The sequence below is a fragment of the Terasakiispira papahanaumokuakeensis genome (assembly GCF_001709345.1).
Lineage (GTDB): Bacteria > Pseudomonadota > Gammaproteobacteria > Pseudomonadales > Halomonadaceae > Terasakiispira > Terasakiispira papahanaumokuakeensis.
In genome coordinates, this window is record NZ_MDTQ01000001.1 from 3,889,953 (window position 1) to 3,977,421 (window position 87,469).

The 87,469-nt window shown below is 52.9% G+C and carries 62 protein-coding genes; 40 read left to right on the top strand and 22 right to left on the bottom strand.

The window, feature by feature from the left end:
- Positions 1–187 (top strand): IS3 family transposase (locus BFW38_RS17805; protein WP_139116710.1); only part of this gene is annotated, 187 nt, incomplete at its 5' end.
- 321 nt (positions 188–508) lie between these two features.
- Here the strand turns inward: BFW38_RS17805 and BFW38_RS16990 are convergent.
- Together BFW38_RS16990 and BFW38_RS16995 are read right to left on the bottom strand one after the other, a co-directional pair.
- Positions 509–889: a DUF2750 domain-containing protein gene (locus BFW38_RS16990; protein ID WP_068999999.1), complete on the bottom strand. Its 381-nt coding sequence runs from the start codon at positions 887–889 to the stop codon at positions 509–511.
- A gap of 8 nt (positions 890–897) precedes the next feature.
- Entirely contained in the window at positions 898–5,652 is a 4,755-nt protein-coding gene (locus tag BFW38_RS16995) for an RHS repeat-associated core domain-containing protein (RefSeq protein WP_069000000.1), read from the bottom strand.
- 425 nt (positions 5,653–6,077) lie between these two features.
- Between BFW38_RS16995 and BFW38_RS17000 the strand changes: the two genes are divergently transcribed.
- From BFW38_RS17000 to BFW38_RS17010, 3 genes are all read left to right on the top strand, one after another.
- Positions 6,078–8,297, top strand: a complete 2,220-nt coding sequence (locus BFW38_RS17000; protein ID WP_069000001.1) for an OsmC domain/YcaO domain-containing protein — start codon at positions 6,078–6,080, stop codon at positions 8,295–8,297.
- Positions 8,298–8,403: 106 nt separating this feature from the next.
- Complete coding sequence (locus BFW38_RS17005) at positions 8,404–8,874, top strand: DUF3617 domain-containing protein (protein WP_069000002.1); 471 nt, start codon at positions 8,404–8,406, stop codon at positions 8,872–8,874.
- A 79-nt stretch (positions 8,875–8,953) separates the two neighbouring features.
- The gene (locus tag BFW38_RS17010; protein ID WP_069000003.1) at positions 8,954–9,355 is read left to right on the top strand and encodes a DUF3617 domain-containing protein; all 402 of its coding nucleotides are present in this window, start codon (positions 8,954–8,956) and stop codon (positions 9,353–9,355) included.
- Positions 9,356–9,403: 48 nt separating this feature from the next.
- Here the strand turns inward: BFW38_RS17010 and BFW38_RS17015 are convergent, their stop codons facing one another.
- Positions 9,404–9,769, bottom strand: coding sequence for a translation initiation factor (locus tag BFW38_RS17015; protein WP_069000004.1), 366 nt, complete (start codon positions 9,767–9,769; stop codon positions 9,404–9,406).
- 121 nt (positions 9,770–9,890) lie between these two features.
- Between BFW38_RS17015 and BFW38_RS17020 the strand changes: the two genes are divergently transcribed.
- Both BFW38_RS17020 and BFW38_RS17025 read left to right on the top strand, forming a co-directional pair.
- Entirely contained in the window at positions 9,891–10,811 is a 921-nt protein-coding gene (locus BFW38_RS17020; RefSeq protein ID WP_218186445.1) for an acyltransferase, read from the top strand.
- Positions 10,812–11,322: 511 nt separating this feature from the next.
- On the top strand, positions 11,323–12,996 hold the full coding sequence (locus BFW38_RS17025) for a BCCT family transporter (RefSeq protein ID WP_245686185.1): 1,674 nt from the start codon (positions 11,323–11,325) through the stop codon (positions 12,994–12,996).
- Between the two features lie 177 nt (positions 12,997–13,173).
- Here BFW38_RS17025 and BFW38_RS17030 read toward each other — a convergent pair whose 3' ends face one another.
- The 3 genes from BFW38_RS17030 to BFW38_RS17040 form a co-directional block, all read right to left on the bottom strand.
- Positions 13,174–13,878: a 3'-5' exonuclease gene (locus BFW38_RS17030; RefSeq protein WP_069000006.1), complete on the bottom strand. Its 705-nt coding sequence runs from the start codon at positions 13,876–13,878 to the stop codon at positions 13,174–13,176.
- Entirely contained in the window at positions 13,878–15,776 is a 1,899-nt protein-coding gene (locus tag BFW38_RS17035) for a DUF294 nucleotidyltransferase-like domain-containing protein (protein WP_069000007.1), read from the bottom strand. The genes BFW38_RS17030 and BFW38_RS17035 overlap by 1 nt, the downstream gene beginning before the upstream one ends.
- A gap of 317 nt (positions 15,777–16,093) precedes the next feature.
- Entirely contained in the window at positions 16,094–18,064 is a 1,971-nt protein-coding gene (locus BFW38_RS17040; RefSeq protein WP_069000008.1) for a methyl-accepting chemotaxis protein, read from the bottom strand.
- Between the two features lie 205 nt (positions 18,065–18,269).
- Here BFW38_RS17040 and BFW38_RS17045 point away from each other — a divergent pair, with 205 nt between their 5' ends.
- Positions 18,270–19,157: an AEC family transporter gene (locus BFW38_RS17045; RefSeq protein WP_069000009.1), complete on the top strand. Its 888-nt coding sequence runs from the start codon at positions 18,270–18,272 to the stop codon at positions 19,155–19,157.
- A 56-nt stretch (positions 19,158–19,213) separates the two neighbouring features.
- On the opposite strand, the gene BFW38_RS17050 is transcribed toward BFW38_RS17045, so the two are convergent.
- The 3 genes from BFW38_RS17050 to BFW38_RS17060 form a co-directional block, all read right to left on the bottom strand.
- The gene (locus BFW38_RS17050; protein ID WP_069000010.1) at positions 19,214–20,242 is read right to left on the bottom strand and encodes an asparaginase domain-containing protein; all 1,029 of its coding nucleotides are present in this window, start codon (positions 20,240–20,242) and stop codon (positions 19,214–19,216) included.
- A 4-nt stretch (positions 20,243–20,246) separates the two neighbouring features.
- Complete coding sequence (locus BFW38_RS17055) at positions 20,247–21,647, bottom strand: aspartate ammonia-lyase (protein WP_069000011.1); 1,401 nt, start codon at positions 21,645–21,647, stop codon at positions 20,247–20,249.
- Positions 21,648–21,902: 255 nt separating this feature from the next.
- Positions 21,903–23,381: an alanine/glycine:cation symporter family protein gene (locus BFW38_RS17060; RefSeq protein WP_069000012.1), complete on the bottom strand. Its 1,479-nt coding sequence runs from the start codon at positions 23,379–23,381 to the stop codon at positions 21,903–21,905.
- A gap of 267 nt (positions 23,382–23,648) precedes the next feature.
- Between BFW38_RS17060 and BFW38_RS17065 the strand changes: the two genes are divergently transcribed.
- The 11 genes from BFW38_RS17065 to solA all read left to right on the top strand — a co-directional run bounded on the left by BFW38_RS17065 (position 23,649) and on the right by solA (position 36,580).
- The gene (locus BFW38_RS17065; protein WP_069000013.1) at positions 23,649–24,467 is read left to right on the top strand and encodes a helix-turn-helix domain-containing protein; all 819 of its coding nucleotides are present in this window, start codon (positions 23,649–23,651) and stop codon (positions 24,465–24,467) included.
- A gap of 205 nt (positions 24,468–24,672) precedes the next feature.
- The gene (locus tag BFW38_RS17070) at positions 24,673–24,900 is read left to right on the top strand and encodes a hypothetical protein (protein ID WP_069000014.1); all 228 of its coding nucleotides are present in this window, start codon (positions 24,673–24,675) and stop codon (positions 24,898–24,900) included.
- On the top strand, positions 24,890–26,401 hold the full coding sequence (locus tag BFW38_RS17075; protein ID WP_069000015.1) for a sodium:solute symporter family protein: 1,512 nt from the start codon (positions 24,890–24,892) through the stop codon (positions 26,399–26,401). Before BFW38_RS17070 ends, BFW38_RS17075 begins: the two co-directional genes overlap by 11 nt.
- A gap of 409 nt (positions 26,402–26,810) precedes the next feature.
- Positions 26,811–27,737 carry a 4-hydroxyproline epimerase gene (locus BFW38_RS17085; protein WP_069000017.1) on the top strand — a complete coding sequence of 309 codons (927 nt, stop codon included), beginning with the start codon at positions 26,811–26,813 and terminating at the stop codon, positions 27,735–27,737.
- 102 nt (positions 27,738–27,839) lie between these two features.
- The gene (locus BFW38_RS17090) at positions 27,840–28,781 is read left to right on the top strand and encodes a dihydrodipicolinate synthase family protein (RefSeq protein WP_069000018.1); all 942 of its coding nucleotides are present in this window, start codon (positions 27,840–27,842) and stop codon (positions 28,779–28,781) included.
- Between the two features lie 175 nt (positions 28,782–28,956).
- Entirely contained in the window at positions 28,957–30,543 is a 1,587-nt protein-coding gene (locus BFW38_RS17095) for an aldehyde dehydrogenase (NADP(+)) (RefSeq protein ID WP_069000019.1), read from the top strand.
- Between the two features lie 182 nt (positions 30,544–30,725).
- Positions 30,726–31,382 (top strand): GntR family transcriptional regulator, encoded by a 657-nt coding sequence (locus BFW38_RS17100; RefSeq protein WP_084004742.1) that lies wholly within the window; start codon positions 30,726–30,728, stop codon positions 31,380–31,382.
- Between the two features lie 300 nt (positions 31,383–31,682).
- The gene (locus BFW38_RS17105) at positions 31,683–33,002 is read left to right on the top strand and encodes an NAD(P)/FAD-dependent oxidoreductase (protein WP_084004743.1); all 1,320 of its coding nucleotides are present in this window, start codon (positions 31,683–31,685) and stop codon (positions 33,000–33,002) included.
- A gap of 104 nt (positions 33,003–33,106) precedes the next feature.
- Positions 33,107–34,561 carry a Na+/H+ antiporter NhaC gene (gene nhaC, locus BFW38_RS17110; RefSeq protein ID WP_069000021.1) on the top strand — a complete coding sequence of 485 codons (1,455 nt, stop codon included), beginning with the start codon at positions 33,107–33,109 and terminating at the stop codon, positions 34,559–34,561.
- 295 nt (positions 34,562–34,856) lie between these two features.
- On the top strand, positions 34,857–35,315 hold the full coding sequence (locus BFW38_RS17115; protein ID WP_069000022.1) for a YbaK/EbsC family protein: 459 nt from the start codon (positions 34,857–34,859) through the stop codon (positions 35,313–35,315).
- A gap of 107 nt (positions 35,316–35,422) precedes the next feature.
- The gene (gene solA / locus BFW38_RS17120) at positions 35,423–36,580 is read left to right on the top strand and encodes an N-methyl-L-tryptophan oxidase (RefSeq protein WP_069000023.1); all 1,158 of its coding nucleotides are present in this window, start codon (positions 35,423–35,425) and stop codon (positions 36,578–36,580) included.
- Positions 36,581–36,585: 5 nt separating this feature from the next.
- Here solA and BFW38_RS17125 read toward each other — a convergent pair whose 3' ends face one another.
- Positions 36,586–37,038: a tellurite resistance TerB family protein gene (locus BFW38_RS17125; RefSeq protein WP_069000024.1), complete on the bottom strand. Its 453-nt coding sequence runs from the start codon at positions 37,036–37,038 to the stop codon at positions 36,586–36,588.
- 289 nt (positions 37,039–37,327) lie between these two features.
- On the opposite strand from BFW38_RS17125, the gene BFW38_RS17130 reads away from it, so the two are divergent.
- Positions 37,328–37,633, top strand: a complete 306-nt coding sequence (locus BFW38_RS17130) for an NIPSNAP family protein (RefSeq protein WP_069000025.1) — start codon at positions 37,328–37,330, stop codon at positions 37,631–37,633.
- Between the two features lie 39 nt (positions 37,634–37,672).
- Positions 37,673–38,620, top strand: a complete 948-nt coding sequence (locus BFW38_RS17135) for a DUF2971 domain-containing protein (protein ID WP_069000026.1) — start codon at positions 37,673–37,675, stop codon at positions 38,618–38,620.
- Positions 38,621–38,687: 67 nt separating this feature from the next.
- Here BFW38_RS17135 and fba read toward each other — a convergent pair whose 3' ends face one another.
- The 3 genes from fba to BFW38_RS17150 all read right to left on the bottom strand — a co-directional run bounded on the left by fba (position 38,688) and on the right by BFW38_RS17150 (position 42,308).
- Complete coding sequence (fba, locus tag BFW38_RS17140) at positions 38,688–39,752, bottom strand: class II fructose-bisphosphate aldolase (protein ID WP_069000573.1); 1,065 nt, start codon at positions 39,750–39,752, stop codon at positions 38,688–38,690.
- A 212-nt stretch (positions 39,753–39,964) separates the two neighbouring features.
- A complete protein-coding gene (locus BFW38_RS17145) occupies positions 39,965–41,149 on the bottom strand; it encodes a phosphoglycerate kinase (protein WP_069000027.1) in 1,185 nt (394 codons plus the stop codon).
- 109 nt (positions 41,150–41,258) lie between these two features.
- Positions 41,259–42,308, bottom strand: a complete 1,050-nt coding sequence (locus tag BFW38_RS17150) for a type I glyceraldehyde-3-phosphate dehydrogenase (RefSeq protein ID WP_069000028.1) — start codon at positions 42,306–42,308, stop codon at positions 41,259–41,261.
- Positions 42,309–42,604: 296 nt separating this feature from the next.
- On the opposite strand from BFW38_RS17150, the gene BFW38_RS17155 reads away from it, so the two are divergent.
- On the top strand, positions 42,605–43,600 hold the full coding sequence (locus BFW38_RS17155; RefSeq protein ID WP_069000029.1) for an MBL fold metallo-hydrolase: 996 nt from the start codon (positions 42,605–42,607) through the stop codon (positions 43,598–43,600).
- Positions 43,601–43,655: 55 nt separating this feature from the next.
- On the opposite strand, the gene BFW38_RS17160 is transcribed toward BFW38_RS17155, so the two are convergent.
- From BFW38_RS17160 to BFW38_RS17185, 6 genes are all read right to left on the bottom strand, one after another.
- The gene (locus BFW38_RS17160; RefSeq protein WP_218186446.1) at positions 43,656–44,486 is read right to left on the bottom strand and encodes an ABC transporter ATP-binding protein; all 831 of its coding nucleotides are present in this window, start codon (positions 44,484–44,486) and stop codon (positions 43,656–43,658) included.
- Positions 44,483–45,586: a FecCD family ABC transporter permease gene (locus BFW38_RS17165; RefSeq protein ID WP_084004744.1), complete on the bottom strand. Its 1,104-nt coding sequence runs from the start codon at positions 45,584–45,586 to the stop codon at positions 44,483–44,485. Before BFW38_RS17165 ends, BFW38_RS17160 begins: the two co-directional genes overlap by 4 nt.
- 108 nt (positions 45,587–45,694) lie before the next feature.
- Entirely contained in the window at positions 45,695–46,864 is a 1,170-nt protein-coding gene (locus BFW38_RS17170) for an ABC transporter substrate-binding protein (protein WP_218186447.1), read from the bottom strand.
- A gap of 40 nt (positions 46,865–46,904) precedes the next feature.
- Positions 46,905–47,867: a PepSY-associated TM helix domain-containing protein gene (locus BFW38_RS17175; RefSeq protein ID WP_069000030.1), complete on the bottom strand. Its 963-nt coding sequence runs from the start codon at positions 47,865–47,867 to the stop codon at positions 46,905–46,907.
- A gap of 15 nt (positions 47,868–47,882) precedes the next feature.
- Entirely contained in the window at positions 47,883–50,243 is a 2,361-nt protein-coding gene (locus tag BFW38_RS17180) for a TonB-dependent siderophore receptor (RefSeq protein ID WP_218186448.1), read from the bottom strand.
- Positions 50,244–50,405: 162 nt separating this feature from the next.
- The gene (locus BFW38_RS17185; protein WP_069000031.1) at positions 50,406–51,320 is read right to left on the bottom strand and encodes a helix-turn-helix domain-containing protein; all 915 of its coding nucleotides are present in this window, start codon (positions 51,318–51,320) and stop codon (positions 50,406–50,408) included.
- A gap of 409 nt (positions 51,321–51,729) precedes the next feature.
- Here BFW38_RS17185 and BFW38_RS17190 point away from each other — a divergent pair, with 409 nt between their 5' ends.
- The 8 genes from BFW38_RS17190 (at position 51,730) to BFW38_RS17220 (ending at position 66,212) form a co-directional block, all read left to right on the top strand.
- On the top strand, positions 51,730–53,409 hold the full coding sequence (locus BFW38_RS17190; RefSeq protein ID WP_069000032.1) for a (2,3-dihydroxybenzoyl)adenylate synthase: 1,680 nt from the start codon (positions 51,730–51,732) through the stop codon (positions 53,407–53,409).
- Positions 53,410–53,573: 164 nt separating this feature from the next.
- Positions 53,574–57,035 (top strand): non-ribosomal peptide synthetase, encoded by a 3,462-nt coding sequence (locus BFW38_RS17195; RefSeq protein WP_175401008.1) that lies wholly within the window; start codon positions 53,574–53,576, stop codon positions 57,033–57,035.
- Complete coding sequence (locus tag BFW38_RS18065; protein WP_218186449.1) at positions 57,032–58,507, top strand: condensation domain-containing protein; 1,476 nt, start codon at positions 57,032–57,034, stop codon at positions 58,505–58,507. The genes BFW38_RS17195 and BFW38_RS18065 overlap by 4 nt, the downstream gene beginning before the upstream one ends.
- A gap of 21 nt (positions 58,508–58,528) precedes the next feature.
- Positions 58,529–62,572 carry an amino acid adenylation domain-containing protein gene (locus BFW38_RS17200; protein ID WP_218186450.1) on the top strand — a complete coding sequence of 1,348 codons (4,044 nt, stop codon included), beginning with the start codon at positions 58,529–58,531 and terminating at the stop codon, positions 62,570–62,572.
- Positions 62,569–63,687: a saccharopine dehydrogenase NADP-binding domain-containing protein gene (locus BFW38_RS17205; protein ID WP_069000034.1), complete on the top strand. Its 1,119-nt coding sequence runs from the start codon at positions 62,569–62,571 to the stop codon at positions 63,685–63,687. Before BFW38_RS17200 ends, BFW38_RS17205 begins: the two co-directional genes overlap by 4 nt.
- Complete coding sequence (locus BFW38_RS17210; protein WP_084004746.1) at positions 63,684–64,451, top strand: thioesterase II family protein; 768 nt, start codon at positions 63,684–63,686, stop codon at positions 64,449–64,451. The genes BFW38_RS17205 and BFW38_RS17210 overlap by 4 nt, the downstream gene beginning before the upstream one ends.
- 35 nt (positions 64,452–64,486) lie before the next feature.
- Positions 64,487–64,813, top strand: coding sequence for an isochorismate lyase (locus tag BFW38_RS17215; RefSeq protein WP_069000035.1), 327 nt, complete (start codon positions 64,487–64,489; stop codon positions 64,811–64,813).
- Positions 64,806–66,212 carry an isochorismate synthase gene (locus BFW38_RS17220; protein ID WP_084004747.1) on the top strand — a complete coding sequence of 469 codons (1,407 nt, stop codon included), beginning with the start codon at positions 64,806–64,808 and terminating at the stop codon, positions 66,210–66,212. Before BFW38_RS17215 ends, BFW38_RS17220 begins: the two co-directional genes overlap by 8 nt.
- A gap of 1 nt (position 66,213) precedes the next feature.
- On the opposite strand, the gene BFW38_RS17225 is transcribed toward BFW38_RS17220, so the two are convergent.
- Positions 66,214–67,140 carry a LysR family transcriptional regulator gene (locus tag BFW38_RS17225; RefSeq protein WP_069000036.1) on the bottom strand — a complete coding sequence of 309 codons (927 nt, stop codon included), beginning with the start codon at positions 67,138–67,140 and terminating at the stop codon, positions 66,214–66,216.
- Between the two features lie 293 nt (positions 67,141–67,433).
- Between BFW38_RS17225 and BFW38_RS17230 the strand changes: the two genes are divergently transcribed.
- Together BFW38_RS17230 and BFW38_RS17235 are read left to right on the top strand one after the other, a co-directional pair.
- Positions 67,434–68,933: a CoA-acylating methylmalonate-semialdehyde dehydrogenase gene (locus tag BFW38_RS17230; RefSeq protein WP_069000037.1), complete on the top strand. Its 1,500-nt coding sequence runs from the start codon at positions 67,434–67,436 to the stop codon at positions 68,931–68,933.
- A gap of 10 nt (positions 68,934–68,943) precedes the next feature.
- Positions 68,944–70,269 (top strand): aspartate aminotransferase family protein, encoded by a 1,326-nt coding sequence (locus BFW38_RS17235; protein WP_069000038.1) that lies wholly within the window; start codon positions 68,944–68,946, stop codon positions 70,267–70,269.
- A 120-nt stretch (positions 70,270–70,389) separates the two neighbouring features.
- On the opposite strand, the gene BFW38_RS17240 is transcribed toward BFW38_RS17235, so the two are convergent.
- Positions 70,390–71,079 carry a GntR family transcriptional regulator gene (locus BFW38_RS17240; RefSeq protein ID WP_069000039.1) on the bottom strand — a complete coding sequence of 230 codons (690 nt, stop codon included), beginning with the start codon at positions 71,077–71,079 and terminating at the stop codon, positions 70,390–70,392.
- 204 nt (positions 71,080–71,283) lie between these two features.
- Between BFW38_RS17240 and BFW38_RS17245 the strand changes: the two genes are divergently transcribed.
- Complete coding sequence (locus BFW38_RS17245; protein WP_245686186.1) at positions 71,284–73,458, top strand: TonB-dependent receptor family protein; 2,175 nt, start codon at positions 71,284–71,286, stop codon at positions 73,456–73,458.
- 12 nt (positions 73,459–73,470) lie between these two features.
- Positions 73,471–74,607, top strand: coding sequence for an ABC transporter substrate-binding protein (locus BFW38_RS17250; RefSeq protein WP_069000040.1), 1,137 nt, complete (start codon positions 73,471–73,473; stop codon positions 74,605–74,607).
- Between the two features lie 84 nt (positions 74,608–74,691).
- Here BFW38_RS17250 and tkt read toward each other — a convergent pair whose 3' ends face one another.
- Positions 74,692–76,704 (bottom strand): transketolase, encoded by a 2,013-nt coding sequence (tkt, locus tag BFW38_RS17255; RefSeq protein ID WP_069000041.1) that lies wholly within the window; start codon positions 76,702–76,704, stop codon positions 74,692–74,694.
- A 488-nt stretch (positions 76,705–77,192) separates the two neighbouring features.
- Between tkt and metK the strand changes: the two genes are divergently transcribed.
- The 7 genes from metK to BFW38_RS18005 all read left to right on the top strand — a co-directional run.
- Positions 77,193–78,410 carry a methionine adenosyltransferase gene (gene metK / locus BFW38_RS17260; RefSeq protein WP_069000042.1) on the top strand — a complete coding sequence of 406 codons (1,218 nt, stop codon included), beginning with the start codon at positions 77,193–77,195 and terminating at the stop codon, positions 78,408–78,410.
- A 158-nt stretch (positions 78,411–78,568) separates the two neighbouring features.
- A complete protein-coding gene (locus tag BFW38_RS17265; protein ID WP_139116661.1) occupies positions 78,569–78,883 on the top strand; it encodes a hypothetical protein in 315 nt (104 codons plus the stop codon).
- Positions 78,884–78,910: 27 nt separating this feature from the next.
- A complete protein-coding gene (locus BFW38_RS17270; RefSeq protein ID WP_084004748.1) occupies positions 78,911–80,842 on the top strand; it encodes a TolC family outer membrane protein in 1,932 nt (643 codons plus the stop codon).
- Positions 80,843–80,945: 103 nt separating this feature from the next.
- Positions 80,946–83,114, top strand: coding sequence for a type I secretion system permease/ATPase (locus BFW38_RS17275; RefSeq protein ID WP_069000045.1), 2,169 nt, complete (start codon positions 80,946–80,948; stop codon positions 83,112–83,114).
- Positions 83,114–84,568 (top strand): HlyD family type I secretion periplasmic adaptor subunit, encoded by a 1,455-nt coding sequence (locus tag BFW38_RS17280; RefSeq protein WP_069000046.1) that lies wholly within the window; start codon positions 83,114–83,116, stop codon positions 84,566–84,568. Before BFW38_RS17275 ends, BFW38_RS17280 begins: the two co-directional genes overlap by 1 nt.
- A complete protein-coding gene (locus BFW38_RS17285; RefSeq protein ID WP_069000047.1) occupies positions 84,568–85,179 on the top strand; it encodes a helix-turn-helix transcriptional regulator in 612 nt (203 codons plus the stop codon). The genes BFW38_RS17280 and BFW38_RS17285 overlap by 1 nt, the downstream gene beginning before the upstream one ends.
- Before the next feature lie 472 nt (positions 85,180–85,651).
- Positions 85,652–87,469, top strand: a 1,818-nt coding sequence (locus BFW38_RS18005) for a retention module-containing protein (protein WP_175401009.1), incomplete at its 3' end; no start/stop codon positions are given.

Below are 87,469 nucleotides of genomic sequence, written 5' to 3' on the forward strand. Positions count from 1 at the left end.
CGCTTGTGCCGAAAGCTTCTTCCACAGTCTCAAGGTGGAAGCCATTCATGGAGAGCTATTTAAAACACGAGATACGATGAGGCGTCAGGTGTTTGAATACATCGAACTGGACTACAACAAGCAACGACGGCACAGCGCTATAGGGATGATCAGCCCAGAGGCATTTGAAGTCCGCACAATCGCTTAAACCAGTGTCCACTGTTGTTGGGTAAGATCAAGGTTCGCCACCACTTCGACCAAAAAGATGGAGGCGAACTGCGCAGGGTTGGTCGACCGGCGTAGAAGGAAACCGGCACACCCGAAGGCGTCCCCGCGCAGCTCGCCATAACAGGCATAAAAGCGCTGTTAAGCGCATGCTGCGCCTTCTACAGTCGGGCGACCAAACCCGAACCACTGATTGTGCAGCGGCTCGCGAATGATGTCTTAGGGTGGGAATGGAGTCAAGGGGGCCGTGTTGGCGGTTACGTGGCGATCTAAGCGCCGAGTGACGCAGAAATATGAACACCCTCTATTCATATTTTTCTAACTCATTTAGCAAGTCAAAATGGAATTCCTCTGCTGTTTTTACTGCTGACTCTGCTATATCAGGAATTATAAATATAGCAATTGATATACTATCCTCTTTTAGCATAAGAAGTAGTTCGTCAATTAAATAATCAATTCCAATTTCTTTTACCTGAGCGTCCTTCCATTCATCTTTTGCACATACTTCAGCACTTTCCTTTGTTGGCCATATAGGAAAAAACTCTGACTGACTATTTCCAGTTAGTACCCAGCCATCATTGTATAAGCCCCATGCTGATTCATTGTCTGCTATCTTTTTTACTGTATAGACATAGCGATCTTTTATTTCTTTTCGCTTAAGTGCTTCATATTCTTTGCTTGGCATAATGTTGATCACTCTTCTGATTTCAAGAAACAGCGGCCACAGGCATGTCTTTTGTTTCGTCGTCCTTTATCGTCATACCTATGTTGTAGTCTATGCAGGTCGATATGTTGAGGCTCCGAGTATTCATACCCAAACCCTTTCTGTGATTCGTAACCTCTTCTGTGAGCCATTTGGTAACCAGGAGGATTGCGGATCGACCTCCTTTTTCCTGAGCTAATTGAATTTTGCTCTTGCTGTATCCAACCTCTCACATGGTTAGGTTGTTTAGGATCCTGTCCAATTTCGCGTAACCGTGCTTGCTTACCACTACGACCACTCAACCCCAGCGGGTCGATCCAGCCCGTTGGGTTGGGGGCGTATTGGTAGAGGTTGTCGCCGCCCATAAGGCCGATGGGGTCTTGGGTGGTGAATCTGCCAATACGGGGATCATAGTAGCGAAAGCGGTTGTAGTGAAGGCCGGTTTCGGGGTCGTGGTATTGCCCTTGAAATCGAAAGGGGTTGTGAACGTGAGGCTTTTCGCCTTGGCCGTTGTGGGCTTGGGCGAGTTGGCCCCAGGCGCGGTATTGGCCGCTCCAGACGATGTGACCTTCAGTGTCAGTGATGTCTTGTGGGGTGCCGAGGTGGTCGGTCTGGAAGTAGTAAAGTGTGGCCGTTTGGGTTTGATAGCAACGCAGGGGTTGCCGGTCGGTGCCAGTCGCTGCGAGGGCGGTGTGGTCGAAGCCTGCGGTCAGTTGAGCCAGGGGGATGAAGCTGTCTGGCTCGTATAAATAGGTCGCGGTATGAGTCGGCACCAAGTCGCTGGCGTCGAGGGTGTGGACCTGTTGGGCGATCGGCCGGGGAAATTTCCGCCGGGGATTTTCGGGAATAAGGCCCGGTGGACGGCTGCGGACCGGCTGGTGAATGTCGCCTTCGAAACGGGTTTCGCTTTGGAGCAGGTCGCCATCCCAGGTGAAAACGGTAAGTTCGGGCGCTTGCCCGTCGATCTCGACTTGTTTCCAAACACGGCGGCCGAGGGCGTCGTAGCCGTATTCGGCTTTGGTTTGCGCTTTTACCGAATCCCCTGCGGCCGGGGCTTGGGCGTACTGGCAGGCTTCGACCAGCCGATGTTCGGCGTCGTAGCGGTATTCCCAGGTACTGCCGCCAACGGTGATGCTGCGGGTGAGGTTGCCGTGGGGATCATAGTGGTAACGGGTGTCGGCGAAGCGTTTGAGCAGGTTGCCCATCACTGTCGGGCCGTTGCGGCTTTTGTCTTGAGCCGAGGTGCCAGTAATGGACAGATCCGCCCGCCATTCGGTGGCGCGGGTATGCGAATCCGCTGCGGCGGCGTCTTGTGGGTCAATCAGGTTGCTGGCCGGGTCAAAGTCAAAGCGTTCAGCTTGGCCGGGGGCGAGGGCTTCGCGTAGGCGGCCTAGCGGGTCGTACTGGTATTGGGTTGGCCCGCGCTGTTGATCCTGCACTTGGCTGAGTAGGCCGTTGACGGTGTATTGGTACTGACGTTTGATGGTCGGCCGTCGGCGCCCCGGTTGATGCTGCGATGACGGCGCGGCTTGAGATCCCTCCGCTTGAAAAACCTCTTGGGCCAAAAGGCGCCCGACCGGGTCGTAACGCAGTTGCGTCTGTTGGCCTTGTTGATGGCGGGTGACGGCGCGGTGAAGGTCGTCCCGCTCGAAGCTGATCAGGGAATCCCCATCCAACGCCATGCCGTGCACATGACCCGAGCCATAACGGAGCCAGGCGATTTCGCGGCCGTCTGGCAGGGTCGTGGTCTCGCGGTTGCCGAGGGCATCATGGGTATGGCGGGTGACGCTGGCCCAGTGGGCGCCATTGGGCAGTTGTAACCGCTGGGTTTCAGCGATCAGGTTGTCCTGGGCGTCATAGTCAAAGCGGGTGTCACTGCCCGGGGCGCGGGCGGCGACCAAACGGCCCAGAACGTCATAGGCGTAGTGGGTAATCTGCTCGGGCATGCCGGGGCGAGCGCTGCGCCGGGTGATCGGTTGGCCCAGGGGGTCTCGCTCGAAGCGCACGACACGATCCCCTTGTTGGACTTCACTGACCCACCCGGCGTCATCGTGAATATAGCGGGTGGTGCGACCATCAAAGCCGGATTCTTCGACCAGCTGCCCAGCCCCGTCATAGTGGAATTGCCATTGATCGCCGTTTTGGTTGATCAACCCGACCAAGCGGTTGAGGCGGTCGTAACGATACTGGAAGCGATGGCCCATTGGGTCCTGACGTTCAATCGGTAGCTGAACGCCGTTGTAACGATAACGGGTGTGATGCCCGGCCGGGTCGGTGTAATCGACCAGTTGGCGCTCACCATCATGGCGGAAGCGCTCGACGGCGCCATCGGGGTGATGGATGGCTAAGGGCAAGCCGAGGATATCGCGCTCGTATTGCGTCGGTTGGCCGCTGGCATCGGTGATGCAGGCCAGGAAACCGCGATGATCGTAGGTGTAGCGGGTGACTTTGCGGGAGCAGTCACTGGCACTGATCAACTGGCCTAGGGCGTTCCATTGATACTGGTAGGTGTTGCCCTGGGGGTCGGTCATGGCGATGAGCTGGCCTTGCTCATCGTGCTGGTATTGGGTGGTGCGACCGCTCGGGTCAATCGCTTCGGTGGGCAGGCCGCGCTGATCGTATGCGGTGGTGTGCTGACGTCCCTGAGGATCGGTCAGGGTGGTCGGCAGGCCTTGCTCATTGTATTCGATGCGGGTGGTCAGGCTGGCCGGGTCGGTGATGGCGGTCAGGCGACCGGCGTCATCATAGTCGTAATGGGTAGTGCGGCCTTCGCCATCGATATGCGCCCGCAGGTTACCTTGGCGATCCCATTGCCAGCGCTCGGTGCCGATACTGTCATCATAGGGATAGGTGATGGATTCAATGCGGTTTTGGGCATTGTAGCGGTAGATGCGGACGACGCCCTCGGCATCGGTGACCCGGGTGTACCAGAGGTCACGATGATATTCGAAGGTGGTGTCATCACTGCCGTCGTCCACCCGGTTGCGCACACAACGGGCACTGCGGGCATTGGGCACAGCGTCCGGTACGGTGGTTTTGTTGGGCCAATCCCAAGTCAGGCTGACGCCCATACCGTTAAAGTCGGTGTAGCGGGTCAGCAGGTGATGCTGATAGGTGTACTCACGCGAGTAGCCGCGGGCATCCTCATGGCGGATTAAATCGCCTTGGCCATCGTAGTGATAACGGGCCAGCACTTCCGGCGCTTGATCGGTCTCGGGGAAGTGGCGTTCGATATGGCTGAGGAGTGGCCGGGAGACCGACGTGTAATGACAGCGCAGCAAGAGTCCGGCGCCATCGCTGATTTCATGCAAGCGGCCCTGTTGATAACGCAAGGTAAGCGCGCGGCCATCCACCTCTTGTTGACGCACCAGACGGAAGTGCACCGTCGGATCGTCGGGCCGGAAAGTGGCGGATTCGGGGATCAGCTGAAAGTCGTCGTAGCTACCGTCTAAATAGGTGATGCGGTAATGCTGCTCATCCGGTCGACTGAGGGTGAAATGCTCACGGGGCTCCACATACGTTTGGCCGATCGCCAAGGGCACTAACGGCACCGCCCGGTTTTGCGGATCAATGAAATACAACTGGGTCAGATGCTGTTCCAGCCGGATATGATAAGGGCTGCTCCAACGCGCACCCAGTTCACTGTCATCCAGCTGGTCGGTGCTGGACCGGTACAATCGGGTCCACTCCACCGTGAGCCGACCGGGCACACTGAAATCGGTTTGCCAGAGGTTTTCATCACCCATGACATAGTCGATCGGGTGGGCGGTATGGGTCTGCGGCGCATTGATCCCACAGGCGGTACAGCCTGCCGGTAAATCGCTGGGCTTAGACGTGCCATCATGGGTACTGCGCGGCACCACGGCATTTCGACGACTGTGGTTGGGGGCCCCGGTATTGACCATCGCTTGGTGGTCAACCCCACGGCGGCGACTGCGACGCTCAATCAAGGCCGCCGCCAAGGTCGCGGCCACGGGCAATAACAGATTAAAGCCTTCGGCCACCATTTGATTGGCCGACACGCCCAAATCATCCAGCGCTGAGACCAGCTCATCACGGGTGTCATCACCGAGCCATTCGACCAGCTCATCAAAGGCTTTGAGCACAATGCGCTTACCGTGCTCATCGATCTCCCACCAGCTGGGATTGGCTTCAATCAATCCGACTTGAATGGCACCTTCGACCGGGTCTTTGACCAACCCTTTAATGCCACTGATGACGCTATTAATGAAGTTCTGAATCGTCGACTGTTGGGATTGCAACCAACTCTGGAATTTCTCCATAAAGGCGATGGCATCACCGCCCGCTTCAGCCCAGAGAATATCCGCCGCAATGGCGATGCCTTCACCGCGAGCAAAGGCTAAAAAGGCCTCTCTTGCGGCGACTCGAATTGGCCGAGAGGCATTGCCTGCCGCAGGAATAATGCCGATAGCATCGATCACCATAATGGCCCACAGCCACGGGTTTTCGACATTGGGATTACCCTGGCGATCGTTCTCGGTGAGATTGACAATATCGCGGGCGACATCGCCAATGGCCATCACATTACCGACCACCGGCACCATATAAGCGGCCTGAATGACCACATCCAACACCGTATTGCCCTCGGGCTCGGTTTGAATATCCACCGGCGGCGTTGAGATCTTGTCGTAAGGGGTGGCATTCATCACCCTTTGATGAATCGCCTGCTCACGCAACTCCGGGGGGACATTGGCGGTGGTGTTGTCATTCAGTGCGGTGGTCATCGTTTTTCCCTAAAGATGAAGCCGTGATGAAGCTGTAAAGTAGTAGACGCGCCATCAAAAGCGATCTTTAAAAAAGCCATTTTTTTGATCTAAAAGAGGCCTGTTTGATGAATGAATCATCATCGATCAATATCAGGATAAGGGATCAAACCATGTGTCGAAAAAGCGTGACAACTGTAAGCAAAAAGAGACGCTAAAATGAAAAGTTGTCGACAGGAAAAGACAGCTAATAATGAAAAAAGGAAGTATGAATATGGGCGGATGATACGCAGGTTGATGTCGATAAAAGCAAGATGCTGAGCAAAAGCCTGATAAGAGAACGCATCAGCCCAAGACGGCGAGGGCGAAAAACTGGATAATGGCGGGCAATTGATTCAGGTGTTCTGCCTGATCCCTGCTCATTTCCCGGTTTTGGGTGTTCTGCTATGCAAATTAACGTCAATTTTCTCGATAATCTGCGCTTGGAAGCGAAGTTTGATGACTTCACGGTGGTGACGGATCAGCCCATTCGTTACAAGGGGGATGGCTCTGCACCGAGCCCATTTGATTATTTTCTCGCCTCATCGGCGTTGTGCGCGGCTTACTTCGTGAAGGTTTACTGTAAAGCCCGAGATATTCCGACCGAGAATATTCGGCTTTCGCAGAACAATATTGTCGATCCTGAGAATCGCTACAATCAGATTTTTAAAATCCAGGTGGAGCTGCCGGAAGATATTTCGGATAAGGATCGCCAAGGGATTCTACGCTCGATTGAGCGTTGTACCGTCAAGAAAGTGGTGCAAACCGGGCCGGACTTTCAGATCGAAGTGGTGGAGCGTCTGGATGAAGATGCTCAGGCCTTGTTGATGACGGCGCCGAGCGATTCGGCACGGACTTATATTCCAGGCAAGGATCTTCCCTTAGAAGACACCATTGCCAATCTGACAAGCTTGCTGTCGGATTTAGGCATGAAGATCGAAATCTCTTCATGGCGCAATATCGTACCGAATGTGTGGTCGCTGCATATTCGTGATGCGGCTTCACAAATGTGCTTCACCAATGGGAAAGGGTCGACCAAAGAGAGTGCTTTGGCTTCCGCGCTGGGTGAGTTTCTGGAGCGACTGAACTGTAACTTCTTTTATAACGATCAGTATTTTGGTGAGGCCATCGCCCATAGTGAGTTTGTGCATTATCCCAATGAGCGCTGGTTCCAGCCCGGCCCTAATGATGAGCTGCCGGAAGAGATCCTGGATGATCATTGTCGGGCGATTTATGCCCTGGACGGTGAGCTGAAAGGTTCGGATCTTTATGACACCAATTCCGGCAATATTGAGCGGGGTATTTGTTCATTGCCGTATGTGCGCCAGTCGGATGGTGAAGTGGTCTATTTCCCGTCGAATTTGATCGAGAACCTCTTCCTCAGTAATGGGATGAGTGCCGGGAATACGCTTTATGAAGCCCAGGTACAGTGTTTATCTGAGATTTTTGAGCGTGCGGTGAAGCGCGAAATCCTAGAGCAGGAAATCGCATTGCCGGATGTACCGCAATCGGTACTGGCTCAGTATCCGGGCATTGTGGCGGGGATTGAAGGGCTTGAAGCGCAAGGATTCCCCGTGCTGGTGAAGGATGCGTCTTTAGGGGGGCAGTTCCCGGTGATGTGCGTCACCTTGATGAACCCGCGTACTGGTGGTGTGTTCGCCTCTTTTGGGGCGCATCCTAACTTTGAAGTGGCGTTGGAGCGCAGCCTGACCGAGTTGCTCCAAGGGCGTAGCTTCGAAGGCCTGAATGATGTGCCGCCCCCCACGTTTGAAAGCCATGCGCTGACTGAGCCGAATAACTTTGTGGAACACTTTATCGATTCCACCGGTGTGGTGTCCTGGCGTTTCTTTAGTGCTCGTGCGGATTACCCCTTTGTTGAGTGGGATTTTTCTGTCGCGGATGACGAAGCGGATCGAGGCAGCGCCAATGCACAGGAAGCCGAGCGTTTATTCGGGATTCTTCGTGATTTAGGTAAAGAAGCCTATATGGCGGTGTATGAGGACCTAGGTGTGCCGGCTTGTCGTATTTTGGTGCCGGGCTATTCCGAGATTTATCCGGTCGAAGACCTGGTGATGGATAACACCAATAAAGCGCTGTATTTCCGTGAAGATATTCTCAACCTTCACCGCTTGGATGATGAGCAATTGACGGATTTGGTCGAGCGGTTGGAAGACAGTGAGTTGGATGATTATACCGATATCACGACCTTGATCGGGGTCGAGTTTGATGACAATACGGTCTGGGGGCAGCTGACGGTATTGGAGTTGAAGCTCTTGATCCACTTGGCCTTGAATCGGCTTGAAGAGGCCAAGGAAGAGGTCGAGATGTTCTTGCAGTACAACGACAATACCGTTGAGCGAGGTCTCTTTTATCAGGCCATGAATGCGACGCTGGAAGTCGTCTTGGATGAGGCGATGCAGCTGGGGGATTACATCACTAACTTCCGCCGCATGTTCAATGATGAACGGATGGAGGCGGTTGTGAGCTCGATTGAGGGGACCGTCCGTTTTTATGGTCTCACGCCGACCAATATGCAGCTGGAAGGGTTGGATAAGCACCTGCGATTGATTGAAAGCTATCAAAAACTGCATGCAGCGCGCGCGGCCTGGGCTCAGCGCCATGCTTAATGGTGCTGTTTCGCGGGCGGATTGATGCCTGAAGGCGACACTTGGGGGCGCTGCGGGGATGCGGCACGCTGACGGCTGAATCCTGTGAGTCAAAAGGAGCACCGAGATGAGTCGACATTGGAAAGTATCAAGTGCCCTGCTATTAGGCGCGATTGGGCTACCGCTGATCAGTGGCAGCGTGCTGGCGGATGATATCGAATATGGTCTGTGGGAAATGCAGGACGAGACCACTATTGAGATGCAGGGCCGGACGATGAATATCCCTTCTGATGAGCCGGATCGTGTGTGCTTTTCTTCCCGTAAGCAGTTATTGGATACGTTAATGAACCCCGAGCGGGATGAAAGCCAGCCTGATTGCGAGCAAACCCTATTGGATAATGATGGCGGACATATTGCCTACACCGTGTCTTGCAAGCAGGGTAATGTTGAAATGGCAGGCAAGACGGCATTGAATTTTGACGGTGACCAGATGACCGGAGAAGTGCATATGCAAGGTGAAAATCCCAACCAAGGTCAGGTCACGTTTACCAGTCAGTTGACCGGCCAGCGCGTTGGGCCTTGTGAAGAAGGCCAGTAATGCCATGGCTGAGTGGGTATCACAATGGGTAAGGCGGTGTGCTACCGCACTTTTGTTGGCATCATGGGGCTTTGTCTCTATGTCGACTTATGCCGCGGATGAGCCGATTAAATTGGGGCTCTGGGAGATTCATGGGCAGCCACAGTTGCTGCTTTATGGTCAGCCACTGCCTCTACCGCAGGGGCCTTGGCGAGTGTGTATCCGCTCACGTGAGCAATTAATTAATCACTTGCGCCAGCCTCAGGTATTGAATGGTCGGGCACAGTGTCAAAGTCAGGTGGTCGAAAACAAGGGCGGGCATATTGCGGTGCGGATGCAATGCCAAGGTCAGGTCGGCGCATTGAGTGGGTTAGGTGAGGTGAATTTTTCGGGGGATCAGATGCAAGGTCAGCTGAATATGCAGGGGCATGGCCCCCAACAGTTGGGGCAACTGACCTTGAATGCTCAAGTTAACGGCCAACGATTGGGCGACTGTCGATAACGGTTAATCATGTTTTAATTGCGATGAGAATACGCTGGGGGCGAAGCATTAACCGCCGGCGAATTTAACGGTATAGCCCTGCTGTTCCAGTTCGCTTTTTAGCGTCTCGCGATGATCCCCTTGGATCTCGATAGTGCCTGATTTCAAGGCGCCGCCACTGCCGCAACGTTTTTTCAGGGTTTGTGTCATGGCCTTGAGCTCGGTTTCGGTTAAGGGTAAACCGCTAATGGTGGTGACGCCTTTACCTTTGCGGCCCTTGGTTTCTCGTCTGAGCCTGACAATGCCATCTTGCTGGGCGATGCGTGCTTGATCGGCTTCGCTGATCTCCGGTTCTGACGTTTCGTGGGATGTTGTGTCAGTTGAAATCGGTTGGGCCAGCCCGAGCTGGGCCAACTGATCCTGAAGTGATGCCATTGTCGATCCGTTCTCTGTTTTGATTGCTTGTTACCCTAGCGCAACGTGACGTGTGTCGCCAGCGTTGCCGGCTTTGGGTAGGATAAGCTGATTTTATTTGTGATCATACAAGGACTTTGCAATGAAAGCCCTGCGCCATTTTGTAACGGGAATGCTCGTTATTTTGCTGCTTTTGCTCAATACCCTGGTGGGGATTGTGCCCATGATGATCATGGCCTTGTTGAAGTTACTACCGGCTCCTCCAATGCAGCGCGTGTTGGGGAATGGCATCATGTGGGTGGCTCGGGCTTGGGCCACGGTTGACCAATGGATTTTTGCCGCGTTAACGCCGACCCGGTGGGATATTCAAGGGCGTGCCCAATTAAGCCGAGATGAATCTTTATTGGTGATTGCTAATCATCAGTCTTGGGTGGATATTCCGGCCCTGATTGAAGCGCTGAATAACCAAGTGCCGGACTTTAAGTTTTTCCTGAAGCGTGAGCTGGTTTGGGTGCCGTTCTTAGGCTTGGCATTTTGGGCACTGGACTTTCCTTTTATGCGCCGCTATTCGAAAAGTGTGTTGCGTAAACATCCTGAGTTGGCTCGCAAGGATTTGGAAACGACTCGTCGGGCTTGTGAAAAATTCCGCCATTATCCGGTCAGTGTCATTAACTTTATTGAAGGCACTCGGTTTACACCGGCGAAACATGAGCGTCAGCAGTCTCCTTTTCAGTGCTTGTTACGCCCTAAAAGTGGCGGGGTGGCTTATGCGCTGGATGCGATGCAAGGACAGATTCGCCACCTGCTTGATGTGACGGTGTTCTATCCAGACGGGGTGCCGAATTTTTGGCAGCTATTATCGGGTCAGGTCCGGCGTGTGGTGGTGATTTTGGATAAACAGCCCATTCCTGAACATTTGATTAATGGCGACTATCAGGGCGACCCCGCCTACCGTTCGGGGTTTCAGCAGTGGTTGAATGAGCGCTGGCGTGCCAAAGATGAACGTTTGGTTCAATGGCGTGAACAGGGGCGTAAAACGGGCTCTGATCATTCTATTTCCTGAGTGGTTCTTTCCTTTCTTATCCAAGATTATACCGATCCTGCTATAGTTACTTTCGTACAATCGCCTTTGTACAACTATCTGAGTAGTATTGTTCAGTACATTTGTCTGTTTCAGTGCATTTGTCTGTTTCAGTACATTCATCGCTGTACAGAGGCGAGGTTTGCAGGGTTCTATGCCCCGATACGGTTTTTCTTGTGTGCTGCATCAGCCTTGGCTTGTTTGCGTGTGACGTGGATAAGTTCTGTGCTGAGGCCGCTTGGGGTATGCTAAGTGGGTTGGCATTGTACCCGTGACTCCTCCGATGCTGAGCTATCACATTGATGACGATTGAGAGGGACATTGATTTGTCGTTGATGCGTTAGGCCTGAAGGTTTCGGTCTCGTTATCGACTCTGCAGGTCGCTGTCAGTGCTCGGATCATGTAACGTGAGTCATGTGTACAATGTTAATTGATCATGCAATGTACGATTTTGTCCCTTTTCATTCATCGACGTCAGCAAGGAGACACTCCCGTGACGCACGAGAATTCGAACGATAAAACACAACAAACACCGCCTGCTTCAGAGGGCATTCCGGCGCCGGAAGGTCCGGCTAATCTAATCGATACCGATTACGTGATTGGCCAGGACAATATCACGACCAATACCTTTGGGTTTGATGTCGACCTGCATGGTAAGGTCTTCACTATCTCATCATTAGTGATCCTCGTTTTTGTTATTCTGACTTTGGCCTTACAGACCGAAGTGGGACCTTGGTTTGAAGGGCTGCGTAATTGGTTAACCAGCCATTTGACCTGGGTCTTTTTGCTGGGGGCCAATGTGTTCGTGGTGCTCAGCCTCGTATTGATTTTTACGCCTTTGGGTAAAGTCCGTATTGGTGGTGCACATGCGAAACCGGATTACAGCTATATGGGCTGGTTCGCGATGCTCTTTGCTGCCGGTATGGGGATTGGCCTGATGTTTTATGGTGTGTCAGAGCCTTTAACCCACTTCAGCACCTCCATGGCGGGCACGACTATGGAAAATGGAGTGAGGACGGACTGGGCGCCGCTCGGTGGTGCGGCCGGTGATGAGCAGGGCGCGATTTCCTTAGGGATGGCGGCTACGATCTTCCATTGGGGCCTACACCCTTGGGGCGCTTATGCCATTGTCGGGCTTGCTTTAGCGCTGTTCTCTTTCAACAAGGGGCTGCCGCTGACCATGCGCTCGATTTTCTATCCGATTCTGGGTGAGCGTGTTTGGGGCTGGCCGGGCCACCTGATTGATATCCTCGCTGTCTTTGCCACACTGTTTGGGCTTGCCACATCGCTCGGGCTCGGTGCACAACAGGCGGCAGCGGGTCTGCAATATTTGTTTGATATTCCCCCTTCCAAATTGACCATGGTCATTTTGATCGTCGGGATTACCGCGGTGGCACTACTCTCGATCCTGGCCGGTGTCGACAAAGGGGTACAACGCCTTTCCCAGATCAATATGGGGCTGGCAGCCTTGCTGTTGCTCTTTGTGATTGCAGTGGGGCCGACCGTGATGATTCTGACGGGCTTTTTTGAAAATCTCGGTTCTTACTTAAAGTTCTTGCCTGAATTGGCCAATCCATTCGGCCGTGATGATGTGAACTTCAGTCAAGGCTGGACAGCCTTTTACTGGGCCTGGTGGATTGCATGGTCGCCGTTTGTCGGCATGTTTATCGCACGTGTGAGCCGTGGCCGTACGGTACGTGAATTCCTGATTGCGGTACTGCTTGTGCCCTCTATCGTGTCCGTCTTGTGGATGACTGCTTTTGGTGGCACTGCGATTGGCCAAGTGATTAATGATGGCTTTACTGGTGTTCAAAATGCAGCGTTAGAGGTCAAGTTGTTCGCCATGTTGGGGCAACTGCCTTTGGCTGAAATTACTTCTTTCATCGGTATTGTGCTGGTCATTGTGTTCTTCGTGACGTCGTCGGACTCGGGTTCATTGGTGATCGATTCGATTACCGCTGGCGGTAAGGTCGATGCGCCGAAAGCACAGCGTATTTTCTGGGCGATTATGGAAGGGGCCATTGCCATTGCATTGTTGCTCGGCGGTGGTCTGGAAGCCTTGCAAGCGATGGCGGTATCGACGGGCCTACCGTTTACCATCATTCTACTGGTGGGATGTTATTCGATCGTGAAGGGTTTGATGAGTGAGCCTAAAGCGATCAAGTAAGCGGTCTCATCGAGGTATAAGCGGTCTCATCGAAGTAGACATATGATATGACGATCGCGTGATCAGCATAAAGCGGCCTTCGGGCCGCTTTATGTGTTTTAAGTGATGTGTTTTAAGTGATGTGTTTTGAGTCGTGCGATGTGTGTTGACTCGTGTGCTGCTACAGCACCGTAGGCGTTAACCCCAGAATTCGCTGATTGGGGTATCCGGGCTGAAGTGAGTGGCCACTTGGGCTTGAAAGAGCTCAGCTGTGGCCAGCGCGTCGGTCAAGGCGTGATGAGCTTGATAAACCGGTAACCCATAGCGGTTGCGACTATCATGCAGCCGGATAGACGAGGGCTGGCGCCCGACCAAGCGTGACCATAGTGTGCGCCAGCCACGTCGTTCAAAGCGCGCTTCAATGGCCATGGTGTCAATCATTGGGCAGCGTAACCCTTCACCGCGACGGTCTTTGATGGCCGAGTCCAGAAAAGGGCGTTCGATATTGGCAAAATGAACCACTGGGATATGCCCTGTCAGTTGATTCAGTAGCTCATCTAGAATGTCGTTAAAGTCAGGGGCTTCGGCAATTTCCGAATGAGTGATCCGGTGGAAGGTGATGGATTTCGATGATAGCGGGCGCGGGGGCCTGAGCACCCAGTAACGGCGTTCGCTAAGACGAATACGGTCAAGCGTAAAGGGCTGGATGCCTACGCTGACAATGGCATGTCGATGGGAGTCCAGCCCGGTGGTCTCCATATCCAGCGCGACCATGGGGATATCCTGAATCGGCGTGTCAGGTTCAGGACATCCGTGGGCAAAAAAGTGTTGAAGGGCGCTATCCTGAACCTCGGCGGCTCGGGCAGCATAATATTCAGACCAGGATATTGCGTTTTTTGTCATCAGCGCCCCGACATGGGATAGCGGAATTTCAAAAACTTCTGTGCGCTACTGAGCACTTGGAAGGCCTCTTTCAAATTATGGCGTTCAGTATCTGAGACATTTTCTGGCTCAATATTATTATCAGGTTCACGATCTTCCTGCAGGTCAATGACCTGGTGACGAATACGGACCATTGAAATAAACTCCAGTGCATAACGAATACGATCGCTGATGCCCGGGGCCAGTAAAGCGGTTTCACTGATGTCATTGAGGCGCTCAAATGAATTCTGGGCGCGCGATCCGCAGGCCAGCGCATGGATGCGAATCAGGTCAATCATCGGTGCAGTACCACGCCGTTTTAGGTTGATAGAGTTATTATGTTTGCCATCTTTTTCCATCACGAAAGTGCGGAAGAAGCCCAAAGGTGGTGTGCGTAAGAGCGCGTTACGCGCCATAGCGGCAAGAAATTTGGGGTGTTGTGAGGCTTTGGTGGCCACTAGATCCTGTAACTGTTCAACAAAGTGTTCTTCCCCGTGAACCGCATCTAGATCAAAAAAGATAGAACTGTTGAGCAAGCGCTCTGCGTTGGGATGCATGATCCATTCGCTGAAGTAGCGTTTCCAAACACTCAATGGCTGACACCATTTAGGGTTGGTCGCCATGATGCCGCCTTTACAGTAAGTGTAGCCACAGATCGCTAAGCCATCACAGACAAACTTGGCCATGGCTCGGAAGTAGTCACCATGCTGTTCTGGGTCATAACCATCATCTAGGACTAAGGCGTTGTCCTGATCCGAGAGTACTGTCTGTTCATTTCGTGCCATAGAGCCCATTGCCATAAAGGCGTAAGGCACCGGCGGTGGGCCCAGCTGTTCTTCGGCCAGTTCTAATAGGCGACGGGTGAAACTGCGGCCAATGGTCGAGAGTGCCTGACCCACCATATGAGAGTTGGCGCCTTCGTTCACCATCCGCACGAAGGCGGCTCTGACATCAGCACTGAGATGTCCCAGCCCTTTTACGCTCTGGTGATTGAAGATGTTATTCACCAGATAAAGGCTACTGTGTGTTTCGTAGCGAATAATGTCCGATAGATGCAGTACGCCAACGGGACGACGGCGTTTTAGAATCGGCAAATGGTGAATATTGTTACGTAACATGCTGAGCATGGCTTCATAGACCGAAGCATCGGACTGTAACGTGATGGGTTTTGGGCTAATGACGTCGCCGATACGGGTGTCTGGGGGGAGTCCTTGGGCCAGAACACGGGTACGAAAATCGCGGTCGGTTAAAATACCAACTAAGCTATGCGAGTGGCCGTTAGCATCGGTGAACACGCGTTCCGGCAGGTGCTCCGGTCTTTCCAGGACAAGGACGGATGAAACACTTTCCTCACTCATCCGCTGTGCTGCTGTTTGTACGGTTTCGTCCGCCGTGAGCATGACCGGGCTGCGGGTCAGTAATTTCCTAACCCGCGTGATCATCATGTCATTTTCTTTATGTTGCTGCTCAACAGTGGATTTCAGTCTTGAGCCTTCGGCTTCGACAAAGTCGGCAAAACTCTCATCTTCATCGCATAGACGATTGAATACGGCCTCTGGGATGAAATAAATCAGGCTGTCTTCCAGGGCTCGAGCCGGGAAACGCACCTGATGGCTGCGCAGCAAGCCAAAGTGGCCGAAAATATCCCCTTCACTGAGTCGATTATAGAGATCGCCACCACGGCGATAAATTTCGACGGCACCGCTGCGGATGTAGCACAGCTCATGAATGGGTGCATTAAGCAGCAGGATATCCGTCCCTGCTTTGAAGTAGCGGATTTCGACTTGTTCCGCTGCGGCATCTAATAAATCATCCGAGATACCGTCAAAAGGGGGGAAGCGCCCCATATGATCACGAATTTCCAGCAGCTCGACATCCACGCCGATTCTCCTTAACGAAACGCCTGATAGATTCGTTGTTCGTCACTGATGTTGATGATCACTGGCTTGAGTCATCGCTGGTTTGAGTGGCCAGTGATCCAGTGCTACTCATAGTGAGGTGATCGTCATCAAGCCCTTTTGACTAGGCTCTGGCTGGCGTTTACTCACAACGATGGACGTCAGTCTGGCCTTTGGCAGGGATGCTGTAAAGGCTGAGATGTGATGGGGTCGCGCGGTGCAGTGATAAAAGCGCGGCCTGTAGGCCGCGCGATGATCAAGCGTTTTGATATTAGGCTTTTTTGACTGCAATGGGCTCCTTATTGACTCCCGAGCGCCTTGAGCCTTTCGGCGGCGGCGATGGTATTTTGACTCATGGTGCTTAAATGATCGGCATCCTGACCATTGGCTTCGGCCAGGTGATAAATACGCTCTGCCATTTGGCTGATGTCTTCCGCCACATTGGATTGTTGTTGCGTCGCGGATGAGATGCTCATGGTGTTATTCCGAATATGGTCAAACGCAGGCACAATATCGTTGAAAATTTGTTGCGTTTGTTGGGCCTGACCCAGGGACGATTGTGACGCATTGTGGCTTTCTTCAATGGCTTCCACGGCCTGATGAGCCCCGCTTTGTAGCTTATTGATGATGCCATCAATTTCTGAGGCGGACTCTTGTGTTTTGGATGCCAAAGAACGCACTTCATCAGCCACTACAGCAAACCCACGGCCTGCTTCTCCGGCGCGTGCCGCTTCAATCGCCGCATTCAGTGCCAAGAGATTGGTTTGTTCCGAGATCGTTTTAATGACCTCTAGGATCGAGCTGGCTTGTTGCGCATCGTCTGAGAGCTGGTCGATGACCTGTCGGGCGCTTTGTAGGCGGGCATCTAATTGTTCAATCGCCTGACTATTCTGGTCAACGCTTTGGCGTCCCTGATCGACTAAGGCTGAAGCTTGTTCGGCGGCTTCTGCGGTGGTGCCGGTGTTGTCAGAGATTTCATTGGCGCTGGCAGACATTTCATTAATCGCGGCGGCCAGTGTTTCGTTTTCTCCCATCTGTTGTACCGCGCGATCACTCAGTTGTGTACTGAGTTGGCCCAAGCCTTTGGCATCATCACCGAGTGTCGTGGCTTCGCTCACGATTTGATGAAGAATCGCCGCGAGGTGTTCACCATAATGATTGACCGCTTGTTGAAGCTGACCAATTTCATCCTTGCGCTCAATCACCAGTTTATCGTCGATATGGCCTTGAGCCAGTTTATTGACTTGGTCGGTGGTGGCATTGAGGCTGGTGATAATGCGGCGGCCAAACAAGATCAGGGCGATTGCAAAGACCAGTACCAAGGGGGTCATCACGAGAAACAGCCCCTTTGTGATATGATTAACAGCTGCCATTGCGCGCTTATGCGGCAAGATCATCGCGACGGTCCACCCCTGCTCGGGCATGGTGGTTTTCAGTAGTACTGATTGATCATGGCCGACGACACTGGCAGGAAGTTCCTGGGTGGTTTCGTTACGACTCATCGCCGTTTTTAAAGGAGCCAACCCTGGGTAGCGTTGGATCGCATCATCAAGCGTTTGCATGTTGAGTGATTCGCTGCGAATGCCGGGGAAAGAGACGATGCGTCCGGTCTGGTCCAGCACCACGTTGTAGCCTCCGGTGGTCGAATTTCGAGCCTGTAGCATTTTATTCAGACCGGATAGCATGAGGTCGACAGTGGCGACGCCCCAAAATTGACCGTCTCTTTGCACTGGAACGGTGCAGGTGACCATCGGGGTGCCTGACACAGGGTCTTCATAAGATTCAGACCAGCCGCATTGTCCGGCTTTCAAGGTTCGTCCCACTTGGTACCAGCTTTCATTGTGGTAGCCCGTGCCCGCCGGATCATTGTAATCATTTAGCAGTTCTAGCTGGCCGCTACTATTGCGGGCCCAAAAGAAAGAGGCCCTTTCGGTGCCTGGGGAGAAGCGGTTGGGCTCAGGCCAAACCCCGCCCCCTGCGATGGCGGCATTACCAAAGTTATCGATCAAGGGAGCCAGTTGTTGTCTCCAGGTCTCACGATTCAGTGGTAAAGAGGCGGCTTGTGACGCAATACTTTGAGTGAGTGCCTCGGCTTCTTTAAGGGCGATTTCGATCTGATACGTGGTGCTTTCGATGGTGTCCCGTGAAGCCTGTAATTGATTCTGGTACAACTCAGGCCGGGCAAACATTTGCATCACCAGGACTAATACCAGCAATGCGGCGACGACTAGGGTGACCCCTAACCAGAGAATTTTACGATTTAGCGTCATAAATCTGACCTCTCATGGCAATGACTTCCTTATCGCTGAGTCTGTGTGACGTTGTGTGAATGCTGGTTATGCAATATTTATGCATGATTGTGTGGCAGCTGGGTTAACACAGGTTTTCAGACGATGTCCGTGTTGTTGATATCTCGCTAATGTACCGCATGGGAGTCCGGCGGTGTAAGCCCCCAAAGTTTTGAGATTAACCTCTATGTTAGCTGAATTATTTGCAGTTATGGCCCCGGTGATGGCCGGTGCAGGCTTAGGGTATGGTTGGATTAAAACGGGCCAAGCCTATCCAGTCGATTTTGTCACTCGCTTAGTATTTAACATTGGTACGCCTGCGCTGATTTTATCGTCACTGAGTCGGGCTGAGCTGAGTCCGGCCGATTTTGGCAGTACCATGCTCGGCACTTTGCTGGTGTTGGCCTTGATGACCGGGGTGACTTTTATGTTATGCCCGGTGCTTAAGAAAGATTGGAAGGTGTTGCTTTCTCCCATGTTGGCGCCCAATACGGGGAATATGGGGCTGGCGGTATGTCTTTATGCGTTTGGTCAGGCGGGCTTTGCCTTAGCGATTACCATAATGGTGACGTTGACCTTGGTGCAGTTTTCCTTAGGGACCTGGTTAAGTAGTCATAGTGGGCATCCGTGGCGCGAGCTATTCCGAGCCCCCGCACTGAACGCGGTATTAGTGTCTTTATTACTGATGCTGTTCGATATTTCCATGCCGCGTTGGCTAGGGAACGCGTTGGAGCTCATTTCCGGTTTTACGGTGCCCTTGATGTTGATCACGCTCGGCGTGTCATTAGCCTCCATTCGGGCCAAAAACTTATCGGAAGGGCTGGTTTTTTGTTTGGTGCGTATTCCGTTGGCAGCATTAGCCGCTTGGGGCATCGGGGTTTTGATCGGTTTGCCGCCGATGGCGCAGAAGGTACTGATTTTGCAAATGAGCATGCCCGTGGCGGTCTTTAATTATCTCTTTGCTCAGCGTGCCCGGCGCGAACCCGAGTATGTGGCGACCTTGGTGTTTTGTTCGACAATGGCTTCATTTATTTACTTACCCTTTTTGCTTGCGCTGCTGATGCCGTCCGCTTGATGGCGTTTCAGCAGCGCTAGTCTTTGTCTACTTCTGGTTGATGGTTGAGCTAAGCCTCAAAGGCTGAACTCGCCCCGTAATGGGGTGCGTAACGCCTGATGCAGCGCTTCACCAGAAAGCCCTTGTGCCAGTAATACCTGAAGCTTACTCAATGCCGCTTCTAATGTGATGTCATGGCCGGGGATGACACCGGCGTCATTGAGCGTGGCCCCAGTGGCGTAGGCGCCTTGTTCGACCTGTCCCTGGTGACACTGAGTGACGTTCAGAATGGCAGTGCCTTGCTCAGTCGCATGCTTCAGGCGGGCGACCAACTGGCCGTTGAGGCTAGGAGGGTTGCCGACGCCATAGCTATAGAGCACTAAACCACTGAGTCTTGAGTCACTTAACAACGCATTTAATGGATCTAGCGTCATGCCGGGAAAGGTCGTCAGCAGGGCAACCCGGTGGTGTTCGAAGTCGGTCTCTGGCCAAACGGGCGCTGCCACTGGGAGTGCTTGAGGCGAGAAGCGCAGCGTAATGCCGGATTCGCCTAACCAAGAGGCATTCGGGCTATTGAAGGCGTCCAAACCTTGGCTGCGGACTTTGCGCGCTCGGTTACCTCGTAAAATACGATCATGAAAAGCGACACAGACTTCGCGTGGTGCATCTAACCGGCTGGCCGTGAGCATGGCGGTTTGCAGGTTGCTTAAGGCATCACTACGGGGCTCACCCAAGGGGATCTGAGAGCCCGTCAGTACCACCGGTTTGTTCATGGCGCCGAGCATGAAAGAAAGCGCTGAGGCGGTATAAGCCAAAGTGTCGGTGCCGTGCAGAATGACAAACCCTTCATAGTCATTCCAGTGCTGATGAAGCTGGGTCATGATGTGTTGCCAATCGCTGGGCACGAGATCGGCACTATCGATCAATGGCGACATTTCAATCAAATGATAGTCGGGTAAGGGCTGATCGGTGTAGCACGCTAAATGAGCCGCTAAGCGTTCACTGAAGCCTGCTGTTGGCACATAACCCTGAGGGGAGGGCACCATGCCAATGGTGCCTCCGGTATGTAAGATTAATAATCGAGCAGTATTCGAATGTACTGACATAGGCTCAGGGCTCCAAGTGCGGGGCCAACATGGCCTGAGGGCTTAATAAACGGTCTAACTGCCCCTCACTGAGCAGACCTTCAGCCAACACCAGTTCGCGCACTGTGCTGCCGCTATGCAGTGCCGCTGAGGCAATGCGTGAGGCATTGGCATAGCCAATATGAGGCACCAATGCGGTAATGATGCCAATACTGTTATCGACGTGACGTGCACATTGTTCGCGGTTGACCTGGATGCCTTCAATACAGCGGGTTTGCAGCATCGAGCAGGCTTCACACAGCATGCGCATTGAGTTCAGCAGGTTATAAACGATCATCGGTTCCATGGCATTCAGCTGAAGCTGACCGGCTTCTGCCGCCAGGGTGACGGCCAAGTCGCTGGCAATCACTTGATAGACGGTCTGGTTGACGGCTTCTGGAATCACCGGGTTGACTTTGCCTGGCATGATCGATGACCCCGGTTGCATCGGCGGTAATGAGATTTCACCTAACCCCGTGCGCGGACCGCTGGACAGCAGGCGTAAGTCATTACAGATTTTGCCGAGCTTAATGGCAAAACGTTTGAGCATGCCCGATAAGAAGACAAAGGCTCCCATGTCGGAACTGGCTTCAACCAGGTTTGAGGCGGGCACGATGGGCTTGCCGGAAATTTCCGCCAGATAGCGAACGGCCAGTGCCTGATACTGAGGGTGGGTGTTAATCCCCGTGCCAATCGCAGTGCCGCCCAGGTTGACTTCGCAGAGCAGGCGGCAGGCTTCATGAATGCGATCGATATCTTCACCCAGGTTGACGGCAAAGCCTTCGAACTCTTGTCCTAATGTCATGGGGACAGCATCTTGCAGCTGTGTTCTCCCCATTTTGACGACATCCGCAAACTCGGCCCCTTTGTTGTGCAGTGCCGTTTTCAGATTCTCAATGGCGACCACCAAGGGCTCTGCAGCAAACTGAAGGCTTACACAGGTGGCGGTGGGATAGGCGTCATTGGTGGATTGTGAACGGTTGACGTCGTCATTGGGGTGAAGATATTGATATTCCCCTTTCTGGTGCCCCATTTGGGTTAAGGCCAAATTGGCAATGACCTCGTTGGCATTCATATTGGTTGAAGTGCCCGCGCCGCCTTGGATCAGATCGACGACAAACTGATCGTGCAGGGCACCACCGGCGATATCATCACAGGCCTGAATAATGGCTTCGGCTTTCTTAGGTTCAATGACCCCCACATCACGATTGGCTTTGGCCGCGGCGGCTTTCACCATGGCCAAAGCACGCACTAACTCCGGGAAGTGGCTAATCGGCACCCCCGTAATTTTAAAGTTTTCAACAGCACGCTGAGTCTGAATACCGTACCAAGTGTCTTGTGGTAGCTTACGGTCACCCAACAAATCGTGTTCAATACGTGTGGTCATCTTGGTTTTCCTGAGAAAATAATCCTGTTTCAATACAAGTAAAATATAAGCTTATATTAGCGTCTTTTGATCAATCTCTCGTTAAGCCTACAGGGCGGTTCAGCGCTGAGATTGAAGTGTGAAGTCTTCAGGTGGTCATTTTGGCTAATGTGCTTAGCCATACGCCGATAGCACCAGACAAGCTACATTAGCAAAAACGACGTGGGTTGGGCCTGCTAGGAAGCAGGCCCTGAGGGGGAACCGATCCTAACAGGATTAGTCTTTAGTCGTGGCTGTTTCGTTATTGCCCAATACTTGGTGAATCCGGGCCAAGTCTTCAGGTTCTATTTCCCAAGATTGAGGATCCAAGTTCATATCGGGGTGTTTTTTAGCATCAAATACCGGATGCTCAACACCTTCACGGATCTGGCTGTCAAAATCTTTGAGAATGCGCAGACCGGGCTTAAACAGCATGATCAAGGCAATCAAGTTGACGACGGCCAACAAGCCCATGGTGACATCCGCAAAGCCAAACACAGTGCCTAGGTCAGTTGTTGCCCCCCAGCATACCAGCAATACAATGGCGATACGGAAGGCGTTGAACAGGTTTTGGTTATTGCGGCTGAAGAAGTTGAGGCTATTCTCGCCCAAATAGTAGTTGTACAGAATAGTACTGAAGGCGAACAGTAATAAGGCCAGACTGACGAAAGTACGACCCCATTCACCCACATGATCAGCCAGCGCTGATTGAGTGAGGGCAATGCCACCTTCTGCCCCTGCACCGGCGGCCGGGTCATAGACGCCACTGAGCAGGATCAGAAATGCGGTTGCCGAACAGATGATGACAGTATCAATAAACACGGAGAAGGCCTGTACGATACCCTGGTTCGCCGGGTGCGGTACATAGGCGACGGCGGCGACGTTGGGGGCACTGCCCAAGCCCGCTTCATTGGAGAAGAGACCCCGCTTGAGGCCATACAAGAAGGCTGCCGTCATGCCGCCTGCCAGCGCCGGTTCTAGGCCAAAGGCACTTTTGACAATCAAGGTGACGACATCGGGGATTTTCTCGATGTTTAAGCCCAGTACCAGCAGGGTGATCAGAATATACCCCCCAGCCATGATCGGAACCAGGACTTCAGAAATGTTGGCGATACGCTTAATGCCGCCGAAGATGATCAGACCGACCACCATCGCGAGGGCAATACCGCTATAAAGCACTGGTACGCCGAAGGCATCGCCAAAAGAAGTGGCCACAGAATAGGATTGTAAGGCAGTGAAGGCAAAACCGAAGGTCACAAACAGCAGCACCGAGTAAAGACCCGCCAGCCAAGTCCATTGCTTGCCTAGACCTTTGACGATGTAATAGGCAGGACCGCCCCGGTAAGTACCATCGCCTTCGGATTCTTTATAAGTCTGTGCCAAGGTACATTCGAGGAAGCTGGTGGCCATCCCCATCAGGCCGACTACCCACATCCAGAAAACCGCGCCGGGGCCACCGAGTGTAATGGCTACCGCGACTCCTGCGATGTTGCCGCCACCGACACGTCCAGCAACAGATAGAACCAGCGCTTGGAAAGAGCTTAAATGACCATGTTTATCTTTTTTAAAGGCCTGGGATGCACCAAGGATGCTAAACATGCGGCCAAAGTAGCGGAATTGAACGAAGCGAGAGGCGATGGTGAACCCAACACCTACTGCGACAAGCAAGACCAGTAAGACTTTGCCCCACAGCAGGTCGTTAAGGAAATCTAGCATGGAAAGTTCTCCACGATTTTATTGTTAGAAAAAGTTCGGCCATTTAAGCAGGGTCTGTTGCGAGAGGGGATTTGACGCTTTGATGTTGGCTGGCGCACTATTAGCGCTTTAAGGTGCACCAAAGTGCGCCATCAGGGGTTGGCCGTTAGTGAACACTTGGGGCCAACCCTCTTGTTTGAGTGAAATCACCGGGCTTGGGTGAAATCATCGTGGATGATGAACCGGATCTTATTTTGCTGACTCATTGGCTATGCCAAGGACCCCGACATGCATGAAGATTTTGCTGCTAACCTGCGTTTGTTATGCAGCTATTACCGTTCTATTGCCGAAGTTTGTCGACGCTTAGATATCAATCGCCCTCAATTTAATCGTTATCTCAGTGGGCGTTATAAGCCTGCAGCCAATACGCTGCTTCAGATTTGTGATTTCTTTGGTTTGGAAACTGATGAAATTCTGTTACCTCATGCACAATTCAAACAATTAATTCAGCAGCGCCCTAAAGCACAATCCGATGCCTCTGAAGCTAGGGCGGCGGGCCCGTCGATACTGCCTGAGAGTCTGATGAGTCAGGGCAGTGACGAGTTGGTGCGTTATTTGGGGCACTACCATGAGTACTATATGTCGATGTCTCGCCCCGGCTTTGTGCTGCGTACCTTGATCCATCTGTATCGACAAGGCGATCGAGTGGCTTATCAGCGTATTGAGCGTATGCCACCACATGAAGGGGGCAAGGTCTTTCATAACCGCTACTTTGGCTATGCCACCTTTCTGATCGACCGCATCTTCATGCTCGATTATGAATCCATTAACGGGTATGAAATGACGCAGACTATTTTATTTCCCAGTTTTAAAAGCCGTGTGACACGTTTGACAGGTTTGAAAATGGGGGTCGCAGATAATAGCGAGCGCATGCCTTGTTGTGTCAGGGTCTTGTATGAACGTGTGGATGATCGTCTCTCTCCGCGTCAGGCGTTGTCGCAGTGCGATTTGCTCCAGCGTGATGATCCCTCACTGAGTCGCGGCATATTAAATGCGATTAGCAATGATATGGGCCCCGATAATTGGCACTTCCGAGCTCGTTATTGAATCAAGCTCTCTTTAACCCATAGCGCTTTAACCCATAAGGCTGTTAACCCATAGCGCTATTAACTCATCGAGCGGCTAATTCATAGGGCTGAATCAGCGTTGCAGATTAATGAGCGGACGCCTATGGTTAGCCCCTTGCTCGCAGATGGCTCATAAGGATCCTCCTGTGGGTGATGACGATGTTCAGTCTTGAGGAATCACTCAGATGAAACGAGGTGTAGTATTGCCCGCAACTGCGGTGGGTTGGAGCCTGCTATTGGCTTTTCTGGGCACTTTGATATTGGGTGTTTGGCCGGTGATCGGCTGGGTCAATCAGCAGCCCATGTGGTGGGGGTTGCCCGCCATACTGGTCTGGAGTTATGGCATTGTACTGGTCAGCTGTTTGGTGATGGCTTGGGCGAATCGTGTGGTGGAGCAAGATGATGACCAGTAGCTTGCCCCTTTGGATTACCTTGTCTTATGTCGCCATTGCGATGGCCATTGGCTTGCATGCACGTCGCGGACAATCAATGCAGTCGTTAGAGCAATGGGGGGTGGCGGGTCGTAGTATGGGGCCGGTGACGCTTTATCTGCTCATCGCGGCGGGTGGGGTGAGTGCTTATACCTTTATGGGTGCGCCAGGCTGGGCCTACAGTAAGGGCGTGCCGGTGTTTTATGTGGTGGTCTATTTAGCTTATTTGGCGATGGTCGCCTGGTACTGCGGCCCTCGTGTTTGGGCCTTTGGCGAACAATTTGGCCATGTGACGCAGGCCAGCGCGATCAGTGACCGTTATCAGAGCCCATTTTTGGGGGGGCTGTCTGCGTTGGTCATGTCTGTCGGCGCTTTAGCTTATGCCGTACTTCAGACCATCGGCTCGGCTTATATTCTTTCAGTGATGAGTGGCGGAGCGATCCCGGTTTGGGCGGGGGTCGTGGCCGTGCTGTGTTGTATTGCGGTCTATCTATTTATTGGTGGGCAAAGAGCCATTGGTCGTACCAATGCGTTTCAAGGGGCGCTGATGTTCAGTGTGGCCTGGGCCGTTGGGCTTTGGGCGGCTTATAGTGCCAATGGCACCGTGAACTTTGCGGCAGTATTTGAGCGGTTAAGTCGTGATCATGCCACCTGGATGAGCTTGCCCGGAGAGGGCGGTAGCATGAGCTTCAGCTTCTGGACTACCTCTATCGTGGTGTCGATGTTTTCGTTTATGCCGCCGGTCTGGACACAATGGATGAGTGCTGATTCAGCGCGGACGGTTCGGCGCAGTGCCACTTGGTTGCCGACGTATTATTTAGTCATTCTGCCCATGGTCATCGTTGGTTTTATCGGCATTTATCGCCTGCCCGATTTGGTCCGGAGCGATACGGTAGTGCTTGAATATGCGATGCAGTTTCTGCCCATGTGGTTGGTCGGTTTGCTGGGAGCGGGCACACTGGCCGCCTCGATGTCTTCCAGTGAACCGTTTATTCACTCAGTGGCGCTGACCTATGGGAAAGATATTCTTCAGCCATTACTGCGTTTAAGCGATGAGGTTACCGCACGTTTAAGCCGCTGGTTAATCCTGCCGTTGATGGCCCTGATCGTGGGGCCTTTGGCGATTGCTGAGCCGGGGAGCCTGGTGATGATCCTTTTGGTTGGACTCGGGTTTGCTTCTCAAGTGCTGCCTGCTTTTATCGGCATGTTCCTATGGCCCCGAGCCTCTAAAACTGGTGTGATCACTGGCATTTTGGTCGGGTTTGTATTGACAACATTGTTCACGACGGTTTGGAAACATCCGCTCGGCATTCATGCTGGTTTCTGGGGGTTGATGTTGAATTTGCCCGTGTTTGTGGTGGTCTCTTTACTGACCCGCCCGGTTGACGCTTCTGTGACCACACGCTTCTTTCGCATTGCGGCGCCTCAGTGGTATCGGCGTCGTCAGGCATTAGGTGAACTGGCGGGGGATTTAGAGCACTGAGTTGATGGTGCGTGGTATGAGGTCATCGCCTGATACCACGCGCTGTGAATCGTTTACGGACTTTGCTGCTTCTTGTGGTCTGTCGCATACGAAATCTGTCAAATTGTCTGTTTTGTAAGCTGTCATTCTTCGTTTTCTCTCCTCTCTTTTCTTTCTCTCCTCTCTTTCCTTTCTTTCCTCTCTTTCCTTTCTTTCCTCTCTTTCCTTTCTGTTATCGGTTTCCACGCCTGTTTTTTCTTTTGTTGTGCGTTTTGCTCTGTTGTGCCTGAGGTTGTTGGACAAACAAAACAGACGTTCATCTAAGAGATGACTTCACAAATGCTTTTGAAGATTGTATAAAATATAAAAATTGCTCGATAATCGTAAAAGTGAGCGACAGACAAAATGACAATAATGAATAGGAGCGCCCATGAAACGTGTGCATGTGATTGATTCTCATACTGGAGGAGAGCCAACGCGGTTAGTGATGTCTGGCTTTCCTGTTCTGAAGGGGCAAACGATCGCGGCGCAGCGGGATGAGTTACGTGATGAGTATGATCATTGGCGTCGTGCCTGCCTGTTAGAGCCTCGTGGTCATGATGTCTTAGTCGGCGCTTTGTATTGTGACCCTGTGACCCCGGAGGCGACCTGCGGTGTGATTTTTTTTAATAACTCAGGGTATTTGGGCATGTGTGGCCACGGCACGATTGGATTAGTGGCGTCTTTGTATCATTTGGGTCAGATCTCGCCGGGTGAGCATCTGATTGATACGCCTGTTGGTCCGGTAACGGCTACGTTGCATGAGGATGGCGCGGTGACGGTATGCAATGTGCCGGCTTATCGCGCTCAGCAACAGGTGTCTGTTGATGTGCCAGGTTACGCGGTCGTCAAAGGGGATATTGCTTGGGGCGGCAACTGGTTTTTTTTGGTGAGTGAGCACGATTTCAATTTGACGTTAGATCAAGTCGACCCCCTGACCACTTTCACTTCAGCCATTAAGCAAGCGCTGGAAGATCAAGATATTCGAGGCGACGACGGTGGATTGATTGATCACATTGAGCTGTTTTCCGCTGATGATCAGGCCGATAGCCGTAACTTTGTCCTTTGCCCTGGGAATGCTTATGACCGTTCGCCTTGCGGAACAGGGACTAGTGCCAAACTGGCATGCCTAGCGGCTGATCAAAAACTGTCCCCAGGGGAACGCTGGGTTCAAGCGAGTATTACGGGGAGTCAGTTTGAAGGGCATTACCAAGTCGAGGGAGAGCGCATTCGCCCTTACATCACCGGACGCGCTTACCTCAGTGCTGATGCGACCTTATTGATTGATGAGCAAGACCCCTTCGCCTGGGGTATTTAGACGATAGCCGATCGTTGAGTATTTTGCGGATCAGTGTTTTTGAGTAAGCGCTGATTGAATGAAAAAGTTTTGATCAAGACAACCTGAAGGAACATAAACACAATGACTGACAATATTTTTACTGGCTGCATTCCCGCGTTAATGACCCCTTGCACGGCTGACCGTAAACCGGACTATAACGCCTTGGTGGCAAAAGGGCGTGAGTTGATTGATGCCGGGATGAGTGCCGTTGTTTACTGTGGTTCTATGGGGGATTGGCCTTTATTGAGTGAAGCTGAGCGGCAGGAAGGCGTCGCTCAATTGGTCGCGGCAGGGATTCCGACGATTGTTGGGACCGGTGCTGTCAACAGTAAAGAAGCCGTTTCTCATGCCGCTCATGCCGCTCAAGTCGGGGCTGCCGGTTTGATGGTGATTCCGCGTGTTTTATCACGCGGAACATCTGTCGCCGCTCAGAAAGCCCATTTTTCAGCCATCTTGAAAGCAGCGCCCGAGCTGCCTGCCGTCATCTATAACAGCCCTTATTATGGGTTTGCAACACGTGAAGATTTGTTCTTTGCCCTTCGTGCAGAGCACCCGAACCTGATTGGCTTTAAAGAGTTTGGTGGGGCTGATGATCTGCGTTATGCCGCCGAAAATATCACCTCTAAAGATAATGATGTGACCTTGATGGTGGGTGTTGATACCAATGTGTTCCACGGTTTTGTGAATTGTGGGGCGACGGGTGCGATTACGGGGATTGGCAATGCCTTGCCGCGTGAAGTCCTGCAGTTAGTGGCGCTCAGTAAACAAGCGGCTCAGGGGGATGCAACGGCCCGTCGTCAAGCGCTGGAGCTGGAATCGGCATTGGCAGTGCTCTCTTCCTTCGATGAAGGGGCGGATCTGGTGCTCTATTACAAGCACTTAATGGTGCTCAATGGCGATACGGAATACACCCTGCACTTTAATGAAACGGATGCCTTGAGCGAATCCCAGCGCCAATATGCTGAAAACCAATATGCGTTATTTCGTCAATGGTATGCCCAGTGGTCTAAAACACTGGCCTAAAGATTCACTCAACGCGCTTAGCCAAAAGGCCTAGCGTGTGCGTTCGATGAGGCGATTTCAGTGCGGCTGGGTCGCCCTCTCTGCGACGGTTAATAGCTCAAACGCTGGGCTTATCACTGCTTTTGACGCTGTTTTTCTTCTTTTCTTTCTTTATTCCCACAGCACGGAGATGTCCATGGCATTGGCAGGCAAACTTTTGATGGGTCAGCAGGCGATTCAAGGCTGTCGCGATATGATCTATGCGATTAATCCGGCCTCTAACGAGCGCCTTGAGCCGGGTTATGCCGGTGGCGATCAAACACACGTTGAGCATGCCTGTGCCTTGGCTTGGGAGGCATTTGATGCTTATCGTGAGACCTCGTTGGAACAGCGTGCATGCTTTCTAGAAGCGATTGCTGAACATATTGAAGCAATCGGCGATGTATTGATTGAGCGCGCCATGGCTGAGTCAGGTTTGCCTGAAGCTCGTTTACAAGGGGAGCGCGGGCGTACCTGCGGTCAGTTACGCTTGTTTGCTCAAACGGTTCGTGCGGGAGAGTGGCTGGATGTGCGTATCGACCCGGCTTTACCCGACCGTTCTCCTATGCCACGTGCTGACTTACGCCAGCGTCATATTGCATTGGGGCCGGTGGTTGTATTTGGTGCCAGTAATTTTCCGTTGGCCTTTTCTGTCGCCGGGGGCGATACGGCTTCAGCTTTGGCTGCGGGTTGCCCGGTGATTGTGAAAGCGCATTCAGCCCACCCGGGGACCAGTGAGCTAGTGGGGCGTGCGATTCAAGCGGCCGTTAAGCAATGTAGACTGCCGGAGGGTGTGTTCTCTCTGATGTTTGGCTCGGGTCGTGAGGTGGGGCAGGCATTGGTCACTGACCCGCGTATCAAGGCCGTCGGCTTTACCGGATCTCGCCGTGGTGGAGAGGCGTTGCTGAAGGCAGCACAAGCCCGTCCCGAGCCTATTCCGGTTTATGCCGAAATGAGTGCCGTCAATCCGGTTTTCCCACTGCCTGACGCTTTGTCTTCGAATGCTACCGCACTGGGGCAAGCCTTTATCGGCTCATTGAATATGGGCGCTGGCCAATTTTGCACCAACCCTGGACTGGTCGTCGCGTTGAAAGGTGCGGATTTAGATGCCTTTGTGGCTTCTGCGGCGCAAGCGGTTCAAGCCAGTGGTACTCAAACAATGCTGACGCCGGGCATTTGCGAGGCTTATGAATCTGGCGTGAGCGCCTTAATTCATCATGAGCGGGCCACACGGATTGCACAAGGTCAGCGCAGTGACTGGCCTAATCAGTGTCAAACCGCCTTATTTATGGCCTCGGCAGAGGATTTTCTGGCGGATGCCTCTTTGCAGCATGAAGTCTTTGGGGCGACGTCTCTGATTGTGGCTTGCGATGATGCGACCCAGTTGCAGCAGGTGGCTGAACACCTGGAAGGCCAGTTAACGGCGACGTTATTGATGACGGATGAAGACCTTGGCTCTGCTCGGGCATTACTGCCCACGTTGGAGCGCAAAGCCGGACGCATTCTGGTGAATGGCTGGCCAACGGGCGTTGAAGTATGTGATGCCATGGTGCATGGCGGGCCTTTCCCAGCCACTTCTGACGCCCGGACAACGTCGGTTGGAACGGCCGCGATTAAGCGTTTCCTTCGTCCGGTGTGTTATCAGGACTTGCCCGATGCACTGCTACCTGAAGCCCTGAAAACCGAAAACCCTTTGGGACTCAATCGATTAGTGTCTGGTCAACGAGAAAGCGTGTCGGGTTAACAAGAAAGCGTGTCTTGTTAACGAGAAAGTTAAAGCATACTGGCATGACGCTCCGATGCTGATGCGATTGTGATGATTGAACGCTATCGGGGCGTGCATGCGGTCAAGCAAGTATTGATGGTGCCTATCAGTCTCTGGTTTGTATACAATGTGCAAAAACCTGACTGAATGGATTGAACTTCATGCCTGCCTACAAAACACGTGCGCAATATGTTGCCGATGATCTTCGCCGCCGGATTTTGGCAGGTGAGTTTCCGGGAGGCACTCAGCTCCGGCAGGATGCATTGGCGCAGGATTATGACGTCAGCCGGATTCCTGTTCGTGAGGCGCTATTGGCACTGGAGTCTGAGGGATTAGTGGAATTTCACCCTCACCGCGGTGCTTTTACGACAGAGCTTTCGGTGGCCAAAATCCGGGAGTTATTTGAATTACGCGTCTTGTTGGAGACGTATATTCTGCGCCAGGCCATTGAGCATTTAACGGATCAAGACCTCGATAAAGCTGAAGATATTTTGCTGAAGTATGACGAAGCTTTAAATTCGGGTGGGCAGATTGATAATTGGAGTGAGTATAACTTCGCCTTTCATGAGGCGCTTTATGCCCCCGCCGATCTGCCTGAGACCCTGGCGCTGATCAGCCAGTTGAATACCAAGTCTGATCGCTACATCCGCATGCAGTTGTTGTATACCCAGGAAATTGAAAAAGCCGAGCAGGAGCATCATGGGCTATTAGCGCTGGCGCGTGAACGGCAAGCGGAAGCCGCCTGTGAGTTATTGAAAAAACATATTCACGAAGCCTGTGAAGGCATCGTGTCGGTCTTGGAAAAACCTGTCACGTAAGGTGACGGGCTGTGCTGATATAAGCCAATCCCGCTACACGCCGACCCCCAGAGGTCTGGTGGGAAAGGCGTTTTCATCATTCTGGTGTTGATTATTGTTAACCTTCTTTTCTCGCAGCTGGCATTCGTTTGAGCTGGCTGCGACGTCCTAACCCTTTCTGGGCGCCGCTTAGCTCGAGCGGGTCGTCGTGAGTGCCTCCCCCTCTTTGATCGTTTTATTGAATCCAGTTGTTGATGCCGTCCTCTTGATATCTTATATTTTATACAATCGACAAAGCGAATAATAAAAAAAGGACCTGTTATGGCCTCGGAAACATCGGCGGTTTCGCCTCAGCGTGATGCGGATATTGTGGTGGTGGGTGCCGGTATCATTGGCGTCGCGGCGGCTTTGCAGTTGCAGCGCCAAGGCTGGCAGGTGGCGGTTGTGGATCGTCAGCCGCCTGGGCTGGGCGCTTCGTTCGGTAATGCCGGGCATATGGCGACTGAGCAGGTGTTTCCAATTGCGGATACCTCCATCCTGATGCGTCTTCCCAAGATGCTGCTAGACCCCATGGGTCCTTTGCGCTTGGATTGGCGGCACTTTCCCAAGGCCATTCCTTGGTTCTCAAAATTGCTATGGAATCTTCGGGCTGAGCCTTATCAGCGCAGCGTGAAGGGGATTCGAGCGTTGAATGAATCAAGTTTGTCGGCTTGGAGAGCATTGTTGTCATCGGTGGGCCAGGCTTCGTTAATGCATGACGATGGCTCATTGTTGATCTATGAACGTGCGGCGTCTTTTGAAGCCCTCAAAGCCGTTGAAGCCAAGATGAAGGCTCAAGAGGTTCCGGTTCAGTTCTGGCAGGGCGATGCCGTTCGTGCTTTGGCGCCTCAGTTATCTTCCTCGATTCAGGGGGGGCTCTTTTTCCCAGCGACATCTCATGTCGTAAACCCTTATCTCATAGTGACGGCGCTGGTGAGTGCTGCACGTGAAGCGGGTGTGCATTTTATTCAGGATGAAGTGCTCCATGGTCAAGTGGTCGCTGAGGGAGTGCGCCTTTCCACAACGACCGGGCAGTTGTTTTGTCATCGAGTTTTGGTGGCCTGCGGTGCTCATTCGGCGCCTTTAACTCGCGAATTAACCGGGGTGAAGGTACCGCTGGATACCGAACGGGGTTATCACCTGATGTTGCCTCAAGAAAGCGGGCGCCTGCCTGTCGCGGTGACCTCATTGGAGCGGCGTTTCATCATGACGCCTATGGATGAAGGCTTAAGGCTGGCCGGTACGGTTGAGTTTGCAGGGTTGAAACGACCCGCCAACATGCCGCGTGCCTGGCAACTCCAACGTTTGAGCCAAGGGTTGTTTCAGCGCCCTTTGAATGTCGAGGGCGCAACGCCTTGGATGGGGTTCAGGCCTTCTTTACCGGATTCTCTACCCGTTATTGATGCGGTACAGGATGGCAAGGTTTTGCTGGCGTTTGGTCATCATCACCTTGGCTTGACTCAGGCGGCTTTAACCGCCGAATTGGTTGCCCAGTTTTGTGGTGTGCGTCTTCCAACCGGTAACGGCTTTGCGCCTGCTGATATGGGCCCTGCTCCCCAAAATATTGACTTATCACTTTATCGACTGGGGCGGTTTGCCTGATGGGGTGAGACTTTGTATGGGATTACGCGCTTTCAATGGCACGTTCCATTACACACATTCCACTACACATTTCATAGCACAACAATAACGACAAAGGAGTTGATATGTTGGCATCCTCTGCACCTGTAAGGTTACCGACCATGACTGAAGTTTTGGCGGTGATGGTCGGCTTTATCGGCGTGATGTTCATGAGCATCAATGTGTTGCAGTTGCCTATTCAATTGGCACTGTTTGCTTCCTGGTTCATTGTGATTGGGCTGGGTCTGCGTCTGAAGATCAATTACGAATCCATGCAAAAGGGTCTGATTGACGGGATCCATAACGGTATGGAGGCGGTGTTGGTATTGACGACCGTGGGCGCTCTGATTGGGACTTGGATCGCCGGTGGTATTGTGCCGAGTATCATCTATTACGGCCTATCGGTGATGAACCCTCAGATTTTTCTGTTTGCGGCATTCATCATTTGCGCATTGACGTCGATAGCCACGGGGACTTCCTTCGGTACTGCGGGGACCGCCGGGGTTGCGATGATGGGGATTGGTCACAGTTTTGGGATCCCTCTGCCTTTGGTCGCCGGTGCTGTGATTTCAGGGGCTTATGTCGGCGATAAAATGTCGCCTCTGTCGGATACCACTGTGATGACGGCTTCACTGTGTAAGGTCAAGCTGGTCGACCATATCCGCTCGATGATGTGGGTCAGTGCGCCTGCGATTCTGATTGCATCTGTGCTGTTCCTTGTCGTCGGATTCTTTTATCTCAGTGATCACGCGGATACCTCGCGAACGGCTATGGCCATGGCCGCTTTGCAAGATCACTTTGTGATTAGCCCTTGGCTGTTACTCCCGGCGGTGGTGGTGATTACGCTGCTGACACGTCGTTATCCGGCGATTCCGGTGATTACACTGGGCGCCATTCTGGGCAGCGTCTGTGCCTGGTGGGCGCAGGGGATTGATCCAGTTCAGGCCATTCATATTGCGTATTCCGGTAATGCGATGCATTCCGATGTCGAGTTTCTCAATACCCTGCTGAACCGGGGCGGCATTGAATCGATGCTTGGGGTGGTGGCGTTGATTCTCTTCGCTTTAGGGCTAGGTGGTCTGATGGAGCGTGTTGGGATTCTTAAAGCGATCAGCCAAAGTTTCCTACGCTGGGCCAATAATCCTGGCCGGTTGACGATTTCGACGATGTTAGGCGGCTTTTTCGGTAACTTTTTTGGTGGGGCTGCTTATGTGTCATTGATTACAGCCAGCACGATTACCGAGAAGAACTATGATGATCAAGGCATCGATCGACGAGTGCTCTCGCGTAATGCTGAAGCAGGCGGCACGATTACGACGCCGATGGTCCCTTGGACCGATGGTGGGGTCTTTATGGCCACCACATTGGGTGTGTCCACGCTAACCTACTTACCTTTTCTGTGGTATCACATGCTGGTGATTGTGATCTCCATTGTGTATGGCTTTGCCAATATCGCGATTTGGCGAGTGCCTCAAGCTGAACGGACGTCAGCAGGTGTGGGGCCTAACGCTCAAGCTGATCATGAGTGGCAAGCCTCTTGATGGCTCATCACGTCTCTTCCTAAAACAATCGGCCCCATTTCGATGGGCCGATTGTTTTATTCTGAATGGCTATGCTTCGTGCCATGACCGGAATCGATTGAGGATTAATAGCAACAGGCTGATGAGATTCCAGCCCAATGCGGGTCGTTGATTGCCGACCAATCCAATCACTGCCCCTAGCGCGGTTGCAAAAATGCTTTTCGCTAAGGAAGCACCCGCCAGTCTCGTGATACTTTAGGCGGTGATTGAATCATTATCGTCCGAGTTTGGGTGTTGCATCATAAGGAGGTTCTTGGTGAGTTTGGATTCAGTGAAAGCGTTTATGTTCAAGCATGCCCCGGATTTGGCCGTGATCGAATTAGACACCAGCACGGCTACCGTGGCGTTGGCCGCAGAGGCTCATCAAGTGACACCGGGCCAGATTGCCAAAACACTGGCGTTTAAAATAGGCGACCGAGAAGTGTTGATCGTGGCCGCTGGTGATGCGCGAGTGGATAACCGAAAAATGCGGGACACCTTTGGGGGCAAGGCCCGGATGTTGGATGCGGAGCGCGTCTTAGCCGTCACTGGGCATCCTGTGGGCGGTGTGTGCCCTTTTGGGCTGGCGACCGCCATTCCGGTCTATTGCGATCAAAGCTTACAGCACTATGATGAGGTGTTGCCTGCCGCCGGTGCTTTGCATAGCGCGGTGCGGTTATCGCCTGATCGGCTGATTGAGCTGACCCAGGCGACTTGGATCGATGTTTGCCAGTGAGTCATCGGTGCTACTGGCAGGCCTCCAGTCGGCTTGTTCTAGGCCTATTTTTTGTCTGTTTTTTATCTCTGCCACACCCCATCCGGGGTGTGCATTAAGGAATGCTCATGTCAGCGGTATCCCACAGTCGTTATTTAATTATTGGTGCGGGCAGCATGGGACTGTCGGCGGCGCATTATTTGGCCCAACAGACCACTGAGACCATTCAGGTCTTGGATGCGTATAGCCCGCCTCATGATCAAGGGGCTCATCATGGTGAAACGCGATTAATTCGACTGGCCTATGGTGAAGGGGCCGCTTATGTGCCCTTAGCGAAGCAAGCCTGGGCGTTATGGCAAGCCATGGCGCAAGAGGCCGGACAAGCACTTTTGATGCCTGTAGGCGTGGTCAATTGCGGGCCGAGTGACGACCCGTTTGTGGTGCAAGTTCAGGAGAGTGCGGATCAGTATCAGCTGGCACTGGAGACCTTATCCGGTGATGAGCTTAATGCGCGTTATGCCGGGTGGCAATTGCCCGCAGAGATGACCGGTTGCGTTGAGTCCCAAGCCGGTGTTTTGCGGATTGATCGGATCATGCGTTGGTTGCGTCAGCGCGTTAGCGCTCAGGCTCAGATTCAGCTTTCAACTGGGGCTGGGGTTGTGCGTTTGGAAGCGCTCGATTCTGGCGGCGTATTAGCTCACTGTGCCGATGGGCGGCAGTTCAGTGGCGATCGTGTGTTGCTCAGCAGTGGTCAATCGTTGCAGCCTTTGATGGCCAGTGTGGGGATTGAGTTGCCCTTGACGCGTGTGCGTAAAACCTTTGCCTGGTTTGAATGTGACGAGCGCTATACCCCTGACCAGTTTCCGGGCTTTAGCATTAATGATGCATCCGGTATTTATTATGGATTTCCAAATATTGAGGGTGCGGGCTTTAAAATTGGCCGTCATGATGGTGGTCAGCCGCTGCCTCCTGGTGAGCCGTTACGTGCCTTTGGTGAGTTGGAAGAAGACCTAGCGGAGTTACAGCCGGTACTGGATCGTTATTTTCCGGGGGTCGGGGCGCTACGCCATGGTGCTGTTTGCCAATATATTCGAACGCCTGATGAGCACTTTTTAATTGATGAGTGTTTGCCTGGGGTCTTGGTGGCGGGTGGTTTCTCGGGCCATGGCTATAAGTTTGCGAGTGTGTTGGGCCATTTATTCGCACATTGGTTGTTCGATGGCGAGAAAAGCCCCCTCCTGGCGCCTTTCTCTGCACAACGTTTTTCATCGCCCGGTTTTGAGTGAGCGGTTCAGTTCAGGCGTTGCTTCGCCGCGTGTTTGGCGCGCATAAAGTCTGGGTGACTGACATAAAGTAGATCGGCGATACGGCGGATCCTCAGCTCTTCCTCAGGGTCGAGGATGCCGTCGGCATAGGCCATCAACCACATCGATTCCAGTAGCGTGACTTTTTCTTCGTTGTCGCACTGATCGTTCACGACCTTCACAAACTGATAATGATCAATGGCTTCTTCGGCACGTGTCTGTGCCAGCGCCATGAGTTGATCGATCTGGGTGGGCGTGAGCTGAAAACGCTGGGCTAAGACTTGCTGCAGGGCTTTCAGCTCGCGCCCATCAATCTCGTCATCGGCCCGAATGACCTCACACATCAAGGTGGCGGCGGCCAGTTCGAGGGTGACCTCAGTGTCAGCCTCTTGGGTGCTGCTGACGAGACTTTGAAAAAATTGGCTGAGTTGTTCCAGCATAATGTACTCCACAGGTAGAGAATCCAGTGAGCCGCTTAGGCGTAGAGTTTATGACCACAGCCTCGTTCAGTGATTCCCCGTTGAGTGATTCACGGTGTCGTTCGGGTTATTCGGCTAATGTATTCGTCATCGCACTTGGGCGAGACGTTTTTAAACATGCCTGCCATGGCATGATGAGTGGGGGCTAAGTGAATGAACTCAAGGGGAAATCGGTTAAACTTCGATGGATAATTTGATCAGCGCCCTTGAAGGGTATGAACAGTCTATGAGGGTATAAGGAGTTGTCTTGATGGTGACGTGCCATGTGCGCTATGTGATTGACCCGACAAAATTGAATGAATTTGAGACTTATGCCCGGATGTGGATTCCGCTAGTGAATCAATATGGTGGGCAGCATCATGGCTATTTCTTGCCTGGGGAAGGGGCCAATAATATCGCCTTGGCTTTATTCTCATTCCCGAGCTTGGCGGCTTATGAGCGTTATCGCCAGGAATCCGTGGATGATCCGGCGTGTCAGGCGGCTTTTGAGTTTGCTGAACAAAGTCAATGTGTGATCAGTTATGAGCGCAGTTTTTTCAAACCGATATTGGGTTGAGTTATCTTAATGTTCTTTCGTATTGAATAAGGGGGGAGTATGAGTTCAGGTGTTGTGTGGACTGACCAGTTGTATGAACTTTTTATGTCTTCTCATCTGGACCAAGCCTTACAGCTTGTCAAGGAAAATAGGCCTGAGTTTCTATATCGATACCGAAGCGGTACTGAAAATGACCTGGATGCTCTATTAAATGGCTATGAGTGGATGTCTTTCCCTAGTGACTATAATGATGTTTATGATAGCTCGTTATTTTTTAATGAGGAGTATATCGTAAACAGTCTAAGTGATTTTATGATGCGCCGTTGTTTAAGTTTGGATAAATTTCCACCTCCTGTTGTTAAATATATTGAGTCTTGCGAAGGGGGAAATTTAGTCGAGAAAATAATAAGTGCTGCAAGTAACAAAAGGCTGTCTTTGGGAAATATTGATGTTGATAGTGTTGTTGCGCAGCATAATAGCATTTTGGATTTAAATAAGCGTAAATTTCATGAAGCAAAAGAGTTTCTGAAGAGTAGAGTTAAAACATGCTCTTTTTCTACTGTGATGAATAGTGCTTATATGTGGGCCGTTTATGCAGGCTCTGGTTCTGGTTATTGTGCTAAGTATTCTATTAATGATCAAGATTTGAGTTTTAGTGATTCTGGTCTTTTTCCGATGATATATCGTGAAGAAGAGCTCGATTTCACCAATTTTATTTGTGATTTTATTCGGTCGGGGAGTTTTAGATCAGGAGCGTTCTTGTTAGCTTCATCAGTGAAACACTCTAATTGGATGCCTGAAGGAGAGTGGCGTGTTATTAGGTCTGGAGAATGTTCTAGCCACTACCTTAAAGAAATTTATTTAGAGTCTGTTTTTTTGGGTATGAATGCTAGTGAAGATCTTGTTTATAAAGTTGTAGATATTTGCAATAAAAAGGGAGTTCCGGTTCATCAAGTTGTTGTTAATAGCTCTAAATTCAATGATTTTGATACCAAGAGGCTGAATTAAGTTATAAAAACGCCCCGACAGGCGGGGCGTTTGAAGTCGATCGTTGACTGCGGGATGAGCGCATCACTCAGTTAACTTTCGGGTCCAGCTCACCGTCGGCATAACGCTGGAACATGGTTTCCAGGTTAATCGGTTTAATTTTGCTGGCGTTGCCTGCGGTACCGAAGGCTTCATAGCGCGCAATACAGATTTCTTTCATGGCCGCGACGCTGGCTTTGAAGTATTTGCGTGGGTCGAATTCGGCAGGGTTTTCCGCCAGGAAGCGGCGAATGGCGCCCGTTGAGGCCAGGCGGAGGTCGGTGTCGATGTTGACCTTACGCACACCGTGTTTGATCCCTTCGACGATTTCTTCCACCGGAACACCATAGGTTTCCGGGATCTGGCCGCCGAATTCATTAATCACGGCCAGCCATTCTTGCGGCACTGATGAAGAGCCGTGCATGACCAGGTGCGTATCGGGAATACGGGCATGGATTTCTTTGATGCGCTGAATGGATAAGGTATCGCCTGTCGGTGGCTTAGTGAACTTGTAAGCGCCATGACTGGTGCCAATGGCAATGGCCAGAGCATCGACATGGGTGGCTTTGACGAATGCAGCGGCTTCTTCTGGATCAGTTAACAGCTGGTCATGATCCAGCTTGCCTTCAGCGCCGACGCCGTCTTCTTCACCGGCCATACCGGTTTCTAAGCTGCCCAAGCAACCTAGCTCTCCTTCAACGGAGACACCACAGGCGTGTGCCATATCGACCGTGCGTCGTGTGACGTTGACGTTATAGTCGTAATCGGTCGGGGTTTTGCCATCTTCGCCGAGAGAGCCATCCATCATGACTGAGGAAAAGCCCAGTTGGATTGAGCGTTGGCAAACGGCTGGGCTGGTGCCGTGATCCTGGTGCATGACCACGGGGATATGGGGAAACTCTTCTGTCGCCGCCAGAATCAGGTGGCGCAGGAAGGGCGCACCGGCATATTTACGGGCGCCTGCTGAAGCTTGCACGATCACCGGGGAGTCGGTTTGATCAGCGGCTTCCATGATGGCGCGCATCTGTTCGAGGTTGTTGACGTTAAAGGCCGGAATGCCGTAGCCGTGTTCGGCGGCGTGGTCCAGCATTTGGCGCATGGAGATCAGAGCCATGGAGGTCTCACCTTTGTCTTCAGCCGAGGGCACATGGCCGGGCATGTGCCTGTCTTTGGGATGTAGATCGACCCGTTACAGGGGCCGAAGCGAATTGCTTTACCGTGTTCAGGATACGGATTTTAGTCTGGCCATCGTATCAGTTCCGCTATTGTAGGCGAGGCCGCGTTTTGGTGCAGCCCCGTCTCCATTTGCATGTGGCTTAGGCTCAATTACGCTTGAGCCGCCGCTTGCAGTGCTTCAACAGCAGGTAATACCTTACCTTCAACATATTCCAAGAAGGCGCCACCACCGGTTGAGATATAAGACACCTGGTCGGCAACGGCATATTTATCGATCGCGGCCAGCGTATCGCCGCCTCCGGCAATAGAGAAGGCCGGGCTGCGGGCGATGGCTTCGGAAATCGCTTGAGTGCCCGCGCCAAACTGGTCGATCTCAAAGACGCCCATCGGACCATTCCAGAGAATGGTGCCAGCATTTTGTAGCAGTTCACTCAGGCGTGCTGCGCTGTCTGGGCCGATATCTAGGATCATTTCATGGTCTTCGACCTGGTCTACGGGTTTGATCACCGCTTCGGCGTCTTCAGAGAACTCGGTCGCGACGACCACGTCTGTCGGCAATGGAATATCGACTTTGCTCATCAGCGCTTTGGCCTGCTCGACCAGATCCGCCTCATGTAGAGACATGCCAACATTGTGGCCTGCCGCAGCAATAAAAGTATTCGCGATGCCACCGCCGACAATCAATTGGTCGCATTTTTCAGATAGGGCCGTCAGCACTTCAAGCTTAGTCGAGACTTTAGAGCCCCCGACAATGGCGGCCATGGGGCGCTTGGGTGTGCTCAGCGCTTGTTGCAGGGCTTCTAGCTCGCGGGCCAGCAATGGGCCAGCGCAGGCTTTGGGGGCGAAACGGGCGACGCCATGAGTGGAAGCTTGGGCGCGGTGCGCGGTGCCGAACGCATCCATCACATAAATATCGCAGAGCTTGGCATATTGTTGTGCCAAGGCTTCATCATCCTTTTTCTCGCCTTTATTGAAGCGGACGTTCTCTAACAGGACAACATCGCCGTTTTGCAGTTTGAGATCAGGCGTATCCTGGCCGGGGGTCCCCAGGTAGTCTTTTTCCAGCCGTACCGGGCGGCCGAGTAGACCGGCCAGATATTCGGCCACAGGCGCCAAAGAATACTCATCGGCGGGCTCCCCTTCGGTTGGGCGGCCCAAATGTGACATCAGCAAGACTTGTGCGCCTGCTTCAACGGCATGGCGAATCGTGGGCAAGCTGGCGCGAATGCGTGCATCAGAGGCGACTTGCCCATTCTTGATCGGCACGTTGAGATCTTCACGGATCAATACACGTTGGCCGGCCAGGTCCAGATCTGTCATTTTGATGACGGTCATGTCGAGTCTCTCGTTAGCGTTAGCAGTCAAATAACTTTGATCATCAAATGGTTAAAGCAATTAATGAGGTGCGATAAGCCATCTTGAATTCGATTAATATTCGGTTCGGTTAGCGCCGGGTGTTTATGCCAGCCGTCGAATGCTCGGCTGATAGTTTAAGCCAGTGCAGGGCGACATCCAGCATTCGGTTAGCAAAGCCCCACTCATTATCAAACCAGCACAGTAGCTTCAACAGCCGTTGCCCGGACACTCGGGTTTGCGTGGCATCGACCACACCTGAATGGGCGTCATGATTAAAGTCGATGGAGGCATGAGTATCTTCGGTATAACCGAGAATGCCTTTGAGTGGCCCTTCAGCCGCTTCACGCAGTAAGCGGTTGACGGTGTCGGCATTGGTATCCGTTTTCAGACAAATAGAGAGATCCATCGCTGAGACGTTCAAGGTCGGGACTCTCAGGTGTAAACATTCAAAGCGGTTTTCCAGGTGGGGCAGCAGGCGATTGATGCCCAATGCCAGACCGGTATCCACCGGAATAATGGACGCCATGGCCGAACGGGTTAAACGTAGGTTGTTCTGGTGATAGGCATCACTGACGGGCTGGTCATTCATTGCCGCATGAATCGTGGTCGTGACGCCATGCTCAATGCCCAGAGCCTGATCCAAAAGATGGAGTACCGGGATAATGCAATTAGTGGTGCAGGAGGCCGCTGAGACGACCTGCTGATTAGCGTTCAAGGCTTCTGTGTTGATGCCATGAACGATGGTGGCATCAACATCCGCTTCAGCCGGGTGAGACAGCAGCAAGCGTTTGGCACCGGCCTGAAGATGGCGTTCCGCCGTTGCACGGTCACGGAAGCTGCCCGAGCACTCCAGTACTAAGTCGATATCTAAGGTGTCCCAAGGGAGGTCTTCGGGTTCACGGATATTCAGTACTTGAATGGCCTGATCGTCGACCTGCAATACCTGATCATGATGACTGACCTTGCCGGGGAAACGCCCATGAATGGTATCGTAGCGGGTGAGATAGCTGATGGTGTCAATATCTGATAACTCATTCAGCGCTACCAATGCTAGCGACTGACAATCCGCACGCTCGGTCATGGCGCGCAATAAACACTGACCAATACGACCATAGCCATTAATGGCGATTCGCGGCATCGTTCAAGATCCCTGACAAACGCTGGGTGAACCGTTCTGAGCTCGATCTTCCGAGCACGGGATTCAATCCCCTGGGTTAGAAAGCCCAGTATTGTAACCGAACTGATGCCATTCTGCTTGAAACCAAGGTCGACTATTTGTGCTTTAGTGAGGCCTGCTGCGGAGATGTGCCTCCCCTTTGATATGTTTTTCAGGCATGTGGGCCACCGGCGACAGATGCCTTCTAAGCCAGGATCGCGTAAGACATGGCCTCCATATGGCGGCGACATGACATTTTATGAAGGTGAGGAGTCATCATGCGGGGTTATCGTACTTTGAGGCGGCAGGTCGGGTTGTGGTGCTGTGCCGTGATGCTGGGCAGTATGGCCTCTATCGCTTGGGCTGAGGGCGTGACGATTACGCCTTTAGGGAGTGAGAATGGTGAACTCTGTCCGATGGATCGAGCGCTGGTGCTGGAAGATCCCACCGGTACGCGGTTGCTCTATGATCCAGGCCGTACGGTGGCCGGTGCGAATGATCCTCGGTTGGGGGATATTGATGTTGTCCTGATCAGTCATATGCATGCTGATCATGTGGGCGATAAGCATATTAAAGCGCCGAACAGTGGTTGCGCGGCTTTGGGCGAAACAGAATCTGATTTGCCCGCGACCAATGCGGTGAAGATTGCGGTTGAGCACGGCGCGAAAATGGTGACGGGCTCTGAAATGCCCGCCTTTTTTGCGGCCAAGCTCCGTGCCAATGGTGGCGATCCGGATCAGTCGGTGCTGGCTCGATTTGGGGGGAGCGTCCAAGTCGGCGGTGTGACGATTGCGACAGTTCCGGCCTTACATAGCAATGGTGTCGACCCCTCTCTGGTTGAAGGCGCGCTGGGCGAGCAAATGGCCGCGTCAGGTCTTTCTGGCCATGTCGGCCCGGCGACGGGTTATATGCTGACATTCAGTAACGGCTTAGTGGTGTATTTGTCCGGTGATACCGGCTTGATGGCCGCACAAAAGTCATTGGTCCATGACTATTATGGTGCCAAGTTGGCCGTCGTGAATATTGGCGATACCTACACGATGGGGCCTCAAGAAGCGGCTTATGCTGTGAATGAGTGGATTCAGCCGACGTCTGTCATTGCTTCTCATGTGAATGAGGTCGCCACTCAACAGGGGCAACTAGTGCCCAGTAGCAAAACTGAGCAGTTCATTGAGGCGACTGATGTGCCGGTCTATCTACCACGCTCAGGGTTTTCGATGCGTTTTGATGAACAGGGACGTTGCTTGGAAGGTTGTGATCTTCCTACACCATAATCTTCCTACGCCATAAAATGGCGCGGGAGATGCATACGAGTGGATTGAGGGGCGTTTATGGGGATAAACGCCCCTCAATATCGAGTAGGTAACGGCCATTGACCTGCGCGATATGGCCTTTGACTTGATAAACCTGGGCGAGCAAGTCGGGCGTAATGATGTCTCCTGGTGCGCCATGCGCGACGAGTTGTCCTTCATGGAGCACGAGCACTTGGTCGGCATAGCGCAGCGCGAGATTAATGTCGTGGACAACCATCAGGCTGATCAGCCCATGTTCGCGAGTGGCTGACAAAATAGCATCAATCACTTGGCATTGATGGTAGAGATCCAGCGCGCTGGTCGGTTCGTCTAGCAACATGACTTGTGGGCGTCTGATCAGGGCCTGGGCCAGCCCCACCAATTGCCGTTGCCCACCGGAGAGGGTTGCCAGGCGCTGGTGTGCAATGGTGTCAATATTCAGCAGACCCAAGAGTTGCTCTACGGCATCCAGTTGTGCCGATGCTGGACGATTCAGCCCTAGCCCTACGGATTTTTGACCCGCCATAGCGGCTGCAAGAATGGCCTCGAAAGCACTGAGCTTGGACCCTGCCGGTAAGCTTTGCGGCACATAAACCAGCTGTCGGGCCCGCTCTGCTTGAGGTTGGCGAGAGAAGTCATGCCCTCCCAACTCAATATGGCCTGAGGCCGGGTGTAGCCCGGCAATCCCTCTGAGTAATGTGGATTTGCCTGCGCCATTGGGGCCAATCAAGGCGGTGAGCTGACCGCTGTATAGCGGGGGCATGGTCATTTGGCTCACGATTGAGCGGTGACGATAACCGACACTCAATTGCTTGATTCGAAGGGCTAAAGCGTCGGGTTGTGATGTCTGCATGGCTGACTTTTTCATGGTTGCCCCCCCTGACGACGCATGACAATCGCCATGAAAAAGGGAATGCCCACTAATGCCGTGACAATCCCGACCGGGATGAGTACCCCGGGGATGAGCACTTTGGTGGCGGTCGACGCCAAGGACATAATCAGGGCGCCGGTTAGAACACTTGCTGGGATCAGCAAACGATGATCTTCACCCACCAGCAGGCGAGCGATATGGGGGGCGATCAACCCGATAAATCCGATGGTTCCAACGAACGACACCGCCAGTGCCGATACCAGACTGATGCGTAATAGGCTCATGAGACGAAGTCGTGCTACGTTGATACCAAAACTTTGGGCGCGGTCTTCACCAAGCGTCAGTGCCGTTAATGACCAGCTGTGACGTAAGGAAAAGGGGAGGCAGAGTGCTAGCGCCAAGGCCAGAATGATGAGCTTGTCCCAGGAGGCGCGGGCGAGACTACCCAGCGTCCAGAAGACCAATTGTTGTAGGCTGTCTTGACTGGCTACAAACTGCATTAAGGCGACCAGTGCATTAAAGGCAAAAACTAAGGCAATACCAAATAACACCAGACTATCGACATTAAACCCCCGCCAGCGGGCGAGCATATATAAAAGCGCCACTGAACCGAGTGCAAATAAAAACGCATTGGCTGAAATCAGATACTGCACTGGCACGCCAGGAATGCCAATCTGTAAGACAATCGCTAAAGCGGCCCCAAAAGAGGCTGCCGCTGAGACCCCAAGTGTGAAAGGGCTGGCGAGTGGGTTATTGAGTACCGTCTGCATTTCGGTCCCGGCCAATGCCAATGCCGCCCCCACCAAAACCGCCATGAGTGCATAGGGAAGGCGGACATTCCACACAATGACGGCCTGAACGTGAGGCACCGATTCCGGTGCCCATAATATTTGCCAAAGCCTGGACATCTCGATGCCCGCAGGGCCTGTAGCCACATCCGTAGCCAGCGCTAATGCTAAGGCTAGAGCTAATCCGGCAATGATGGCATTGCGGCGAATCCATCGTTGCTGATAATGAGACTGAGTTTGCTGTTCTTGTGTTGAGGTATACGAGGGTATGGCCTCAATCGACCCTTTATGGGGTGGTGTATTCGGCATATTCGTCACGGCGACAGTGGTCTTGATTCATTGTTGATATCAGCCCCGCGCTGAAGCGATTCGAGATAATTGCTCTCCATGGGCATTCAGCCGGGGGGTCTATGTCGATTAAGGTGCTGTCGTCGGTAAGCTAACGGTAAACACACCTGTTGGGGGGATCGGCATAAAGCGCTGATACAGCGTTTTTCGCGTCTGCTCTGGGTCTAATGTGCTAAATAGTTCGGGATGCAGCCATTTGGCCAGCGCCTGAACGGCAATCAAGTGTTCTGGTGAGTCATAAAAAATATGCCACATGGCATGAACGCGACCTGCTCGTACGGCGGTTAATTCACCGATGGGGGGGCGTGAGGCAATGGCACGCAAGCTGCTTTCGGCTTGTGCTTGAGTGGCGGAGTATCCCAGGGTCACGCCACCACGGCCTTCACCAAAGACGCCTGTGGCGACATAAACATCCGGATCACTGGAGAGAATAAACTCAGGGTTTAGGGTGCCAATGGCACCGGGAATTTTGTCCGCGCCGATATTATGGCCGCCGGCCAATTCGATCAGTTCGCCGAAGTTGCCTTCTCCTGGTGAGCCACAACAATCCTGAAGACCCGCCAGCATATCAATGAATAGCGAGGGGGTATTGAGCTGGCCTGCTTCACGAGCTTTTGCTAAAGGCTCTCGAACTTGATCTAAGCTCTGCTGATAAAAGTCGATAAAAGCCGCTGCTTCTGACGTTCGGCCAATGGCTTTTCCTAGCAGTTGAATACTGGGTACTGTATTGCGCAGTGGGTGTTGGCTGAAATCGACAAAAATGACTGGAACGCCTGCCGCTTCGAGTTGTTTAACCGCCTCGCTGTGAGGGCCAGGGCCATGCCCGCCGGTGAGTGCCATGATGGCCAGATCTGGGTTAACGTTCAGGGCTTGTTCGACACTAAAGGTCTCGGCTGAAGTGCCGCCGACCAAAGGCACTTGGTCCGCTTCAGGGAATCGGGCATGGTAAGCCGCGTAACCTTGCACATCGAGCCCACGAAAATCACCTTGCCAACCGGCCACCCGAGCGAAAGGGTCATGACCCTCTAATATCGATAGCGCATAAATCATCCGGCCTTCGCCTAATAACAGTCGATTCACATGCAAAGGCACACTGACTTGGCGTCCTGCGAGGTCAGTGACTTCTATGCGGGACGTCGATGTGGACTTAGATGACCCTGTGTCGGCCTGAACCGGTGACATCATCCCAGCCAGTGTGAATAACCATGCGTAGCACAAAGCAGTAATGGTTCTTGTCATGACACTCTTCCCTCTCCGTGTGTCGGTCGCATTGATGAGCTCAGGTTGAATGAGTTGAGCGTGTGGTGAGTTTTGATTGGGCGTCTGTGTTGCCCGCTTCTGTTGCCCCCGCCTGTGTGGTGCGGCGGTTTAAACGGCGTGGGCGACGGCGCCACCATAAACTGAGTCCAGTGACGTATAGCAGGCAAAGGGCAATGCCTGTCAGGCCCGAGATCCAGGCTCCTGGCGTGCCAAGCATCAGTGTTCCATGAAGATTAGAGACGGTGCTATGCAGTGAGCGGCTTCCGATCAGGTTCGGGGGGAAACTCAGGATCAGCCCGGTCAACGTGACGATCAGCAAGGGGACATAGAGCCAGAGCGCACTGGCGTTATGCCAGTCTCGCAGACGGCGGTGACCGGGTTTTAACATCATGCTGGCCCAGCTGTGTCGCCGTGTTGGCCACCATAGATAAAGGCCACTTAGCATTGAGAGCGTGAGCGCCAGACCACAGATGATCAAAACGGGGCGGCCCAGTGTGGGGGGAAGCAAGAGGCTACGGTGAAAAGCCACAATTTTAGCCAGCCAGAGGTCATTGAAGACGAAAAACGCGCGAGCGTCTCCATCGTAAGGATCAATCATCGCCACGCCCATGCCGGGTCGATCTTGTAACAGGCCAAACACCAAGGCGTTATCTGAGATGAGAAAGCCGCCACGCGGTGGCGCACTGCCTAGAATCTGTTTGAATTGGGGGTAAGCGGTTTGAGCCGCTTGTGTCCAACTCTCGGCGGCGAGCATGGGTGAATCGGGGTGATGAGGCTTCAAAGTCAGTGCCTGTTCACCGACTTCCCATTTTAAAATCGGCTGACGTAATTCCAAAAGGGCGCCTGTGGCGCCCAGTAAGGCAATGATGAGCCCTAAAATGAGTGCAACCCAGCGATGAATCAAGCGCCATCGACGTTGCCAGAGCGCCTTGCCCGAGTGCTGGCGAGGTGCTGTTTTTTGGGGCCACGATGCAGGTTTCATGAAACGTGACACCCTTTACCAGCGATAGCGCAAGTTGGCGATGATGTTACGATCTTTGCCCGCCGTACAGCTGTTCAGGCTGCAACCGTTGTAATAGGTCTTGTCGGTTAGGTTGGTAACATTGACTGACAGCTGAAGGCCCTCGGTCCCTTGGATCAGCTGGCCGAGGTCGTAACTCAGGCGCGCATCGATCAAGGTGTAAGAGGGGACTTTCAGCGTATTGGCTGAGTCGGCATAAGTGTCACCGATATAACGGACGCCTGCCCCTAAGCCCAGGCCGGGTAACCATTGAGCGGGCATCGTATAATCGAGCCAGAGCGAGGCCGTTTTCTCGGGCGTATTGGTGGGCTGATTGCCTTGAGCATCGCCATCGTTGCTATGGGTGACTTCAGGGTCATTATAGGTCAGGCTGGCAATAACATCGAAACCTTCACTCAGGCTGGCTCGACCTTCCAGTTCAACGCCTTTGATCTCAACTTCACCTGTTTGAATTCTATTCAATTCATTGTCTGGGTCTTGTGTCAGCACATTTTCCTGGGTGAGCTGATAAGCCGATAGCGTGATCAGGCTATTGAACCCTTGTGGCTGAAAGCGAATCCCGACTTCTGCTTGCTTCGCCGTTTGGGGGTCGTAGGCATCGCCGTAAAAGTCGCTGCCTAAAGAAGGATTGAATGAGGTGGAATAGCTGACATAAGGTGCTAGACCATTATCCGCGCGATAAACCAGGCCTGCACGGTAAGTCAACTTGTCATCACTTTGATGGCTTCGTGAATCGCTACCTGCAGGGGTGAGTAAATCATGCGTACGTGTTTTGGAGTAATCCTGGCGTCCGCCTAATGTCAGGACCCACTGACGATCAAAGGTCATCTGTTGCTGGGCATAAATACCCGTTTGATTCGAGTATTGGAAGGTTCGGCTCATGGTGCTATTGAGCTCGAATCCTTGGCCATAAACCGGTTCGTAGATATCAATAGGTGCCGCGGCACCCGCGCGTAGATAGTAATCTTCGCGGGTATGGCGATAGTCCACGCCGACTAATGACTGCATTTCGACGTCGCCCCAATGCCAGTCGGCTTGAGCGCGGTTATCTAGCGCATAGACATCGCCGACGATGCGGAACCGGTACGCCATGCGGTTATAGGTGCGCAGATCTGCCGATAGACTCCGCCCACTGGCGGTATTGGTCAGGAGATCAACATGGCTATAGCGGCCGGTAGAATGGAGCGTCCAAATGTCGTTGAGTTGATGATCCAGAATATAACCTAACCCATATTGGGTGCGTTCATTATCTAACCCCGGCTCATCAAGAAACGTATTGTGGCTGATGCTGCCATTCGGGTTACTCAATAACGTGCCGCGGGTGGGGAGAAAGACTCGAGGCGCGCCGAACTCATCCTTGTTGTATTCTGCTAACAACGTTAATTCAGTGGTGTCACTGGGGCGCCAAGTAAAAGAAGGCGCAATAAATGTTTTGTTGTCTTCAATGTGATCGATCTGGGTATCGCTATCTCGTTTGAGTGCGGTCAAGCGATAGAGATATTGGCCTTGGTCATCCAAAGGCCCACTGATATCCAACTTGCCTTCACGGCGATCATAGCGGCCGCCACTTAAAATGATTTCGCGATAAGGCTCATCTTTAGGGCGTTTACTGATCTGATTGACGACACCGCCAGGCGCATTTTGTCCATAAAGCACGGATGAGGGCCCCTTCAGGACATCAATGCGTTCGAGCCCGTAAGGCTCCACTTTAGGCCAGGCCTGGTTCGTTGTGCCGCGTAGACCATCTCTCAACATGCCTGTGCTGGAGACATCAAAACCGCGCACTTTAAAGTAGTCGAAGCGACGAGAGGCGGCGCCGGTCGTGTCTTGAACCCCGGCGGTATAGCGTACGGCTTCGGCTACGGATTGGGGGTTTTGGATTTCCAGTTGAGCTTGAGGAATGACGGATAGTGTTTGCGGTACATCCATCAAATCCGTATCTGTTTTGGTTCCGCTTTGGCTGCGCTCAACCACCAGCCCCTGATTGTCTTCACCCTGCACCACCATTTTGTCTAAAGCTTGAGCTTTGCTTTCAGCGGATTGTGCGGCTTCCTGTCTGGCCTTCGGGGCTGTGGCAGAGGTTTCTGCAGTAGAGGTTTCGGCGGCTAACATTTCTGTGGCTAACATTTCTGTGGCGAATGTATCTGTAGCGAATGTATCTGTAGCCCATGGCACGAGACCTAATCCAACACTGAATGTCAGCAGCGATACCATTGTTTGACGTGTCGAAGCAGGTGCCAAGCGCTCTTCTGAGGGGTGTACGCCGGTTGTGATTGCCGGTTGCGCTAAGCGTCGTGGTGTTAAACGGTACTCTGGGTGCTGAGCATCAGTGGCCATTCAAAAACTCCATATTAAGGTCTTTGCAAATGAGAATAAGATGCTATCTCAATATGGGATTGACCGACTGACTGAATGTTTTTGATTTTATGACCTTCCCTTTTGTTTTTTGCACTTTTGCGGAACTTCTATCGGCAAGGCCATACCGCCCCCAAGTGCTGCTTAACGCAATGCGCTGGGGGAGAGCCCAAAGCGTTTACGGAATGCAATGGAAAAATGAGCGGGGCTATAGCCAACCCGGTAGGCAGCGCTGGAGACGTTTATTTCGCCACTGGCCAGTAACCGATAGGCTTCTTGCAGGCGCATTTCTTGGCGGTAAGCATGGACACTGGTTCCAAAGGCTTGGCGAAAACCTTCATTGAGCTTACGTGTGTTGAGGCCGACCTGACGGGCCAGCGCTGCCAGCGAATGAACCTCCTGTAGGTCTCCACACATTAAATCACGCGCCGCATGAATTCTTTCTAAGTCGGAAGACGACAATCCGCGTTGCGGTGGGGTCTCATGGGCATCAGAGGGGTGTAACAAGCCTTCGATGCCTAATGCCGTGAGTTCGAGTGCTTTTGCGCTTAGATAAAATGACCGTGTCGGGCCTTGTAATGGACAGGTCATAATCTGTCGGGCCAGCGCTTGTAAGGCGCGAGGGGCGCGCTGACAGAACATGACAGGATGCTGATCATGGTATGGAAGTAGCTGCTCGGGCGGCAGTCCGGCCTGTTCTATGGCCGCAAAATCCAATTGCACCGAGGTGTAGCGCACCGGTTGATCATGGGAAAATAAATGGTCACCGCAATGATCCCCTTCATTGGCGACAGCACAGAGCATGGGGCCTTCTATCGCCAGAGGGTCATATCCATCCACGCGGCAATCCAAACGGCCACTGAGCACTAATGTGAGTTTGAGCCCCTTCCAAAGGGGTTCTTTCACCCACATGGCAGGCGCTTTGTGATCAGAGGGCTGCGGAACCGTGCCGGCACTGAGGGTGATATCCCCTGTTGTTGAGTGGATCAGGTTGGGGACACTCAGTGTGAAATAGTTAGCTGCATCTGATGCTGTCGCGTTGTCTATGTCTAGATGCATCGTGCGCTCTCCTTGACTTTGAAGTCCATTCATCCTATCACGTTAGTTATTTTAAGCAATTGATAATCATTATCAATTGCTGCTTTGATACTGAATTCCCTTGCTTGTATCAGACGCCTATAGGGTTCAAGGGGTGTGCCCCCTGCTTTTTGATCAAAAGAAAAAAGCAGGCCATCTAAAGTCACAATGCTTGAGGCATTTCAGTTATTTGCTTATTGATAATAAGTATCATTTTTCTGATTTGCCTGACCCTGTGTGTTGGTGTTTTGTCGCGGTGGATCATCGCTGTGTAAGCCCCTTATTATGCTTCTTAAGGGCTGTTGTGTGCTTTTTGAGCACACTTGGTATTGATCATGCCCGATGAATCAAATGCTATGTCGCAGGGCGATGCTTTAGCCAAGGAGGCTGCATGCATTCTCGTATCGACCTGCCTATTGATTCCTCATTGCGTCAGTCGCCACCCAATGCGGCACGTCGTCCAGATTATCAACATGATGGTTACTGGTGTGATCAGACCTTTGGCGCGATGTTACGGCAATCAGCATCCTGTTTCCCCCAAGCTTGCGCGTTAGTCGATGGTGAAAGACAGCTGACTTATCAGCAGCTTGATCAGCGGGTTGATCGTCTCGCTTCTGGCTTGGCTCATTTGGGGCTCTCGGCGGGTGATAAGGTACTGTTGCAGTTGCCCAACAGCATTGAGTTTGTCGAGATGTGTTTTGCGCTGTATCGCTTGGGTGTGCAGCCTATCTTGGCTTTGCCGGCCCATCGTGATGTGGAGCTCGCCAGTTTTTGTGCCTTTGCTGATGTATCGGCTTATATCAGTGTCGATCAGTCTGAAGGGTGTGACTTCGAGGCTTTGGCTCTACGCTTGCAGCAGCGTTTTCCCTCTCTTGAGCATGTCATCATTTCTGGTGAGTCGACAGTCTTCCGTACTTTGCAGTCGCTCTATCTCTTACCTGACGAAAAGCACTCGGTTGTTGAGACTTCAGTGACGCCGCACATGGTGGCGTGCTTTCAGTTGTCAGGAGGGACAACGGGTGTGCCTAAGCTGATTCCTCGTCGACACGGGGAGTATCTCTACAACTTGAAAAGATGTGCCGATATCTGTCGGTTCTCTTCTGAAACCGTGTATTTGGCGGCCTTACCCATGGCGCATAACTTCACCATGTGTTGTCCGGGGTTTATGGGCACGTTATATGCCGGTGGATGTGTGGTGATTGCTCGCCAGCCTACGGCTGAACACTGTTTTCCGTTAATTGAGCGTTATCAAGTTACGCATACCGCACTGGTGCCACCACTGGCGTTACTTTGGATGGAAGCGGTAGCGCTAGGGCGTAATCCGCCTCATGCGTTGCAATGGTTGCAGGTCGGTGGTGCTCGCCTGAGTTATGAGGCCGCGCGGCGGGTGATGCCTGTGTTGGGGTGCCGCCTACAACAGGTGTTTGGTATGGCGGAAGGCTTGATTTGTATGACTCGGCCTGATGATGACTTGTCTCGGGTCTTACATACCCAGGGGCGGCCGATTTCGGCCGCCGATGAAATCAGAGTGGTGGATGAAAAAGGGCAGTGCTTGCCGCCAGGACAAGTTGGTCAAATTCAGACACGTGGACCTTATACCATTCAAGGCTATTACCGTAATCCCGAAGCGAATGCATCGGCGTTTACTGATGATGGCTTCTATTGCTCTGGTGATCGGATTGAGTTGACCCCCGATGGCGATGTCATCGTCGAAGGGCGTGACAAGGATTTGATTAATCGTGGCGGCGAGAAAATTGCTGCTGAAGAAGTCGAAAACCTCTTACTTTCACATCCCGCTGTGGTTGATGTGGCGCTTGTCGCAATGCCTGATGATTTTCTAGGTGAGCGGGCCTGTGCCTTTGTCCTGGCGCGTGAAGCCGTGAGTGCCGCAGCTTTGAAGCGCCATTTGAGTCAGCAAGGGCTAGCCGCCTTTAAATTACCCGATCGCTTTCAGTTTATTGATGAGTTTCCGAGTACTGGTGTCGGTAAAGTCAGTCGTCAGCACCTGAGAGCTGCCTTACAGCAGCAGCTTTTGTCCTCTCTTGAACCCGATATTCCTGTATCGAGTTAATCCCACCCAAGTTTAAGCCTCTGCGTGTGCTCTGTCTGGGCGGCGCCAGTGTGCTTAAAAGCGTCGTGTGTTTAGCAAAATCGTGCGATTTGAAGATTTCTTGGCTTCTGTCGGTATCACACATGCAGGGGCTCATGAGCCGAATGATCAATGGGAGTTATGCCATGACGGCATCTTGTGAAACACCAGCCTGGCCACTGAGAGAGTGGCTATCACCTATTCTGGATTTAGCGCCGGATGAGATTAATGCTGAGCAGTCTTTGATTGAGCAAGGCTTGGATTCCATCAGTATCATGCGGCTACCCGCTTTGCTTGCGGCCCAGCGAGGTGTTCAGGTGAGTTTCGCTGAGCTTATCGAGACGCCTGTGCTGCGTGCTTGGGAAGCATTAGCCGCGAACGCTGTGGCCGATGAGAGGGGGGGCGGGACTGATGAGATTGACTCATCCCAGCCTTTTGAGCTGACACCGCTGCAGCAAGCTTATTGGCTCGGACGGCAAGCGCATCAAAGTCTGGGTGGCGTGGCTTGTCAATTATACCAGGAGCTGGAGGGGGCAGCGCTTGAGCCTGAGCGGTTGAGGCAAGCGATTGATCTATTGCGTCAACGGCATGGCATGTTAAGAGCCTGTTTTTTGCCGGAGGGGCGTCAGGTGATTCAGCCTGAAGTTGAGTCGTTTACGCTGACCGTACATCACTTACAGGATGATGAGAGCACTGCTGTCGATGATTATCTGGAGGCGCTGCGTGAAACCTTGTCGCACCGACGTCTCAATATTGAAGCGGGTCAAGTGTTTGATGTGCAGTTGAGTCTATTGCCGGAGGGACGAACCCGCCTGCATCTGAATATTGATTTACTGGTTGCTGATGTACTGAGCTTGGGCGTGATCTTGCGGGATCTGGCCACGTTTTATCGGGGAGAAGGGGACTCGTTACCTGATTTGACGCTCTCTTTCCCTGCTTATCTGAAGGCTGTCAATCAACGCCAATCTCCATCATCCGTGGCGGCTGATCAGGCTTATTGGCGGGAGTGTTTGTCACATTTCTCAGGGCCGCCCCAGCTGCCCTTGCGGTGTCAGCCTGAGCAGCTTGAGGCGCCCCGCTTCACTCGACGTCAAATGATGTTGTCTCATGAACAAGTGGCCGCGTTGGAAAGCCACGCACGGCACTATGGCGTCACCTTGGCTGCCGCCTTGGCGACGGCGTATGGCATGGTGCTGGCGCGTTGGAGCCAGCACCCTCGTTTCGTCCTGAATTTACCGTTGTTTGATCGCCAGTTTTTGACACCAGACGTGGCCGACATGGTGGCGGATTTTTCTAATCTGGTGTTGTTGCCCATGGATTTCTCTTCTAGCGTTTGCTTTGTTGATGCCGCTCGATCAGTTCAGCATCAGCTGCATCAAAATATGGCGCATAACGCCTGGCCCGGTGTTGAGGTATTACGAGAGTGGACCCAGCAAGGCGGACAGGGAGCACCGGTGGTGTTTGCTTGCAATTTGGGCACGCCTTTTATGGATCGTGCCAGTGAGCAGACGCTGGGTCAGCCGGGTTGGGCTTTGTCGCAAACCCCTCAGGTTTGGTTGGATCACCAGAGCTATCCCATGGCCGATGGTGTGTTATTGAATTGGGATGCCGTCGATGCCTTGTTTCCTGAAGGCCTGTTGGATGATCTTTTTAGCGCTTACTGTGCCTTGCTCAATCAGTTGATCGCAGGGGATTGGTCGTCCGAGTTCACGATTGCCTTGCCCGAATCACAACAACGACAGCGCCAAAGGGCCAATGATACGCAGCATCCCTTGGTGGCTCAGCAGTCGGCTGTCGAGCGCTTACATTCAGGACTTTTCGCGCAAGCCCGCATCGCACCGGAGCGATGGGCTGTGATGCCTGAACAGGGTCCTTCTTTGACCTATCAAGCACTGGCGGATCAGGCGCTGGCGGTGGCGGGCGCTTTGCAGGACGCGGGTGTGTGTCCTGGTGACGGCGTTGTCGTGACTTCGCCCAAGGGGGCTGAGCAGGTGGTGGCGGTGGTCGGGGTTCTGGCCTGTGGTGCGCACTATATTCCGGTCGGAATGGAGCAGCCGATCGCTCGTCGCAGTGCCATCTTGCGTCAGGCCGGGGTCAACCATGTACTGACGATTGAGGCTGAATGTGAGGCTCGGCGCTGGCCTCAGCAGGCGCGCTTAATCAGCATTGAACAGGCCGTGCAACATAGGCCTTTGCCTGAGCCTGTGAATGTAGCGGCCGAAGACCTCGCCTATGTCATTTTCACGTCGGGCAGTACGGGGATGCCAAAAGGCGTTGAAATCACACATCAAGCGGCCATGAATACGCTGGCCGGATTACAGCAACGCTATGCATTCAATGCGGATGACCGGGTGCTGGGGCTGGCCGCGTTGGATTTTGATTTATCGGTCTTTGATCTTTTTGCGCTTTGGCGTGTTGGCGGAGCTCTGGTCTTACCGGATGAGGCTCACCGAAAGGCGCCTGAAGTCTGGTGGTCATTGATTCAGCAGCACCGAGTCACGATATGGAATAGCGTGCCGGCTTTGTTGGATATGTGGCTATTGTGCGGTCCTCCTGAGAGGGCCTTTGCGTCGTTACGTTATGTCTTGCTGTCCGGCGATTGGATCGGTTTGGACTTGCCGGAACGTCTAGCCTCTGTGTGTCCTCATGCCCAGTTCCTCGCGCTCGGTGGTGCTACAGAAGCGTCGATTTGGTCCAATATTCAGGACGTATCGCTGCCATTGCCTGCCCAGTGGCGCACGATCCCCTACGGTCATCCTTTGGCTAATCAGTGTTTTCGGGTGGTTGATACTCAAGGGCAAGACTGCCCGGATTGGGTGGCCGGAGAGCTGTGGATTGGTGGCGCCGGTGTGGCGCGGGGTTATCGTGCACAACCTCAGCTGACGGCGGAACGCTTTGTTGAGTCTTTGGGGCAGCGTTGGTATCGCACTGGCGATAGAGGACGCTATTGGCCTGATGGCACGCTGGAGTTTCTGGGTCGAGAAGATCATCAAGTGAAAGTACGCGGTTTTCGCATCGAGTTGGCGGAAATTGAAACCGCACTGATGCGTCACACGGCGGTTAATCGGGCTATGGCCATGGTGTTGCCCGGAGACAGCCCTACGCTGGTGGCCGCAGTGCTTGTTGATGACGCACAGCCGATGCCTGAGGTTGAGGATATTCAAACTGCAGCGGCTCAGTGGTTGCCCAGCCACATGCTGCCGGAATATTGCGACATCCGTCAGGATTGGCCGCTCAGCCGCAATGGCAAGGTCGACCGTGAGCAGCTGCTTCATCACATCAGTACGTTAATTCAACACACGCATCCCGAGGTTGAAGAGCGCCCCCAAGGCGAGCTTGAACACACCATTGCCCAACACTGGTGTGATTTGTTGGCGCTGGATGAGGTCGGGCGTCACCAACGATTTTTCAGTGTGGGTGGCAATAGTTTGCTGGCGACCCGCTTATTGGATGCGTTGTCCCGCGAATTCAATCTGACTTTGAAACTCAGTGATTTCTTTGAGGCGACATCTGTCGCTGATCAAGCTGCGTTGCTGAAACAGCAAGGCGTGATTCAACACTCCCAGGCCATCGAGAAGGCTTCAACCATAGAGGAAGGCGCATTATGACAATTCAGGGATTACAAGCGGAACTTGAATCGCTTGGGGTCGTATTGTGGTCGGACAACGGCATGCTCCGTTATCGCGCCCCTGTTGGGGTGATGAATGAGGCCTTATTGAGCGAGTTGAAGCATCATAAAACCGCGTTATTGGATCTTTTGGCTCAGACGACCCCTGACGCGTTGCAACCTGATCCCTCAGCTTGGTATGAGCCTTTTCCGCTTACGGATGTGCAGGCGGCTTATCTCATGGGACGGAACCCCGCGTTTACTTATGGCGGCGTAGCCTGCCACGGCTATTTGGAGTTTAAGTGGCCCGCATTGGATGTGCCTCAATTGGAAAAAGTATGGAATCACTTGATCCAGCGACATGGCATGTTACGTGCCGTCGTGCACGCGGATGGCTATCAACAGATACTTGAGCGTGTGCCTCACTATGCGATTGAGGTCCAGTCGGTCGAGCAGCGTGAGAGCGTCCGCCAGCGTTTGATGATTCGTTCACAATCACCTGCTCAATGGCCTCTTGTGGATTGGGTTGTGACTGGGAATGGCGATGCCTGCCATCTTCATTTATCCGTTGATTTACTCGTGTGTGATTATCAAAGCATTCGCATGTTGTTAGGCGAGTTGGCGGCGCTTTACCTGGGGAGCGCGCCTGCGGCTGAACCTGCGCTCAGCTTTCGAGACTATGTGTTGGCCGAGCGGCACCAACGCGCTTCTGCTCAGTATCAAAGTGATCAGCAATACTGGCATCCTCTTATTGAACATTGGCCTGGCGCGCCTGATTTACCCGTCTCTCAAGCCCCTGAACCTTGGTCACCTGATTTTGATCGGCGCCACTTTCAACTCAGTCGCGCCGACTATGCCCGATTACAGCAGCATGCCGCGGATGCCGGAATCGGCGTTTCAGTTGCTGTGCTGGCGGCATATGCCGAAGTATTGAGGCGTTGGAGTCGGCGGGATCAGTTCTGCCTTAGCCTGACATTACTGAACCGGCTACCGCTCCATCCGGAGGTGGATCAGTTAATTGGTGACTTCAGTGCTGTCGAGGTGTTGGCGATTGATCCATCGGTGGAACAGACGGCCGAAGGGAACTCGATGAGCTTTGCTGAACGCGCTAAACGTCTCCAGCGTCGTTTGTGGCAAGACATGGATCATCGCTTATTTTCTGGTGTTGAGGTGTTACGTGAGGTGGGGCGCCAGCATGGCCGTGAGGCGGCGTTACTTCCTTATGCTTATACCAGTACCTTAGGGGCCCGTCAGGCTCATGGTGCTGAGTCACTGTTACCTGGTACGACGCTGGTCGATGCCATGACCCAAACCCCGCAAGTGCTGATCGATTGTCAGGTCGCAGAGCAGGGTGATGCATTATCAATCAATTGGGATTGTCGACAGGCGGCATTTTCGCAGACCTTACTGGATGACATGTTTGATAGTTTTCAGGCTTTGGTGCGATCACTGGCGACCCATGCGCAGTGCTGACAACAGTCCACTGTGGTGGCCTTGCCCGATGCGCAAGCTGCACGCCGCCAAGCCGTCAACCAGACGCAAGATGTGTTGCCCCGTGGAGGCTTGCATCAGCCAGTCTGGGCTGCGACCCACCGAGCGCCAGAAGCCACTGCGGTGGTTCAGGGGGAGCGCACATACACTTATGGCGAGCTAGTCAAGCAGGCCCAAGTATTCGCTCAGCGGCTCTTACAGACTGGGTGTCAGCCGGGAGAGCGAGTGGCGATCTGTATGGCCAAATCGCCAGATCAGGTCGTGGCTGTACTCGGTATTTTATGTGCAGGTGCCGCTTATTTGCCTTTGGATCCGGCTCAACCGATGGCCCGTATGGCAACCATTCTGGCGAGCGCGGACGTTCGCTGTGTGTTAACCGACGCGGGCAGCCGTGATCTGGCATGGCCTGAAGCGTTCACTCAGTGCATTGCGTTGGAGAACGGCCTCGCTCTTAAGACCAGTCGAGCCCTTAAGGCCAGCATACCCCTTACGAGCCGTACCGACGGCCGCCCAGCGGATGCGGTGAGGCAGGATCAACCCTGGATACCGATGCCGCTGGTTCAGCCCGATGCTCTGGCTTATGTTATTTATACCTCGGGATCAACGGGGGTGCCCAAGGGCGTCATGATCAGCCATCAGGCGGCTTTAAATACCGTGCTGGATATTAATCGGCGCTTTGATGTGACGGCTGCTGATCGAATGATTGGCCTGGCGAATCTCAGTTTTGATTTATCGGTCTACGATATTTTTGGTGTTCTGGCCGCTGGTGCTACGTTAGTACTGCCGGAAGCCGATCAGCGTAATGATCCTTCGCATTGGGCGCTATGCTGTCGCCGTCATCACGTCACGCTTTGGAATTCGGTTCCCGCGCAATTGCAAATGTTGCTGCACTATCTTCGGGCTGAACCGACCGCTGCGCCTGAGACTTTGCGGTTAGCGCTGCTGTCTGGTGATTGGTTGCCGCTCAATCTCCCCGAAGAGCGAGACCATTGGTTGCCCGGCCTGCGACTGATTAGCCTGGGAGGCGCGACAGAAGCCGCGATTTGGTCAATTGCTTATCCCATTGATGCGGTTGATCCTCATTGGCGCAGTATCCCTTATGGTAAGCCACTTTCTAATCAGCAATGTCATGTGCTTAACGCGGCTTTAGCCCCTTGCCCTGACGGCGTGATCGGCGAGATTTATATTGGCGGTATGGGGTTAGCGCTGGGGTATTTGGGGGATCCAGAGAAAACGGCTGAACGTTTTCTTGTGCACCCCGAAACGGGCGAGCGCCTGTACCGAACAGGCGACCTGGGGCGCTATATGGCCGATGGTCATATTGAGTTTCTGGGACGGGAAGATTTCCAGGTTAAGGTTCGGGGTCACCGTATCGAGTTGAGTGAAGTCGAAACGGCACTGCTGACGCACCCCGATGTTGCGGCCAGTGCGGTTGTCGCTCAGGGGGCCTCGGCGTTGGAGCGTCATTTAAGTGCTTATGTACAGCCCCAAAGCGGACAGGATTGTGCATGGCCTGAAGGGTTAGTCGAGTCGACTCAAGCCGCCGCGCATGCGGTGAGTGCGGATTTATCCCCCGAGGCGATTCATGAGATGTCTGCGGCGGTTGAGCGGGCCGCATTGCTCTCTATGGGCGTGGCCTTAAAGCGGCCGGGATTGTTCGAAGCGCTGGACCAGCATTATTCCCTGGATGAGATTTATCGTGTATGTGACGTGGCGCCGCGCCATCAGCGATTAATTCGACGGTGGCTGAAAGTGTTGGTCAATGAGGGGCTGTTATCATGGGACCCCAAAGGAAAGGCCTATTATGGTCTCAATGTCAGTGCTGATGATGTCGCAGCTTTGTGGCAGACGATTGATGTGTTGGAGCCTCAAGTGGGTTGGGGACGAGAGGTGCTGCGTTATCTGAAGGACAGTCAGGACCGCTTGCCTGAGTTGATGAGTGGCCAACTCGATCCTTTACATCTGCTCTTTCCGGAAGGGCGTACTGACGTTGCTGATGGGGCTTATCGTCGTAACTTGATCAATCAGTACTTAAATCAAGCGGTGTGTGCGGCGGTTCGGCAACTTGCCGCAACGCATTCTAATGAGCGCCCCTTGCGGCTATTGGAAGTGGGGGCCGGTGTGGGTGGTACCAGCTCAGACTTGATTCCCGCGCTTGATGGCCTGCCGGTTGATTACTACTTCACGGATTTATCCCATTATTTCTTGAACGAAGCCCGTGAACACTTTGCGGATTACCCCTGGGTGCGTTATGGCTTATTCGATCTGAATGAGGATTATTGGGCTCAAGGGGTTGAGGCCAATTCCGTGGATGTCATCCTCTGTGCCAATGTGCTGCATAACGCTCAGCATGCGGCTCAGGTGTTGTCTCGATTGAAACAGATACTGGTACCCGGGGGGTGGCTGATTTTTATCGAGGCCACACGGGATACTTATCAGATTATGGCCTCCATGGAGTTTAAGGAAGGCCTTACCGCCTTTGATGATTTTAGGGCTGAGTTGGATACAACGTTCATTCAGCGCTCTCAGTGGCTCTCTTTGTTAGAGGATGCAGGGGCCGAGCAGACGCTCTGTCTCCCTGACGCCAATGGCGTTCACGACCTGGATCAGGCCATGTCGGCCATTGGCCAGCATTTATTTATGGCACGTTTTAAAAGTCATCAAGCGGTATTGACGCCGGCTCAGTTACAGGCACATCTGGCCGAGCGTTTACCCGGTTATATGTTGCCGAGTGAGTATCATATCTTGGATGCGTTACCGGTGACTGCCAATGGTAAAATTGATCGCCAGGCATTGATGGCACTGACGACTGATCAGGGTATACAGGATCAGGTTGAAGTCGAAGCGCCCAGAGATGAATTAGAACAGGCATTGGCGGCGGTATGGCAGTCTACTTTGCAACGGGCCAGTGTCGGCCGTGATCAGGATTTCTTTGCGCTAGGTGGCGATTCTCTTTTGGTGGCACAGCTTGTCGGCCGCATTCGAGAACAAGTGCCTATCTCACGGTTGATGAGCTGGGATCAGTTGCTGCGACAGCTGTTAAACCAACCCACAATTGCAGCGCTAGCTCAAGCGTTACGCCCGCTTGAGGCCTCTTCCCCTCAGGCTGCAACCTTAACGCCTACCCTGGTGCCTATTAAGACATCGGCCACTGGGCCACGCCGGATTTTTGTCCACGATGGCAGTGGCACCTTGTCGCCTTACCGAGCGTTATTTGCAGAGCTGGATGGCCATATTGAAGGGGTCGCACTGCCTTCAGTTGAGGCGTATCTCGCGCTTGATCCTGATCATGCGATTCATCAATTGGCAGCGCATTATGCCGCGGCGATTGTGGAGGCGGGGCATCGCCAGGTCAGTATTGTCGGTTATTGTTTAGGCGGTTTGCTGGCGACAGAACTTGCGCATTCCTTGCAAGATCATAGCGTTAAGGTTGATGAATTGACGGTGATTAGTAGCTATCGCGTGCCGTTCATGATCGAGGATGACCTGATCGCCGAGTATGTCTTTGCTCGGGTGATGCAGGCGGATTTACACGCTTTGGGTTATCCCGTGCAAGAAAGCAGTTTGGAAACCGTGCTCAGTCGAATCTTATTGCGCTCACCTGGGCGCATTCCCCAAGACGCTTGGCGCCAGGTTGAAGATGATGAGCAGACACATGCGGCCTTGGAGGCTTTGCATGCATTAGCCCATAAAGGTGATGAGGCGCGTTTAGCGGCCATCAGCCAGAGCATGCGGTTATCGGATTCTGAGCTCAGTGATCTGGACTGGTTACGCCAGCAGCTGGTGGTACTCAAGCACAGTTTAGCCGCTGTGGCACAGCACCAAGCGACACCTTATGAGGGCGATATGACATTCATTCGTCAATCAGGTGAACTTCAAGTGCTGCCGGGCATGCATCGAGATATGAGCCGTTATTGGGACCAGTTGTGTCAGGGACAGTTGCGTATTGTCGATGTGCCAGGCGATCACTTCAGTTGTATGGCCTCACCTCGGGTCAGTGCGGTGGCGAAGGCGTTGGTCGATACGCAACCGGAGGTGACGGTATGACTCGACCTGGTGTCGCTATCGTTGGGGCTTCGGGCCATGTGGGACAGGTGGCGGCTGCGGCACTGGCCGATTATGGCGATTTACGGTTAGGCAGCCGAGCACCTGAGCGGTTGCAATCCCTATCGGCCGTATGTGCGTCGGCCGGTGCTACCGTGACCACACAATATGTGGATTTGGATGATCCCGCATCTCTGGATCATTTTGTCGCTGGGGCGGATGTCGTGCTTAATTGTGCAGGCCCCAGCTATCGCATATTGGACCAGGTCGCGCTGGTGGCCCAGCATCACCAAGCCGCTTATGTGGATGTCGGGGGGGATGACGTCTTATATGAGCGCCTCATGAAGCAGCCTGCAGGTCGGACTGTTGCCGTCGTTTCGGCGGGCATGTTGCCTGGCCTGTCCGGTTTGTTGCCGCGATATTTAGCCGATCAGTTTGAGCACATTGAGCAGATGACCTGTTATGCCGGTGGACGAGAAGCCTTTTCTCCTGCCGCGGCGGAGGATTTCTGGCTGAGCCTAGACCCTCAGTATGATTTCGGTACGGTTCAGGCCTATTGGCGGCATGGCCAGATTGCTTCCTCTCGTGATGCGATGGATCTGCCTTATCGTCCATGGACTCGCCAACCTCGTTTGCTGGCCTGGCCTTATTTAAGTCGAGAGGCTCAAAGGCTGTTTCAGCAGTTGGGCGTTGAGCAGGGTTGGGCGATGAATTTGATGGAAGAGGGCTATCTGTTCCAAGCATTGCAACGTTTGCAAGGGCGGGGCGACGTGAAGGCTGAAGAGGCCATGACGGCCTTGATACAAGCGAGCCAATTAGATGTGGCGGGTCGCCCGGCTTATCAGGTCTTGGCGGTTGAAGCCAGCGGTTGGGCTAAGGGGTCGCCTCTTCAACGCAGTCTCTGGGTTCAGGTCTCACAAGGATTTCATTTGACCGGACATATGGCCGCCCAGACGGTGCGAGCGATACCTGAGTTGGATGATGGTGTTCACTTCGCGGCACAAGTATTGAATCCTCAAGCCTGTCTACAAGGGCTAGTACAGGCATGGCCTGACTTCAAAATACAGCAGCACGAAGGGGCCTGGGCGACCGTTAATATTGAAGAGGGCGCGTTATGATGAGGTCTTCCGCCTGGCTGACCCCGCTCTCTGACCACCCTCGGGCTCAGTTGCATTTAGTGTGTTGTCCTCATGCGGGCGGCATGCCCCATTTCTTTCGTGATTGGGCTGATCAGTTGCCTGATGCCATTGCCTTATGGGCAGTTCAGTATCCTGGGCGAGGGACTCGTCAGCAATCAGACTTTCCCGACACTTTATTATCGATGGCGGACCATGTTGCGCGTGCCTGTCATCCATTAAGTCATCGCCCCATCGCGCTCCTGGGCCACAGCATGGGCGCTGCATTGGCCTATGAGGTGACGGTGCGATTAGAAGCGCAGGGGATGGCACCGATGCATTTATTTGTATCGGGTCACCCGGCGCCTCATTGTCAAAGGTCGGGATCTTTACATCGGGCTGATGAGCAAACGTTGTTGGACGATGTGCGTCAACAGTCTGAGGAAATGGGGACGGTGCTGGGTGATCCCGCACTTAGAGCTTTATTCATGCCGGCTTTACGCGAGGATTATCGGTTGATTGAGCAGTATCACCGTGATGTCCCTGTGAGGCTGGATTGCCCTATTACCGTGTTGCGTGGTGATGTCGATGATGAAGTCAATGAGGTAGAGGCGGCGGCTTGGCAGTCTGCTTCGGCGTGTCCTCTGGATGAATATGTGTTCTCTGGTGGACATTTTTATCTCGTTGCGCAGCAAGTGCCGTTATTGGCGGCGATAAAGCATCAACTCGCTGATGTACTTACGCCGACTTGGCATGACTGGGCCTAAATGCCCCTCTTTGGATTGATTAAAAGGATGGCTCAATGAGAACGCCAGAAGCGTGTCAGGACCTTAATGATGTCCGTATCGGGATCGATACATTGGATCAACAGATTATCCAGGCGCTGGGGCAGCGGCTGGCTTATGTGAAAGCAGCGGCTCAGTTTAAACCGTCTGAAGCCAGTATCCCCGCTCCTGAGCGGGTGGCTGCGATGTTGCCGTTAAGACGCGAGTGGGCAACTGATGCCGGGTTGGATCCGGCTTTTATCGGACCTTTATTTGCGCAAATTATTCAATGGAATATTGATCAACAAATTCTGCATTGGCGTATGACTCACCCTCAAACGGCTGAGGGGGCTGAGCATGAATGAGTCACTCAAAACGTATGAGTTATTGAGGGTTCAGCTCATTTCGGCTTTTGCGGGCGCTCGGGAAAAGGCCGAGCGAGAGGGTCAGCCGGTGCTGGCAGCTGTGTCGGTTGAGGTTGAGCCACAAACACCGATAGCTATGATCAGTGCCTTGCCTGGATATGATGCTCAACGATTCTTCTGGCAATGCCAGACGGATGTCATGGTGGGGTTCGGCGCGACGCAAACATTGACGGCTGAATCAGGCCAGGCACGTGAGCGCTTCTTCTGGTGTGAGCAGCAGTGGCAGGCATTACGTGCTCGATTATGGGTTGAAGGCCCTTGTTTACCTCGCTGGTGTGGCGGTTTTGCTTTTGACCCTGAGGCGACGACCAGTGAGTTGTGGCGCCATTTCCCAGCGGCTTCTTTAACGTTGCCACGGTTAATGTATCTGTCTCAACATGGCCAAGCATACTTGATGGTGACGCACTGGGTTGCTGCGGATACCCGTAGTGACGCTTTGGCATGTCAGTTGCTGAATGAGTGGTCTCAATTGCTGGAAAAGGCCGAAGTGATCTCATCTGCGGTAGAGGCGTCTACCGATTATGCCTTACAGGATTGCCTGGACGCTTCGTTATGGAAAGATCAAGTCGCGGATACGATTAAGGCCATTCAGCAGGGGACTATGCATAAAGCGGTGTTGGCGCGAACGGTTGTGATGACGTTGCCTCATAGCGTCTTGGTCGCTGAGGTGCTGCAGCAGCTGTCTGAGCACTATCCAGAGGCTTATCTGTTTGCCTTTGAACGTGATGGCCATTGTTTTTTAGGCGCGTCTCCTGAGCGATTAGTGCGATTGCAGCAAGGGCAGCTGGAGACGATGGCGCTGGCGGGCACGATGGCGCGGGGGAAGACCCCATCAGAGGATGCAGGGCTCAGTGATCAGCTAATGAATAGCCGGAAGGATCGGTATGAGCACCAATTGGTGGTTAACAGTTTGCGAGAAGCCTTGTCGCCTTTGTGCCGGAGCTTGACGATTCCTGAAACGCCTTGTGTGTATCGCTTGGCTCAGGTGCAACATCTGCTGACGCCTATTACCGGTGAGTTGAGCTCAGAGGTCGGGGCTTTGTCATTAGTGAGTGTCCTCCATCCGACGCCGGCAGTGGGGGGGTTGCCGAGGGATATCGCGTTACGCCATATTCGCGCGCATGAGCAGATGGATAGGGGATGGTATGCAGGCCCCGTGGGTTGGCTTGATAGTGACGGCAATGCGGAGTTTGCCGTGGCTTTGCGTTCTGGCTTACTACGTGACGATAAGGCTTATTTGTTTGCCGGTTGTGGCATCGTGGCGGACTCTCAGCCTGATGCAGAGTATCAGGAAACCTGTTTGAAATTAAAAACGATGGTCGCGGCATTATCGGCTTGAATCATTCATCCCGGTCGATCAGTTGACTCAGTGATCGCCAATACGTCTCCAGTACCATATTGGAGGGCGCTCCTTTTCGTGTAATGGCGTAGTAGTCGGTGTCGTAATGAAAATGCTGTGGATTCAGTGCTCGCATTTGCTGGCTGTCGACCCACCGTTGCGCAAAATGGGTGGGTAAAAATCCGATATAACGGCCTGTTAGAATTAAAAAGGCAATGCCTTCTCGGTCTGTTGCCGAAGCCATCGGCTTGAGTCCGCTATGAAGTTGTTTGACGTCGGGTGTCTGGGCATAAGCCGGCACCACAGCGTCATGACTGGCGATATCCTCAGGTCTCAGGTATTGAGCGCCGAATAAGGGGTGACGAGAGCTGCAGTAGAGGACTGATTCTTCGCGATAGAGCAAGGTGTAATTGAGCCCTGGCAGGTGCTTTAACCCCGGTACAACACCTGTGTGCAAGCTGCCTTTTAACGTCGCCATTTCGATCTCTTTGGGGGGCGCCATCCGAATATTGATATGTACATTTTCGCCCTGTGCTTTGAGCTCGCGCAGGGCTTCGGTGATGTGCATTTCCGGCATGGTGACGAGGTTATCAGCAATGCCTATGTTCAGATCACCAGTCAATCTTGAATGTAAGCTGTTGATTTGAGTACGAAAGTTCTCAGCTGACGTCAAGAGTTGTAGGGTCGCTTCATAGACGCTTTGTCCTTCCGGTGTGAGGGCAAAACCACTGCGTCCGCGTTGACATAACCGCATGGACAACCGGCCTTCCAAATCATTCATCGCCATGCTGATCGCTGCGCGGCTGATATTAAGTTCAACCTCAGCAGCAGAAAACCCGCCACTTTCGACGACCTTTCGGAAAATTCTGAGCAAACGTAAATCGACATCGCTGATTTGACCCAGTAGCGGAATGTGGTGGGCAGTCATGGCGTCTCCTTGGCGAGTTGATCTGCAGGTGATCATGCTTCTGGGCCCGTTGAGCTTGAAGCACTTGATCTCCAGCACAATACCTAATGTTCAGCATTTGCTTTTCTAAAGATCATCAAATGAGTATTTAATGACGTAACGCCTTTCGCACAAGATACGATCAGTCCTCTGGAGAAGCAACTTAGCCCCTGGCAACGCTGACGTTCAGGGAGAGGACCCCACATCAAGATGGCTAAATATTTCATTGCCCAGTCATGGGGCTGAGGCATGTGCCAGTTCAGGAGTGAGCGGTTATGACTGATCGTTTGACGCATTATGTGAATGGCCAACGCACAGCACTGGATTCTGTTCGTTCAGCCCCCGTCTTTAACCCGTCGACAGGGCAGCAGTCGGCAGAGGTGCTTTTGGCCTCAAAAGCCGATGTTGAACAAGCGATTGCATCGGCCCAGCAGGCCTTTGAGCGCTGGTCTCAGACCACGCCGTTAAAGCGTGCGCGTGTGATGTTCAAGTTCAAGGCGCTATTAGAAACACACGCCGATGAAGTGGCGCGCCTGATTGCACAAGAGCACGGTAAGGTCTTATCCGATGCCATGGGGGAGCTGACCCGAGGCCTTGAAGTGGTCGAGTTTGCTTGCGGCATGCCTCATTTACAAAAAGGTGAACACTCGCTGAATGTCGGGTCGGGTGTGGATTCTTTTTCACTGATGCAACCGCTGGGTGTGTGTGCGGGGATTACGCCTTTTAATTTCCCTGCGATGGTGCCGTTGTGGATGTTCCCCATTGCGATTGCGGCAGGTAATACGTTTGTTTTGAAGCCTTCCGAGAAAGACCCTTCTTCCACGTTACGCATTGCGGAGTTACTGAGTGAAGCCGGTCTGCCCGATGGCGTATTGAATGTTGTGAATGGCGATAAAGAGGCGGTGGATACGTTATTGACTGATCCTCGTGTGCAGGCGATCAGTTTTGTCGGCTCAACGCCCATTGCCGAATATGTATATAGCACCGGTTCCGCGCATGGTAAACGGGTGCAAGCGCTGGGTGGGGCGAAAAATCATATGGTCATTATGCCTGATGCCGATCTGGATCAAGCGGTCGATGCCCTCATGGGGGCGGCTTATGGTAGCGCTGGCGAGCGCTGTATGGCGATTTCAGTGGCTGTGCCTGTGGGTGAAAGCACGGCCGTTAAGCTGCGTGAAAAGCTGTTGGCGCGTCTGGATACACTCAGTGTTGGGGTCAGTATCACCGAGGGGGCTGATCACGATATGGGGCCGTTAGTCTCCAAAGATCACTTGGATAAAGTGGCCGGGTATATTGCCACCGGTGAAGCTGAGGGTGCGGAGTTGGTGCGTGATGGTCGTGAGCTGACATTCAAGAGTGACGGTTATTTTATTGGCGGTACTTTGTTTGATCATGTGAAGCCCGGCATGAGAATTTATGATGAAGAAATTTTTGGCCCTGTCTTGGCTATCGCTCGAGCCAACAGCTTTGATGACGCGGTGCAAATGATTAATGCCCATGAGTTTGGCAATGGGACGGCCATCTTTACCCGTGATGGTGATGCGGCACGGCAGTATTGTGAGCAGATTCAAGTGGGAATGGTGGGCGTGAATGTGCCGATTCCAGTACCGATGGCATTTCACAGTTTTGGGGGCTGGAAACGTTCGCTCTTTGGTGCACTACATATGCATGGCCCAGATGGTGTACGCTTCTATACCCGTATGAAAACCGTGACTGCACGCTGGCCTTCCGGCTTACGAGAAGCCACGAACCAATTCACTATGCCGACGATGTAAGGAGAGGCCAATGAGTCTGAATGAGCGGCTTCAGGGGATGACCAACCAAGATGTCAAACAGTTGGATCGTGCTCATGTGTTTCATTCCTGGTCCACCCAGGGCACCTTGAACCCACTGGCCATTAAAAGTGGTGAAGGGTGTCGGTTGTGGGATTTTGACGGACGGGAATATCTCGATTTCTCTAGTCAGTTGGTCAACACCAATATCGGCCACCAGCACCCGAAAGTGATTGCAGCGATTCAGGCTCAGGCTGCCGAGTTGGCGACTGTCGCCCCGGCTCATGCCAATGCAACCCGCAGTTTAGCGGCTGAAAAAGTACTGGCGCATGCCCCTAAGGGGTTCGAAAAAGTCTTTTTCACCAATGCCGGTGCGGATGCGAATGAGAATGCAATCCGCATGGCGCGGGCTTATACCGGGCGTGACAAGGTGCTGTCCGCTTATCGTTCTTACCACGGCAACACTGGGTCTGCGATTGTCGCGACGGGTGATTTTCGTCGCGTGCCCAATGAATACTCTCGTGGTCATGTGCATTTCTTTAATCCCTACTTCTATCGCACGGAGTTCTGGTCGGCTGATGAAGCCGAAGAGTGTCAGCGCGCCCTACACCATTTACGTCGGGTGATTGAAAGTGAGGGACCGGCATCGATTGCGGCGATCCTGCTGGAAACGATTCCGGGCACTGCCGGGGTGCTGGTGCCGCCCAAGGATTACCTCAAAGGCGTGCGAGCGCTGGCGGATGAGTTCGGTATTGTCCTGATCTTGGATGAAGTCATGGCCGGTTTTGGTCGGACTGGTCAATGGCTCGCCTTGGATGACTTTGATGTCATTCCCGACTTGGTCACCTTTGCCAAGGGCGTGAACTCGGGCTATGTCCCGGCTGGGGGCGTGATGATCTCAGAAGCGCTGAATCGCTATTTTGATGATCACTTCTTCTATGGTGGATTGACGTATTCAGGCCATCCATTGGCTATGGCGGCGATCTGCGCCACGCTGGATGTGATGGCGGAAGAGCAGATTGTTGAAAATGCGGCCCGTATTGGCCAAGAGGTGCTGACGCCGGGATTACAACGGTTGGCCCAGCAACATGAGGTGATCGGTGAAGTTCGGGGACTGGGTGTCTTTCATGCCATCGAACTTGTCGAAGATCGTCAAAGTCGCCAGCCACTGAGCGATGCCGCCATGGGACAGATTAAACAGCATATGCTCGATGCCGGTGTGCTGCCCTTTGTGGCCAATAACCGTATCCATGTGGTGCCGCCTTGTATTGTGTCCGCTGAAGAGGCGCAACAAGGCTTGGCCGTGATCGATGAAGCACTCTCGGCGTTAAAGCGCTGACGTGATGTGATCAACCTGCCTTGATTGAATGATCTGTATGTCCTGGAGCCCCTCTTTTGGGGCTCTACTCTTTTGGGGCTCTTTTATTAAGGGCTTTATTGGGCAATGAATCGGCAAGGGTTAGATTGGCGCCAATATGGTGCTGCCTGAGTCGGTCGTGGTGTTATCTTGAGCTATCGTATGGCGTTGCTTCCAGGCACTCAGGTGCTGCTGGATGACTTGTTGCAAGCTGATGGGGTCGCGACTGAGCAAGGCTTCCAGCATCAGTCGGTGCTCTTCAATGCTGCGTTCAAGCCCGCCTGTTTGCGGCCAGCCCGGGCCCGCACCTTGTAAGCCTTGTTCTCTGAGCCAGTTAACCTGATGCGCCAGGAATTCATTGCCCGCCAATGCGGCCAGTGCACGATGAAACTGGTGATTGGCCTTGACCATGGCGGGTCCATCTTGGCTGGTGACGGCAGCTTCAAATTGGTCCTGAGCGCGTTGTGCCTTGATTAAGCCTTCGGGAGTTTGGCGTGCCATCATCAATGGAATGAGTGCCAGTTCGATGCTGATTCTGGCCTCGGTGAGCGCCAGGCGTTCTTGATACTGCCAGTGGCGTACTCGATAGCCTCGATTGGGCACATGTTCAAGACTGCCCAGTTCGGCTAGACGCTCTAATGCGCCCCGCACTAAAAACCGACTGACCTGATAATTCTCCGCCAGTGAGTCTTGGCGCATCCAGCTGCCGGCCGGGTAAATACCGGCGCTCATGCCGAGTCGGAGCTGTTCCAGCATCCATTGCATGTCGTGGCCGTGCTCGTGGTTGGGCATGAGGTTGTCCTTAGCGGTTGTCCTTAAGTGTGGCTAGCGCCGGTTCGCGCAATCTTTTGAGGCCGTTTGGGTCGTTGGGCGGCTTGGAGCGCTTGATGAAGGGTGTATTGAAACACATTTCACATAATGCTTGCAGATTGGCGCCAATTATATATGATGCCTATTACTTACTGATAACCATTATCAATAGTGAAAGGATATGGCATGCATTCTCGATTAGCCGCTTCTGAGGGTTCGGTTGTTCCGCATCATTCCAGCGTTTCTCACCATTTCGACGTTTCGCGTGATTTAAGCATTGATGGTCGCCGCATGCATCGCTGGGCATTGACACCATTGGTCTGTGCGATGGTCATGAGTTATACCCATGGTGCTTTTGCTGCCGAAAATTCAGCCGCTCGTGTCGAGAACACCGACCAGTTGGAGACTCTGGTGGTTTCGAGTGATTGGTTGGATTCGACTCATCAGGATTCGCGTTATACGCCTGGTGGTCGCGAAACGCTTTCGACTGAGACACTGGAAGCAGGTGAAGTGCGTTCTATTGAGGATGCGTTGGGCCGTGTACCGGGTGTGCATATCCAAGATGAAACCGGCACGGGAGTATTGCCGAATATCGGTGTGCGTGGGCTTTCCCCGCGTCGTAGTGAGCGAGTCCAAATTCTCGTCGATGGTATTCCGGCGGCGTTAGGGCCGTATAGCAATATTGGGGTTTCTCTGTTTCCGGTGACTTTAGCAACGTTAGAGCGGGTCGATGTGGTGCGTGGTGGCGCCGCAGTGCATTACGGGCCGAACAATGTGGGTGGGGTGATTAACTTTGTTACGCGAGGCATTCCTTACCAGCCGACTCTGCAACTGCGCGAGCGCTTGACGGTTGATGATGAGACTGGCCATGTCCTGAAAAACCATTATCTGCGCGCAGGCGGGCGGGTGACTGATGACTTCGGTTTACAGTTCCAAGCCAACTTAGTGCGGGGTGAAGCGGGTCGCGATCACAGTGATACCGAGGTCGATAACTTTATTGTCGATGCGGATTGGGATCTTGATGAGGCCAATACGCTGAGCGGCCAGCTGCAGTACTACAAAGTGGATTCTGATTTGCCTGGGGCGTTATCGCCAGCCGCTTATCGAGAGGATCGCCATCAGTCGCAACGACCGGATGACCGATTTAAGGCCGATACCTGGAGTGGTCATGTCACTTGGCGCTGGCAGCCTAGCCAGGATGTCGAGTTCAGCTGGCGCCACTTTGGTCACCGCAGTGATCGCACCTTCTGGTTTGGGCAAAGTTTGGGCGGTGACCTGCATTGGTCTGATCCGACTGCGGTGCCGACCCATGTGGCAGACTCGCCCCGTCAATTTACGGTTTGGGCCAGTGAGCCCCGCTTGGCGATTCGTCAAGGTGATCACACCTGGATGCTGGGTGCGCGCTACTTGCAAGAAAAAGTTGATTTTGATGTCAATCGATTGAACTTGAGCGATGACACTCGAAGTGCCGTTCGGCGCTGGGATTTTGACACTCATGCAGTGGCGGCTTATGTCAGTGATACCTGGACGTTGGGCGATAGCGGTTGGACCCTGACCCCTGGGCTACGTTATGAACATGTCAAAATGGATTATGCCGATGCGCTCGGGACAAGCGCAGACGACAATGTGGCAGAAGCCTGGTTACCGGGTCTGACCGTGGGCTATACCGCCAGTGAGGCGTGGTACTTCTATGGCTCCTCACAGCGCTCTCTGACCCCCGTACAGTTAGCGCAGGTCACTAATCCAGGTGATATTGCCAATGAAACCGCTTGGAACTATGAACTGGGCAGCCGCTACACCCAAGGCAGTTGGCAAGTTCAAGCGGATGTCTTCATGATTGATTATCAGGATCAGGTGGTGAAACAGCCGGATAACAGCCTAAAAAATCTGGGACGAACCCGTTACCAAGGGTTGGAAACGTCGGTGGATTGGCAGCCCAATAATGGGCCATTGGCTTTAGGCGCGACTTGGACTTGGTTGGATACGGAACAGCGTGACGGTGACTTTAAGGGGCAGGAAGTGCCGAATGCGCCAAAGCATTTAGTGAACTTGCACAGTAGCTGGCAAGTATCCGACTGGACTTGGCGCCTGAACGCACGTTATGTCGGCGAAAGCTACTCTGATGCGGCGAATACGGAAGCCGAAACGACCAGTGGTAGCGCGGGTAAATTGCCCGATTACTGGCAAGTGGATAGCAGTCTCGCTTATCAATTGCCTATGGTTCAGGATGTCAGTGTCACACTGGGTGTGCATAACTTAACCGATGCCGATGGCTATTTTCGTGGTGTGGATACCAGCCCGGTGGGACGTGTGCCGATTCCTGGGCGTGCTTATAGCTTAACGCTGGATATGACCTTGTAAGCGGGCGGCCTGATGATCAAATTATCGCAATGGCGTTGGTGGGGCTTTGTTCTGGGGCTGTTGCTATTGCCGGTATGCGCGGCACAGGCTTCCCGTGTGATCACTGATCTAGCCGGGCGCCAGGTCAGTGTGCCGGACCACGTCAGTCGGGTGATCCTCGGTGAAGGCCGTTTGCTTTATACCTTGGCGGCTTTACAGCCAGACAACCCTTTCGCTCATATCGTGGGTTGGCGTGATGAACTGATTGAATATGATGCGGATACTTGGGCTTTATATCGGGCGCACTTTCCACAAGCAGCCGATTTGCCGGTCTTTGGTAAAGCGGCACAAGGGGAGTTCAGTGTTGAACAAGCGTTGGCGCTTAACCCTCAAGTCATCATTTTTGATCTGGCGGCTTATGCGCCACTGCGCGCTCAGCGTGCCTTGGCGCTGTTCGATGCCGCCGGTATTGCTGTGGTTTTTGTCGACTTTCTGACTGAACCTGATCAGCATATGGCGCCAAGCATCCGCGTGTTGGGCGAGTTATTTGATGCTCAAGCCCGTGCTGAGGCTTTAATCCAGCTGCGTGAGCAATCATTAGCCGCCGTGGCTGAGCGTTTGCCGGAGCAGCGCCCTCGAGTGTTGATTGAAACGGCCGCTGGGTTACATGACTGTTGCCGCAGTGTGGGGCATGACAACTTGGGGCGGGTGGTTCGACTGGCCGGTGGCGATAATATCGCGGCTCAACGCATTCCAGGGGTGTTTGGCACCTTGAGCCCGGAATGGGTCTTGGTCAGCGATCCTGATGTTGTCATCATGACTGGCGGCGATTGGCAAAAGCTCAATCCTAAGGCTATTCCAATGGGCTATGGTGCTCATTGGCAGGCTGCACGTCAGGCGATGCAGGCATTGGTGAATGAGCGCCCTGGCTGGTCTGGCATGGGCGCTGTCCGTGATCATCGGATCTATGCGTTATGGCATCAGTTCTATAACACACCCTATCAGTTCGTGGCGGTTCAGCAGGTGGCTAAATGGCTGCACCCCAAGGCGATGGCTGATTTACAGCCTGACGCTTTGTGGCAGCAATTGCATCACCAGTTTTTGCCTGTTCCCGCCACGGGGGCCTTTTGGGGTGCTATTGCGCCGTCCTCACCCGGGACGCATGAATAGCGTATAACGACATCGGTGCTGATGTTGAATACTAAAACGCCGCCCCTTGGGCGGCGTTTTAGCTGCAGCGTCTAAGTGGCTGGATTAATCATCCAGACTTTCCAGCAGTTCAGCGGTTGTGTTGACGACATTATCAACGATGAAACCAAAGGTTTCGAAGAGCTGATCGGCGGGGGCGGATTCGCCGAAGCTATCCATCCCGATAACGGCGCCTTCAAGCCCGACATACTTATACCACCAGTCTTTGTGGCTGGCTTCGATGGCTACACGGGTACCGACTTCAGCGGGTAATACTTGCTGACGATACTCGGCATCTTGCTGTTCGAAGACATCCGCTGAAGGCATGGAGACCACGCGGATCTGCTTGCCTTGAGTGGCTAGCTGCTCTGCGGCTTCTAATGCCAGTGACACTTCTGAGCCCGTTGCAATCAGGATGGCTTCTGGTTCGCCATCGCAGTCACGGACAATCCAGGCGCCCCGTGCAATATTCGCCAGCTGTTCCGCATTGCGCTCCAGATGAGGCAGCCCCTGACGAGAGAAGATCAGGCTGGTGGGGCCATCACGACGCTCTATGGCGGCTTTCCAGGCTACTGCGGTTTCCACTGCATCTGCCGGACGCCAAACGCTCATATTCGGGGTGCCGCGTAAGCTAGCCAACTGTTCGATTGGCTGATGCGTCGGGCCATCTTCACCCAGGCCGATTGAGTCATGGGTGAAGACATAAATGGCCTGCTGCTTCATCAATGCGGCCATACGTACGGCGTTACGTGCATATTCCATAAAGATCAGGAAGGTCGCGCCGTAAGGAATGAAGCCGCCATGCAGTGCAATACCGTTCATGATGGCGGCCATACCAAATTCGCGCACACCATAATGTAAGTAGTTGCCATCTGCCTCATTGGCGCTAATGGCTTTAGCCCCTTTCCAGAAGGTCAGGTTTGAGGGGGCTAAGTCGGCAGAGCCGCCCAGCAGTTCCGAAAGTTGAGGACCGTATTGGTTCAGTACATTCAGGCTGGCTTTACGGGTGGCCACTTTTTCGCCTTTGGCCGCGACCTCTTGGATGAGCTGATCGGCCTGAGCCGCAAATTGCTCGGGCAAATCGCCACGGATGACGCGACGCTCAAATTCAGCGCCCAGCTCAGGATAGGCGGCTTTGTAGTCATCAAAGCGTTGCTGCCAGCTGCTTTCCTGATGATCACCGTAGCTATGTGCGTCCCACTCGGCTTTGATGTCTGCCGGGATCTCAAAGGGGGCATGAGGCCAGTTCAGGGCTTTCCGTGCCAGGGCGACTTCTTCTTCACCGAGTGCTGCGCCATGGCAGTCTTCTTTGCCTTGCTTGTTCGGTGAGCCAAAGCCAATGATCGTTTTGCAGATGATCAATGTCGGGCGATCATCATGTTGTTTCGCCAGCGCAATGGCGGCTTCGATTTCTTCGGGCTTATGGCCATCAACCGCAGGCACAACATGCCAACCATAGGCTTCAAAACGTTTGGCCGTGTCATCGGTAAACCAACCTTCGACTTCGCCGTCAATGGAAATGCCATTGTCGTCATAAAACGCAATCAGCTTGCCGAGGCCCAGAGTACCTGCGAGTGAACTGACTTCATGGGAGATACCTTCCATCAGGCAGCCATCGCCCAGGAACACATAGGTGTTGTGGCCCACAATGTCATAACCCGGGCGGTTGAAGTGTTCCGCCAGTGTTTTCTCAGCAATGGCCATGCCGACGGCGTTTGCTAGCCCTTGGCCAAGGGGGCCTGTAGTGGTTTCTATACCCGGCGCATAGCCATACTCCGGATGTCCGGCCGTTTTGCTGTGCAGCTGACGGAACTGTTTGAGATCGTCAATGCTGAGATCATAGCCCGTCAGGTGCAGCAAGGCATAAAGCAGCATGGAACCATGGCCGTTGGACAGTACGAAACGGTCACGGTCGGCCCACTTCGGGTTGGCCGGGTTATGCTTCATATGGTCGTGCCAAAGGACTTCAGCGATATCGGCCATACCCATAGGGGCACCAGGGTGACCTGAGTTGGCTTTTTGAACGGCATCCATGGCCAGGGCGCGAATCGCATTGGCGCGTTCGAAGCGGGATGGCATGCGGGGGACTCCTCGCCTTCGGGGCGTTTCGGGTTAAGTATCAGGGGTCGACCTGTCGAACAACACGGGCTTTAGTCAGTGACAACGTTCAGTCAGTGATAAGAAGCTTCGGGCTGGTCATAACAGGTTGAGTCTAGCTTGGTCTTTGCCGCTTGTGAGTGCTGTATCGGCCTGTGGTAAATGCGCAAAAAGAACTCAGCGACAAAACAGGTGCACTATATTTTCACGCATCTCGACGTTTCAGGCAAACCCTGTGAGTTTATCGGGCCTCTCAGTCAGTGCATAAAGGGGGGATGGCATGTAGAATGCAAGCGTCAATGTGGCTTATTAGATACGCTGATAAGCCCTTTTCCACCGGGTGAGTCTAGACCTTTATAAACCGTTTCATCATTGTGCTTTATGATGTGATGCTCGATGGCATGACCGCATTGGCACGGTGTAAAGGTTGGCGCCCTAACCACCTTTCGAGCAAGAGGGTGCTGGTAGAAATGAGCGAATATTCTTTGTTTACATCCGAATCTGTTTCCGAAGGCCATCCCGATAAGTTGGCTGATCAGATTTCTGATGCAGTGTTGGATGCGATTATTGCCCGCGACCGCCAGGCGCGTGTGGCGTGTGAAACCATGGTCAAAACAGGCGTGGCCATCATCGGGGGGGAAATCTCGACCTCGGCCTGGGTTGATCTGGAAGATTTGGTTCGAGGGGTGATCAAGGATATCGGCTATACCTCATCCGATGTGGGGTTCGATGGCGATACTTGTGGCGTCATCAACATTATTGGCAAGCAGTCGGTGGAAATCGCTCAAGGCGTCGATCGCCAGAAGCCTGAAGATCAGGGCGCGGGCGATCAAGGGCTGATGTTTGGTTATGCCTCTAACGAGACTGACGTCTTGATGCCGGCGCCCATTACTTTGGCCCACCGCTTGGTACAGCGTCAGAGTGAGGCGCGTGGCAATGGCTTGTTGCCTTGGTTGCGTCCAGATGCGAAAAGTCAGGTCACTTGCCGATATGAGAACGGCAAAGTGGTCGGTATTGATGCTGTCGTATTGTCGACCCAACACAATCCGGATGTGTCCCAAAAAGATTTGCAGGAAGCGGTGATGGAGTTGGTGATCAAGCAGGTCATCCCCGCTGAGTTACTGCATAAAGATACCCAATACCACATTAATCCCACCGGTAAGTTTGTGATTGGGGGGCCTGTCGGCGACTGTGGGGTGACGGGCCGCAAAATTATTGTGGATACCTATGGCGGCATGGCGCGTCACGGTGGCGGTGCCTTCTCCGGTAAAGATCCCTCGAAAGTGGATCGTTCTGCGGCCTATGCTGGGCGCTATGTGGCTAAAAATGTTGTCGCTGCGGGTTTGGCCGACCGTTGTGAAATTCAAGTGTCTTATGCGATTGGTGTGGCAGAACCGACTTCGGTCTCCATCAATACCTTCGGTACGGGTAAGATTGCCGACGACAAGATTGTGCAGTTAGTGCGACGTCATTTTGATCTGCGTCCTTATGCCATCACGCGAATGTTAGATTTACTGTACCCGATGTATCGCCATACAGCGGCTTATGGCCACTTTGGACGTGACCCTTTTGAGAGCCAATATACGTGGCGTGATGCTCAGGGACAGTCTCATACTGAATCTTTCACGGCTTTCCCGTGGGAGAAAACAGATAAAGCTGACGCACTCAAAGCTGACGCTGGGCTTTAAAGCGGGTTTCAATATAAGCGCGGTTAGTCTTAGATTTTAAGTCGTGCTGGATTTTTTTCGTCACATCATGGTGTTCATGAATGTTGTGACGATTAATGCCCCATCATCTTGCGGATAGTCTTTGTTGGACGTTATCGGCGGGAGGATGGGGCTTCTTTATGTCTCGATATAAATGCCGATGTCACTTCCCTGGAGTATTTAAACTCGCCTATCAGAGTACGATGATCGCTCAAGGCTTAAATATCGCTCAAGGCTTAAATATCGCTCAAGGCTTAAATATCGCTCAAGGCTTAAATATCGCTCAAGGCTTAAACGAAGTGATTGATCCGATAATGTTGTGTTCCGTCATAAAACCTTTACTATTGCAAGTGTATAGTTTTTGGAACATTATGTTTCCCAATGTTACGAAGGGGCTGGAAGGGAGTGAGATGATGCGCGTGCTCATAAGCACCCGTGCACTTCAGCAGCCATAATAATGATTTCGCTGCAGGACATGGACTATGAAGGATTTCAAAACAACCCTTACGCCAATGTTGGCCGCCTTTTTAGGACTGGGACTTGGGGCCATGTCCCCTTGGGCTGTCGCCGCTTCGGGCGATGACCAGCTGACATCGCCTGGTCAAACATCATTACAAAGTGCTGTGAAAAGTGCTGTCTCCACAAACCCTCAGGTCAATGCGGCATTTAATGCATTCAACGCTTCAGGTGAGGATCGCCGACAAGCGTTTGGTAGTTATTTGCCGAGCGTTGATGTCCGTGCAGGCGTAGGTCAGCAGGCGCGTTCGCTCGACAGTGAAGGTAGCTATGATACGCATTATTATGAAGTGGCGGTGAGCCAGATGCTGTATGACGGCTTTGCGACATCGGAAGATGTGGAGCGGCTGAGTAAAGTACGTCTGCAGCGCTATTATGAGCTTCGTTCCGCAGCAGAATCTATCGCCCAGGAAGCGACTCAGGCCTATTTAGATGTTCTACGCTATCGTCGTTTGGTGGCATTAGCTGAGGCCAACTATGAAGAGCATCAGCGCGTTTATCAGCAGGTTGAAGATCGTGCACGTTCTGGAGCTGGACGCCGTGTTGACTTAGTGCAAATTTCTGGACGTTTAGCGTTGGCTGAATCGAATGTGATTACTGAGCGTTCGAATCTGCATGATGTCTCTGTTCGCTATCAGCGTATTGTCGGTGAGTTACCGCCCGAGCAGTTGGCGGCAATGCCTTCCATCGATGCCGAATTTCCCGGCGATATCAAAAGTGCGGTGAATACGGCTTATGTCAGTAATCCTGATTTGCATGCGGCGCTCGCGAATATTGAAGCGGTGAAAGCGGAGCGCGCTGGCCGAAAATCAACCTATCAGCCTCGTCTTGATCTGCAGCTCAATGCGGGGCGCTATGAAAACGATAGCGGCAGTTTTGATCCACAAGGCGAGCGTGATCGTTATGGTGTGAGCTTGGTTGCCAGTATGAATATCTATAACGGCGGCAGTGACCAGGCCTCGATTCGTTCCGGTACTTATCGGTTGGCTCAATCTCGTGATGATCGTGACCGGGCTTGTCGTGATGTGCGTCAAACCACGCGAATTGCCTGGAATGATGTGCGTAACCTGCAAGAGCAGCTGCGCTTTTTGGGTGAACACCGTCAGTCTAGTGATCGTGTACGGACGGCTTATCGCCAACAGTTCCGTATTGGCGAACGCTCCTTGCTTGATATGTTGGATACTGAAAACGAATACTTTGAAGCCAGCCGTGCTTACGTCAATGCTGAATATGACATTAAAGCGGCCAAAGCCAGAACCTTGGCGTCGATGGGTATGTTGACGCAAGCCCTTCATGTGATGCGTGATGATGTCCCTTCGTTAGATCAAGGTAGCGGCTTATCGGCCTCAGAGCTTTGCCGGGTTGATATGCCTGATCCGATGCCTGTGGCCAACACTTCTGCGACCCCGGCGCGACCACAGCCCATGCCTATGGCTGAAAGCCCCGCCGTGGTCGAGCCTGAACCCGCCCCCGTGGTTGCAGCTCAGCAATCCTCTGCTAAGTCCGCGCCTGTGAACTCAGCGAACAAGGTGCGTGCGAATGCACCAACGGCGACCTTGTCAGGTGATGTCTTTGCGATGAATGGCGCTTTTCTGATTGCTGAGGCCCGTCGCCAGCTGGACCAGATTATTGCGCAACAGCATCAGCGCGGTTTGCCGCTCAAAAAAGTAGTGGTGTCTGGGTATACAGACAGCACTGGGAGTGCCGAATTTAACCGCAGACTATCTGAAAAACGGGCGCGCAATGTGGCGGATTATTTAATCCGTGAAGGCGGTATTCCGGCTCGCCGAGTTGAAGCCGTGGGCTATGGGCCGCGCGATCCGTTAGCATCTAATGCGACAGCGCAAGGACGCAGCAAAAATCGGCGTGTGGAACTACGTTTTCAATATGCTGAATGATATCGTGGCTGGAATCGCTATTTAAGGCGCTATGTATGGTGAGCCTCTCTGACGTCTGAAGAGAGGCTCACCATCTTGAACTGGGTTTCAGCACGAGGTCGCAATGGGGAAACTGGAAAAAGGAGTGGGCACTGGCAAGACCGAATCGGTTGTCAGGGATGAGCTCTTGGAATGTTTGCTGGGTGTTGCCAGTATTCATGATCATCAAGCCAGTGCGGATGCGATTGTCGGTGGGCTGCCGTTGGAAAATGGTCGCTTGATTCCTTCCTTAATGCCCCGTGCTGCAGCACGAGCGGGCATGGCCGCTCGCCTTGTCAAAGCACGTATTACACAGCTTAATGAAGCCTTGTTACCGGCTATTTTGCTTCTTGAGCCTGGTCGGGCATGTATTCTGTTGTCACTCAATGAGACCGATCATTCGGCCCAGGTCATTTTTCCTGGCTTAACGCAGGCTTCTGTGGCCGTTAATTTGGATCGGCTGGTTGAAGCCTACAGTGGCCATGCCTTGTATATCCGGCCGCGGCTGAACTATAAGCCAAAAGATGCGGAGATCAGTAGCGATAAACAGCAACACTGGTTTTGGGGTGCGATTCGCGAGAACCGGCCACTTTATCGGGATATCGTGCTGGGGTCTTTTTTGATTAACTTATTTGCCCTTGGCATGCCGCTGTTTGCGCTCAATGTTTACGATCGTGTCGTGCCTAACCATACGACTGAGACGCTCTGGGTTTTAGTATTGGGCGTGGCCATAGTGATCTGTTTAGATTTGGTCATGCGCCTGATGCGCAATACCTTTATCGATATGGCGGCCAGCCGAGCTGATATTAAGGTGTCGTCACGGCTGATGTCTCATGTCTTGAGTATGCGAATGGAGGCTAAGAGCGGGTCGACGGGATCTATGGCATCGACGTTGCAGTCTTTTGAGTCGGTTCGGGCCTTTATTGGGTCAGCGACCGTCATCAGTATGGTCGATTTACCCTTTTCGCTCTTGTTCGTCTCCATTATTGGGTTGATTTGTCCGCCGCTGGTATTGCCTTTGCTAGTTGGTATTGTCTTTGTGCTTTTATATGCCTTGGCGGCTCAGGGCAAGCTTCATGACCTCTCATCCAAAACTTGGGAAGTGTCCGCTCAACGCAATGCGATGCTGATTGAGTCGTTGGGAAGTCTCGAAACGGTCAAGGCGCTCCGTGCTGAAAGCCGGTTACAGCGACTGTGGGAAAAGAATAGTGCATTTTTGTCGAGAACTTCGGCGCAGCTGAAACTGGTGAGTTCGTCTGTCTCCAGCGTGGCCATGTGGGCTCAGAACAGTGTCGGGGTCAGCATTATAGTCATTGGGGTTTATCAGATTATTCAAGGTGATCTGACCCAAGGGGGCTTGATCGCTTCCTATATGCTGTCTTCGCGAGCCATGGGGCCGATCAGTCAAGCTGCCGCGTTATTGGCACAATATCATCAATCTTCGACTGCTTTGTCTTCTCTTAATGAGATGATGGAAAAGCCCACTGAACGTGACCGCCAAGCCAGTTTCGTCAATCGCCCGACGATACAGGGTGAAATCACTTTCGATAAGGTCTCGCTACAGTATCCTGATGAGATGCGTACGGCACTGAGAGATGTCTCCATCACCATTCGGCCTGGTGAGAAAGTCGCGTTGCTAGGGCGTATTGGTTCCGGTAAATCAACATTGAATAAGTTATTACTGGGCCTTTATCAGCCGAGTTCAGGTGCGGTACGGCTGGATGGCTTGGATATTCGCCAAATGGACCCTTCTCAGCTGCGTCGTTACCTGGGGTATGTCCCTCAAGATGTGGCGTTATTTCGCGGGACATTGCGTGAGAATATTTTGGCGACCCGGGTTGATCGGGATGTGGATGATGAAGTGCTACTGCGGGCCCTGGAAATCAGTGGCTTGAATGGGCTTGTCAAACAACATCCGGATGGGATCGATCTACAAGTTGGTGAAAGAGGGGCGATGCTCTCGGGTGGGCAGCGGCAATCGGTTGCCATTGCGCGTGCCGTAGTTCATGACCCCGCGATTCTGATGTTGGATGAGCCCACCAGTGCGATGGATCATGCCAGTGAAGAAGCTTTCAAAAAACAACTGGCTGGTTATGTTCAGGGTAAAACACTCATGCTGGTGACCCACCGAACGGCCCTGCTTTCACTGGTTGAGCGCATTATTGTGATGGATAACGGGCAAGTGGTGGCCGATGGCCCGAGAGATCAAGTGGTCGAGGCATTGCGTCGTGGTCAGATTGGGGGGGCGCGCTAATGTCGGCTCAACCTACTGCTGGCCAAAAGGCCCCCCTCAAGGCGACTTCAGAGCAGCGTGGTTTTGATGCCATTGGCCATGTGTCTAATGTGGGTCAAAAACCGTTGCGGAAGTTTATTGACCGGTTTTTTTCTCGCCATATTACGGCAGTGCATTTAGATCGAGACTGGTCCAGCGACGCTGATTGGGCGCGTATGCAGCAGGAGCCGATAAGAGCGCGAGCCATGCTCTATGTGGTTTTTCTGGCGCTTGTTTTGCTCGTTGTCTGGGCCTGCTTTGCACCGATTGATGAGGTGACACGAGGGACTGGGCGTGTCATCCCCTCAAAGCAATTACAGCGTATTCAATCGTTGGATGGTGGTGTAGTTAAAGAAATTCTGGTGCATGAAGGGCAGAAAGTGCATCAGGGGCAGGAATTAGTCCGCATCGATCCCACGCGGTTTTTGTCCGACTATCGCCAGAATCAGGCCAAAATCTTAGCCCTTCAAGCGCGGGAAGAGCGCTTTGAAGCGCTTGTTTCACAGCGCGACTTTAACCCTACAGCAGCACTCGTTCAGGCCATCCCCCAAATTGTTGAGCAAGAACGTAAAGCCTTCCTAAGCATGAAAAATGAGTTGGCTGAAGCACAAAACCTGTTGAGGGATAAACTCACCCAGGCGCAGCAGTCATTGATTGAAATGCAGGCTAAAAAATCAGCGGCTCAACGAGAGCTTAAGTTGTCTTCAGATGAACTGAACTTAACCAAGCCACTGCTGGAAACGGGCGCCGTTTCCGAAGTGGAAATACTCCGGTTAAGGCGTCGCGTTTCGACCGCACGAGGGGATGCCGAGCAAGCGGCAGCTGCCGTCTCTCGTTTACAAGCGGCTGTTGCTGAGGCTCGAGGTGAGTTGGCTCAAATTAAACGAGAGCGTCAGACGAAATGGCGTGATGAGATGTCGCGGACCTTGGGCGAAATTAATGCACTGCGTCAGGCCAGTAGCGGTCTTGAAGATCGGGTCAACTTATCTTCTCTGAAATCCTCGGTGGATGGGATTGTACAATCGGTTCAGGTGAATACCGTCGGTGGTGTCGTACAGCCGGGACAAGATGTGATTCAGATTGTACCGACCGATGACCAGCTGCTTGTCGAGGCGCGTATCGCACCCAAAGACATTGCGTTTTTACGCCCAGGTCAACCCGCCACGATTAAATTAACCGCTTATGACTTCAGTATTTACGGCGGTTTGCAGGCCCAGCTAGAGAATATCAGTGCCGACACGGTCACGGATGATGAAGGCAATACTTTTTATCTCGTCAAAGTCCGAACCACTAAAAATCAATCCATTCAAGATAAGATTCAAGTGATTCCGGGGATGACTGCCCAAGTGGATATTGTGACGGGTAAGCGGACCATCATGCAGTATTTGCTCAAGCCCATACTGCGTGCATGGGGAAATGCGATGGGAGAGCGTTAATGGACTACTATTTAGTGTGCGCTGATCGCGCTGAACTGCCCCGGTTAGGCTTGATCTTACCTGAGTTAAAACAGCGTAATTGTTCAGCGGTGATGTCTGAAGCTCAGCCGGGCGATCAGGTTTGGATTATGGCTCAGCTGCCAAACTGTCTGGATGAAGTGCGTGCATTAAGCCGCCAACAGTTCAAGGTTGTTGTGCTGACATTATCTGTTGCGGTTGAAGAGGCCTTGATGTTTCTTGAGGCGGGGGCCAGTGGTTATGTCAATGCTTTAGCGCCTGTTCCCCTTCTCCAGCGTGTCGCTTTGGTGATTGAAAGTGGTGGCCTCTGGCTGCCAGAGGCTTTGCTGAGCCGTGTTGTTCACGGCGCCTATCAGGCTCTCACGCAGCATGATGAGCAGGAGCAAGATATCTGGCAATGTTTGACTGCGCGTGAGCAGGCGGTTGCACAGGCTGTCGTTGAAGGTAAAAGTAATAAGTTGATCGCACGTGAACTGGGCATTACGGAACGCACCGTTAAGGCCCACTTGGGCTCGGCCTTTCGTAAGCTGGAGGTGAGTGACCGCTTGCAACTGGTATTAAAGTTAACGGGCAAGATGCACGCCACACCATAATGAGATGCCGCCATTTGGCCGTGTTGCAGAGCGTGAGTCTCAGTCACGTGTATTGAGTGTCAGTTCAATTGAGCACGATCGAGCTGACCATGAACATTGACCGAGTCGCCGATGAAATGAATGCCTACTCGGGATTCAGGTTGCTCGGTTGCTTGACTGACATTGGTCTTTGAGTTGTTTTGTCCTTTCTGCGTTCTACGATTTCATCGTTGAACGTCTGCAAGTGATGTTGCCTTATATCAACCTTTTGGGTTCGACCCTGTCCTTCGGTCCAATACCTTGTCGTATGGGCTTCGCCTACATTAACCCTATCTTAGTCTCATTGTGATGCGATCATGCTTTGTTTTATCGATCGCGTGATCGCAATACGGTTTATCTAGGGTGTGAGTTCTCACGTTTTTGTCTAGAGATTGAGGTGCTGAGGCACCGTCCTATTACTCACATCATCATTATATTTAAAGGACTCTCGACCATGAGCATCACCATTACACGTATTGAAGGACAAGCCTGGGTTCGTGACGCATCGGGTCAGATGCGTGAGCTAAAAGTGGGTGATGAAATTAAGCCCGGTGACACACTGGTGACGGCTCAAGGGAGTCAGGTGGGTGTCGATTTAGGTGACGGCTTGCCCGCGACATTATTAGCTGGGCCGGTTGAAATTCCGATTACCGCCGATATGAATGTCAGCGATTTGCTCACTGACGGTAATAGTGCTGCTGACAGCCTCGCTGATGCCAGCGGTGTCCAAAATGTGGAAGCCTTGCTCGGTCAGGTTGATGACTCGGCTTTTACCGCTCAGCCTAACGACGTCAATACATTAATTAATGCATTGAATGAAGGGAATGGAGACCTGCTCGACAACTTGGAAGCGACCGCTGCGGGGACTGGTGGCGCTGGCGCTGAAGGTGCTGGCCATAGCTTTGTTCAGTTGGCGAGGATTACAGAATCTGTCGGCGGCGTTCCCTTGCTACAGACTCAGAATTTTACGCTTGCCGATTCAGATGCCGCTTTTGCTAATGCCACAACGGATGAGTCTCTATCGCAAGCGGCGGATACGCCTGCTGACCAAGATCCTGGGGATGGTGATACAGGCGGAGATACCGGTGGGGATACTGGGGGAGATGGTACAGATAACCCTGGGCCTACAGCCACATTGGGTGTTGATGGCATCCTGAGTGGTACCTCTTTGAATGTCACCGGAACCTCCACCAATATCAGTGCGGGTACTGTCGTGACCTTGACGATCACCTCCGAGGCCGGCGGTACACCGGTGACCGCTCAGGTGTCGATTGGTGATGATGGCAGCTATTCTGCCGATGGGTTGGATGTCAGTGGTCTGGAAGATGGCGTGATTACGATCACGGCTGATACCACTGATGATACCGGTAACCCACTTCAGGCGACTGATCAGGAAACACTGGATACGGCCCCGGGTAACCTGACCGTTGATGGCAGCTTGAATGATAGTGTGCTGGATATTACTGGAACGAGCGAAGACGTGCCCGCGGGACGTACGGTTAACCTGACCATTACGGATGATGACGGTAACAATGTGACCGCTTCAGCGGTGGTTAACGCGGATGGCACTTATACCGTCACAGGTATCGATGTGACTGGCTTATCCGATGGCACTTTGACTATTGTCGCCACCACGACCGATGACCAAGGGACGCCTTTGTCCGCCAGTGACGCCTTGTCATTGAATTTGGATGGCGCTTTAACCGTTTCAGGCCAGCTTGACGGGGCTGGTGATAGCACATTAGACATTACAGGCAGCTCTGAGGATGTCCCTGCGGGTAGCATTGTCACTATCTCCATTACTTCTAGTAATGGCGGCACGCCGGTCACCGTAACGGCAACGGTAGATGCGTCTGGAAACTACAGCCTGAATAATGTTGATGTGTCGGGCCTGAATGATGGCACATTGAATATCACGGCAACGGCCCGCGACGGTCAAGGCAACCCCCTCAGCGCCAGTGATAATGCCGTACTGGATCTGAATGGCGGGATCAGTGTTACGGCTGCATTGGATGGCGCCGGGGATGATACCCTGGATATTACCGGCAGAACCAATGATGTGCCGGAAGGCTCGACTGTCAGTCTCACGATTACTGATCAGAATGATCAAGTGGTTAATACTTCTGCTGTGGTTCAGTCTGATGGCACTTATAGTGTTAGCGACGTCGATGTCAGTGGTCTGACCGATGGCACCTTAACCATTACGGCAACTGCCACGGAAGCACAGGGTCGACAGGTTTCTGCAACGGATACTGCTGATCTGGATGCCACC

Excerpts from the sequence above, each read along its gene's own strand:
- BFW38_RS16990 (WP_068999999.1), bottom strand. The coding sequence starts at position 889 with ATGCCAAGCAAAGAATATGAAGCACTTAAGCGAAAAGAAATAAAAGAT.
- BFW38_RS16995 (WP_069000000.1), bottom strand. The coding sequence starts at position 5,652 with ATGACCACCGCACTGAATGACAACACCACCGCCAATGTCCCCCCGGAG.
- BFW38_RS17000 (WP_069000001.1), top strand. The coding sequence starts at position 6,078 with ATGCAAATTAACGTCAATTTTCTCGATAATCTGCGCTTGGAAGCGAAG.
- BFW38_RS17005 (WP_069000002.1), top strand. The coding sequence starts at position 8,404 with ATGAGTCGACATTGGAAAGTATCAAGTGCCCTGCTATTAGGCGCGATT.
- BFW38_RS17010 (WP_069000003.1), top strand. The coding sequence starts at position 8,954 with ATGTCGACTTATGCCGCGGATGAGCCGATTAAATTGGGGCTCTGGGAG.
- BFW38_RS17015 (WP_069000004.1), bottom strand. The coding sequence starts at position 9,769 with ATGGCATCACTTCAGGATCAGTTGGCCCAGCTCGGGCTGGCCCAACCG.
- BFW38_RS17020 (WP_218186445.1), top strand. The coding sequence starts at position 9,891 with ATGAAAGCCCTGCGCCATTTTGTAACGGGAATGCTCGTTATTTTGCTG.
- BFW38_RS17030 (WP_069000006.1), bottom strand. The coding sequence starts at position 13,878 with ATGACAAAAAACGCAATATCCTGGTCTGAATATTATGCTGCCCGAGCC.
- BFW38_RS17040 (WP_069000008.1), bottom strand. The coding sequence starts at position 18,064 with ATGACGCTAAATCGTAAAATTCTCTGGTTAGGGGTCACCCTAGTCGTC.
- BFW38_RS17045 (WP_069000009.1), top strand. The coding sequence starts at position 18,270 with ATGTTAGCTGAATTATTTGCAGTTATGGCCCCGGTGATGGCCGGTGCA.
- BFW38_RS17050 (WP_069000010.1), bottom strand. The coding sequence starts at position 20,242 with ATGTCAGTACATTCGAATACTGCTCGATTATTAATCTTACATACCGGA.
- BFW38_RS17055 (WP_069000011.1), bottom strand. The coding sequence starts at position 21,647 with ATGACCACACGTATTGAACACGATTTGTTGGGTGACCGTAAGCTACCA.
- BFW38_RS17060 (WP_069000012.1), bottom strand. The coding sequence starts at position 23,381 with ATGCTAGATTTCCTTAACGACCTGCTGTGGGGCAAAGTCTTACTGGTC.
- BFW38_RS17065 (WP_069000013.1), top strand. The coding sequence starts at position 23,649 with ATGCATGAAGATTTTGCTGCTAACCTGCGTTTGTTATGCAGCTATTAC.
- BFW38_RS17070 (WP_069000014.1), top strand. The coding sequence starts at position 24,673 with ATGAAACGAGGTGTAGTATTGCCCGCAACTGCGGTGGGTTGGAGCCTG.
- BFW38_RS17075 (WP_069000015.1), top strand. The coding sequence starts at position 24,890 with ATGACCAGTAGCTTGCCCCTTTGGATTACCTTGTCTTATGTCGCCATT.
- BFW38_RS17085 (WP_069000017.1), top strand. The coding sequence starts at position 26,811 with ATGAAACGTGTGCATGTGATTGATTCTCATACTGGAGGAGAGCCAACG.
- BFW38_RS17090 (WP_069000018.1), top strand. The coding sequence starts at position 27,840 with ATGACTGACAATATTTTTACTGGCTGCATTCCCGCGTTAATGACCCCT.
- BFW38_RS17095 (WP_069000019.1), top strand. The coding sequence starts at position 28,957 with ATGGCATTGGCAGGCAAACTTTTGATGGGTCAGCAGGCGATTCAAGGC.
- BFW38_RS17100 (WP_084004742.1), top strand. The coding sequence starts at position 30,726 with ATGCCTGCCTACAAAACACGTGCGCAATATGTTGCCGATGATCTTCGC.
- BFW38_RS17105 (WP_084004743.1), top strand. The coding sequence starts at position 31,683 with ATGGCCTCGGAAACATCGGCGGTTTCGCCTCAGCGTGATGCGGATATT.
- nhaC (WP_069000021.1), top strand. The coding sequence starts at position 33,107 with ATGTTGGCATCCTCTGCACCTGTAAGGTTACCGACCATGACTGAAGTT.
- solA (WP_069000023.1), top strand. The coding sequence starts at position 35,423 with ATGTCAGCGGTATCCCACAGTCGTTATTTAATTATTGGTGCGGGCAGC.
- BFW38_RS17125 (WP_069000024.1), bottom strand. The coding sequence starts at position 37,038 with ATGCTGGAACAACTCAGCCAATTTTTTCAAAGTCTCGTCAGCAGCACC.
- BFW38_RS17130 (WP_069000025.1), top strand. The coding sequence starts at position 37,328 with ATGGTGACGTGCCATGTGCGCTATGTGATTGACCCGACAAAATTGAAT.
- BFW38_RS17135 (WP_069000026.1), top strand. The coding sequence starts at position 37,673 with ATGAGTTCAGGTGTTGTGTGGACTGACCAGTTGTATGAACTTTTTATG.
- fba (WP_069000573.1), bottom strand. The coding sequence starts at position 39,752 with ATGGCTCTGATCTCCATGCGCCAAATGCTGGACCACGCCGCCGAACAC.
- BFW38_RS17145 (WP_069000027.1), bottom strand. The coding sequence starts at position 41,149 with ATGACCGTCATCAAAATGACAGATCTGGACCTGGCCGGCCAACGTGTA.
- BFW38_RS17150 (WP_069000028.1), bottom strand. The coding sequence starts at position 42,308 with ATGCCGCGAATCGCCATTAATGGCTATGGTCGTATTGGTCAGTGTTTA.
- BFW38_RS17155 (WP_069000029.1), top strand. The coding sequence starts at position 42,605 with ATGCGGGGTTATCGTACTTTGAGGCGGCAGGTCGGGTTGTGGTGCTGT.
- BFW38_RS17160 (WP_218186446.1), bottom strand. The coding sequence starts at position 44,486 with ATGAAAAAGTCAGCCATGCAGACATCACAACCCGACGCTTTAGCCCTT.
- BFW38_RS17165 (WP_084004744.1), bottom strand. The coding sequence starts at position 45,586 with ATGCCGAATACACCACCCCATAAAGGGTCGATTGAGGCCATACCCTCG.
- BFW38_RS17170 (WP_218186447.1), bottom strand. The coding sequence starts at position 46,864 with ATGACAAGAACCATTACTGCTTTGTGCTACGCATGGTTATTCACACTG.
- BFW38_RS17175 (WP_069000030.1), bottom strand. The coding sequence starts at position 47,867 with ATGAAACCTGCATCGTGGCCCCAAAAAACAGCACCTCGCCAGCACTCG.
- BFW38_RS17180 (WP_218186448.1), bottom strand. The coding sequence starts at position 50,243 with ATGGCCACTGATGCTCAGCACCCAGAGTACCGTTTAACACCACGACGC.
- BFW38_RS17185 (WP_069000031.1), bottom strand. The coding sequence starts at position 51,320 with ATGCATCTAGACATAGACAACGCGACAGCATCAGATGCAGCTAACTAT.
- BFW38_RS17190 (WP_069000032.1), top strand. The coding sequence starts at position 51,730 with ATGCATTCTCGTATCGACCTGCCTATTGATTCCTCATTGCGTCAGTCG.
- BFW38_RS17195 (WP_175401008.1), top strand. The coding sequence starts at position 53,574 with ATGACGGCATCTTGTGAAACACCAGCCTGGCCACTGAGAGAGTGGCTA.
- BFW38_RS18065 (WP_218186449.1), top strand. The coding sequence starts at position 57,032 with ATGACAATTCAGGGATTACAAGCGGAACTTGAATCGCTTGGGGTCGTA.
- BFW38_RS17205 (WP_069000034.1), top strand. The coding sequence starts at position 62,569 with ATGACTCGACCTGGTGTCGCTATCGTTGGGGCTTCGGGCCATGTGGGA.
- BFW38_RS17210 (WP_084004746.1), top strand. The coding sequence starts at position 63,684 with ATGATGAGGTCTTCCGCCTGGCTGACCCCGCTCTCTGACCACCCTCGG.
- BFW38_RS17215 (WP_069000035.1), top strand. The coding sequence starts at position 64,487 with ATGAGAACGCCAGAAGCGTGTCAGGACCTTAATGATGTCCGTATCGGG.
- BFW38_RS17220 (WP_084004747.1), top strand. The coding sequence starts at position 64,806 with ATGAATGAGTCACTCAAAACGTATGAGTTATTGAGGGTTCAGCTCATT.
- BFW38_RS17225 (WP_069000036.1), bottom strand. The coding sequence starts at position 67,140 with ATGACTGCCCACCACATTCCGCTACTGGGTCAAATCAGCGATGTCGAT.
- BFW38_RS17230 (WP_069000037.1), top strand. The coding sequence starts at position 67,434 with ATGACTGATCGTTTGACGCATTATGTGAATGGCCAACGCACAGCACTG.
- BFW38_RS17235 (WP_069000038.1), top strand. The coding sequence starts at position 68,944 with ATGAGTCTGAATGAGCGGCTTCAGGGGATGACCAACCAAGATGTCAAA.
- BFW38_RS17240 (WP_069000039.1), bottom strand. The coding sequence starts at position 71,079 with ATGCCCAACCACGAGCACGGCCACGACATGCAATGGATGCTGGAACAG.
- BFW38_RS17245 (WP_245686186.1), top strand. The coding sequence starts at position 71,284 with ATGCATTCTCGATTAGCCGCTTCTGAGGGTTCGGTTGTTCCGCATCAT.
- BFW38_RS17250 (WP_069000040.1), top strand. The coding sequence starts at position 73,471 with ATGATCAAATTATCGCAATGGCGTTGGTGGGGCTTTGTTCTGGGGCTG.
- tkt (WP_069000041.1), bottom strand. The coding sequence starts at position 76,704 with ATGCCATCCCGCTTCGAACGCGCCAATGCGATTCGCGCCCTGGCCATG.
- metK (WP_069000042.1), top strand. The coding sequence starts at position 77,193 with ATGAGCGAATATTCTTTGTTTACATCCGAATCTGTTTCCGAAGGCCAT.
- BFW38_RS17265 (WP_139116661.1), top strand. The coding sequence starts at position 78,569 with ATGTCTCGATATAAATGCCGATGTCACTTCCCTGGAGTATTTAAACTC.
- BFW38_RS17270 (WP_084004748.1), top strand. The coding sequence starts at position 78,911 with ATGAAGGATTTCAAAACAACCCTTACGCCAATGTTGGCCGCCTTTTTA.
- BFW38_RS17275 (WP_069000045.1), top strand. The coding sequence starts at position 80,946 with ATGGGGAAACTGGAAAAAGGAGTGGGCACTGGCAAGACCGAATCGGTT.
- BFW38_RS17280 (WP_069000046.1), top strand. The coding sequence starts at position 83,114 with ATGTCGGCTCAACCTACTGCTGGCCAAAAGGCCCCCCTCAAGGCGACT.
- BFW38_RS17285 (WP_069000047.1), top strand. The coding sequence starts at position 84,568 with ATGGACTACTATTTAGTGTGCGCTGATCGCGCTGAACTGCCCCGGTTA.